Genomic DNA, 115,343 nt, shown 5'->3' with positions numbered 1-115,343 from the left:
ATTTTTTAAATTTGCTTAAAAGAAAGGGCTCACATGGATGATATTGAGATTAAAGCTTATCAAGAACAAATATCTAATCTCAATCGTCTTGTAGTTGAATTACAAAGAGATCTTTATAATCAAAAACAAAATATTGAAATTCTTGAAAATGATATTATTGATTTAGATAATCAAATGTATAAAGATTATAGATTCTTTTTTGAACAATCTCCAAATATCTTAATTATATTAGACCAATTTGGAAAAATAAAAAATCTAAATGAATCTGCACTTAGCTTTTTATCTAAAAAAAAATATATAATCCTTGAAAGTTCTTTTAGAAGTTTTTTAGATCAAATTGTATTTAGTGAATATACAACACAATTTAGGAACTTTATAAAAGATGAAAAACGACAGTCTATTATGTTCTATTTTTTACAATTGAAGAATAAAACTTCATTTACTTTAACTCTAAAAAAACTTCATGATAAAAAAACAGACCAAAGTAGACTTATTATTGGGGTGATACATCCTTACGATGAAAGTGATTCACAAAATTCAAACTATCTATCTCATATCGTAATTGATCAACTTAAAGATGGAGTTATCATCACAAATGAGAAAGCAGAGATTCTAAAAGTAAATAATGCCTTTACAGAAATAACAGGATATTCAACATCAGAAGCTTTAGGACAAACACCAAGGTTATTAAAATCAGGTAGACACTCTATGGATTTTTATAAAAAAATTTGGTATGACATTGAACATCATGGATGGTGGTCAGGAGAGATATGGAATAAAAGAAAAAATGGCGAAGTTTTTCCAGAATGGCTACAAGTAAATAGAGTAATCGAACCCGTTACAAAAAGAATTTTTTTCACATCAATTTTTTCAGATATTAGTGAAAGAAAAAAACATCAATTAGAATTAGATAGATTAGCTCATTATGATACGTTAACAGGTCTTGTAAATAGACACTTTTTACAAATTTCTCTTTCAAATTTACTTGAAAAATCTGAGAAAAAAAATAGTAAAAATGGTATTCTTTTTCTAGATCTAGACCATTTTAAACAAATCAACGATATTTATGGACATCATGAAGGAGACTTATTATTACAAGAAGCTGCACAAAGAATCTTAGCAACAGTAAGAACAAATGATATTGTTGCAAGAGTTGGAGGAGATGAATTTATTATTGTACTTTCAAGAATCCAAAGTGAAGAATTTGTATCTAAAATAGGAAACTCTTTAGTTAAGGAACTTAGAAAACCATTTTTTATTAATAACAATGAACATATAATTGGGGCATCTATTGGAATAGCTATTTCTCCTTTACATGGTACACAAATTGGTGAATTAATGAGTAGAGCAGATTCAGCTATGTATAGAGCAAAGAAAAGTGGAAGAAATCAAGTATCTGTATTTAGACCAGAAGATGAAAAATTCATAAAAGAAAAAGACACTTTCAAAAATATTCTTTTAAAAACGATTAATAACCCGTTAAAAAGGAAACTAGAAGTATATTATCAACCTATTATAAATATTGAAGATAGCTCATTATACTCTTTAGAAGCACTATTAAGAATTGAAGATGAAAATGGTAATTTTGTCAATCCTGAAGAAATTATATCAATAGCAGAATCAGAAGGCTTAATAACTGAACTTGGAGAAATTATATTTGAAGAAATCTGTAAGTTTTATAGTCAAAATATAAAAAACAATTATAAAATAGTTCCTATAGCTATAAATATATCAATTTTACAACTTATAAAAGAGACTTTTATAGAATCATACAATGATATTGCTCTAAAATATGATTTAGATATCAATAATTTTAACTTTGAAATTACAGAAACAAGTGCTATGGAAAACCTTGAAAATCTTCAATCAACAATCAATAACCTTTGTAACCTTGGTTCAAAAATATATCTAGATGATTTTGGTACAGGCTATGCTTCTTTATCACAACTACACAATCTTCCAGTAAATGTAGTTAAGATTGATAAATCTTTTACCTTTAGAATAGATGAAGATCAACAAGCAAGAAATATGGTAAAGTCTATGATTTATATGGCACATGGTATTAACTGTAAAGTTGTTATAGAAGGTGTTGAAACTAAAAAAAGCTTTGAATGGTTAAAAAGTATAGAGGCTGACTATGTTCAAGGGTATTATTTTTCTAAACCTTTAAAAGTAGAAGAAATCAGAGAAAAATTTCTTCTAAAATAACTTATTGAACAGTGTTAATAGTTATTAAAAACTCTGTTTCATTTTCTTTACTTCTAGCTTCAATAGAAGAGTTGATTTTTTCTAAAATTGCTTTAACTAAATAAAGCCCTATTCCTGTTCCTTCTTCTTTTGTTGTAAATTCCTTCTCAAAAATCTTTTTAAGAGTTCGCTTAGAAATACCACCAGCATTATCTTTAACATGAATTTTTACAGAATTATTTTCTTCTGTTGCAGAAATATTAACATATCTATTTCTAGTATGATTTTCTTGGTGAGCTTCAATTGCATTTGTAATAAGATTTACAAAAACGTTTATTAGTTCATTTATATAAACATTAATATGAATTGATTCATCAACATCCATACTTAATCTAACCCTTTTAGCAATTAAAGTATCTTTTAAAAGAATTTTAACACTACTAACAAGCTTGATTAGATTCACTCTTTCTAAATTTTCATTTGGTCTTAAAAAGTTTCTGAATTCTCTTAATGTACTAATTAAATGATCAATATTATTTTTGATTTTCCCTGAGTAATCTTCTACATACTCTCCATTAACTCTGTTTTTTTTATAATCTCTTTTTAATAAATCTGCTTGAACTCTTATATTTGTTAAAGGAGATGCCCATTGATGGGCTATAATATCAATTAATTCTCCCATAGATGCAAGTTTTGATTTCTCTTGAAGAATCTTTTGATTAAAAATATTTTTTGCAACCTCTTCTTCTACTTTTTGTTTCAAATTTTCTTTAAATTTATACTCTTCATCTATATCTATTATAGATAAGAAATATATTTCACCCTTACTTGGATAAGGAATTGCTTTTAACCTAAATCTCTTTGATTCAGAATCTACGCATTTTAAAAATACTTCCAAATCTTTTTTTAAAAATTCTTTTAAATTTATCCAATCTAAAAAATTAGTTTTACTTGAATTTTCAACAAGATGAAAAAAAGTTTTTATTCTCTTATTTATATCAAAATATTCTTTTGCTAATAAATTTGAGTCAATAATTTTAAAATCTTTATCAATAGTAAAGTAACAGATAGGAGAATAGTTAAAAATACTTCTTAGCTCTTCTTTTAATTTACTTAGTTCTTGATTTGTTGAATATAGTTCTTCATTTTGGGTTATAAGTTCAGTATGATAAATATCAAGTTCTTGTGTTATAGTTTGGATATCTTTAATTTCTAAAACACTGTTTTTTTTATCTAATCTAGCTTTTATATTATTTATTAATTCTTGATCCATTTGCTTTAAAAGCCTTAAATTTTTGAAATCATCCTATCCTTAATTTATTTTTATCTTCCTTAATTAAAAAAAAAAATTTGGTTAGTTTTTATACAGTGCATATAACTTATATACTTTTGTTATAGCCCTTACAGTAAATTATTGATTTTATTGAGATATGACATTTTCATCATATCTTCCATTTGATTATTAGAGATATATTCATACCCAAAGACATCTTTCCATAAAGACTCATTTTCCATACACAAATAAAAATAAACATCTTTATGCCATGGTTTAAAAGTATTATAAGCATGTTTAAACATCTCTCTTTTTATATCTAAAGAATAAGATTGTTTTCCATTTGCATCTTCAAAAGGCATTTGTAAAATCTTTGATTTAAAATTTCTACTTCTTATTTTATTTATAACTGGCTTTATAAAAGTAAGTGTTCCTAAAGATACAAGAGCTACTTTTTTTGGATTAAAACTATCTATTAAGGTCTTATAAACCACAGCATACTCTTCTAAATAGTTTTCATATTGAACTATTGGATGAAAATGAAAACCAACAAGAACACCTTTATCACTAATCTCTCTAGCAGCTTCTATTCGCTCATTTAAAGAAGCTGCTAAATGTTCCTCATTTTCAATTATTGTAGGAGTATTTAAAGACCAAGTACAAATAATATTTTTAGGAACATCATTTTCTAAAAAGTATTTTATATTATTTGATTTAGTTTTAAACTCAAGTATTACATTTGGCCATTTTCGTGCAAATTCAAAAAGAGCATCTAAAATCCCCTCTTTATTCCCCCACATAAGAGAATCAGAACTTTGTCCTGTTCCAATATGATATGTTTCATTAGGATCAAGTTGAAGAGTTTTTAGATTTTCTTTAAAGTTTACATCAAAACCTATCTTATCTTGATTGTAAAAAGATTGAATAGAACAATAAGAACAATCAAAACCACAAGATTGAACAGCATCTAAAGTTAGAAGATTACAACATCTAGTATTAGGGCTAGCAACAGGACAAGAACCTAAAGCAGCCTTTTCTCCTTCAAATTTAGTAAAAGAAAACTTTCTTACATCATCTTTATAAAGTTCTTTATCAAACTTTGAATATGAATTTGGGGAATCTTTTAAAGCTTGCCATTTCTTTCTTATATCATTAAATGCATTTTTTCTATTTGAATATTTCTCTTTAAATATTTCAGAAATATCATCTTCATGCCACATTTTAAAATCAATTGCAAAATCAATAATTTGTTTTAACTCTTGATAAGAAAATTCGTACTCAAATGCTTTTTCTTTTATAAAGTTTTGAGAAGAAAGAGGAAGATTATTTAAATTAGTTTTTTCTATTAATGATTCAAATTTTTCTTTATAACTCATAGATACTTTTTCCACGTATCTAATGAACTATGAATTAAATCAATAACAAAAGACTTTTCTGGAATTTTTGCTTCTAAATAATCAGATACAACTTTAAACGTATAAATATTATTACAATATTTTTTTGAAATTTCTTCAAAATATTTTGCTTCCATATCAACTAAAAGTGTTTCTAAATTTTCATCAGTTTCTAAAGGAGCATCAACAGTAGTTAAAGAAGCAAAGTTTATGCCAAATAGTAACCTATTTGTACAAAAAAATGTTCCTATTTTTACAGAACCATCAGAACATCCAGCAATTCCTATATTGATTGCTTTTTCTATTTCAAAATTTTCATAAATAAATTCTAAAGATTTTTTACAATTATCTTTACCAATACCAGATACTATTAATAAATATTTATCATTTTCATCTTTATATAATTTATTACCCTTAGGTAAATTTTGGACAGACTGATCTTGTTTAAGTTTTAAAAAGTTAATTAATGGTTGGGCTTCGGGGAGTAATGCAGTATAAATTAAAGTTTTAGACATCTAAGTAAAACTAAGGCTTTTGCCTTAGTTTGATTACTTTTTAAGTTCTTTAATTCTAGCAGCTTTACCAGTAAGACCTCTTAGGTAATGAAGCTTAGCTCTTCTTACTTTACCTCTTCTAACTACATCAAAAGATTTTAATGAGTCAGAGTATAATGGGAAAATTCTTTCTACACCAACAGAATTTGCTCCAATTTTTCTTACTGTAAAAGTAGCTGATGTACCTTCACCACTTCTAGCAATAACTATACCTTCGAAAGTTTGAACTCTTTTTTTCTCACCTTCTTTAATTTCTACACCAAGTCTTACTGTATCACCTGCTCTAAATTGAGGGATCTCTTTAGACTCCATTTGCGCCGCTTCAAAGCTTGCAATATATCTATTCTTCATTTCGTTTCCTTATTAGGTCTATAATATTTTGTTTTACAAATTGACATCTGGAATTTTAAGTCGGAAATTTTACTATGATTTCCCTTTAAGAATTCTTTAACCACACTTAAATTTTGGAAATTTTCAGGTTTTGTAAAAGATGGAGCTTCTAGAAGATTATTTTCATAGCTTTCCATTACCAAAGAATCGGCATTTCCTAAAACTCCATCTACATTTCTAGAAATTGCATCAGCCATGGTTAAAGATGGTAATTCTCCACCTGTTAATATGAATTCTCCAATAGAAAATACTTCATTTGCGTACTTTTCTATAACTCTTTCGTCAATTCCTTCATATCTACCACTTACAAAAACTATATTTTTCTTTTTTGCTAGTCTTTTTGCATCATTTTGTTTAAATGGTTTTGCAGCAGCAAGAGGAAAGATAATATAGGCATCTTCATTTTCTTCTTTTATTTTATCTAAACAATCAAAAAGAGGTTGACATGTCATAAGCATCCCTGCTCCACCACCAACCATTTGAGAATCAACTTTTAAATGTTTATTAGTAGTATAATCTCTTGGATTATAAAACTCATAACTTATAAACTCTGCGTCTACTGCTCTTTTTAAAATTGAATCATAAAAATATGGCTCGATAAGATTAGGGAAAAGTGTTACAAACGTAAATTTCAAACTTGACCTTATTTTATTTTTGTTGCAATATTAGCCTATTTTTATTAAAAAAAAAGACCTCCGTATATTATTAAGCTCTTTTTCGATAAATTACACAAAATATATCTTATGAAAGGAAAACAATGAAATCGCCTAAAGGTTTTGGAAAAAACTATTTTACATTTGCTAGTATACAAGCACACGCTGTTCAAAGTAAAATGCAAAACCTAATAATAAAGGCTGAACATACTCTATGTAACAACAACTCTAGAGAATGTGCTGAATATGATGAAAGTGACCCTCCACTTGAAGAACTAACATTATGTTTACAACAAAATTTTAGTAAACCATGTCACTGTGATTGCTTTTTTAAAATAAAAACACAACTTACAGTAACACTTTTTAAATTTATTCCCCGATGCCTTTATTATTGTAAATTTTTTGCATTTAGACGCACAGGAGTACACCCACCATTACTAACTTTAATATCAATTTTAAAATAAAACAAAAAATATTAAATATTAAGGAAATATAGTAATGTCAAAATCATATGTAATAGGTTTTCCAAGAATTGGAGAACAAAGAGAACTAAAAAAAGTATTAGAGAGTTTTTGGGCAAATAATTGTTCATTTAATGAAGTACAAGAAGTAGCAAGTAAATTAAAAGCACGTCATTGGGAATATCAAAAAGATGCAGGTATTGAATATATAAGTTCAAATGACTTTTCACTTTATGATAATATTTTAGACACCTCTATCATGTTAAATGCTATTCCAAATAGATTTAAAAACTTAAGAGGTGAAGAATTATATTTTTCTATGGCCAGAGGAAATGACACTACCGTTGCTATGGAAATGACAAAATGGTTTAATACAAACTATCATTATATTGTTCCAGAATTAAGTTTAGAAGATGAATATAAATTAAATGCTTCAAAAATCATTAATGAATATAAAGAAGCAAAAACACTTGGGATAAAAACAAAAATCAATTTAATAGGTCCTATAACATTTCTGGGACTTTCAAAAAGAGTTGATAGAAAAGACCCCTATGAATTACTTGGAAAAATTCTTCCAGTTTATGAAGAACTTTTAAAAGAGATTGCAAAACTTGATGAAGTTGTAACAATACAAATTGATGAACCTATATTTGCTAAAGACAATGAAGTAAAAGTATTAAGTCTTATAAAACCAGTATATGATAGATTATCAATTGTTACTAACAATTTAAAAATTATTGTTACAACATATTTTGAGCACTCAAATGAGGCAACTAAAATTTTAGTTACAACTCCTATTTGGGGAATTGGTCTTGACTTCTTATATGGAGAAGAAAATTTTGAATCTTTAGCAACTATTGCAAGAAATAAAAAGAAATTAATTGCAGGAGTTGTAGATGGAAGAAATATTTGGAAAAATGATATTCAAAATAGTCTGTCAATATTAGGAGAGATTTCAAAAGTTATTGATAAAAATAATTTGATTATTTCATCATCTTGTTCTCTTCTTCATACTCCATTTTCATTAAAATATGAAGATAAAATGGATGAGAATATTAAAAATTGGTTAAGTTATTCAGTTGAAAAGTTAGAAGAAATTAAACTTATTTCTAAAATCTTTTATAATGGTGTTAATTCATTAGACGATAAAGAAACAAAAGTTTTTGAAGGAAATATTCATGCTAACCATGATAGAAAAACATCTAAAATCATTCATGATGAAAAGGTACAAAAACGAGTATCAAACTTTTCAAAACTTCAAAGAAATGGAAAATATGAAGATAGAATTAAAGTTCAAAAAGAACTTTTAAATTATAAAGACTTAGCAATTACTACAATTGGTTCTTTCCCTCAAACTCCTGAAGTAAGAACAGCAAGAAGAGACTATAAAAAAAACACTATCTCAAAAGATGAATATGAGACACAAATGAAAAACTATATAAATGATTGTATTTCATTTCAAGAAGAGTGCGGTATAGAAGTTCTAGTTCATGGAGAACCTGAAAGAAATGATATGGTTGAATACTTTGGAGAACAACTAAAAGGTTATGGATTTAGCCAAAATGGTTGGGTTCAATCTTATGGAAGTAGATGTGTAAAACCTCCATTTATTTATGGTGATATTAGTAGACCAAAAGCTATGACAGTTGATTGGATAACTTATGCACAAAGTAAAACTAAAAAGATTATGAAAGGTATGTTAACAGGTCCTGTTACTATTTTAAATTGGTCATTTGTAAGAGATGATAAACAAAAAGATGAAGTTTCAAAGCAAATTGCAATTGCTCTAAGTGATGAGATTGATGATTTACAAAATGCCGGAATTAAAATCATACAAGTTGATGAAGCAGCATTTAAAGAAGGTTACCCTTTAAGAAAAGAAAAAATAAAAACTTATGAAGATTGGGCTGTTAGAGATTTTAAAATTGCAGTAAGCTCCGCAAAAGAAGAGACTCAAATCCATACTCATATGTGTTACAGTGAATTCAATGACATTATTAAAACAATTGAAGCAATGGATGCAGATGTAATATCAATAGAAACAGCAAGAAGTGGGAATGAACTTCTAAAAATATTTAAAGAAGTAGGATATAAACAAGAAGTAGGTCCTGGAGTTTATGATATTCATAGTCCAAGAGTTCCCAGCGTAGAAGAAATGGTTAAACAAATCAAGCTTTTACTTGAGGTACTTCCTAAAAAACAATTATGGATAAATCCTGATTGTGGGTTAAAAACTAGAAAATGGGAAGAAACAAAACAAAGTCTTCAAAATATGGTTGAAGCAGTAAATTATATAAGAAAGGAAAATAGATAGAGCTTCTAGCTCTATCTAAAAATAGTTTTTATTTAAAGAAATAAAAACTGTTTTTAGATACTATTATAGACAATTAAAATGAAAAGCAAAAAAATGATAACTATAAGCAATATAAAAGAAGCAGAAAAAAACTTAGATGGTGTGGCACTAAATACTCCTTTTTCAAAAGCTCCTATTTTAAGTGAAACATTCAATAGTGAAATATACTTTAAAAAAGAAAATTTACAACTAACAGGAAGTTTCAAATTAAGAGGTGCCTTTAATAGAGTTGCAAACTTATCTCAAGATAAAAAAGATAGAGGTGTAGTAGCAGCAAGTGCAGGAAATCATGCACAAGGTTTAGCATATTCAGCACAACACTTTGGATGTGAAGCAACAATTTTTATGCCAGAAGCAACTCCATTAACAAAAGTTTCGGGAGTGAAATCTTACGGAGCAAATGTAATACTTCATGGTGAAAACTTTGATGAAGCATATGAAGCTGCAATGAAATTCTCTGAAGAAAAAAATAAAGAGTTTATCCATCCTTTTGCAGATGATGATGTAATTGCAGGACAAGGAACAATTGCAATTGAGATACTTGAAAAAGTACCAGATTTAAAACAATTAATTGTACCAATTGGTGGAGGTGGATTAATTGCAGGAATTGCAATTGCAGCAAAAAGTATAAATCCAGATATCAAAATCGTTGGTGTTGTAGCAAGCGGTGCAAAAGCTATGAAAGAATCATATAGATCACAAATACCAATTGATTCTGTTGCAGTTAGAACTATTGCAGATGGTATAGCTGTAAGAGATGTAACACCAAAGCTTTTAGATATTATTATTGATTATGTAGATGACATAGTTGAAGTAAATGACAATGAAATTGCAAATGCAATTCTATTTTTATTAGAAAAACATAAACTAGTTGTTGAAGGTGCAGGAGCAGTTGCAACAGCTGCAATTATGCATGAAAAAGTAGAAATTGAAGATTCTAAAGTTTGTGCAGTTATTAGTGGAGGAAATATTGATGTAACTATGCTTTCTCAAATTATTGAAAAAGGTTTAGTTAAATCAAATAGAAAAATGAATCTTGTAATAACTCTAATGGACAAACCAGGTTCTCTTACACATTTAACTGAAATTTTTAAATTATGTTCTGCAAATATAGTTCAAATTGATTATGATAGAAATTCTATTAAGTTAGAATTTGGGGAAGCCCACATAACAATTGCCTTAGAAACAAAAGGTGAAGAACATCAAAAACTAATAAGGGAAAAATTGAAACAAAATGGTTACAGATTTAAGCAAATCTAGTTTTCATTTTGTGCATTTATAAAAAATTTAGTAAACAAAATATATAATGTTCAGTATATTTTAGTCAAAGAAAGAACATAAAAGGAAGAAAATGGAAGGAAGACTGTTTACATTCTTAGGTGCCATCGGTGGACACGGGCAAGAATGGATTATCTTATCACACTATGTTTTAGTGATAGGAATTTTACTATTAGTAGTTAACTCTGCAACAAAAAAAATGCAATTAGTTCCAACTGGAGCACAAAATGTTTTAGAAACATTCATTGGGGGAATAGTAGCAATGGGTGCGGATACAATGGGAGAGACAAATGCTAGAAGATATTTACCATTAATTGGTTCTTTAGCTTTAGTTATTTTTGGTGCAAATATGATTGGTATTATTCCAGGTTTTGAATCACCTACAAGTAATATCAACTTTACTTTAAGTTTAGCACTTATTGTTTTTGTTTACTATAACTATGTTGGTATTAAAATAAATGGTTTCTACAACTATTTTAAACACTTTATGGGACCTATGCCTATTTTAGCTCCTTTAATGTTTCCTATTGAAATCATTTCTCATATTTCAAGAATTATTTCATTATCATTTAGACTTTTTGGTTCAATTAGAGGAGATGATATGTTCCTTATGGTACTTCTAATGTTAGTACCTTGGTTACTACCACTTCCTGGTTTCTTTTTATTAACAGCGTTTGGTGTTCTTCAAGCGTTTATCTTCAGTATATTAACTTATGTTTATATTGCTGGATCTGTTATGATGGCAGAAGAAGACCATTAAGAAATAAAAAACTTAATACACACAAGAGGAAGGAGCTTTCGTTTCTTCCTTTTTTTATGTCTAAATTTTTTACTACTATTTATAAATTAAAGTTTTTGGTTTAAAAACTGCCCAAGAAAACCAAAAATGATCCGCATGAACTATAGGTTTTAATTGTTTACCTTTTAGCTTTCCATCAATAGCAAGGCCAAAAATATTCCAAGTGGATTTTGTATTTCTATCCATAAATTTTCCATTTTTATGAAAAAAATCTAATTTTTTATCATCTAAGAAATTACTGTACACTGTATACGAACCATCATCTTTAGAGTCTCTTATTAAACTTCTATCTAAAGCTGCATTCGTTCCTTTTTTATAAAATAATACTAAGTCTAAATCTTTATCATTGTAAACAATATCTTTTTTTAATGCATCATAAGTATATGCTTTATCAACATCATTCAAAGATAATGTTAAAACTTTTTGCATAGGTCTTAATCTACTATCAGACTTCTTATCAAAAAGAAACGGCGTTTGATTTATATCATCATATCCAGAATATGGGTTTCTTCCATAATCTCTATTAAAACCAGTATTTTTTGAAAGGATTTGTGCATTTGGGAAATTTGTATATACATCTTTAAAACTAACCAAGGAAGAAGCTACAAATTTCAATTGTTTTTCAACCATTTCACCTACAATTCCTTCTCCTGTAAACTGTTGCCATAGAGATTCTGTTTGTCTATCATACATTACTAAATCAGAATTTCTTAGAAGTCCTGATGTTCCAAAGTCATATTCAACACCATCTAAAACTCTATCAAACACAATTGCAGAATTACATAAGGGACAAAAAGTTACTGATATTTTTTTATCAGCTAAAGTATCATTTACAATTTCATGCCACATCAATATAGAAATAGGATAAGCTTTTACTTTTTTATCTATCTCTAAAAAAATTACAGGTTCTTTATCTCCAATCCAACTTTTTGCTTTTTCAACCGATATAAATTTTGGATTATCAATTGGAGGAATACCATCACGAGAGGGACCACCACTTAATAATTCATCATAAGAAATCACATGTTTTTTCCAATTAGTATTCCAACCTAAAGTTTTAAATTTTAAGTCTAAACTTCTATTATCAGTAGTATCATAAGAAAATGCTAAAGATAAAGATATCAAAATTATAAAAACTAGTCTCATAACATACCCTTTATTTTAATATAAACTATTATAGAATTCTTATATAAAGAGAATGTAAAGGATTAAAAATAATACGGGAAAATTTGATTAGTTATCTTATAACTGATCCTCTATATTATTCAAATGATGTAAAAATATTTGAAGAAAATTTAAAAAAAGCATTAACTCTAAAAAAAGTTGATATGGCTTGCTTTAGAGATAAAAGCTCTGAAAATTTTAAAGAACTTGCAAAAGTTTTTGTAAAGATATGTAAAGAGTTTAATATTGAAAAAATATTAATCAATGGAAACTACAAGCTTGCAAAGAAACTAAAAGCAACAGGAGTTCATCTTACATCTGAACAATTTAATAAAATACAAAAAGCTAAAGATTTAGACCTCTACACAGTAATTTCTTGCCATAATTATAAAGATATAGAAAATGCACAAAAACAACATGTAAATGCGATTACCTACTCTCCAATTTTTTTCTCTCCAAATAAACCAGAAGCAAAAGGTATGGCAAAACTAAGAGAGACTATTCGAGTCTATGAAGACCTAGATATTATTGCTCTTGGTGGAATTATAGATGAAGAACATATAAGTCAAATTTCAAAAACAAGAGCCTACGGATTTGCATCAATAAGATACTTTGTTTAGACAGCTTTTAACTTAACCTCATCTTCTTTTAAATAGATTATATATGAATAAACTTCATTAGTATCAAATATCTCTTTAATAGCTTTTTTATAATGACTTACTTGAAATATATGCTCTTCTAATTCATCCTTAGTTGTTTTATAATCAAAGATATAAAGTTTTTCATCTTTTTTAACTAATAAATCAATAATTTTTAATTCATTTCTATAAATTAGAGCTTGCTCTTTTGAAATTTCACAATCATTTGTTAAAGATTTAAATTCAGTATCATTTATTAATTTTAATATCCTATTCTCAATTTTAATAAAATCATCACTACTTAAATAACTAGAATATCTATTTCTTGCTAAATTAACAGAAGTAGACAAAGACTCTTTATCAAAAGTATTCATCATCTCCAAACTATAGTGTGTGGCTATACCAAAATACTTTGCATGTAAAGTGTAATCTTTTTCATCATTCGCTTTTGAAATTGGTTTTTCTTGTACTCCTAAAAATAAAGGAGTATAGGTAACTTTTTCAATCTTTTCATAGTTTTTACTCTTATTTTCACTAATAACTATATCACCAATAGTTTGACTTTTTAAATTTAATAAATCAAAAACTGATTTTTTTTCCTTCTTGAAAATAATCATGTTGTTTCTAGCTCTTGTCATAGCAACATATAAAATATTTAATTCATCTTCTAAAGCTAAGCTCTTTTCTTTTTGTAAAGCATTTTTATAATCTTCATTATAGTTTTCTAAATTTGAAATTTTATAATAAATATTTTTTAAATGAACATCATCATATTCAAAAAGCAAAGAACTTCTATCAGAATTTTTTTGTTTTATTCTATCAAGTAATAACACAGTATGAAATTCTAAACCTTTTGATTTAAAAATTGTTAATATTTGCAATCCCACTTGTTCTGAATTTTGCATTGAAGCATCTAGCTTATCTATTTCATATACAAACTCAACAATATTTTTATAAGAAGAACAAAGTTCAATTAACTTAACCACATTATCATCAATAATATCCAAATCCATTGCTATTTTATAAATCACATCTTGAATACTTAATTTCTTAATATCAACATCTAAAAACAAATCACTTGAAGGAGCCTTTCCAATAATTGCATTTACATTCTCTTTATATATACTCTCTTCAAAGTATAAAAATTTTATTGCATTTATTACAGCTTTTACATTTTCTTGATTTATAAGCTTAGATGTCATTTCTGTAGTGATTTTTAAACTTGGAAACATTTTCTTTAAATAAGAGTATAAATTTAATACATCGTTATTTGTATAAGTTAAAATTGCAATATCATTACTATTTACACCATTTTGCATAAGTGTTGATATTTTTTTTGCAATATTTTTAAATTTTTCATCTTCAAGCAATACTTCATCTTCATAAACTTCTACAAATCCATTTTTATGAATTGCAAACTGATCATGATATTCATATGTAGGTAAGTTGTTAAAAGACTCATTTACAAAATTTACAATAGCTTCACATGATCTATAATTTGTATTTAAAATTTCTACTTCTACATTTGAATTTGTTTTTAAAACATAATCAAAAAGTTCTCTTTTCCCACCTCTAAATCTATAGATTGATTGTTTTGTATCTCCTACATAGAAAAAAGTTTTAAAATTTTCTTTTTGTCCTGAAAGAATCTCCTCAATTAAAGGTTGTAAAATCTTATATTGAAGTAAAGAAGTATCTTGAAACTCATCAATTAAAATATGAGAAAATTTTGAATCTAATCTAAAATATAAAAAATCTTTATCAATTTTTGAAGATAAAAGTTCATAAGTAAGATTTGAGATATCATCAAAATGAAGACTATTTTTTGATTTATTATATTTTATTTTATAATCTTTAAAGAGTTTATATAGTTCAAATAATCTACTTAAACTAAAACCAGACCTAATTTTGTAATATATCCCTACTTCATCTTTTAACTTAGAAAAATAGCTTTCAAGTAAGTCGTTAGAACATTTTTTAAAAGTTCTAAAATCAGCTGCACAATCCTTTGTTAACCAAGTTTTACCTTTTTCTAATAAAGTATCGAAAGAATCAAAATCTACAGCTTTTTTTGCTGCATCTGAAGAAACAGGAGAGTTCAAAATAAACTCTTTTATTTTATAAGCTTCTTTCAATGCTTCTTGTTTTTGTAAGTTTATTAAACTTGCATCAATATCTAAAATCTTTACTTCTTCATTCTTTTCAAGTAGATTTTTAAATATATCAAAAAGTGATGAATATTTTTTCTTCTCAAATAGTGAAAAATCAATCAATTTATCAAAACTTTTTAAATCTAAAGATTGAAGAAACTTATTACTTAATACTTCTACATCATCTTCTTTTATTTCAAAATCATCACTTATTCCAATATATCCACAAAATTCTCTTAGAATTTTATTTATAAATTTATCTATTGTAAAAATTGATAAAGCTGAATTTGTGAATTCTTCAACTAAAAATTCTTTTTTCGATAAGATTTGCTCTTTTGTTAAATTTGATTGTTCAATTATTGCATTTAAATAGGCTTCATCATTCCCTAGATTTAATAGCGTATGATAAATTCTTTCACTCATTTCATTTGCAGCTTTATTTGTAAAGGTTAAAGTTAATATCTCTTTTACCTTTGCACCTAATAGTAATAGCGTGATATATCGTACAGTTAATGCAAAAGTTTTCCCACTTCCGGCACTTGCTTTATAAGCTAAATAATGTTTCATAAATTGGATTGTACAATAAATAGGATTAAGTACTTTTAAGAAAAAATTACTATTTTTCTTATATTTAGATTATTAATTAAATTAATATAATTATTTAAGTTAGTTAATGATAAAATTTTTCTTTTATCTTTTCTCAAGGTATGCTCATGGATTCTAAACGTAAAATTTCACTTTCACTTTTTTTTGTAATGTCGATTATATTTATTATTTTAATTGTAAATATTATTATGAACTTTAGAGACTATGGTTTAAATAGTGTTGAGCATAAAGCTAAAGCTATTGCACAAACCGTTAAACACAGTCTAACATCACATATGGTAAATGGTGTTATAGATAATCGTGAATTATTTCTAGATCAAATTGCGAAACTTGAAAACGTAGATGAAATCTGGCTTTCACGTGCACCTGCTGTTATTGAGCAATTTGGAGAAGGTAATAACAATGAAGTTGCTAGAGACAAAATTGATGAAGATGTTTTACAAGAAGGAATTGAAAAAACTGTAGTTGAAGAAAGGATTTTTGGAAAAAGTTCTTATAGAATCACTATTCCATATATAGGTACTGCTGATGGAACAATTGATTGTCTTTCATGTCACACTGCAAAACAAGGTGATACCTTAGGAGCAATTACAATTACTATGTCTATTGATGATATCAAAGAAGCAGGTATGAAAACTGTATTTAATACTATTGTTATTGCATTGGTTTTAATTATTTTTATTCTTATTTTTGTAAATAAACTTATTTCTCCATTCTTGACTCTTTTTGAATCAATTAATCGTGTAATGAAAAAAGCACAAAGTGGAGACTACTCGGATAGAATTGGTCTAACAAAAGGTAAAGAGAGTGATAAAGTTGCAAGTTGGATCGATGGATTATTAGAAAAATTACAAACTACTTTAGATGATATCGAGCAAAAAATAAATGTCTTTTTAGTTCATCAAAAAAGAAAAAAAATGGATCCTCTTATAGATGTAAAAAGCACGGTTAATCGTCTTGCAGATATATATAGATTTAGAAAAACTATTGAACATGATGAAGATATAAAAGAGGTTTATAATAGACTAGCATCTGTCTTTCGAGAAAAATTTGGGCTTTCTGACTTTAATTTTATCGAAGCAGATACAACTCATAAAGATGTAAATGTAGTTTATATGGAAAAAGAAATCCATTGTCAAGCACAAGAAGGATGTAGAGCAGATAGAACAAATACTATCGTTGATTCTTGCCAATTTAAAAATATGTGTAACAAATTTAATGATGACGTAAAGAATTTTTATATTTGTATTCCATATTCTATTTCAAATGATTTAGATTTTATTGTATCAATAATCTCAGATTCTGAAGAAGAGCACAATAGAATACGTAATATCTTGCCATCAATCCAAGATTATATTGATACTGCCAAACCAGAAATCGTTAGCAAAAAACTTATGTATATTCTTGAGCGTACAGCTAGAACTGATCCTTTGACAGGATTATTTAATAGAAAATACTTAGAAGAATCTGTTAAAACAATTATTTCACAAGTTAAACGTACAGAGATACCTTATGGTATTCTAATGGCTGATATTGATTTCTTTAAAATGATTAACGATACTTATGGTCATGATGTAGGTGATGAAGCGATTAAAATTATTGCACAAACTTTAGTTGAAAACTCGCGAGAGTCTGACGTTGTTGTAAGATTTGGTGGCGAAGAATTTATTGTTTTACTTTACAATTGTGATGAAAACTATATATTTGAGATTGCCGAAAAAATTAGAATTGCTTTTTCTAAGAAAGAAATTCCAGTGGGATCAACATCTTTTACTAAGACAATTAGTATAGGAGCTTCAATTTTTCCTACACATACGGATAATTTCTGGCAATGTCTAAAATATGCTGATATGGCCTTATATGAAGCTAAAGATACAGGTAGAAATAAAAGTGTTGTATTTTCAAAAGATCTTTTAAAAGATGGGGAACTCAAAGAAGAGTATTAGAAGTTAATATATAGTTAACTTCACCCATCATTAAAAACTTCCTACTTAATTATCCCTTTATAAACAGTTATTTAATAAATAAGTTAATTTCCAGTATAATGCCGAACTTATAGAAAAATGGATACTAAAAAAAGGTCAAAAACCTATGCAAAAAAAACAACATAAAGTACAAACCCTACTTGACGCAATTCCATATATAAAAAAGTTTAGTAGTAAAACCATAGTTATTAAATATGGTGGTTCAGCACAAACAAGTCCTCAACTGCAAGAAAAATTTGCAGAAGACATAGTTTTACTTTCACTAGTTGGAATTAAACCAGTTATTGTTCATGGTGGAGGAGCTAGAATTTCTGAGCTTCTAGAAAAGCTAGAAATAAAATCTGAATTTATAAATGGTCATAGAGTAACATCAAAGGATACTATGAGAGTTGTAGAAATGGTATTAAGTGGAGAGATAAATAAAAATATCACTTCACTGTTAAATCACCATGGAGCAAAAGCAATTGGTATCTCAGGAAAAGATTCTTCAATTATAAAAGCTGTTCCAAAAGAAGATGGAAAATTTGGATATACAGGTGTTGTAACTGAGATTAATGCTGAAATGATAAATAATCTATTAGAGCAAGGATTTATCCCTGTAATTGCTCCAATTGCAGATAGTGCGGAACCTAATCACCCAGGATTTAATATCAATGCAGATGTAGCAGCATCAAAAGTTGCGAGTGCATTAAATGCTCAAAAAGTACTTTTCCTAACAGATACAGTTGGTGTATTGAATAAAGAAGGAACACTTCTAACTTCATTAGATAAAGATGAAGTTGAAGCATATAAAAAAGATGAAACAATTGCAGGAGGAATGATTCCTAAAGTTGATTCATGTATTGAAGCTATTCATAATGGAGTTAATAAAGCACATATTATTGATGGAAGAGTAGAACACTCTATCTTATTAGAGTTATTTACTAGTGATGGTATTGGAACTCAATTTTTAAGAAGAGACAATCCTAACAATGGGATTGATATGGAAAAATTATTAAACGATGAAGCTTAAGAGTAATTAATTACTCTCTTTAGGATTTGTTTCTTTAACAATTTTTACAAATTGTGTTAAAAGAAATTAGAAAATGATAAGTCCCTTCAAAATTGGGACAATTTTTAAGGATATATAATGAATTTTGTTGAAACTAGAGGAAATGATGGAATTAAGCCAGTTGAGGCAACATTTTCACATGCTATTTTAAATCCAAGTGCATCTTTTGGTGGACTATATGTACCAAAAGAGTTACCAAAACTTGAAGAGAATTTTATTCAAAATCATGTAGATAAAAGCTATAAAGAACTTGCATTTGATATTTTAAAAGCTTTTGAAATCGATATCGATGATGATGAAATTAACAAAGCATTAGCTCTTTATGATAATTTTGATGATGCTTCTAATCCATGTCCAGTAGTACGTGTAAAAGATGACTTATTTGTACATGAGCAATATCACGGACCAACAAGAGCTTTCAAAGATATGGCTTTACAGCCATTTGGTTCTATTCTTTCTTCAATTGCAAAAAAAAGAGATGAGCACTATTTAATACTTGCTGCAACTTCAGGAGATACTGGACCAGCTGCATTAAATACTTTTAAAAATAAAGAAAATATCCAAGTGGCTTGTCTATATCCAGATGGTGGAACTTCTGATGTTCAAAGACTTCAAATGGTTTGTGAAGACGGAGATAACTTAAAAGTATTAGGTATTCATGGAAACTTTGATGATGCACAATCTGCACTTAAAAATCTTTTAGCATCTCAATCTTTTAAAGATGAATTAGAAAGAGATGGAATTAAATTATCTGCTGCAAACTCTGTTAACTTTGGAAGAATCATATTTCAAATCATTTATCACTTCTGGTCATATATCCAACTACATAAACAAGAAGAAATTACATTTGGTGAAAAGATTTATTTAGTAGTTCCAAGTGGAAACTTTGGAAATGTTCTTGGAGGTTTTTATGCACAAGAAATGGGATTACCAATTGAAAAACTTTTAGTAGCTTCTAATGAAAATGATATTTTAACACAATGGATTAATACTGGTGTTTATGATATTAGAGATAAAGAATTAAAACTTACAAAATCACCAGCAATGGATATTTTAAAATCTTCAAATATTGAAAGAGTTATTTATTCTTTATATGGACCTAAAAGAACAAAAGAATTTTTTGATGATTTAAATGAAAAGAAAATTTTTACAATGACTCAAAAAGAGACTGAAGAATTAAAAAAATATTTTAGTGCAATTAATTCAGATGATGCATATGGAGCAAAAGTTATAAAAAACTTTTTAGATGATGGATATTTAATGGATCCACATACAGCTACTTGTTTAAAAGCTTATGAAGAATTAAAAGAAAAAGATTTAAAAACAGTTATTTATTCAACTGCAGAGTGGACAAAATTTTCACCAACTGTATTAAATGCATTACATGAAAATAGCACTTCTTACGTAGATAAAGAGGCTTTAGAAATAATTTCTAAAGAATATAATGCTACATTACCTTCAAGTATAAAAGAATTATTTTCTGCAAAAATCAATCATGATTCAGTAATAAATAAAGAAAATATTGAAGAAGAAATCGTTAAATTTATTAAAGGGTAGAAACTCTTTAATAAGTTTAGCTTATAATTACAGTGTGTAAATTAAGCACACCTCTCCCAAAAAAAGACCATTATTGACATAGGTCATATCTCTTTAAGTAAATTCTCAATATAATATCTAGATTTAATTTTAAAATAAGGAAGCTAAATGTCTAACAACACAAATAGACGAGATTTTCTAGGTTTTACATTTGCTGCAGTTGCTGCAGTAGGTGGAGCTGCCTCTCTTGTTGGTATGAAACAAGCGTGGGATCCATTACCAAGTGTATTAGCTGGAGGATTTACTAATGTTGAACTTAGTGGGCTAAAAGCTGGTGAACCAACTACAGTTATGTGGAGAGGTAAACCAATTTTTGTTCTTAAGAAATCAGCAGAAATGGAAAAATCTGAAAGAGATTTAATTATTGGAAACGATAGATTTATCGTTGCTATTGGATTATGTACTCACTTAGGATGTATTCCAGCATGGAAAAAAAGTACTTGGAAATGTGCATGTCACGGTGGGGAATTTGATTCAAGTGGTAAGCAAACATTTGGTCCTCCTCCTAGACCTCTAGATCTACCTCCATTTAGTGTAAAAGGAACTCAAATTGTTCTTGGTGAAGAAGGTCCTGAATACAAAAAAATCGCAGCTGCGATGATGGCGTAAGGAGTAGTAAATGGCAAAAATTGAAAAAGCAAATTCACTTGGTGAATGGTTTGACCAAAGGTTAAACACAACTACTTTTACAAAAGTTATGATGACGGAATATTGGATTCCAAAAGATATTAACTTTTTATGGGCTATGGGAGTATTACTTGCAGTAACATTTAAAATTCTAGTTATTACTGGAATTTTCTTAATGATGTACTACAAACCAGATGTTAATTTAGCATTTGACTCAGTTAACTATACAATTATGCAAGAAGTTGCATACGGATGGCTATTTAGACACATGCATGGTGTTGCTGCATCTGTTATCTTCTTAATTATTTATATTCACATGCTTACAGGTATCTACTACGGTTCTTATAAGAAAGGTAGAGAGATGATCTGGATTTCTGGTATGTTATTATTCATGACATTCTCAGCTGCTGGATTCTCTGGATATATGTTACCATGGGGACAAATGTCTTACTGGGCTGCAATGGTTATTACAAACCTTTTTGGTGGTATTCCATTAATTGGTGATGCATTAGTTGTATGGATTAGAGGTGACTTTAACGTTGCTGATGCTACATTAACTAGATTCTTTATGTTACACGTATTCTTATTACCTATTTCTATTATGGCAATAATTGGATTACACTTTTATACATTAAGAATTCCTCATGTTAATAACCAAACTTCTGAAGATATTGATTATGATGCTGAAGCTGAAAAATATTTAGCAGGGAATAAAAAAGAATCTAAAGTTATTCCTTTCTGGCCAGTATTTATCTCTAAAGATTTTGCTGTACTTGGTATTTTCTTAATTTTCTACTTCTACTTAGTATTCTTCCATTATAATTTTGCAATGGACCCAGTTAACTTCGATCCTGCTGATAACATGGTTACTCCTGCACATATTTATCCTGAGTGGTATTTCTTATGGTCGTATGAAGTATTAAGAGGTTTCTTCTTTGATATTGCTGGATTTAAAGCATTTGATATTGGTTTAGCTGCATTCGGTTTCGCAAACGTTGCATTCTTATTATTACCATTCTTAGATAGAGATCCAGATATTTTACCTGCACATAAAAGACCTATGTTCTTCGCATGGTTCTGGGTATTAATGGTTGACTTAATAGTATTAACTGTATATGGTAAATTACCTCCAACAGGGGCAAATGCTTGGGTTGGATTCTTTGCGGCAGTAGTATTTATTTTACTATTCGTAGCATTACCAATACTTACAAAAATTGATGCTAAAAAGAGAGGTGCATAATGAGAGAATTAAAAATTTTAGCAGTAGTAGTTGCTTTAACACTAATTACATACTGGGGAGTTGAACCATTCGCTCACTCTCAAATGCATCCTCACGTAGATGCTGCTGATTATCAATTTAAAGATGCTGATGGACTTAAAGGGATGAAAGGAAATGCTGAAGCAGGTGCTGCTTTAGTTCAAGCGAACTGTATTGCTTGTCACTCAATCACATCACAAAGTTTTCCTCCATTAATGGATGATAAAACTTCTGCTGCATCTTATGGTGTTGTTCCACCAGATTTATCTTCTGCTGGTAAAATTTATAATGCTGATTATTTAGCAGCATTTATTAAAAATCCTGCAAAAGCTGCAAAAACTGAACATAAGTTCCAAGATGGTGCAACTCATCCAATGCCTAATTACGATTGGATGCAACCACAAGAGATTGCAGATATGGTAGCATACTTGCAATCTATTGCTCCAAAAGAAATGACAAATAAAGAAGTATTTGCTGACGCTTGTCAAAGATGTCACGCTATTAAATATGGTGATATGCAAAAAGGTACAATGGCTGCATTTACTCCTGATGAAAATATCAAAGCATATATGGGTAAATTACCTCCAGATTTATCACAATACATTAGATCAAGAGGTGAGTCTTACTTACATACATTTATTAATGATCCTCAAAAACACTTAGAGGGTACTGCAATGCCTAGAGTTGGTTTAACGGCTGATGCAGAACAACAAGTAATTACTTATATGCAAGAAGTTGGTGATTCTAGTAAAGCTGATAGAGAAGCTTTAGGTCCTAAATTCTTAATTTATTTAGTTATTTTTGCTATCTTTGCATGGTTATGGAAAGCTAGTAAATGGAGAGATGTTCACTAAGAACTAATCATATAACTACAAAGGGATGGATTTTTTCCATCCCTTTTTTTTTATTATTTTAATATTATTTATAATATAATAAATATAATAACTTTAGAGGAGAAGAAAAATGAAAGTAATCAATATTTTAGCAGCTACTATGCTAACTATTTCAATGGCATCGGCAGAAGACATTATGAAAAAGTCAATGTCAATTATGGAAAATGGGATGACTCAAATTCAACAAGGTTTTTTAAATAACAATCTTGAATTGATCAAGAGTGGTTCAAAGTTAGTAAAAGAAGGAAATGCTTTATTTTCTGAAAAAGAAGTAATTGTTCAATATCTACCAAAAAATAAAAAACATATGGTTAATGTTGCTGAAAATGCAGCAAAAAGAATAGATTTAGATGTAAATGTTTTAGAATTAAACTTAGATAGCAAAGCTTATATTAACGCAGCAAATGCATATTCTGATATGTTAAATGCCTGTGCAAGATGTCACTCAATTGTTAGAAGCTGGTGAGTTTCTATATTAAAAGATAGACTTTTTTGTCTATCTTTTAAATCAATATTTTTGATGCTGCTGAGATAATTGCAGTTTCACTTTTCAAAATTAAATTAGATTTAAATCCTACAATTTTTTCTTTATCAAATTTATTTTCTTCATCTTTAGAAAATCCACCTTCACAACCTATAATTAATTTAGTAATAGACTCTTTCTTTTCATCAATTAATTGTGAAGAAAAATTTAATGCATAAACATCATTATTGTTTTGAAGGAATTCATCAAGACTACTAGATGCATCAAGTTTGATTATAGAACTTCTACCACATTGAGAAGAAGAATTTATTAATATTTTTTCTAATTTATCAAAATTTATTTTAAAATTCTTTTGAGAATAATCACAGTATAAAAATGTAATTTTATAGACACCTAATTCATTCAATGAAGCTAAACTCTTTTCAATAGTTTTGGGATCAATAATACACCAGATAAGATGTAATTTTTTTGAATTTTCAATTATCTTTTCTTCTTTTGAAATAAGTTTACATATAGCTTTTTTCTTATCTATATCAATTACTTTATATAAATAAATATACTTATCATCCAAATTTCTAAAATATATTTCATCTGATATTTTTTGACGTCTTGCTTTAAAAAGATACTTATATGTATCTTCTTGAATTTCTAAAAAGTCTACTGATGATTGAGGATGATAAGTAAATTGCATTAAAAAACTTTTGATATGATATAAACTGAAACTAAAACCATAATTTCAATTGTATAAATTTTTTTAGCATAAACCATAAACTCTTCTTGAAGTTGTATATCTGTACTTTTAATAACTCTCATTTTTTTATATCTCTTTATCTCTATTACCAATAAAAATATTGATGCAGGAATCATAAGTCCTATAGTAAAAGAAAAAACTTGTGCATATGCAGCAACTATTGCTCCAGTATATATAACAATTGCATTTGTCAAATGATAAATAGGTGTCATAAACTTTAATCTCTTCGCTAATTTAATAAAATTATCTACTGTAACAACAGAATAAAAATTAAAAATCATAATTGCTAAAAATAAATAAATTGTATATACGTGCGTGATAATTGCATCACTCATTAGTTCCATGTTAAACTCACTTTTAAAAAATTTTGGTATTATATCTAACTTGTCATAAGGTATTAGTAAAAGGAAAAATATGGCTATTTCTGTTAATGAAGCTATTAAAACAATCTCAAATATTGATGTTAATTTAAACTATGAAATCATTCCAATTGAAAGTTCAGAAGATAGAATTTGTGCGCAAGACGTTGTTGCTACAATTTGTTTACCTAGGTTTAACAATTCTGCGATGGATGGTTTTGGAATTTTATATGAAGATAAAAATGAAAAATTAAAAATAGTAGATACAATTTTTGCAGGTGATAATAACAATAGATTATTAGAAAAAAACCAATGCGTAAAAATAATGACTGGTGCAAAAGTACCAGATAACTGTACAGCTATAATTCCAAAAGAAGATTGTCAATATTTAGAAGATGATTTTATTACTATACCAAATGATATAAAAAAATTTCAACATATTAGATTTATTGGTGAAGATATAAATAAAGGCGATACTTTAATCAAAATAGGAGAGACTATTAACTTTGCAAAAGTTACTCTTTTAAGTTCTCAAGGTATATCACATATTAAAGTTTTTAAAAAACCTAAAGTAGTAGTATTTGCAAGTGGTGAAGAACTAAAATTACATTATGAAAAAGCAGAAAACTATCAAATATATAATTCAAATACTCCAACATTTATGAGTAGATGTAAAGAACTTGGAGCACAAATAGATTTTATTGGTCAAGCTCATGATTCAATTGAATCAATTAAAGAATTAATAGAAAACTCTTTAGATGCAGATTTAATTATAACTTCGGGAGGAGTTTCAGTTGGAGATGCAGATTTTACAAAAGATGCTTTTAACGAATTAGATTTTGAAACTCTTTTTGATGGAATTATAATTAAACCAGGGAAACCTACTGTACTAGGAAAAATTGACAAAACACATATATTAAATCTTCCAGGAAACCCTTTAGCTTCAGCACTTATATTTGAAGTTTTTGGAAAGTTAATAATACAAAAATTAATAGGTTCAAATGAAACTTATCATAATTTTATATCTGCAAAAATGGGTGAAGACCTAAAAAATAAAAAAGGGAGAATAACAGTAATCCCTGGTAATTTTGATGGTGAGTATTTTATAAGTGCTCAAAAAAGAAGCCCTGGTATGGTTTCAACTCTTAGTAATTGTAACTCTATGATTATACTTGATGAAAATGTTTCAAATATCAAAAAAGAGTCTTTTGTTAAAGTACTACCAATAAATTGGAAATTTTTTACGAAAAATCAAAAGGAATTTTTAACGAATGAATAACAACGTGACAAAAAAAGCAGTATGTATTTTAAGTGGAGGTATGGATTCTACTTTAGCTTCATATATTGCAAAAAATGAAGGTTATGAAATTATAGCTGTTCATTTTAATTATGGACAAAGAACTGAAAATAGAGAGTTAAAGGCATTTAGAGATATTTGTAATGATTTACAAATAAAAGAAAAGTATGAAATTGATATTCCATTTTTCACACAAATTGGTGCAAGTGCATTAACTGATAAAACTATTGATATACCAACAAATGGTATTGAAGCTGGCGTACCTATAACTTATGTACCTTTTAGAAATGGTATTTTTCTTTCAATTGCTACTGCTATTGCAGAAAAAGAAGAAGCTCAAGCTTTATATATTGGTGTAGTAGAAGAAGACAGTTCAGGATATCCTGATTGTACAGATACATTTATAAATAATATGACTACAGCAATTAATGAAGGAACAAAAAAGAGTACTAAACTTGAAATAAAAACTCCTCTTGTTCACCTTATGAAAAACCAAATTGTAGAGAAATCTATAGAATTAAATGTTCCATTAGAACATACTTGGTCTTGTTATAAAGAAGAAGAGGAAGCCTGTGGTGTTTGTGATTCTTGTAGATTAAGGTTAAATGGTTTTAAAGAAGCAAATTCAACTGATCCAATTCCTTATAAAGGATAAATTATGACTTGGAAAATATCTAAATCATTTGATTTTTGTTATGGTCATAGAGTTTGGTCTCAGGAATTAAATCCAGATTTTTCACTTGATTCATGCTTAAAATGTAGACATCTACACGGACATCAAGGTCAAGTAATAATATACCTAGAATCATCAAAATTAGAAAATGGCATGGTAACAGATTTTAAACATCTTAACTGGTTCAAAGCATTTTTAGATGATGTGTTAGACCATAAGTTTATTATAGATATAAACGACCCACTTTTTGAAACTCTTTTACCTCATTATAATAAAACTGAATTAATAGAGTTTGAGCAAGGTTATAAAATGGTTGATTTAACAAAAATAAAAGATGAACCAAATCATATAAGAGAAATGTATGAAGGATATGTACTAGTAGACTTTGTGCCTACAAGTGAAAATCTTTCTGCATGGTTTTTAGAAATTGCCCAAGAAAAGATGAATAAATTAAATATAAAAGTTGCTAGTGTAGAGTTTGCGGAAACTCCAAAAAGTAAAAGCCACGTATATGCTTGAAATAAATGAAATTTTCGGTCCAACAATACAAGGAGAGGGGAAACTAATAGGTACTCCTTCTATCTTTATTAGAGTTGGAAAATGCAATATGAAATGCGAAGGGTTTAATGTAGAATATGAAACTCCTAGTGGTATAAAAAAATGTTCATGTGATTCTTACTATGCAGTTGACCCAGCATTTAAAGAGCAATGGCATAGAATGTCATGTGATGATATTATAAATAAAGTAAAAGAATTAAAACCAAATTACAATGTTGATATTGTAATTACTGGTGGAGAACCACTTTTATATTGGCAAAATGAAGAGTTCCAATCTTTATTAGAATATTATATAAAAAATGGCTATAAAATTACAATAGAGACAAATGCTTCTTTAAATATTAACTTAAATAAAGAGTACCAAAAAAAGATATTATTTTCTATGAGTGTAAAACTTTCAAACTCTTTGGAGCCTCTAAAAAAAAGAGTTAATATAGATACGCTAACTCAAATTTTAAATAATACAAAAGACTCTTATCTAAAATTTGTAATTGATAAAAAATTTAAAATAAAAGCAAATGAAGAGATAAACTCAATACTAAAACAAATTCCTAAAGCAGAAGTATACTTAATGCCAATGGGCGATACAGCTAAAGAGATAAATCAAAACAGCGAAACTGTTATTGATATGGCAATAGAAAATGGCTTTAAATATTGTGATAGACTTCATATTAGAGTTTGGGATAATAAAAGAGGCGTTTAATATAAAAAAATATCAACAATTGATATAATATGCGTCAAAATTAGAATTATAAAAATTTACAAAAGGATTTATATGGAATTTACTGGTTCAAATGTACTAGTTACTGGTGCAAGTAGAGGAATTGGGGCGGAAATAGCTAAAACTTTAGCAGGTTTTGGTTTAAAAGTATGGATAAACTATAGAAGTGGAGCAGAAGCTGCAGAAAAAATCAAAGAAGAGATTGAAGCTGCTGGTGGTAAAGCTGCAATTGTTAAAGCTGATGTAACTAAAGAAGATGAATTTACAGCAGCAATTAAAACAATCGTTGATGCTGATGGTGAGATTTCTTACTTAGTAAATAATGCTGGTATTACAAGAGATAAATTAGCTCTAAGAATGTCTGTAGAAGATTTTAACGATGTTATTGCTGCAAACTTAACATCTGCATTTATTGGATGTAAAGCATCTTTAAAAGCTATGGGTAAAAAAAGATTTGGTTCTATTGTAAATATCTCTTCAATTGTTGGAGAAATGGGAAATCCTGGTCAAACAAATTATTCTGCTTCAAAAGGTGGATTAAATGCTATGACTAAATCATTTGCAAAAGAAGCAGCCGCAAGAGGTATTAGATATAACGCAGTTACACCTGGATTTATTCAAACAGATATGACTGACGAATTAAAAGATGATGTTAAAGCAGAATATGAGAAAAATATCCCTTTATCAAGATTTGGTCAACCTAAAGAGATTGCCGATGCAGTGGCATTTTTATTAAGTAATCACTCTTCATATATAACAGGTGAAATTTTAAAAGTAAATGGTGGTTTATACGTTTAAAAAGATTAATTAAATCTTTTTGTGTTATAATTTGACGATAATTTTATAAAAGGAAATGAATATGGCATTATTAGATGATGTAAAAGAAGTAGTAGTAGAGCAATTAGATTGTGATGCAGCTGAAGTTAAAGAAGAGTCTAAGTTTATTGAGGATTTAGGTGCAGATTCTTTAGACGTTGTTGAGTTAGTTATGGCGTTAGAAGAAAAATTTGATATCGAAATTCCAGACGAAGATGCTGAAGGTATTTTAACTGTAGCTGATGCTATGAAATACATCGAAGATAACGCGTAATTTTATACGCTTTATAATCTGAAGCCAGTATTTTATACTGGCTTTTTTATTCTTTAAATTATTGAGTTTTTTTATTTTATAAAAAATTGAATTATTTAAATATATATTTGGAGCATTTTTGATGAGAAGAGTTGTAATAACTGGTCTAGGAACAATTAATTCTGTAGGAAATAGTGTTGAAGATTCATTTAAAGCCGTAGTTGCTGGAGAATGTGGAATTGATACAATTACTTTATTTGACGCAAGTGAATACCCTGTAAGAATAGCAGGAGAAGTTAAAGATTTTGACCCTACAACAGTAATGGATAAAAAAGAAGTAAAAAAAGCAGATAGATTTATTCAATTAGGTATAAAAGCTGCACAGGAAGCTATGATTGACTCTGGTTTTGTAAATGCTGAAAATAAAAAAGTAGATGATAATGTTGCTGAAAGATTTGGTGTAATTTCTGCATCAGGTATTGGTGGATTATCAACAATTGAAAAAAATTCTGTTGTATGTGAAAATAGAGGCCCAAAAAGAATTTCACCATTCTTTATCCCTTCATCACTAGTTAATATGCTTGGTGGTTTTATTTCAATTGAACATGGATTAAAAGGTCCAAGTTTATCTCACGTTACAGCATGTGCCGCATCAACTCATGCACTTGCAGATGCAGCTAAAACAATTATGTTAAATGGTGCAGATAGAATACTAGTTGTAGGTGCGGAAAGTGCTGTTTGTGGTGCTGGTGTTGGTGGATTTGCTGCTATGAAAGCATTATCTACAAGAAATGATGAACCTAAAAAAGCTTCAAGACCATTTGATACAAATAGAGATGGATTTGTTATGGGTGAAGGTTCAGGAGCATTAGTTGTTGAAGAGTTAGAATCAGCACGTGCAAGAGGTGCTAAAATTTATTGTGAAATTATTGGATTTGGTGAATCTGGTGATGCTAATCATATTACTGCTCCTGTTATGGATGGTCCATTAAGAGCAATGAAAGCAGCATTTGATATGGCAAAAAATATCACTGGGGAATTACCAAAAATTGATTATATTAATACTCATGGAACTTCTACTCCAGTTGGTGATGTTAATGAATCAAAAGCTATTACTGAATTATTTAATGGTGTTGAAAATTGTCCTCCTGTTACATCTACAAAGGGTCAAATTGGTCATTGTTTAGGTGCTGCTGGTGCGATTGAAGCAATTTTTGCTATTAAGTCACTAAATGAAGGAATAATTCCTCCAACAATTAATATTGAAAATCAAGATGAAAACTGTCAATTAGACTATGTTCCTAATACGGCTAGAGAAGTTGAATTAGAAACAGTTATGAGTAATAATTTTGGTTTTGGTGGAACTAACGGTTCTATTATTTTTAGAAAATTTAAAGACTAATAATATTTATTTAATAAAGGAATAATTTGGCAACTTATTTAGATTTTGAAGACAAGATAAAAAAATTAGAAGAAGATATTACAATTGCAAAAACAAAATCGGATGAACACGCTGTAGAAATATTAGAGAAAAAGCTAGAAAAAGAAGTTGAAAAAACATTTAAAAATTTAAGCGACTATCAAAAACTTCAACTAGCACGTCACCCAGATCGTCCTTATGCAATGGATTATATTAGAGGACTAATGACTGATGCTTATGAAATTCATGGTGATAGACATTTTGATGATGATAATGCTATTGTTTGTTTCCTTGGATATATTGGTGAACAAAAAGTTATGGTTATTGGTGAACAAAAAGGCCGTGGTACTAAAAATAAGCTAATGAGAAACTTTGGTATGCCTAGTCCTGAAGGATATAGAAAAGCTTTAAGAGCAGCAAGAATGGCTGAAAAGTTTAATATTCCAATCTTAATGCTTGTGGACACTCCAGGTGCATATCCAGGACTTGGTGCAGAAGAAAGAAATCAATCAGAAGCAATTGCAAAAAATTTATATGAATTTTCAGACCTTACTACTCCTACAGTATCTGTAGTAATTGGAGAAGGTGGTTCTGGTGGTGCTTTAGCAATTTCAGTTGCTGATAAATTAGCAATGATGAGATATTCTGTTTACGCAGTTATTTCTCCAGAAGGATGTTCTGCAATTTTATGGAATGACCCTGCAAAAGTTGAAACTGCTGCAAATGCATTGAAAATTACTGCTGAAGCTTTAAAAGATTTAGAATTAGTTGACGATGTAATTAATGAACCATTAATTGGTGCACATAGAAAAAAAGATGAAGCCATAAAAGCTTTAGGTGACTATTTTTTAACTTCTATAGAAGAGTTAAAACAATTAACGCCAGCACAAAGATATCAAATGAAATATGAAAAACTAATGAACTTAGGAAAGTTTCAAGAAGATTCAAAATAGTAAGTTGTAGTTAAACTACAACTTATCTAACAAGACGCCCTACTGGCTCTCCACCTATTAAATGAAAATGTAAATGATGAACTTCTTGTCCCCCATCATCTCCAATATTTGTAATTAATCTATAACCACTATTTTTTACATCTAATTTTGATGCAACTTTTTGAATAAATTCAGTCATTCCTGCCATTACTTTTGGAGGCATAACATCAAAAGAGTCATAATGCTCCTTTGGAATTATTAATACATGAACTTTTCTAGCAGGATTTATATCATTAAACGCTAAAAAATTCTCATCTTCTAAAACAGTTTGATTAGGTATTTCTCCATTAACAATTTTACAAAATATACACATGTAAACACCTTTATTTAGTTTGAAAATTATTATAACCAAACTCTAATAAAATTTTAAGTATAATCCCGAACAATATAGAAAACAACCCACATCAGGAGAAACAAAAAGTGAAAGAATGGCTTGACAAAATTAACGATGCTAATTCACTTGAAGTTTTAGAAAATCTAAGAATTGAAACTTTAGGTAAAAAAGGTATTATTACTGCACAATTTGCAAAAATGAAGGATATACCAGGTCCAGAAAAAAAAGAATTTGCAGCAAATTTAAATAAACAAAAATCAGAAATAACAGAAGCTTTAGAGACTAAAAAAGTAATTTTAGAAAAAGAAGCTTTAGAAAAAAAATTAAAAGAAGAAAAAATTGATGTTACAAAATTCAATAATGAACTTACTTGTGGTGCTGTTCACCCAGTAACATTAACAATGGATAGAATCATTGAGTATTTCCAAAATCTTAATTTTGCAGTTGAAGAAGGTCCATTAGTAGAAGATGATTTTCATAATTTTGAAGCATTAAACCTTCCAAAATATCATCCAGCACGAGATATGCAAGATACTTTTTATAACAAAGATTATACTCTTTTAAGAACTCATACTTCACCAGTTCAAATAAGAACAATGTTAGGTCAAGATAAAGATACCCCAATCAGAATGATTGCACCAGGTACAGTATTTAGAAGAGATTTTGATTTAACTCATACTCCAATGTTCCACCAAATAGAAGCATTGGTGGTTGATGAAGCTGACAAAATTTCATTTGCAAACTTAAAACATGTATTAGTAGAGTTTTTACATCATATGTTTGGAGATGTTGATGTTAGATTTAGACCTTCATTTTTCCCATTTACTGAACCATCAGCAGAAGTTGATATTTCATGTGTATTCTGTAAAGGCGATGGATGTAGAGTTTGTTCCCATACAGGATGGTTAGAAGTTCTTGGGTGTGGTGTTGTTGATGAAAATGTATTTAAAGCAGTAGGATATGAAAATAAATCTGGTTATGCCTTTGGTTTAGGTGTAGAAAGATTTGCAATGTTAATACATAACATTGGAGATTTAAGATCTCTATTTGAAAGTGATTTAAGATTATTAGGACAGTTTAGATGATAGTTACAAGATCGTGGTTACAAGAATATATAGATATTTCAAATATATCTACAGATAGTATCTGTAAGACTTTAAACTCTATTGGTTTAGAAGTTGATAGTTTAGAAGAACAAAGAATTGTTCCAGGTGTTGTAGTTGGAAAAGTTTTAGAAAAAGAGAAACATCCTGATGCAGATAAATTAAATATTTGTCAAGTTGATATAGGTTCAGAAACTGTTCAAATAGTTTGTGGTGCAAAAAATGTAGATGCAGGACAATATGTACCTGTTGCAACTGTTGGTTGCAAATTAAGTGCAGACTTTAAGATCAAAGCAGCAAAACTAAGAGGTGTTGAATCAAATGGAATGATTTGTTCATCAACTGAAATAGGACTTGCTAAATTAAACGATGGAATATTAGAACTTGATGAATCTATTGGTGACTTAGTTATTGGTAAAGAATTATCTGAATATCCATTATTTAACGATGATGTAATTGAAATCGAACTTACTGCAAATAGAGGTGACTGTTTAAGTATAAATGGTGTTGCAAGAGAACTATCAGCATTTTATACTATTCCTTTAAAAGAACAAGATTTTACAATTACTTATAACGATTTAGGAATTGGTCAAGTTTTAGAAGTTGAAAGTTCAAATGACATTGATAGTAAATATATTTATACTGTAGTAAATACTTCTGATTTTAAACTTCCATTAGTTTATAAATTAAGAGTAGGAGTTATTGATAAATTCAAAGAAAATGACTTAAATGACGCAATTACTTATATAACTCACTCAACTGGTGTTATATTAAATGCCTATGCAAAAAAAGATGCAAAAGTTATAAAAGGTATTGCAACTATTGATATTAAAAAAGATGTACAAGGTTTTGATGTAGTAATTGGAAAAGAGAATTTAAGTACAGTCTGTATTGAACATACAGACATAAGTTTAGATGAAAATAATGAATACATAATCGAAGCTTCATATATCAATCCAGAAACTATTTCTAAGAAAGTTTTTGAAACAAAAAGAAAAACTGGAGATGTATATTACAAAAGTTCAAGAGGTAGTGAGCCATATATTGAAAAAGGAATTGATTCTTTTTGTTCTTTAATTTCTACTTTTGGAGCAAAAGTATTTAATGGAAAAGAGTCTTATACTGATTTTAATGAAAAACTTACATTAGACGTAAGTGTAAATAAAATCAACTCTATTATCGGACAAGAAATTGAAAAAATTACAATAGAAAAAATTTTAAGTTCTCTTGGATTTGAAGTTAAAGATGGAGCAAATGGTGTTTTATCTATTCAAATTCCACTATTTAGACATGATATAAAAAATATTGCAGATGTCACTGAAGAGGTTGTAAGAATAGTAGGAATTGATAATATTCAAGCTAAACCACTTGCAATTGATGAAGTAAATAGAATCAATCAAACTTCTCATAACTTAGTAAAGAAAAACAAATTAAGAGCAAAAGCAATAGAAAATGGTTTTTACGAAACGTTAACTTATGTATTCGCAAATAGAGATATATTAAAAAAATACTCTCTTCCTGTAGTTCAAGATAACTTAGATATTTTAAATCCAATTGTTAAAGAACTTGATACATTTAGAACTACAATCTTAGTAAATTTAATAGAAGCATGTTCAAATAATTCTAAATTAGGATTCAAATCTGCTTCATTTTTTGAAATAGGAAAAATATTTGATATAAATAGAAATGAAAGTACAAAAATTTCATTTGTTTTTAGTGGAGCGAAAGAAATTGAGTCTATTTCAAACTCTGGAAAACCAGAAAATATTGACTTTTTTGAATTTGCTACAAAAGTATTAAATACAGTTGGAAAATTTGATTTAGAACCTATGAAAAAAGTACCAAATGATTTAGCACATCCATATCAAAATGCAACTATACTTGTTGATAATGAAGAAATTGGATTTATTTCTAAACTTCATCCAAGTGTTGCAGATGATTATAATTTAAGTGATACATTTATAGCTGAAATTGATTTTGATAAAATCAAAAATGATTTAATCAAAACAGAATCTTATTCTAAATTTCAAGCTTCAAAAAAAGACTTAAGTATTATCACTCCAAAAACTATGGAATATAGAGAAATCAAAAATGTAATTAACTCTATAAAAGATGAGAATATTAAGCAATTTAACTTAATTGATATCTACTCTGATGAAAAATTAGGTGAAAACGAAAGTTTAACTATTAGATTTGTCTTACAAAATGATACTAAAACTTTAGAAGAAGAAGATATTACATCAACTATGAATAAAATTCTAGAAAATTTAAATAATAAACTAAGTATTGGACTTAGAGACTAAAACTTAAAAGGAAAAAAGTGGACAACTTTAACATAAAAAGACTAGATAAAGCGTTTAATATTGAAATAAATTCAATTGCAAGTGATAAATCAATATCTCATAGATGTGCAATGTTTTCACTTTTTTCTAATGAAACTTCATATATAAAAAACTTTCTAACAGCAGAAGATACTATAAACTCTTTGAATATAGTAGAACAACTTGGTGCAAAAGTTAAAAGAGAAGGTTCATCTGTAACAATTACACCAACTAATAAATTAACAGAACCTAGTGATATTTTAGATTGTGGTAACTCAGGAACAGGAATGAGACTATTTTGTGGTCTTTTAGCTTCTGTAGATGGTGCTTTTACTGTAACTGGTGATAAGTATCTTAGAGAGCGACCAATGAAAAGAGTTGCTAATCCATTAAGAAGTATTGGTGCAAATATTGATGGAAGAGAAGATGGTAATAAAGCTCCTTTATTTATCAGAGGAGTTAAAGAGTTAAAACCATTTACTTATCACTCACCTGTAGATTCTGCACAAGTAAAATCAGCAATGATACTTGCTGCACTTAGAGCTAATGGAGTTTCAAAATATAAAGAAAATGAACTTACACGTGACCACACTGAAAGAATGTTAAAAGGTATGGGTGCAAAGCTAGAAAATGATAAAGATGGATTTATTAATATTCACCCTTTAGCAGGACCACTTAAACCACTTAATATTACAGTTCCAACTGATCCTAGCTCTGGATTCTTTTTTGCAGTAGCAGCAGCAATCACTCCTAACTCAAGAGTAGTAATCAAAAATGTTACTTTAAACCCAACAAGAATTGAAGCTTATCAAGTTTTAAAGAAAATGGGTGCAGAAGTTAATTTTATTGAAAAAGAAAATGTATATGAACCAATTGGTGATATTGAAATAAAGCACCAAGAATTAAATGGTGTAACTGTTGAAGATAATATCTCTTGGCTTATTGATGAACTTCCAGCACTTTCTATTGCAATGTCTTTAGCAAATGGTAAATCACTTGTAAAAAATGCTGAAGAACTAAGAGTTAAAGAATCAGATAGAATTGAAGCTGTAGTTTCAAACCTAAAAAAATGTGGTGTTACATACAGTGAATATAAAGATGGATATGAAATAACAGGTGGAACACTAAATAAAGCTATTATAAACTCACATGGTGATCATAGAATTGCAATGAGTTTTGCAGTTGCTGGTCTTAATTGTGATATGGAAGTAGAAGATGTAGATTGTATTTTAACTTCATTTCCAAACTTTAAAGAAATATTAGACTCGCTAAGAAACTAAGAACAACTCGTTCTTCTCTTTAAAGAAAGTATAGAATAAAGGTCCCTTAAAAATTGGGACAATTTTTAAGGATTATATATGAAAGTTAGATTAGCATCAAGTTATGGTTTTTGTTTTGGTGTAAAAAGAGCAATTAAAATTGCAGAAGGATATCAAGACTCTGCTACAATGGGACCTCTAATTCATAACCAAAATGAAATTGATAGATTAAAAAATGATTATAATGTTGGACTCTATAATAATTTAACTGACGTAAAACCTGATGATACAGTAATTATAAGAACACATGGTATTCCTAAAGATGATTTAAAAAACTTAAGACAAAAAGACGCAAAAGTAATAAATGCTACTTGTCCATTTGTAACAACACCACAACAAATTGTAAAAAAAATGTCAGAAAAAGATTACTCTATTGTAATTTTTGGTGACGAAGAACATCCTGAAGTTAAAGGGGTTAAATCTTATGGTAAAAACCAAGATGATGTCCATGTAGTATTAACACCTAAAGATTTAGATAAAGTCTCTTTTAAATACGATAAAGTGGCTACTATTGCACAAACAACTAAGAAAAAAGAAGTCTACTTAGAAATAGTAAATAATCTTATTCTAAAAAATAAAGAAGTTAGAGTATTTAATACAATTTGTGATGCAACATTTGAAAATCAAGATGCAGCACGTGAACTATCAAAAGAGGTAGATATCATGGTTGTAATTGGAGGTAAAAACTCTTCAAATACAAAACAACTTCATTCAATTTGTTTAGAAAGTTGTAAAAATTCTTATTTAATTGAAAACTCTTCTGAACTTGATTCTTCATGGTTCAAAAACAAAACTTTATGTGGTATAACTGCTGGAGCTTCGACCCCTGACTGGATAATTCAACAAGTAGTAAATGAAATAGAAAAATACTAAAAAATTACATTTAAGTAAAATTTCGATATAATCATCACCATTTAATAAAAAACGGTTAATACGAAGGAATAAAATGGGTATCGAAGATATTGAAATTGGTGAAGACTTTGACTTTGAGCAAATGCTTAATGAGTCTTTTGAGAATGCTGAAAACAACTCTGTAGTTGATGGTGTAATTGTAGAAATTACTGGTGATAGTGTACTTGTTGACGTTGGTCAAAAAATTGAAGGAAAGTTATACCTTTCTGAAATTACAATTAATGGTGAAGTACAATTCAAAGATGGGGATACAATCCCTGTAATGTTAATGGGAAATAAAGGTGAAAGACCATCTATTTCTTATAAAAAAGTTCTTCAAAAAGAGAAATTTGACACGTTTGTAAAAGAACACGGTGAAGATGTAGAAGAAGTTACAATCGAAGGTAAAATCATTTCTGTTAAAAACAGAGGTGGATTTATTATTGAAGATGAAACTGGGTTAGAATACTTCATGCCTATGGCTCAATCTTACTTAAAAACTCATGGTGCAGTTGGGAAAAAAGTTAAAGCAAAAGTTTTAAAAGTAAATGCTGCACAAAACTCAATTATTGTATCTAGAAAAAAATTAATTGAAGAATCAAAATTACAAAAAGATGCAAAAGTAAATGAAATCTTAGAGAAAAATGAGCCAGTAAACGGAATTGTTAAGAAAATTACTTCTTATGGTATGTTTATTGATTTAGGTGGAATTGATGGTTTAGTTAACTACAATGAAATCTCTTACAAAGGTCCAGTTAACCCAGCTAATTACTATGATGAAGGTGATGAAGTTTCTGTTGTTGTATTATCTTACGATAAAGCAAAACAACACTTATCATTATCAATCAAAGCTGCACTTGCAAACCCTTGGGAAGAAATCAAAGACGAATTAGAAGTTGGTGATACAATTACTGTTACTGTTTCTAACTTTGAATCATATGGTGCATTTGTTGACTTAGGGAATGACATCGAAGGTTTATTACATATTTCTGAAATTTCATGGAATAAAAACCTTAAAAATCCAAAAGATTTATTAACATTAGGTGAAGAAGTTAATGTTGAAGTTATTGAATTAAATGTTGAGCAAAAAAGATTAAGAGTATCTTTAAAAAACTTACAAGAAAAACCATTCGCTAAATTCACTAAAGAATTTAAAGTTGGTGATGTTGTAAATGGTAAAATTGCTACTTTAACTGACTTTGGTGCATTTGTTACTATTGGTGAAGTTGATGGATTATTACATAACGAAGAAGCATCTTGGGAATCAAATGCTAAATGTAAATCACTTTACAAAAAAGGTGACGAAGTAGAAGTTAAGATTATCAAAATTGATAGAGAAAAAGAAAATATCTCATTATCAGTTAAAGAAATTGCTGACTCTCCAGCTAAAAACTTCCAAAATACTCATAAAATTGGTGATATTGTAAAAGGTGCTGTTAAAGATAAAAAAGACTTTGGTATTTTCATTAAATTAGAAGATAACTTAGACGGACTTATTAGAAACGAAGACTTTGGACCACTAGAAAATGAAGAAGTTAATGCAGGTGATGAGCTGGAAGCTGTTGTTGTAAATATTGATACTAGAAAAAATAGAGTTAGATTATCTGTAAAAAGATTAGAGCAACAACAAGAAAGAGAAGTACTAAAAGCTGTTAATGATGATTCATCAATGACTTTAGGTGATTTATTAAAAGATCAAATTAAATAATTAAGGATTTTTATAAAATGAGTAAACATACAATCGTAGTTTGCGATCATATTCATGAAGATGGTTTAAATATCTTACAAAATACAGAAGATATCAACTATGTATATGCTGCTGATATTGATAAAACTGCACTTTTAGATGTAGTTAAAGATGCAGACGTAGCAATTACTAGAAGTTCAACTGATGTTGATGAGAAATTTTTAAGTGCGGCAGTTAACCTAAAAGCTATTATTAGAGCAGGTGTAGGTTATGATAACGTTGATATGGAAGGTTGTAGCAAAAGAGGAATCATTGCTATGAACGTTCCAACAGCAAACACGATTGCTGCTGTTGAATTAACTATGGCGCACATGCTATCTTGTATGAGAAAATTTCCTTATGCACATAACCAATTGAAACAAGACCGAGTATGGAAAAGAGAAGATTGGTATGGAAATGAACTTTATGGTAAAAAACTTGGTGTTATCGGTTTTGGTAACATTGGGCATAGAGTTGCATTAAGAGCTAAATCATTTGAAATGGACGTAATAACTTACGACCCATATATTCCTTCAACAAAAGCAACTGATTTAGGTATTGGATATACAACAGATTTTAATGATATTTTAGACTGTGATATTATTACAATACATACTCCAAAAAATCCAGAAACAATCAATATGATTGGTGAAGAAGAAATTGCAAAGATGAAAGATGGAGTTATCCTAATCAACTGTGCAAGAGGTGGATTATATAATGAAGATGCATTATATAATAACCTTAAATCTGGGAAAATTGCAATGGCAGGAATTGATGTATTTATCAAAGAACCTGCAACTGACAATAAACTTTTAGATTTACCAAATATTACTGTAACTGCTCACTTAGGTGCAAATACAAGAGAATCTCAAAGAAAAATTGCAACTCAAGCAGCTGAAAATGCTATTGAATCTGCAAGAGGTATTGCATATCCAAATGCTCTTAACTTACCAATTGATGAGAGTAAAATCCCATCATTTGTTAAGCCATATATTGAATTAACTCAAAAGATGGCATTTCTTTCTGCGCAATCAGATAAATCTGCAATTAGATCTATTTCAGTTTGTGCACATGGTGAAATTAAAGAATATTTAGAATCTTTATGTACATTTGCTACTGTTGGAGCATTAAGTGTTTCAGCAGGAGATGAAGTAAACTACGTAAATGCAAAATTCTTAGCAGAAGAAAAAGGTATTAAATTTGATTCTTGTGAAATCAACCATTGTAGTGGATACAGTAATAAAGTTACTGTAAAAATAACAACAGAAAAAGGTGTAAATACTATTTCTGGTACTGTGTTTGATGAAGATGTACAAAGAATTGTAGAATTAAATGGTTTCGATTTTGATGTTGAACCTAAAGGGAAAATGATTTTATTAAGAAACTCAGATATCCCTGGTTTTATTGGACATGTAGGTCAAATTCTAGGAGATAATAATATTAATATCTCGGACTTTAGACTTGCACGTGGAAAAGATTCTGCATTAGCTGTAATTTTAGTTGATGAATCTATCAAAAGTGATATTTTAGAACAAATCAAAACTCTTGAAGCTGCTATTTCTGTAGCTTACGCAGAAATTTAAGGAGAACCTATGGCTTTAGGAATGAGTGACTTAAAAAAAGGTATGAAAATTGAAGTGGATGGTATTCCATATAAAATTACAGACTATGCACATGTTAAACCTGGTAAAGGTGCTGCATTTGTAAGATGTAAAATCAAAAACTACCTAAATGCAAAAACTATTGAAAAAACATTTCACGCAGGTGATAAATTTGGAATTCCAGATTTACAACAAAAAACTATGCAGTTTTTATATGACGATGGTGAAATGTTACAATTTATGGATACAGATACTTATGATCAAATAGGTTTAACATATGATCAAGTTGGTGATACTGAAAAATGGATTATCGATGGAATGAATGTTGAAATGATGTTCTTTAAAGGTGAAGCAATTACTGTTGAACCACCAATGACTGTTGAAATGAAAATTGTAGAAACTCCACCTAACTTCAAAGGTGATTCACAAGGTGGTAAAAAACCAGCAACTCTTGAATGTGGTGCTGTAGTTCAAATACCATTTCACTTAATCGAAGGTGATATTATTAAATGTGACACGAGAACTGGTGAGTATCTAGAAAAAGTTAAATAGCATTAAAAAAGAGTGAAGAGTTTCACTCTTTTAGCTATTTAAGCGGAGTATTTGTTTTTTAAGAAAAAACATACGAAGCCGATGTGAACTTGCTCGATAGAGAGTATTGTCGAAGCTGAGTAAAACGAAGCAAGGCATTGTGAGAAAAGAACTATCTTAAAGCTTCTTTTTTAGAAATTTAATCTTTATAAATTTATATATAAAAACAAACTTTTAGAATCTTTTCCTTTCATTTTTTAAAAAACGAAACAAAAAATCAAATTGTACCTTGACCAAAGCTATATTATTTTAATTTTTTGTTGATAGATTCATATAATAAGTTAATTTATTCTTTTTATTCCACCAATAATTTGAAAAATGGAAAACTTTACCTACAGAACTTTCTATATTTACTGTGTTTAAACTTGTCCATTCAATAGATTTAATAACTATACTATCAGCTTCAAGTATCAATTTTATATTCTCCAATTTATCATTTTTAATATTTGCAATATAAAGCTTATTTCTAAATGAACCTGTTGCTCCTCCATACTCTTCTATTGTTAAAACTATTTTTACTTTGCCATCTTTTGAGATTAGTTCTTTTTTTACATAATCATCATTTATTTTAATATCATATGGATTGCTACTATTAATATTATCATTAAAAAATACTATTGCAATAAAACTTATTCCAATAAATAAAAAAAATATTCTCATTTCAATTCCTATAAAATTTAGTTTATTCGTCTAAGATAAATAATCTTCTCATCCCCAATATAATTCTCATGAACAATCTCAAAATCAATATCAATCTCAGATAAAGCATTAATCCCTTTTCTAATCTTAGGACTCACAACTAACACAATTAAATCTAATCTCTCTTTTAAAACTTCCATTAAATTATAAACACCTTCTACCATCACAAACTTGTAATCCAAAAGTTTAAATAAGTCATCACTTATAATCACTTCTCTATTCGGTATTTTAAATAGTGGTATATTATTATCAAAAACTTTGTTTTTTGAATATATCATTATATTTGGAGCCCGCCCTGCAATATATCTTGCATCTAAAGTTGGTTTATCAGTTCTAACTGTATTTCCACCTATAATCATCAAATCAATTTTATCTCGTAGGCTATGTACATATGCTTTAGCTTGATTTCCTGATATTTGTCCATCTATAGAACCATTTAGTGTTTGTGCCATTTTATAAAATATAAATGTTCCACTTGTCCACTTTATAAATGGATATAAAAGGTCATAGGCTTCTTTTTTCATACAATTAGTACTAACCTCTATATTTACATTTTTAAGTGTTTCACAGCCTCCCGAGGCTTCTTTATTTATGTCCTCATGTCCTAGAATTACTCTTTTGGGTTTTAACTCTTTTAGGAGGTTTGCACAAGAGGGGGTTTTTCCTACATGATTACATGGTTCTAAGGTCACATATACTTCACAATCTTCAAAAAATCCCTTATGTTTTTTTATTAGATATTCATGTATATCGAAAGCATTATTTTTTGTTTTAAGTACATCATTTGGATGTTTTTTTAAATATGCAGCTTTTAATGCATTTACTTCAGCATGAGCTAGACCAGCCTCTTTATGTGCTTCAATAGATAATATTTCTCCATTTTTAACTACTACACAACCAACAGCAGGATTAGGATAGGTTAGAAACTGATATTTCCATGCTTCATCAATAGCAAGTTTCATATAAAAATTATCATCTATTTTCACGTATTCTCTCTTTTTTACTTATTTTTAGATATAAAAAAAGGAAGTTGAAAATCAACTTCCTTTTTATTTAAAATTCTTTTATATTTTACCACTCATAGTAAGTAGAAGCTGCTGATATTTCATCATAGCTTATTATTTCTTCACCATGGTCTGTAGATACTTTTATTTCATTTTCATCTGCAAAAGTTAATTTTCCTTTTACAATATCTTTATTAAAATCTTTTACTCTAACATTTTCACCAACAGAGGCTTTATAATGCTGCGGTTTCTTTAATTTTCTTTCAATACCAGGAGAACTTACTTCTAAATTATAATTTCCATGCATTGGTTCTTCAATATCTAAAATTGGAGAAATCATTCTAGAAATTTCTGCACATTTATCTAGTGAAATTCCATCTGGAGCTGTTACATAAATTCTAAAAATATTTCTATCATGTTCTTTTGTTGTAACAATATCATAAAGCTCAGCATCACAACCTTGAACTGCTATTTCAATTGATTCTTCTAAATTCATGATTCACTCTTTTTATCTTTTTCAATTTGTCTAAACAAATCTTCAATATTTTTTGAAGATTCTAATGAAGTGTCATTAACAAATTTAAATGTAGGACACTTATACCAACCTGTACTACTTAAAACATATGATTTTATTCTACCATTTGCTTTTGTTAAAGCAGATATAACTCCAGGTATTTCTTTTTGTTCAAAATCACTTCCATCAAAGTATACTGTTGCATCATATTTACCATTTTTACAGTTTACACCTGTAATTGGTAAAGAGTTAATTCTACTATCACTAAGAGTTGATAAGGCTTCAGGAACTAACTCCATTAATAAAGACTCTGTTCTTTGTATATTTATACTTTTCAATATCTTATCTTTATATTAATCGTCGATATGAACTTTTTCTTCAATCTGAATAAATGTTTCAATGAAATCACCAACTTTAATATCATTAAATTTATCAAACATAATACCACATTCATAACCGTTTGCAACTTCTTTAACATCATCTTTAAATCTCTTAAGACTTGAAATCTTACCAGTATAAGTTACGATACCTTCTCTAATGATTCTTGCATGTCCACCTCTGATTACTTTTCCATCAGTTACTAAACAACCTGCAACTGTACCAATTTTTGGTACAACGAATGTATCTCTAACTTCAGCTTGTCCAGTATTCTCTTCTCTAATAACTGCACTCATCATACCAGAAAGAGCATCTTTAACATCATCAATTAAATCATAAATAATTGTATATGTATTAATAGCTATTCCATCAGCTTTTGCTTTTTGTTTAACAGAACCAGTAGGTCTTACATTAAATCCTAAGATAATACATCCCTCAGATGCACCAGCAAGAACTAAATCAGATTCAGTAATTCCACCAACACCAGCGTGAATTACTTTTACTTTTACTTCTTCATTTTGGATTTTTTCTAATGAACCTTTAATAGCTTCTAAAGAACCACCTACATCAGTTTTAATAATTACTGGAAGTGCTTTGATTTTACCTTCTGCAATTAATCCACTCATCTCTTCAAGAGAAACTTTAGTAGATTTAGAAAGCTCTTTAGCTCTTGCATGTTCTGCTCTTGTATTTGCAATTTCTCTAGCTTCTTTATCAGAATCTTGTGCAACTAAGAACGAACCTGAAGTAGGAACTTCATTTAAACCTAAAACATTACCAGTTTCAGAAAGTCCTAATTCTTTGATTGGTTTACCCATATCATTTGTAATTGCTTTTACTCTACCATACGTAGTATCACATACAATATTATCACCAACTTTTAAAGTACCATTTTGAACAATAACAGTTGCAACTGGTCCTCTTCCTTTTTCTAAAGAAGACTCAACAACAGTCGCTTTTGCCTTTGCAGTAGGATCTGCTTGAAGCTCTAAAATTTCAGATTGAAGTAAAATATTTTCTAATAAATCATCAATACCTTCACCTGTTAATGCAGAAACACCAATAAACTCAATATCTCCACCCCAATCAACTGGAGTCATTTCTCTCTCAGCCATTTGAGCCTTAACCATATCCATGTTTGCAGTCTCTTTATCTATTTTGTTAACAGCAACAATAATTGGACAACCAGATGCTTTCGCATGAGAAATTACTTCTTCTGTTTGAGGCTTAACACCATCATCAGCAGCAACAACTATAATAATAACATCAGTTACACTAGCACCTCTTGATCTCATAGCAGAGAAGGCAGCATGTCCAGGAGTATCTACAAATGTAATTTTTTCACCATTTTTTGTAATTGTATAAGATGAAATATGTTGAGTAATTCCACCAGCTTCACCAGATGCAATTTTAGAAGATCTGATTTTATCTAATAATGAAGTTTTACCATGATCAACATGTCCCATAATTGTAACAACAGGAGGTCTTGTTACAAAATTAGAATCGTCAATTTCTTCATCTTGGTATTCTTCTACATAATTAACTTCTTCTAAAGCATCTTTTACTGTAACTTCAATTTCAAATTCTTCACCAAGAATTTCTAATTCATCTTGTTTAAGGAAATCATTTTTAGTTACCATCATACCAAGACCAAATAGTACAGTGATTACTTCAGAAGCTGATTTTCCACAAGCCTCTGCAAATTCATATACTCTTACGTCTTCAGGAATTGTTACTTCTGTAATTTCTACAGTTTCTTCAATTCTTTTAACTCTTTTCTTTCTTTTACCTCTTTTTAAACCTTGTGGTCTATTTCCAAAGGCAGCAGGTCTAGAACTTCTTGATTGTTTTTTATCATTATTTTGAGGTTTTGGTTCATCTAATAATTTTGATTTATCAGTAATATCCATATCTAATAAAAATACTTCTTCACCTAATAAAGACTCATTTGAATCATCATTTTTGATTACTTTTGTATTTGAGAAATCATTTCTTCCTCTATCTAGTTCTATTACTTTTCCATGATCATGTGATTTTGCAACACTCTTTTTCTTGTCTTTCTTTTTACTAGTAGGAGCATTTTCTTTATTTGCTTTTTTAGCAGTATCAGATAAATCATTTCCACCTAAAATCTCACTCAATGATTTCATTGCTTTTTTAGGCTGTGTATCAATTGATGTGTCATTTGACACAGGAGTAGGAACCTCTTTTGGTTTCTTCTTCTTAATAATTTTAAGACCTCTTCTTTTAGGAATAATCTTAGTAGGAGTTATACTCTTAACGCTTTTTTCTTCAGCTTTAGGTTCTTCTTTTACTGCAGGTTTCTCTTCAGCTTTAGGTTCTTCTACTTTTTTTACTTCTTGAACAGGTTTTACCTCTTCTTTTTGAACAGGTTTAACTTCTTCTTTTATTTCTTCTTTAGGTGCAGTTTTTTCTTCTACTTTTTTTGGTGTTGCTTTTTTTATTTTTGGTACTGGTTTAGATGGAAGTTTTTTACTTTTACCAGTCATTATATAATTAGCAATTTCTTCTGCATCTTCAAATGAAACTGCACTTTGAGGTGATTTAAGCTCAATCCCTAAATCTTTAGCTTTAGTAATTACTTCATTACTACTAGCCCCTGCCTCTTCAGCAATTTCATATACTCTTACGTTATCTGACATGCGTTAATATCTCCTTAAGTTGTCCTATATAGTCGTCTTTATTTCTACACTCTCTAAAAAGTGCTTTTTCTAGTTTTTTGTATTCTTTTTGATTGTTTTGCGAATGTTCTAGTATTGAAACACAATCATTACAGATATAAAAACTTCTGCCATTACTATCAAATGGTACAAGTTTTTTATCTTCACACTTCAAACGAAGCATATCATTTTGATGAAATTTATTCCTACAAATGATACATGTTCGAATAGGTTTTTTCAAAATAGCCAATATTATACCTAATTTTTACTTAATTGTATAGTTTTTAATCTTCTACTCTTACGCCATCATTGTCAAAGTTACATGATAGAACTTTAAAATGAGGAAACTTTTTCTTTAACTCACGTTCTAATCTTTGTGCGTCTTCTTTATAACATAATGAGAATAGTGTTGAACCTGAACCAGATAATGTACTCATTAAAGAACCATTTTTAAGAGATGTTTTTTGAACATCAAATAATTCTGGCATCTGTTTCATTCTATATTTTTGATGGATTTTATCCAAAGATGCAGTTCTTAGCATCTCCCAATCTTGACTAATAAATGCTGCTGTAAGTAAAGAAGAATGAGAAATATTAAATATTGTATCTTCTTTTGAATATTTATAAGGAAGTGATTTTCGCGATAATTGCGTAGACATAGGTCTATTAGGAATAACTACAATTGATTTTAAGTTATTTGGCATATTCTTTTTTATATATTTCACTTCATTATCTTGTACTGTTGCAACATTAAATCCACCCATAACAGCAGGCGTAATATTATCTGGATGATTCTCATATGCAAGTGCTAAATTTAATAACTTTTCTTTTTCTAATTTTATTCCTTCAATTGCATAAGCACTAGCAATTGCTGAAACAATTACAGCAGAAGAACTTCCAAGTCCACGTGAAAGAGGAATTTCATTACTAAATTCAAATCTAAAATGTCTTTTTTTATGTGATAAATTATGATAAAAATCGTTAAATATTGCAATAAACATATTATTGTCTTTTAATACTGGGTTATTTGAACCCTCACCTCGTAATGATACACTATGAAATTTTGATGGTTTAATAATAACTTGATTATGTAATGATATAGCTAATCCTAATGTATCAAATCCAGGACCTAAATTCGCACTAGTAGCGGGAACGCTTATTTTCAACTTTTTTCCTTTTAAACTGCAGGTAAATTATATATTGGTAATGTTTCAGAAGAAAAATTTATATTTTCTAGAACATTTGGTAATTCAAAGTCGTGTATTTTAGTATTATTATCTAAAAAGTCTACTTTAACGTTATCTTCTTTTTCATTTGAGTCATTTATAAAGTATTTTTTCCCTAAGGCCTTTATTGGAGAATTTTGATTAAATTCAAATCCACTACAAGCTTTTAATTCTATATTTTTTGTAATACTAATTGTTTTTAAAAAAACATAAGCTACTTTAATAGCCATATATGAACCAGGTGTATTTACATAAGAAATTCTTTTAATATTAAATTCTTTTAATATTTTTTCAAAAACAATAGGTAAAACATCAGATGTTTTACCATCATCTTTATATGTTTTTATCAGTTTTTTATTTTCATATATTCCAATTAAAAGAGGTTTTGAAATACTTATAACTAAAACTTCTATCATTTTTACCTTTTATACTTCAACTTTTGAATATGCTAATTCAAATACTTGTGCTTCTTCATCTGCTTCTTCTAAATCAATAATCTCATAATTTGCTTCATCTTCATATACTTTTTTTGTAAGAAGATGATTTAAATGATGACTCCCTGCATGTGCACCATATTCACCTACAATTGTATATCCAAGAAGAGCCATATCTCCAATTGCATCTAAAATTTTATGTCTTACAAATTCATTATCGTATCTTAAGCCTTCAGGATTTAAAACTTTTGACTGGTCAAGAACAATAGCATTTTCCATACTACCACCTTGTGCTAAACCAATACTTCGTAAATATTGGACCTCATGTAAGAACCCAAAAGTTCTAGCCCTACTTATATTTTCTTTATATTCAGCAATTGAATAATCAAAATGAAAATCTTGCTCTCCAATAACTGGATGTTCAAAATCAATTGAAAAATCATAGATAATATGGTTTGAGGGTTTAAGGGCTACCCTTTTCCCATCTTCAGTTGTAATCTCAACTTCTTTTTTTATTTTAATAGCTTTTTTTGATTTATCAAGTTCTTTAATTCCTGCTTCATCTATTAACATACAATATCCAGAAGAACTTCCATCAAGAACAGGAACCTCATCATTATCAATTACAACACGTAAATTATCAATTCCATATGCATATACAGCAGATAATAGATGTTCAATAGTTGAAACAACCACGCCATCTTTTCCAATTACTGTAGCCATTTTTGTATCAACTACGTTTTCAATTTTAAGAGGAATGGTAACCCCTTCATCAACTCTATAAAAAACTATTCCCATATCAGAATCAAGAGGCTCTAGTTTCATCTTAACAGGAACTCCTTTATGAAGCCCTATTCCAACTATTTCTATACTTTTTGCTATTGTTCTTTGTTTCATTTAGTTTTTATTACCTCATTAGCTTCATCTAAAACATTTAGTATTCTAGTTTTTATCCAAGTTTTATCCATCCACTCTAAAGGATTTACTTCTAAACCTTGAACTAAAACTCCAAAATGTAAATGATCTCCAAATACTGCTCCTGTTGAACCTGTATTTGCAATTTTTTGGTTTCTTTTTACTTCATCATCAACTTTTACATGAAATTTACTTGTGTGAGCATATAAAGACTGTAACCCTAGTTTATGATCTACAATTAAAGTATTACCATATATTCCTAAGAAATCATCAAAGATAACTTTTCCTGCATTTGAAACTTTTATTGGAGCATGTTTAATACTTGCCCAATCCATTCCTAAATGCCAAGCTTCATCAATTTTTTCTTTTTCATAAAAATATTGTCTTCTTTCTGCAAAACCTGCAAATGTTTTAGAGCCTTCTAATCTTTTAAATGCATTGACTTTATATTTTTTAATTATATCTCGAGACATATTTTTTAAAGAGACATTTCTAATTGTATCAATATTTTCTTGTCTTAATTTTTTATTTTGCTTAACAAAAATTTCTACATTGTTAGAAGGAATTACATAGTCACTCTTTTTCAATACAGGGATAGAAACTTTATCTATAAACTTTTTTGAAATATTTATAATATCATTTTTAATTTTTAAGTCTTTTATGTATAAAGGAACTTTTGTCACACTTTTATTATTTGCTTTATCAATAGCTACTAAATTAACTCTTTGAAATTCTTCAACTTCAATTGGCCATGCAATAATAGCTGCATAAAAATTCTTCTTTTGAAAAGGTATTAATTCAAATTTATATTTATTATTAAAAGATATATATTTTTCACTTAAGTTTTTATCACTAACTTCTACAACAACTGCCGCACTTCCACCACGTTTTATATTATATGAATTTGATACAATATTTGCAATAGGTTTTTTTCTATCAATATTTAACTCAAACTCTTGATAAGTTTTATTACCTTGGAAAAAGTTCCAATTACTATTATCTATAACTTCAATTGCTAGTTTTACTTTTTCTGTGTTTGGTTCTAAAATAAAACCTTCTATACTAAACATAACACTTGTTTGTTTAGCACTAATACTTTTCCCTAATAAAACAGTTTCACTATTAGGCTTTTTATAATAAACCTTATAAGATTTAATTCCACTTTGATCAAAAAGAGATACAGTTAACTTATCTTTTAAATTCCAATATCCATTATTCTCAAAGGCAATTTTTGGTTTATTTTTTTCAAATTGAGGGGATAAATAAATAAATACACCTGCTGCTATAATTAATAAAACAATAATTAATGATAAAATATTTTTTAAACTATTATTACTACGTCGTCTCAAGAACTTCCTTTAAAACTATTTCAATTACATTTTCTATATTTAAAGTATCTAAAGTACAACCAGCTGCATTAAAATGACCTCCGCCATCAAACTTTCCAGCTACTTTTGATACATCTATTTTACCTTTTGAGCGAAGAGAAACACGACTCACGTTATTTACTATTCTTACAAAGAAGGCAACTTTTACAATATGCATACTCATAATCATATTTAAAGCATCTTCACAATCTCTATTATGAGCACCTGTTTCTTTAAACCATTCTTCTTTTGCATGTATTGTTGCAACTTGACCTTCATTATAAAGTTCAAGACTCTCTAATACTTTGGGAATAATTCTATATTTGGCTAAAGAATCTCTTCTTTTCATCTTATTTGCAATATCTGAAGGACTAGCTCCAAATTCAACTAAATGATTAACTTTGTCAAAAGTCATTTCATCACAACGCCCAAGTGAAAAAGCTAAAGAGTCATCATAAATACCAACATACAAAGCTGTTGCTGTATGTTTTGTTATATATAATCCATTATATTTGAAAAAATCATATACAATTTCAGCCGTTGAACTTTTCATAGGATCAACTAAGTTTACAGTTCCATAATTGTTATTTGATTTGTGATGGTCAAAATTGATTAATGGAATTTCAGGGTCAAGTTCAAAACCTAATCTTTTTATAGTTCCACAATCAACAGAAATAGCTAAATCAAAGAATTTAGGAAATTGGTCAGTAATTTTATCAAATTTCTCCATGAAATTTAAGTTCTGAGGTAAATCTGAACTTATATTAAAAACTTTGTGTTTAATTTTATTTTCATGAAATAAATTAGATAAAGCCAATGCAGATGATATAGAATCTGCATCAGGATTTACATGTGTTATTATGAGTATATATCTACTCTTTTCAATAAGCTCTAAAGCTTTTGCATAATCTGACATATTAATTTTATTACTAACTATAAAGTCTTTTTTCATAAGATGTAGTATGCCTTTATTTAATTAACCAATAGTAAATATCTATTAGTCAAACTTCATTGAGAAATCTAGCCAAGTTGCTTGATGAATTATACTTCCAGAACTTAATGCATCTACACCTGTTTGGGCATACATTCTAACTGTATCTAAAGATATATTTCCTGATGCTTCTAATAATACTCCAGGATGATTTTCATCTCTATATTTTACAACTTCTTTTATCTCTTCTGGAGACATATTATCACACATAATAATATCACCACCTGCTTCCATAGCCTCTTTTACTTGCTCAAATGTTTCACACTCTATTTCAATCTTAGTAACCCAAGAGATTCTTTTTCTAGCAGATTTAATAAACCCTTTTAAATCAGTAATTGTTCTTAAGTGAGTATCTTTTAACATTAAACAATCATCAAGTCCAAGTCTATGGTTAATCGCCCCACCAATTCTTGAAGCATACTTTTCAAAATCTCTTAATTGTGGTCTTGTTTTTCTTGTATCTAATAAAGCTACATCTAAATCATTTATTTTAGACGCAAATTTATTTGCCATAGTTGCTATTCCACTTGCATGTTGAAGCATATTTAAAAAAGTTCTTTCACTTGATAAAAGTATAGATGCTTTGCCCTCAAGCTTTGCTATGATATCACCTTTTTGTAAAGTATCTCCATCATGTTTTAAAAACTTACAATCAAACTTTTCTGTTTTAGCTAGAGCTTTTGCATAAATTTCACCCGCTAAAATTCCACTATCTTTAGCAACCACATGTGCTTTAAATCTTCCTTTAGGAGCAACATCAAAGAATAAATCACCTCTACCATTATCTTCAATAATAGCATTTTTTACAAATTTTTTAATATTTATCATACTTCAAACATCCTCTCTAAAGCAACTCTAGCCCATTTTGCAACATCTTCACTTACTTTGATTTCACACTCTTCTGAAATCTTTCCGTCTTTGATTGATTTTAATGTGTTATATACATCTTCTAATGTTGTTTCATTCATAGTGGGACACTCTGGTTTCGTTGAGCTTAAGATGTATGTATTTTTTTCTCTTAATCTATTTACCATATTGTATTCTGTTCCTACAGCTACTTTTTGCTCAATAGGAAGTTCAGTGATATATTTTATAAGCTGTGAAGTTGAACCAACAAAATCAGCTGCATCACAAATAGCAGGATCACATTCAGGATGAACTGCTATTAGAATATCTTCATATTTTTCTCTATAAAATTCAATATCTTCAACAGTGAAAAGTTGATGTACAGAACAAAAACCATTATAACAAATAATATCTGCTTCATTTAAATCTGTTCCATCACCAACTACTGCTGATTTTAAATTTAAAGATTTTGCAAAATTCTGACCTAAACATCTATCAGGAACAAAGAAGATCTTCTTCCCTGATTTTAAACCTTTTTCAATAATCTTATAAGCATTTGAAGAAGTACAAACCATACCACCCATTTCACCAACTCTAGCTTTTACTGCTGCACTAGAGTTTATATAAGTAATAGGAAGAATATCATCATTTGAAATCCCAGCTTCATTTATTTTTTGTAGATTTTCTTCATAATAACCTTCATCAATCATTCTAGCCATGGCACAACATGCAATTTTTGGCATTAGAACAATCTTTTCTGGGTCAAGTACTTTTACACTTTCACCCATAAAACCTACACCACAAAATACAATATATTTCGAATCAGTCTCTTTAGCTCTCTTTGCTAATTCTAATGAATCCCCTGTAATATCTGCTAACTCAAATACTTCATCTCTTTGATAAAAATGAGCAACAAGTGTTACATCAAGTTCTTCTTTTAATTTTAAAATTTCTTCTTTTAAATTCAAAGTCAACCTTCAAGTTTTAATTAAATGGGAATATAACAAAATTTTAGTTATAATCCTTTTAATCAAAACAAATACAATTAAAATCAAGGTAATAAATGGACTTTCTTTTAAACTTCAATATTCTATTTTTTATAGCAGCATATCTTGCTGGTTCTATTCCTTTTGGACTGCTTTTGGCAAATACTTTTGCAGGTGTAAATATCAAAGAACATGGTAGTAAATCAATTGGGGCAACAAATGTATTAAGAGTTGTAAAAGAAACAAACCCAGCTTTAGCAAAAAAACTAAGTGTTGCTACAGTTATATTAGATGCTCTAAAAGGAACTATTGTTTTACTTATAGCTATTGCAATGGGTGCTAGTGAATCTACACTATGGGGTATTGCAGTATTAGCAGTATTGGGTCATTGTTACTCAATCTTTTTAGGTCTTGAAGGAGGAAAAGGAGTTGCAACTGGTCTTGGAGTATTTTTAGTTTTAATTCCAATTCCTACTTTAATTGGTGCTGCAGTTTGGATCTTTTGTGGAAAAGTATTAAAAGTTTCATCTTTATCATCTTTATTAGGATTAACAGGTGTTGTGATTGCAGCCCTATTTATGAATAATGGATTAGAAGTAGGAAGTAACGCTCCAATGTATATAATAGCTTTTATAATCTATTATAAACATATTCCAAATATAGTTAGGTTAGTTAAAGGAGAAGAAAAAAAAGTTATCTAAACATAACCTTTTTTCTTAAATTTACTAAAAATAAATATGAAAATATATATAGAAAACTTAACTTTTGACTGTATTATAGGGATACTTGATTTTGAAAGAGAAAAAGAGCAAAAAGTAGTTATTGATTTATCATTTAAATACAACTACAAAAATCCAAAAAACTTTATAGACTATTCTAAAATTTCTAAAAAAATAGAACAAATTATGAAAAAAAAGAAATTTGAACTTCTAGAAGATGCAATTATATATATTGATAAGTATCTAAATTCTAAATATAAAATAAAAAAACTCAAAATAAAAATCTCTAAACCTGATATATTAACAAACTGTATAGTTTCTTTAAAAAACTGTTAAAATATAACAAAACTCTATATTTAAAACATAACTTAAATTTACCATTAAATCGCCTTAAAAAGACTAATTTAAGAAAACTTTAAATTTTACTTCTGTAGAATTTGTGCAACGGTCTAATTGGAAAAGTATTTAAAGTACGCACTTTAAATTGTTCGCGCGTCCAATTAACTGATTTAAATTTCGAAATTCTAGGAGAACAAATGAAAAAATTCGCAAAAATGAGTTTAGTAGCAGCTATCGCTGTAGCTGGAACTGTAGCATCTGCACAACCTTTAGCAGAAGCAATCAAAAACGTAGATGTATCTGGTACTGTTGTATATAGATATAATGACAAAAATTTTGATGATGGTGATTCAACTGTAGATAACAACTATAAAGTAGCTGTTTCTTTAAAATCAAAAGTTACTGATGATGTAACTTTTAATTCTAGATTTATCGCAGGTGGAGATAATGGTGGTTTCATTGGATTAGATACTCAAGGTACTGGTGATGGTGGCGTTGGTGTTGAATTAACTTGGGCAAACTTTGCTTATACTGGTATTGCTAATACAACTGTAATCGTGGGTAAACAAGGTTTAGGTCTTCCATGGTTTAAAGCTACTGATTCTGATGGTACTGAGCAAACTGGAACTGGTATCTTAGCTATGACTACTATGGGTCCTGTAACTGCTGCTGCTGGTTACTTTAACCAAACAAATGTTACTGCTGGAAAAGATGCAATTGGTACTACTGCTGATGTTGCTTTAAGTGGAACAAACGTTATGATTGCAGCTTTAATGGGATCTTTTGGACCTGTAAAAGCTGAAGGTTGGTACATGGATGCTGATGATACACTTGATTCTTATTTCCTTAAAGCTTCTGGAAAAATTGGACCTGTTAATGCATACGTTCAATACCAAGAAACTGATTTAGATGGTGTTTCTGGAGAAGATATCGAATTATTAAAAGCTGGTGTTTCTGCTAAAATGGGTATGTTCAATGCAGCATTCGCATATGCTAAAACTGGTGATGATGGTTCTGGTATCTTAAACGCAGTATCTACAAACTCTGCAATTGGTTATTCTGTAAGCTTACATAAAGCAGATAATTCTGATGCAATCTTTGTTGACTTAGGTGCACAAGTTTCTGATAAATTACATGTAGGATTAAACTATGATAAAGTTTCTGATGATGATGCAGATGAAGCTGATGATCATGAAGAAGCATTTATCCAATTAACTTACAAACATGCTAAAAACTTATCAGCATACATTAGATATGCAGATGGTGAAGATGCAGAACTTGACTACAACAGAGGTAGATTACAAGTTGAATATAAATTCTAGTATTGAATTTAAAAACTTACTAAACTCTTAAAAGGTTAGAAGCTTTTGCTTCTAACCTTTTTTTATTTATATATTAAAATTAATTATGATAAAATGTTCCTTTAAAAAAAAGGACAGAAATGAAACTTCTTACTACTATTACGTTAGGAATATTAACAACTATTTCGCTTAATGCGAAAACAACAATGTGTTTTAAAGAAAATCATACTTCTATGACTACTATTGAAACTATAGCTTTAGATGGTGGAGCATGTAATTCTTCTAAAAATGTTCAAGATATGAAAAATGATGGTTGGGAAGTTGATGATATAAAAATTGAAAAAGCATCTACAGGAAACAATTATATTTATATTTTCAAAAAAGATGAAATAAATATGACATCAATTAATGAAGAAAAACTAGAACAAAAAATTTTACAAAGGTTAGAAACAAGAAAAAAAGAAGAACAAGTTGCTAGAAAAAAAGAAATAAAAATTAGAATGTCTAAAGATGGTAAAAAATTGTATATTAATAAATGTCAAAACTGTCATGGAGAAAAAGCAAATAAATTAGTAGGTAATTCAAGAGATCTAACAAAATTAAACTTTTTTGACTTTAAAACTACTATTAGGGACTATGGTTTAGGAGAATATGATAGAGGAACAGCATTTAGTATGCTACCTTATGCAAACTTAATGGATTCAAGAGATATTAAAAATGTATATTCATATATAAATAGTTTAAAACCAAAAAAAGATCAAAAAGATTTAGAAAAAGAGATAGAAAAGGAATCTAAGTAATTAATGGATGCTTATGAATATTCAGAATTATTAAAATTACTTAATATAAAACTTGGAAATATCAAAAATATCTTAAAACCTGAAGAATTAACTTCAAGATTAAAAGAGATTGAAGAACTTGAATCAGAACAAGAATTTTGGAATGATGTAGAAAATGCAACAAAAATTGGTATAGAAAAAAATAGAATCCTCTCAAAATTATCAAAATTTAATAAGGCAAATGATGCTTTAAGTGGAACAAATGAGCTGTATGAATTAGCTTCTGAAGATAATGATCAAGATACATTTGAACTTTTGCACGAAGAAGCTACTGAATTAGATGAATTAATCAAAACAACTGAAATCTCTGTAATGCTTTCTAATCCAGATGATCCATCAAATGCAATTATTTCAATTCATCCAGGAGCTGGTGGAACGGAATCACAAGATTGGGCTTCTATGCTTTATAGAATGTACCTAAGATGGGCAGAAAGACAAAATTTCAAAATAGAATTATTAGATTATCAAGACGGAGAAGAAGCAGGAATTAAAGATGTCTCTTTTATTATAAAAGGTGAAAATGCTTACGGATATTTAAAGGCTGAAAATGGAATTCATAGACTAGTTCGAATTTCTCCTTTTGATTCAAATGCAAAAAGGCATACATCTTTTGCATCTGTTATGGTGAGTCCAGAAATTGATGACAATATTGATATTGTAATAGAAGATAAAGATATTAGAATTGATACATATAGAGCTAGTGGTGCAGGAGGACAACATGTTAACAAAACCGAATCTGCAATTAGAATTACTCACATTAAAACAAATATAGTCGTTCAATGCCAAAATGATAGATCACAACATAAAAATAAAGCTAGTGCTATAAAAATGCTTAAGTCAAGATTATATGAATATGAACTAGAACAACAGCAAGCAGAAAAAAGTGGTACTGAAAAAAGTGATATTGGATGGGGACATCAAATTAGATCTTATGTCATGCAACCATATCAACAAGTAAAAGATACTAGAAGTAATATTGGATATTCAAATGTTGATGCCATCCTAGATGGAGATATTACAAAAATAATTGAAGATGTTTTAATCTCACAATCGAGTTAAATTACAAAATTTCAATAAGTAGTATATTTTATATACAAAAGAGTTAATTAAATTTTAAAAAAATTATAGTATAATTATCCCCTATATAAACAAACAAAGGTAAACAAATGAAAAAATTCGCAAAAATGAGTTTAATCGCTGCAATTGCTGTAGCTGGAACAACTGCATCTGCACAACCACTTGCAGAAGCAATTAAAAACGTAGATGTATCTGGTACAGCTACATACAGATATAATGACTATGAATTATCGGAAGCAAACAACAATTATAAAGTTGCTGTATCTTTAAAATCAAAAATTACTGATGATGTAACTTTTAATTCAAGATTTATTGCTGGTGATGATACTGCAAATGTATCTTTAGGAACAAGTACATCTGGTGATGGTAGTGTATCTGTAGTATTATCTGAAGCAAATTTTGCTTATACAGGTATTGCAAATACTGCTGTTGTTGTTGGTAAACAAGGTTTAGCTACTGCTTATACTCTTTCAAGAGATGCTATGGGTGATGAGCAAACTGGTACTGGTATCTTAGCTATGACAACTTTTTCTCCTGTAACATTATATGCAGGTTACTTTAACCAAACAAACTTCAAAACATCTGGAGATATTACTGGATTAATTTCTACTGGTGGAGAAGATTTAGCAATCGTTGGATTTATGGGTACATTTGGTGGAATTAGTGTTGATGCTTCTTACGTTGATTTACAAGATACATTTGATGCATATACTTTAGGATTAGATGCTTCATATAAAATCTCTTCAGTTGATATGAGTGCTTTTGCAAGATATTCTTCTTTAGATTTAGATAATGCTGATACGGATAATAACTTATGGAAAATTGGTGTTGCTGCAAATATGGGAATTTTTGGAGCGCATTTATCATACGGTCAAACTGACGAAGAAGGTGGAACTGTAGGTGTTGATGCTTCTGCAACTACTGGTTTTGATGAGCACTGGAGAGTTACATTATCTGGTGTTGCTGATGCTTCTGTAGTTTATGCAGGTATTGATGCACAAGTTACTGATAAAGTAAAAATTGCTTTAAACTATAGTGATATGGAAATTGATACTTCTGCAGATGATGATCAAACTGAGATTTATACTCAAGTTTCGTATAAGCATGCAAGTAACTTATCTACTTATGTTAGATTTGGTCAATTAGATAATGAAGCTAACCCTGAAAAAGAAACAATGGGTAGAGTTCACGTTCAATACTCATTCTAATATATATATTTAGAATTAAATAAAAAAGGTTAGAGTTTTACTCTAGCCTTTTTTTATATCTAAATTTATTTAGTCTCTATTACACAAAACTTTATAAGTACAATATTGACATATTTGATTATTATCACATTTTAAAAAGTTTACACTTTTAGTATTTAGATTATTAAAAATTTCTCTTAAAGATTCAAGTTTTTCTTCTAATACTACTTCTTCTTGTAATTTCATATTATATAAATCATAATAATAAGTTTTAATATTTGTAGTTTTATATAAATTTTCAATAGCTAAATAATAAAACTCTAATTGAAAATCAATTGCTTTTTCATAAGTTCTAATAGTATCTAATTTTAAATTACTTGAAGTTTTATAATCAAGTACAATATAAGTTTCGCCAAGTAAATCGACCCTATCAATAGTACCACGTAGTTTAATATCTTCATATTCTATTAAAAAAGGCTCTTCTAGACTAATGATTTTTAAGTTATCTTCAAATCTTTTCTCTTCTTTTTTAACAAATTCAACTAATTTTTTTTTCCATATTTCTAAATCTAGATTTAAAAAAGAGTTATTTGAAACTTTTTCTTTACTCATATCATTTATAATTCCTAATAACTTTTCGTAAGTATGAGTACCTTGTTTATAATATACTTCCAAAGAATTATGAATTATATTACCTAATTCATACCCTTTTGGTTTAATTGAAATATCATGTTCTTTTATCTTAAGAATATGGTTTAGATAATATTTTCTTTTACATTCTAAATATTCTTTTAATGAACTCGCACTCCAAGTTAATTTTGACAAATCAATATCCAAAATAACTTCTTCTACAAAATGTTTTATAGTTTTATTTGAATATAAAATATGTTTGTATGAATTATCAAAAAGTTTTTCATTAATATTTATATCAAAAAGAGTATTTGCAAATCTTGATATTTGTTCATTATCATTTTTAACATAAGATATAAATACCTTACTAGTATTGCTAATTAACCTTTCATAATAATATTTTTGTAAATTCTCCCTATCTACTTTTGTAGGAAGATTCACTTTAGATTTAATATTTGAAGATAAAAATTTGTCTTTTACACTTCTTTTTGGTATATAATTTTCATTGAAATCACATATAATTACAGCATCAAAAACTAGTTTACGACTTTCTAAAAGTCCCATTACAGTTATTTTTCCAGAATTAACATCATCTAACGATATTTTAGATACTTTTTGATGTAATATTTTATATGCATCTTTTAAAGTGATTCTTTCACTAGATGAAAAAAATAACCTTTCAAGCTTAAATACTAATTCTTTAAATTTTTCAATTAATTCTTCATCATTTTCAAACAGTAAAAAATAATCCATAATTTTATTGAAATTTTCTGATGTTAGATTTCTATTCCAATGATTTTCAAAAATCTGAACTATTACATTCTTATCTAATTTTAAAAATTCAATATTTTTTGTATTTTTTATATCTTTTTCATTTATATATAAATATATTGCATCAATAACTTTATATAAATTTGATGTATATATATTTAAGCCCATAGCATAGTTAAAATAACGTTCTTTGTCAAAAAGAGATATCCTGCTAGCAAAACTCTCTTCTGGCAAGATAAGAGCTATCTTAGATGCTTCTATACCACTATTTACTAAATCCGAAACAGATTTTTTGATAAATGCTATTTGATTAATTCTAGAAGAAAAACCTTTTATATCAATTTCAACAGTTTTTTTTCTTATTTCTTCTTCACTTATAATTTCTTTATTTGAAAAATCAATTTTATATTCATGTTCTAATTTTAAATCAAATCCTAGATTAATAAATTTTTCTATAGATTTTTTATTGTATTTATTATATATAAAATTAATTTCTACTTTTGATTCTCTTGCAATCTCTTTTATCAAATTAAATTCAAAAGAAGTAAAATATCCTTCAAAATCAATTTCTATTCTTGAGTATCTTTTTACAAAATCATAATTTATTTTATAATGCTTTTCTATATTAATTTTATCAATTGCGTTATTCTTTTCTAATATCTCAAGATAACTTTTTTGAATAATTTTTAAAATATCTAAATGTTCACTATAGTATCCATAAGTATCTTCATTAGATATTGAATTTATATCTACATTTTCACTAGCAAGTTCTAAAAAAAATCTATAAATATAATCACTTTGCTTTATAAACTGTAAAAAGTTTGTTGATATTCCTAATTTTGAAAGATTTAAATTACTAACTGCTTCAACTAAATATAAAAACCGTTCTTCTTCATCAATATATTTACGATTTCCAAGATTTAAAGATTTTTTAAAAAATTCATCAATAGTTAAAATTGTAGGTAATAGAGTATTATTCTCTTTTTGAGAATTAATATATTCTCTAATTACTCTAGAAGTTGGGAAAACTAGAAGTTTAGATCTAGATTGCATTTGATTTTATAAAAAGATATCCCGTATCATTAGCTATTTTAAAATTACCAGTGATATTCCAATTTCCTTTTAAAGGCAGTTCAACCTCAATATTAAATTTATTATCTATAAATTCAAATTCCTTATTTGTAAAATCCATTGTGTTATTATGATTTGTTGGTCTAGATACTCTTAAAGATATTTCTATATCTTTTTGTTCTATACCATTTTTATCTTTTACTGAAATTACAATATTATTCTTACCGTTATTAAAAACATTTTTGTTTTCTGATTTTTCTTCAATAGCTCTTTGAGATAAAAAGATATCACTTATTATCAAGCCAAATTCTTTTTTATTTATTAAAATTTTAAAATCATATTTTTCTAAAAATTTTGCATTTGATAACACAACATCATTAAAATCTCTATCCAAATCATGATAAGATTTTAAAAATGCTTCATCTTCATGAACAGGCACTTTTATTGCTGACATAATTGTCCAAATAATCATTCCTAAAGTAAAGCTAAATATACTAATAAATAAAAGTGGCCAATAATTTCTTTTCATCAAGTTTTAGTCCTATTTTTTTCTTCTTAAAACTGCAAATGTATAGAGTAATAATCCTACTACTATTAGAGTATACATCAATACTCTCCAAACAGTTCCTGCAACTTTCCCAGAATTACCAATACTACTTTTTAATTCTATATTTTTAGAATCTGCAATAGTATCTGCAATTGCCGCATATCCATTTAATATAGCAGCACTTGCTTTTGCAAAAGTTGTATTTTTATCTTTTGAAGCAAGTAATGGTACAACATAATCATTTAATATTTCATTTTTGTCTATAACTTCTTTTAATTTTGAAGATACAATTAAATTTACATGAGTATCTTCTACTGCCATTGACAGTAAAACATAAGGCTTAACTAATGAGTTAGTAATTTGCCCTTCATATTCTTTAATATATTTAATTTTATCTTTTGTAGATATATTTTGTTTTAAACCCAAAGATTGTTTTGCATATACATAAATATTTACACCAAGTTTTGATTGAGACTCACTTCCAATTTCTTGGATTTTAGTAATTGCTCGTTTATCAATAAGTCCATCATCGCTTAGAACAAAGTTACTTGCATATAAAGTTGAAGATAATAAAAGTAGCAGTGAAAACACTGCTACCTTAAGAAAGTTAAAGCTAACCATTAACCTACATATACTCTTGCTGAATCAAAGAAAGATAAATATGCAGATAAAGCTGCAGAAACTAATAATAAAAGTCCAATAATCTTATCCATAATTTATCCTTATTGTGGTTTTCCAACTAATTCATAATGCTGACCATTTTCAGTACTATTGAATTTTAGAGCATTCAAGTCTTGATTAATTTTATAATAGTTTTGTGCTTCATTTTGTTGCACAACAACTGCATTAAAAACTAAAACAGCTAGTATTGCTAATAGTAAAACTGTAGCAATTAACATACCTGTAATCCCATGAAGAAGAGAAAATAGTCCTCTTTCATTTTCATTCATTTGTGAATTTCCAGCCATCTTACTCTCCTATACTTCTAATATAAGCTGCAATAGCTTTTTCTTGAGTAGCATTTAATCTACCTTTGAAACTTGGCATTATACCAATATCAGCTTTTTTACCATCAGTTAAAACTGATGTAATTACTGCATCATCATATTCTTTAATGTTAGGACCAACAAATGCAATACCTTTTCCATCTGCTCCATGACATCCTGCACATACACCATATGATGCTGGTTGTTCACCTTTAAATCCACCTGCAACATATGTTGAAACAGCTTCAATATCAGCAGCTTCTGTTAACATCATAGGAGGCATACCACCTGGATATGCAGTTTTATAATTGTTTGCACCATTTTTAATTACATGTTCTACTGAAGATTTTAAGATTCTTTTTGTTAAATCTTGTGCTTTTCCTTCAATACCTTCACCATCAACACCATGACAAGGTGAACATTGTACTAAGAATGTAGATTCACCCATTGCAACTAAAGTATCATTACTTGGGTTTTCCCATTTTGAAGCAAATTTGTTATTATACTCATTTACCTCTTCATTGTATTGTCCAATTTGAGAGAAACCGTTTGTTGGATAACCAACAGTCCAGTACCACATTAACCAAACTAGTGTTCCAATAAAAGCTAATCCCCAACCTGTAGGAATAGCATTCTTATACTCACCAATTCCATCCCATCTTTCTTCAGCTAATTCACCACTAGCTGTATCATTTTTCATTTGATTAATATATTTTAACGAAACAAATACTGTAATAACAATAATTGCCAATGCTCCAAGCATTGTTAAACTATTAATATAATCGTCTGTATCAAAAGCATCACCTGCTACAAAGTAAGTTCCTGCCATTAAAGCGACGATAAGAATAATTCCACCTATAACCATAGATTTCATACTATTTCTCCTTCTCTTTATTTTCTGTTTCTTCTTTTCTATTTTCGAGAGGATCAGACTCTATTGTATCATCATGTACTAAACTTGAATATTTTTCAAAATCTCTTTCACCTTTTTTATCTCTTTTATAAATAGAAAAAGCATAAGAATAAAACACAACAAATACGACTAAGATTAAGAAAAACTTTGCATAACCTTGTATCGTTACTAGAGTTTCATGATCCATTTTAACCTCTTATTTTAAAGAATTTAAATATGCAATTAATGCAACTATTTCAGGAACTTGACCGTTTGCAACGGCATCTTTTACAGCTTGATTTTTCATATCAGCTGCAATAGCTTTTGCATCAGCTTTTGCTTTTGCAATAGCAGATTCATATTCACCTAATTCAACATCAATTTTACCATCTCCATCAATATCTACATCATATGGAGTATTGAATACATTTTTAACTGTATATGCTTCTGCATATGCAGTATCTAAATCAGCAATATTTGTAAACTGATGAGGATATGCTGGCATAACTGTACCAGGAACAACTGAAGCTGGATCCATCATATGATTCTCATGCCAATCTGTAGTTCTATAGTTACCAACTCTCCATAAATCTGGACCTGTTCTTTTTGATCCCCATAAAAATGGTCTATCATAAGCATACTCACCAGATAATGAATACATACCATATCTATCAGTTTCTGATTTAAATGGTCTAATTAATTGTGAATGACAAGCATTACAAGAATCTTTAATATAAACATGTCTACCCGCTAACTCTAATACAGAATAAGGTTTAGTGCCAACTGTAGGTCTTGATTGTTTTGCAAAATCAGGAATTACTTCAATAATACCTGCAAATGCAACAAAAATAAATACTAATACCGCAAAGAAAAACGGTCTTTGTTCAAACCAATGAAACATAATTACCCTCCTTCTTACGCAGCTACTGGAGTAGCATTTGTTGGTTCTTTATCAAGTACTCTACCTGCAGTTGCAGTTTTGTACATGTTCCAAGCGAACATAAAGAATCCGATTAGGTACATTAACCCACCAACAGCTCTAATTGTATAATATGGTTGTAATACTGTAACAGTATCAATGAAAGAGTAAACTAATGAACCATACTCGTCATAAGCTCTCCACATCATACCTTGAGTAATACCTGCAATCCACATAGACGTAAAGTATAATACAATACCAGTTGTTTGTAACCAGAATTGAGTATCCATTAACGACTTAGAGTAAATTTCTCTTCCATACATTCTTGGTGCCATATGGAATAACGCAGCCATAATCATAAATACAACCCAACCAAGAACACCATCGTGAACGTGACCTGGAATCCAATCAGTAAAGTGAGCAATAGCATTAACAGATTTGATTGACTGAATTGGTCCCTCAATTGTTGATAACATATAGAATGTTGAAGCTAATACCATAAACTTAATTAGTGTATTTGTTTGTAGTTGTTGCCACTCACCTTTCATAGTTAAAAGCATATTAATTGCTGATCCCCATGATGGTAAAATTAATACAACTGACATTACAGAACCCATAGTTTGCATCCAATCTGGAACAGTTGAATAAATAAGGTGGTGTCCACCAGCCCATAAATAAACAAACAATAATCCCCAGAAAGCTAAAATAGATAACTTATATGAGTATACGTTTTGTCCAGACTCTTTTGGTAAAAAGTAATAAATCATAGCAATAATAGGAACAGTAAATACGAAACCAACTGCGTTGTGTCCATACCACCATTGTACTAATGCATCATTTGTTCCAGCATACATAGAAACAGAGTGAATCCATGAACCATAACCAGAATATAACATTGTTGGAACTTCCATGTTATTAAATAAGTATAACATTGCAACAGCAATAAAACATGCTATAAAATACCAAATTGAAATATATAATGTTCTCTCTCTTCTAATTCCGATTAAACCGAAAACAGAGATACCCCATAATACCCACCATACTACTACTAAAATGTCTATTGGCCACTCTAATTCAGCATACTCTTTTGAAGTTGTAATACCCATGAATAGAGTTACAACAGCTAAAAGAATAGTAATGAAATAAAGTAAAAAATGTAGCTTAGCTACACCCATTAAAAATGGAGACTCTTTTAGAGAAACTTTTAATACTCTTTGCGCAATGTAATACCAACACGCAAAAATACCACTTAGAGTAAAACCAAACGCAACACCATTTGTGTGTAAAGGTCTTAATCTACTGAATGTACCATATTCCCCTGCTAAGTTATTTAACTCAGGAAATGCTAATTGAAACGCCAGTACGACACCAATTGTCATACCAATGATACCAAACAGAATTGTTGCAAATGTAAACGCTTTTGCAATTGAGTAATCATACTCGATTTGTGCACCGTTTTGCATCAATCTCCTCCTACTAATTTTTTTAAGTCACTTTTTTGTCACTTATCAGGGTTATCATAGCTAAGGAAAGCTTAAAATTAACAAAAAATTAACAGTTTTTTTTAATTAATATAACAACTTTAATTTTTTAAGATTAGTTTAAAGTTAGTTTTATGTAACTATTTGTTACATATACAAGTTCTATAAGATAAGCTTATGCTATTTATAGTTCTTAAGAGCTTGCTCAGTCTCCCTTTTCATAGTCCTTTTTTTAAGGTCTTCTCTTTTATCATGGAGTTTTTTCCCTTGAGCTGTTGCAATTTGCATTTTTAAAATATTTTTTGAATTAAAATACATTTTAATTGGTACTAATGTTATACCATCTTTTGTAACTTTAGTAAATAATTTTTCTATTTCTTTTCTATTTAATAAAAGTTTTCTATCTCTTCTTTCATCTGGCCTATATGTACTATGTGCTGTACTTAAATGAGTAATATGCATATTTAAAACAAATATTTCATTTTTTATAATTCTCACATGGGAATCTTTTAAATTAACTCTACCATCACGTACTGCTTTTACTTCACTACCTTCAAGCACAATTCCAGCTTCGTACGTATCTAATATTATATAATCATGGAAGACTTTTTTATTTTTAAAAACCTGATTTTTACTTATCTCTTTTTTACTCATTACTTACCTTAAAAAATGAACTACCACTACCACTAAAATGCCACTCATTTTTATTATATTCACTTAATTCTGGATATATGGCAACTGCAGGTTCAAATAAATCATTTGCTTCTTTAGTACTTAAAATTGCCAATATTTCCTTTGATTTTAAGTTTAATAGTTTGATTTTATCTTTTTTAGAAATTTCTTTATAAAATAATTCTCTAAATTTATTAAATATTTGACCAGTATTACACTCTATTTTAGGAGTAATGACTTCAATATTTAAAATCTCTTCATCAAACTTTTCTACTATTTCACCAATACCAGTTACATTTGCACTATCATATTCATATATAAAAAAAGGCACATCTGCACCAATAGTAAGACCAATTTTTACAAGTTCATTTTTTGATAAATTCAAATTACATACATCATTAACCATTAACATAAAGGTTGCACAATTTGAACTACCTCCACCTAAACCTGCAAATTCAGGAATATTTTTATCAACTTTTACAGAGTGATTTTTAAAATATTCTTCTACTTTTGGTGATATATTTTTTAATTGTTCATATACATTATATATAGTGTTCTTTTTTATATCACATCCAAAGTCACCAATTAAAGTAAATTTTTCACAATATTCTTCTACAAAACTAATTTCATCATATAAAGAATGGACTCTAACAAATCTTGAAACTAACTCATGATAGTTGTTTCTCTTCCCTGCTATTTTTAAAAAGATGTTTACTTTAGCATATGATTTTTTTATCAATTTAATAGAACCTTATTAAGAAGATATTTTACTTCTTCATTTTCAATTTGAATTATACTAAAAAAATCATCAAATTTTATTAGATAATTACCATCTTCTTTTGTTTCTAAAAAATCAATATTGATTTTTTTTCCATCATTTAACCACTCTTTAGTTCCCAAATAATTGTTTTCTTTTAAATCTAAATATTTTAAAGGATTTAAATCTTTTTCATTTTCATAAAAAAATTCACCCTCGTTTAATCTATTTAAATAAGATAAGGTACCTACTCTATTTATTCTTTCAAGTAATATTTGAGCTAAGCTTCTTATATATGAGCCTTCACTAACTGTTGCTTCAAAAGTAATAAAAGGATGAGAGTATGAAATAAACTTTGTATCAACTATATTCATAATTGATTTTTTCATTTCAAACTCTTCTCCTGCACGGGCAAGGTCATAGGCTCTTTTTCCATCTATTTTTTTTGCAGAGAATTTAGGAGGTGTATATTCTATCTCTCCTATTAAACTTTTTATCTCTTTTTTTAATAATACTTCATCTATTTTTTTTTCATCTTTTATATCAATCATATTTTCAATATCAAAAGATTCAGATGTGGCTCCTAGCCAAATAACTGCTCTATAAGTTTTTGGAGTTTTTTTAAGATATTTAAATAGCTTTGAATACTGCCCAAATGCAACAATTAAACATCCACAAGCAAAAGGATCTAAAGTTCCCGAAAAACCTGCTTTTTTATTCTTATATTTTCTTTTTATTTGATTTAAATATGAGTTTGAACTCCTAAACATCGGCTTATTTACAACAAGCAATTTATTTAGAGGCTCTTTATTATATAATTTTTTTTGCATTGATCCCTAATTACATTTTTTCAACAAAACTTGAAAGAATATCTCTTCTTGTTCCACCAAAATTAATAGTAAGTTTAAAATCTTTACCAGCTTTACCAGCTTTTTGAACTCGTCCCATTCCAAAGATTTTATGTTTTACCAAATCACCTTTTTTAAAGCAAGAGTGTTTTTCAATAGTTAAACTACCTTTAATAAGACCAGATTCACTTAAAAATCTACTTTTTAAAAGTGTAGCTCTTTTACCTTTATAAAATCTAGAATGAACAAAAGATAAAGTAAGATTATCCATAGCTCTAGTAATAGCTACATATCCAAGTCTTCTTTCTTCTTCAATATCACTACCATCTCCAATAATTGGGAAAAAACCTTCTTCAAGTCCAATAATAAATAGATGTTTATATTCCAGACCTTTTGAAGAGTGAATACTCATCATAGAAATAGCTTGTTCTGTTAATTCACCTTTTTCTGATTCTAAAGCAATTTCATTTAAAAAATCTTCCAAACTTAAATGTGGATTTTGAATAAAATAGTCTCTAATATATCCATAAAATTCATCAATATTTGCTTGTCTATCAAATCCATCAGGAACATTGTCAAATGAGGCTCTATAATCAAAAGTATCTTCAAATGAATCTAAAAATCTCATTTTTGATTCTTCTAAAGCATCTCTTAAATCCATCACTGAAGCCATAAATACTTTTAAGGTTCTTGAGTTCTTTTTTCCTACAATAGCAGCAAGTTCTTCTGCATTAAATTCTTCTAGTATTGTAAAAATTGGTTTTTTAAGTTCTACAGATTTTGCATCAAGCTTATCTATAGTAGTTTTACCAATTCCTCTTTTTGGTTTATTTATAATTCTTTTTAATGAAAAGTTATCAGTAGTATTAGTTAATATTCTAAAATATGCAATTAAATCTTTAATCTCTGCTCTTTCGTAGAACTTCATTCCACCAACAAGTCTATAGTTTATTCCAGCTCTATTAAAACCTTCTTCTAATGACCTTGAAAGTGCATTAACTCTAAATAATACTGCAATATCTCTCCCACTTACACCTGTTGCAACTAGTTTTGTAATATCATCTATAATTTTTCTTGTTTCTTCATTTTCATCATGTGATTCATAAACTTTTATACTATCACCTTTAGCTCTAGTTCCAACTAATTTTTTCCCTAACCTATCTCGATTATGTTCAATTAATTGATTTGCATGTTCTAGTATCGTATCTGTTGATCTATAATTTTCTTCAAGTTTTACAACTGTAGTATTTTCAAAATGCTCAGTAAAATTTAATATATTTTTAATCGTAGCTCCACGCCAACCATAAATAGATTGGTCATCATCACCTACAACACAAAGATTATTGTGAGTTGTACATAAAAGTCTTAATAACTTATATTGAAGTTCATTTGTATCTTGATACTCATCTACCATTACATATTGATATCTTTGACTAGTCTCTTTTGCTAAAGATTCATTCTTTTCTAAAATTCTAAATGGTAAAAGTAGTAAATCATCAAAATCTACTAAGTTGTTTTTTAATAAATACGCTTCATATTTTTCATAAACATCTGCTATTTGTTGATAAAGTTTTAATTGTGCAGCTAATTTTGCTTCAGTTGGTGTTAAAAGAGTATTTTTATATTTTGAAATTTCACTAACTAAAATTGAAGTTGTAATCTCTTTATCTATTGACTTTAAAATTCTTTTTTTGTCATCATTATCTATAATTATAAAGTTGTTTTTTCTTCCTAATTCACTCATATGAAACTTAAGAAAAAGTAATCCAAATTTATGAAATGTACATAGTAAAGGTGGAGTATTTATTGCAGATGAGTCAATCAATGAATAAGCACGTTCTCTCATTTCTGTTGCAGCTTTATTTGTAAAAGTTAGCGTTAAAATTGAACTTGGATCTATCCCAATCGAAATAAGATAAGCTAATCTAGTAGTAATTGTTTTAGTTTTACCAGAACCAGCACCAGCTAATATCAACAAAGAACCATCTATGTGCTTTGCCGCATTTTGTTGAGATTCATTCAACGATGATAAAAAGTTTTCTGACATTTCTTCTCCAATAAATATAAATTATATCATAATTTGTATAAATTAATTAAGCTTCTTAATAATTCTATTTATAAACAAATGTTATTATAATCATTAGATTTAATTAAAGGTAACAATGATGTTAACAGATTTTGCAAAACTAGAGACTTTTTTAACAGTAGTAAGAGAAAAATCCTTTTCCAAAGCTTCTGCAAAACTTGGTATTTCTCAGCCAGCTGTTACACAACAGATGAAATTTATTGAAGACTATTTAGATGTCCAAGTCGTTGATAGAAAGAAGAATGGAATTAGACTTACAAAAGAAGGTCAAATGTTATATGCAATTGCACAAAAAATAGAAAGATGTGTAAACAATGCAGAAAAAGAAGTATTAAAAATAATGAATAAAGATGTTACTTTTGTATTTGGTGCATCATTTATTATTGGTAATTATATTTTACCAAGATTTTTAAATAACCTAAAAGAAAATATCAATAACGATGTATCAATTAATGTTTCTGTTTCACATAAAGCAATTGAAGATTTACTTGATAAAAAAATAGATATGGCTTTAGTTGAAAATTATATTCCAGATGATGATATTATTTATAGAGAATGGATGGATGATGAAATCGTAATATTCTCAAACCAAAAACTTCCAGCAAAAGCAAAAGCTGCTGATTTATTATCTTACAAATGGGTATGTAGAAATCCTGATTCAAATACAAGACTAATATTTAAAGAATCATTAGAAAAAGCAAATTATCCAGATTGTGATACATTTGATGTAACATCTGAAGTAACAAGTGCAACAACGATTGTACAAACAGTTTTACACTCAGATAAGAATGAAACACCAACAGTATCAATTGTATCTAGAAATGCTATTGAGTCACTACTAAAAGCTGATGCACTATATGAATCTAGAATTGGTAATCATAAAATGACAAGAAAACTATATATTGCATATAGAAAAGATAGAAAACATGATGCATTTATAGAGAATGTAGTTGACTATTTACTAAAAATAAAATAATACTAGGGTTTTCCTAGTATCTATTTTAATACTAAATATCTTTTAGTATTTTAAACCTTCTTTTATCAAAGCTTTTTTAATATTTTGAATTTGTTGATGTTTATTTCGACACCAGTTAGGTGATAATAGTGTACTATCATCAATTCCTGCTGTTACTCTTTGAACAGATACATTATCAGGAAGATTTTTAATTGATTTTACAACCGTATCAATATATAACTCTTCAGAAATAGGAGTAAATCGTCCCTGTTTGAAATCTTTTGTTAACAATGTATTTTTAACAACATATAAAGGATGAAACTTAATTGAGTCAACATTTAAATCTATAGTTTGATTAAATGTTTCTAGCATCATCTCTTGATCTTCATCAGGAAGTCCATAAATCAAATGTCCACAAACTTTTAGGTTTCTCTGCTTTGTTTTAGTAATCCATGTTCTCATATTAGAAGCATCATCACCACGATTTATTTTTTCTAAAGTTTCATCATAAAAAGATTGAATTCCATACTCAACCCATATCTCTTTATCTTTTGATAACTCTTCTAGAAAATCTAAAATTTCATCTGTCATACAATCAGTTCTTGTACCAATTGAAAGACCAATTACATTATCAAAGCTAAGTGCTTTTTTATATAAAGCTTTTAAAGTTGCAAGAGGTGCGTAAGTATTTGTAAAAGATTGAAAATATACTATAAATTTTTTTGCTTCAAATTTATTTTCAAGTCTTTGTTTTGTTGCATCAAATTGCATTTGAAGTTGTTGAAGTTGTTTATCTAAAAAAGGATTTTCTTCAACTCTTGGATTTAATTTAAAAGAAGGCTTTTTTTCTTGTAAATTTGGTGAAAAAGAATCATTCTCACAAAAAGTACATCCACCTTTTGCAACTGTTCCATCAATATTAGGACAGGTAAATCCTCCAATAGAAATTGGAACCTTATATACTGTTTCTCCAAACTCACGTCTGAAGTACCTACCAATAGTAAGTACTTCTTTTAGATTATTTTTCAATATATCTTTACTTTTTAACGAAATAGTCACCGTTGAAACTCTCTAATGCATAATTTCTATCGTTTCCAATAGAGTTCTTTAAATCTTCTATAGATAAATATTCTAAACTATCTGCTTCAATATATTTACATACTTCATCTTTAGACATATTATTTGAAATTAATTCTTCTTTATTTGGAGTATCTATTCCATAATAACAAGGAAACTTAATTTCTGGACTTGCAACTCTAAAATGAACCTCTTTCGCGCCAGCATCTTTTAACATTCTAACTATTCTTTTAGAAGTAGTACCTCTTACAATTGAATCATCAATAACAAGTAAAGATTTTCCTTCAATCAGAGATCTCATTGGAGAAAGTTTCATCTTAACTTTCATACTTCTCATCTCTTGAGTAGGCTCAATGAAAGTTCTTCCTACGTAGTGGTTTCTAATAATTCCATATTTAAAAGGTATTCCACTCTGTGCTGCATAACCAAGAGCAGCAGGAACTCCTGAATCTGGAACAGGAACAACCATATCATATTTAGTAGAACTTGTAGAGTCATTTTTAGCTAAAGTTTTTCCCATATTTTCTCTTGTTTCATAAACAGTCTTTCCATCTACAAAAGAGTCAGGACGCGCAAAATATACATATTCAAAAGCACATGGTCTAAAATCAGGTTCAAATAATTGAATTGATTCAGGTTCTTCATGTCCTTCGCTAAAAATCAACATCTCACCTGGTTTTACATCTCTTATAAACTCTGCATCAACTAGTTCAAAAGCACAAGTTTCACTTGCTACAATATAACCACCTGATTTAATTTTCCCTAATGATAAAGGTCTAATCCCATATCTATCTCTAATAACAAATTGCTTATTTCTAGATTGGATAATAAAACAGTAAGCTCCAATAGTTCTATCTAAAGCTTCTTTAATTCTATCTCTTAATCTATCTTTCGTATTCTTTGCAATTAAATGAATTAAATTTTCAGTATCCATTCCTGTTTGGAAAATAGCACCTTTATCAATTAAATCATTTCTAACTTCTTTTTTATTAATTAAATTTCCATTATGTACAATAGAAATTTCACCAAGCTTATACTTTGCAAATACTGGCTGTGCATCTAATATAGAATCTCCACCCGCAGTTGAGTATCTATTATGACCAATAGCCATATTACCTTTTAAATAGTTCAATGCTTCATCTGTAAATACTTCAGATACTAAGCCTCTATCTTTTTTAGTAAAAATTTTACCTTCACATGATGAAGAGATTCCAGTTGCTTCTTGTCCTCTATGTTGCATTGAGAATAGAGCTAAAGATGCTAATCTTGCAGCGTTTTCATTACCGTAAATACCAACTATTGCACACATTTATTTAACCTTTAAAAAAACAAAAAGTGAAAGTGTAAATGTCTTTTTATTTTCCATAATTATTTATTTTTCTTTGTTACAGACCAAGACAGTCATTGATTGAATATAAACCAGCTTCTTGATTAACCAACCATTTAGCTGCTTTAATAGCACCTCTAGAAAAAGTATTTCTAGCTGTTGCAGTATGATGTAATTCTATAAATTCACCATCATTATATAATCCAACAGTATGACGACCTACAATATCACCACCTCTTAAAGACATAACACCAATTTCATCTTTAGTTCTTGCACCAATTTCACCATCACGCCCAGAAATTCTAACTGCATCTAAATCTAAATCTCTAGCTTTTGCTGCATGTTCTGCAAGTGTAAGAGCTGTACCAGAAGGTGAATCAACTTTATATCTATGATGTTGCTCAACAATTTCACAATCAAACTCTTTTAATGCTTTTGAAGCAAGAGAAACAAGCTTATTTAAAACTGCAACACCTAAACTCATATTAGTTGCATAAAGTACAGGTACTTTTTTACTAGCTTCTAAAAGTAAATTTTGCTGATGTTTACTAAATCCAGTAGTTGCTATAACTAAGGGTTTTGTACCACCATTTTCAACAATCTCTGTAAGAAGTGCTTCAGTTGCAACAGGTGCACTAAAATCAATAATAACATCAGAAACCTCTAATAAGGTTTTCATATCATTTGTTATAACTGTTCCTTCAGGAACAGGTTTTTTTAACTCATCAAACACATGACATGCACTTAATTTTGCTTCTTCATCTAACCCTAAGTCATCAATTAATAAAGACCCTACTCTACCTGTACTACCTACAATTCCTACATTTACCATCTTTTATCCTAAATACTCAATAATATCCACTGCTGCTGTTGCACCATCTGCTGCTGCACATACAACTTGTTTTGCTGCATCAATTCTCACATCACCTGCGGCATATAATCCTGGAACATTTGTTCTCATTTTTAAATCTACAATTACTTCTGTTTGCTCATTTACATCACAAAGGTATGACCCATCTTCTTGTTTTAAAGAATCACTTAATACATCCCGTCCAACAAATACAAAAACACCAGGAACAGGTAAGTCTCTAATATCTCCAGATTCTTTTTCTTTTACTTTAAGTCCAGTAACACCCATATTGTCACCATAAACTTCTTCTACAGTTACATTTGTTACTTCTTCAATATTTTCACAAGCTTTCATATGCTCTATTGTACTTGGAGCTGCTCTATATGTATCTCTTCTATGTACTAAATATACTTTTGAACATAACTTAGCTAAATATACTGCTTCTTCTAAAGCTGAATCACCACCACCAATAAGTGCTACTTCTTTTCCTTTATAGAAAAAACCATCACAAGTTGCACAAGTAGAAATTCCTCTTCCAAAAAACTTATCTTCACCTTCAAAACCAGCTCGTCTTGGAACTGAACCAGTTGCTAATAAAACAGATTTTGCTTCTTGTTTTGTACCATCAATTAAAGTTAAAGTAAAAATATCACCTTCTTTAGTAACTTGTGATACTTGATTCATTTCATGCTTTAAACCAAATTGTTGACACTGTTTAGGCCAGTTTTCCATTAATTCCATACCAGTCATAAGTCCAGATTGTCCAGGATAGTTCTCTATCTCACTACTTCCTGTAATCTGCCCACCAGGCATTCCCATTTCAAACATAGTTACGTTTTTTAATCCACCTCTAGTCGCATATAATCCTGCTGTAAGTCCTGCAGGTCCACCACCAATAATTGCCAAGTCCAACATATGTAATCCTTTTTGTGTTTATACCAAATAAAAATATAATTAAATTTATGCTCTTATTTAATATAAGGGCATAATAATACTCAAATATTATTAAGTATAAGGTTAATTAATTTAATTTAGTTTTATTAATTAAGCTTATAATTAAAAGATAATTATTTTCCTTTAGTAATTTTTATCGTATTAAACTATATTCTATATAAATAAAAACTTTATATGAATAACTATTCATAAATTTTTAACTAAACTTAAGTTATTATACTTGGTTTTAAATAAAGGATTTCTATGGAAATATTAAATAATTTTATTTCATCAGCCTCAGGATTTGTATGGGGAGTACCAATGTTAATATTACTAGTTGGTACAGGTTTATATTTAACAATCAGATTAAAAGGTATGCAATTTTGGGCTTTAGGCCATGCATTTAAATTAATTTTTGTAAAAGAAGAAAATGCAAAAGGTGATATTACTCATTTTCAAGCTCTTATGACAGCACTTGCAGCAACAGTAGGAATAGGAAATATTGTTGGAGTAGCAACAGCTATTACTTTTGGGGGACCTGGTGCAGTATTCTGGATGTGGATAACAGGACTTGTGGGAATGGCAACAAAATACTCAGAAGCAATCTTAGCAGTAAAATATAGAGAAGAAGGTACAAATGGTTTTAAAGGTGGACCAATGTACTATTTAGCAAAAGGTGCAAATATGCCAAAACTTGGTTTTGCCTTTGCTTTATTTACAGTATTAGCATCATTTGGTATTGGAAATATGACACAATCAAATGCAGTAGCAAATGCTCTATCTTCACAATTTGCAACTCCTACTTGGATTACAGGTATAGTTTTACTTACTATTACCTCATTTGTAATATTAGGTGGAATTAAATCAATTGGAAAAACAACTTCTTTTTTAATTCCATTTATGATTTTTGTATATTTAACAACTGCAATTATTATTCTAGCTACAAACGCAGATAAAATTTCAGATGCCTTTGGATTAATTTTTTACCATGCATTTAATCCAATAGCAGCAGGTGGTGGATTTGCAGGTGCAGCAGTTGCAGCTGCAATTAGATATGGTATTGCAAGAGGTGTGTTTTCAAATGAATCTGGGCTTGGATCTGCACCAATTGCAGCAGCTGCGGCAAAAACAAATGACCCAGTTAAACAAGCCTTAGTATCAATGACACAGACTTTTATTGATACACTTGTAGTTTGTACAATGACAGCACTTATTATTCTTATGGCACCAATTTGGACAACAGGAGGAAGTGCAGGAGAATTGACACTAAAAAGTTTTGAATTCTTCTTAGGAGATTACGGAGCAATTGTAGTTGTAGTTGCAACTATTCTTTTTGGTTATTCAACTATTCTGGGTTGGTCATATTATGGAGAAAAAGCTTTTGAATATATTTTTGGTGAAAAATCAATAAAAATATATAGAGTTGTTTTTGTAAGTTTTGTTATGATTGGTGCAATGATGGAACTAAAACTGGTATGGAATTTTTCAGACCTTGCAAACGGACTAATGGCAATTCCAAACTTAATAGCATTATTAATACTTTCTAAAATAGTTTCAGAAGAAACTAATAGATACTTCAAAGAAAAATAAAGAGAATTAATTTCTCTTTATTTTTATCACTTTCTTAATTTTTCTAATTTTTTCTAAATATCACTTTTAGGTCATTTTCAGAATATAAAATTCCTCCACAAAATTTAATCATGGAGGAAAACATGGAAAAAATAATAGAAGCCTATACTGGCTTAACTATAGAAGGGAAGAAAAGTCAGACTCCTGCTAAATATGACAAACTTCTCACAGCTACTGGTGTTGTTCTGGCTCTGTTTATGATGGGACATATGTTCTTTGTTTCTACAATTTTACTTGGCAAAGATGTGATGTACAAAGTTACAAAACTTTTTGAACTCGATTTTATATTTGAAGGTGGACTACCTATTATTGTAAGTATATTTGTTGCTATTATCTCTTTTATATTTATAATTCACGCCCTTTTAGGAATTAGAAAATTCCCAACTTCTTATAAAACATATATAAAAGTAAAAGAGCATGCAAAGATGATGAATCATAAAGATACATCAATGTGGATGTTTCAATGGATTAGCGGATTAATTATGATTTTTGCTGCATCTATTCACCTATATATTATGTTCACTCAACCAGAAAATATAGGTCCCTATGCAAGTGCACAAAGAGTTGTAAGTGAAAATATGTGGCTTTTATATGCGATTTTATTAATCTGTGTAGAAATTCATGGTTCAGTTGGACTTTACCGTGCAGCTATGAAATGGGGTTGGTTTGATGGAGAAAATCCAAAAGAGACAAGAAAAAAACTTTATAACACAAAAAAAGCATTAAGTGCATTCTTTCTAGTACTTGGATTTATCACACTTCTTGCATATGTAAAAATTGGAATAGAAAATGGTTCACAACCAGGTATAAAATATACTCCTAAAAATAACATATCAATTGAAATATCAAAGAAATAAAGGCTAAATTATGAAAATTAAATATTGTGATGCACTAGTAATTGGTGGTGGTTTAGCTGGATTACGTTCAGCAGTTGCAGCTGCTCAAAAAGGACTTAGTACAACAGTTCTAAGTTTAGTTCCTGTAAAAAGATCTCATAGTGCAGCAGCTCAAGGTGGTATGCAAGCATCTTTAGGAAATGCAAAAATGAGTGAAGGTGACAACGAAGATGTTCACTTCCAAGACACTGTAAAAGGCTCAGATTGGGGATGTGACCAAGAAGTTGCACGTATGTTTGTGACAACTGCACCAAAAGCAATTAGAGAACTTGCCGCTTGGGGTGTTCCTTGGACTAGAATAAAAAAAGGAAACCATGACGCAGTTATAAACACAAAAAGAACTACAATTTTTGAAGATGATGATAAACATGGACTTATTAACTCAAGAGATTTTGGTGGAACAAAAAAATGGAGAACCTGTTACACTGCAGATGCAACTGGACATACAATGCTTTTTGCAGTTGCAAATGAAGCACTTAAATTAGATGTAAACATTGAAGATAGAAAAGAGGCAATTGGACTTATTCATAATAAAGGAAGATGTTATGGAGCAATTGTTAGAGACCTCATCACAGGAGAAATAGTTGCTTATGTTGCAAAAGGGACTCTTATTGCAACAGGTGGATATGGACGAATATATGAAATTACGACAAATGCAGTAATCTGTGAAGGTATAGGTACAGCTATTGCACTTGAAACTGGAATTGCAAAACTTGGAAATATGGAAGCAGTTCAATTTCACCCTACACCACTTTTTCCATCAGGAATTTTATTAACTGAAGGTTGTAGAGGTGATGGTGGAGTTCTAAGAGATAAAAACGGCCATAGATTTATGCCAGATTATGAACCTGAGAAAAAAGACCTTGCTTCAAGGGATGTAGTATCTAGAAGAATGATGGAACATATGAGAAAAGGGTTAGGTGTTGATTCACCATATGGAACTCATCTTTGGTTAGATATATCAATTTTAGGAAGAGAACATATTGAAAGAAACTTAAGAGATGTTCAAGAAATCTGTGAGTACTTTGCAGGAATTGATCCAGCAGATGAAGGACAAAAAGGTTGGGCGCCAGTTCATCCTATGCAACACTATTCAATGGGTGGAATTAGAACAAAACCAACAGGAGAATCTCAAACACTAAAAGGTTTATTTAGTGCAGGAGAAGCTGCATGTTGGGATATGCATGGATTTAATAGACTTGGAGGAAATTCAGTTTCTGAAACTGTTGTTGCAGGTATGATTATTGGTAATTATTTTGCTGATTTTTGTAAAGACAATCAAGTTGATATTAAAACATCTGTTATTGAAAAATTTGTTCAAGAAAAAGAATCTTATATGAATGAACTTATTTCAAGAAAAGGTGCAGAGGATGTATTTAGAATCAAAAACAAAATGAAAAAACTTATGCAAGAATATGTTGGAATCTTTAGAGATGGTGAAGGATTAGAAAAAGCCGTAAAAGAACTTGAAGAACTTTTAATCCAATCTAAAAATATTGCAATAAAAGATAAACAATTATATGCAAATCCTGAGTTAGAAGAAGCCTATAGAGTTCCTATGATGTTAAAAGTTGCTCTTTGTGTAGCTAAAGGAGCATTAGATAGAACAGAATCTAGAGGAGCCCATACAAGAGAGGATTATCCTAAAAGAGATGATGAAAATTGGTTAAAAAGAACTCTTACTTCGTGGAAAGAAGGAGATACAATGCCGACTGTTGAGTATGAAGCACTAGATATTATGACAATGGAAATTCCTCCAGGATTTAGAGGATATGGAGCAAAAGGAAATTTAATTGAAAACTCTTTAAGTGAAATTAGACAAATCGAAGTAGATGGAATAACAGAAAATATGCAAGAAGAAGGAAAAGATAGATATCAAATTCAAGATGCACTTATGCCTTTTCCATTACAAAATGAATATAAAAGAAAAAATAAAAGATTAGGAGATAAATAATGGCACGGGAATTAACTATAAAAATTCTTAGATACAATCCTCAAGATAAAAAAGAGGGGAAAGATTTAAGACCTTATTTTCAAGATTACAAAATTGAAGAGACAGATAGTATGACAATTTATTTAGCTCTTACTCACATTAGAGAAACTATGGATGCTGGACTTGCTTTTGATTTTGTTTGTCGTGCAGGTATTTGTGGAAGTTGTGCCATGATGATTAATGGAAGACCTAAACTTGCATGTAGAACTCTAACTAAAGATTTACCAGAAGAGATTATTATGCTACCAATGCCAACATTTAAACTTATTAAAGATTTATCTGTAAACACAGGAGTTTGGATGGATGGTATGTCAAAAAGAGTTGAATCATGGATTCATACTTCTAAGCAAATAGATATTGCAGAGATTGAAGAACCTATTGAACCAGAAGTTGCAGATGCTGTTTTTGAGTTAGATCGTTGTATTGAGTGTGGATGTTGTGTTGCTGGATGTGGAACAAAACTTATAAAAGAAGATTTTGTTGGAGCAGTGGGACTAAATAGAATTGCAAGATTTGAATGTGACCCACATGATGAAAGAACACATGAAGATTATTACGAGTTAGTTGGTGATGATAATGGTATCTTTGGGTGTATGACTTTACTTGGATGTGAAGACACTTGTCCTAAACATTTACCTTTACAAAATAAAATTGCATATATGAGAAGAAAACTAGCTTCTATATCAAATTAATAAAGGAGGTTTAATTAAAAATAAATATACCTTACTAATAAATTAAGTCACTAAAAAAAGCCTTAGGATTCTCCTTTCTCCTAAGGTTTTTCTATTTTATGAATACTTATTCATTTTTTTACTTAAAAAAGCCCTTTTTTTATAAAAACATCACTTTTAGTTCATTTTAGAGGATTACAATTTCATCAGATAAAAAGAAATTTAACTTAAGTTGATTAAGTTTTTTTAAAATATTTAAAGGATTTACCATGACACAGAGAATGGAACATGATTTAATAGGAAATAGAGAGATCCCAAATAACGTTTATTATGGAGTACAAAGTTTAAGAGCAAAAGAAAATTTTGGAATCACAGGAGTTACTTTATCTCAATTTCCAACATTTATCACATCATTATCAAAAGTAAAAAAATCAGTTGCACTAGCAAATTATGAATTAGGATTATTAAAAGAAAAGAAAAAAAATGCAATTTGTGAAGCATGTGATGAAATTATTGCAGGAAATTTCCATGAAGAATTTATAGTTGATATGATTCAAGGAGGCGCTGGAACTTCAATTAATATGAATGCTAATGAAGTTATTGCAAATAGAGCCTTGGAGATTTTAGGACATAAAAAAGGTGAATATAAATTTTTACATCCAAATAACGATGTTAATCTTTCACAATCTACAAATGATTCATACCCAACAGCATTTAGAATCGCTTTATATGAAAAAATTTATGAACTAATAGATTCTATGAAGATATTAAGAAGTAGTTTTCTTGCAAAATCTGAAGAGTTTAGAGATGTAATCAAAATGGGAAGAACACAACTTCAAGATGCTGTACCTATGACTTTAGGTCAAGAGTTTCATACCTATGTAACAACTATTGATGAAGATATAAAAATATTAATGGATGCACAGCAACTTGTTCGTGAAATGAATTTAGGAGCAACTGCAATTGGAACTGGTATTAATTCACATCCAGAGTATGCTTGTATTGTTGAACAAAAACTTCAAGAAGTTACTGGTCGACCTTTTGTTACTGCAAAAGATTTAATAGAAGCAACACAAGATACTGGTGCTTATGTTCAAATATCAGGTGTTTTAAAAAGAGTTGTAACAAAGATATCAAAAATTTGTAATGACTTAAGATTATTAAGTTCAGGTCCAAGAACAGGATTAAATGAGATAAATCTACCTGCTGTACAACCAGGAAGCTCAATTATGCCTGGGAAAGTTAATCCAGTAATTCCAGAAGTTGTAAATCAAGTTTGTTTCCAAGTTATTGGTGCAGATGTAACTATTACAATGGCCAGTGAAGGTGGACAATTACAACTAAATGTATTTGAACCAGTTATTGCATATAACTTATTTAACTCAATAAATATGATGAAAAATGCATTTGAAACTTTAGCAACAAAATGTATAAATGGAATTACTGCAAATAAAGAACATTGCCATGACCTAGTTATAAATAGTATTGGTTTAGTAACAGCTTTAAATCCAACAATTGGTTATGAAAACTCTACTGCTGTTGCAAAAGAAGCTTTAGATACAAAAAGATCTGTATATGACATTGTTTTAGAAAAGAAACTATTAACAAAAGAAGAATTAGACGAATTAATTCGTCCTGAAAATATGATTCAACCAAGAATGGTTTGTAAATAAAAATAATAAAGAAATAAAAACTTAAAAGGAGAAGTTATGTTAGGTTTAGAAATTGTCGTAGTGTTAGGTGCCATATTTATAGGTGCTAGATTTGGTGGTATTGGTATTGGTTATGCTGGTGGTTTAGGAGTTTTAATTCTTTGTTTATTCTTCGGATTAAAACCAGGAAGTATTCCTATTGATGTAATTCTAATCATTATGTCAGTTATTGCTGCAATTGCTGCAATGCAAGTTGCAGGTGGATTAGATTATATGGTTAAAATTGCGGAGAATATTTTAAGAAAAAATCCAAAACATATTACTTATTTAGCTCCAGCAGTTACTTATTTTATGACAATTTTAGCAGGTACTGGACATACAGCTTATTCTACACTTCCTGTTATTGCAGAAGTTGCAAAAGAGCAAGGAATTAGACCTTCAAGACCTTTAGGTGTTGCTGTTGTTGCCTCACAAATTGCTATTACTGCATCACCTATTTCTGCAGCACTTGTATTTTTAAGTGGTATTTTAGAACCTTTAGGTGTTGGTTATATTGAAATTTTAGCAGTTTGTATTCCTACAACTTTTGCTGCGTGTATGATTACTGCATTTGTTAGTAATTTTCTAGGAAAAGAATTAGTTAATGACAAAGTTTACCAAGATAGATTAGAAAAAGGTTTAGTTAAATTAAGAGGTGAAACAAAAGTTGAGATCAAAAAAGGTGCAAAATTATCAGTTGCTATTTTTATCACAACAATCTTTGCAGTTGTAACTTATGCAACTTTAATAAGTAAAAAAGTAGCTGTTATTGTAGATCCAAGTTTACCAAGAAATGCAGCAATCATGGTGTTTATGTTAGCTTGTGCTTCTCTTATTGTATGGGCTTGTAAAGTTGATACTGGAAAAATTCTTAGTGCATCTACCTTTAAATCAGGTATGAGTGCTTGTATTTGTGTATTAGGTGTTGCTTGGCTAGGTACTACATTTGTTGGTGCTCATATTGGAGAGATCAAAGAGTTTGCTAGTACATTATTAAATCAATATCCATGGATGTTAGCTATTACTTTATTCTTTGCAAGTATGCTACTTTATTCTCAAGGTGCTACAACAAAAGCTCTAATGCCTGCAGCCTTAGCTTTAGGTGTTGATCCTGTTACTGCTGTTGCATCATTTGCAGCAGTAAGTGCATTATTTGTATTACCAACTTATCCAACACTTCTTGCAGCTGTTGAAATGGATGATACAGGTTCAACTAGAATTGGAAAATTTGTATTTAACCACCCATTTATGATTCCAGGTGTTATTGCAATTACACTAAGTGTAATTTTTGGATTTATGTTAGGTGGAGTTATTCTATAAAAGGATAAAAAATAGAGAGGAAGTTTTACTTCCCTCTATTATAATTTTAGGTAAAATGTCTTATTTAAAATAAGGAAATATCATGAATTTTAAAGTTTTTTTATTTTTAATAAGCCTTATTTTTTTATCAAATACTAATCTTTATGCAAATAATCAAAAAAACGTATTAATTATCAATTCATACCATAGAGGATTTCAATGGAGTGATGACGTTTTAAATGGTATAGAATCAGTTTTATATAATACAAAAATCACTTCTACTGTTTGGTATATGGATTCAAAAAGAATTGCATCACCCACTTACTATAAAGAATTAAAAGATTTATATAAATTACAATTATCCAAAAGTAAATATGATTTAGTTGTTGCAATTGATAAATTTGCTTATGAATTTACCCTACAAAATTATACGGAACTTTTCACAAATGAGCCTATTTATTTTGTTGGAATTGAACAGTTTTCACAAGATGAAGTAAAAAAATATAATTTACAAAATAAAGTTTCAGGATTATTAGAAAAAAGAGCTATTAGTGATATTATTAAAATGATTCCTAAACTTATACCAAATCTAAAAAGACTGTATATTATAAATGACAAAAGTGAAAATGGCGATGACACTGATCCTTTTATTAGAAGTGCCATAAATGAATTAAAACATAAATTTGAAATTGAATATATAAGAAGCTCAACATTAGATGAATTAAAAAAGAAATTCTCTGCTTATATTCCAAATGAAGCTGTATTTTTTATTAGATTTTACAATGATAAAAATGGTCACCTTTATAAAAATAGTGAAATTGCAGAAATGATAGAATTAAGTGAAATCCCTGTATTTACTACAGATACTCTATTTATAGAAAAAGGTTCGACTGGTGGTAAGTTAGTTCCAATTAAAAATTTAGGAATAAAATCAGGGGAAAATATTTTAGGTATTTTATATAAAACACTTTCTACTCCTTTTATAAAAATTGAAGAAACTTTCCAATACAAATTTGATTTTGAAAAAATAAAAAAATTTAAACTTCAACCTGATATTTTAAAAGTAGATTATACTTATGTAAATCAACCTATGGGGTTTTTAGATAAACATAGACAATTTGTAGATTTCGTTTTTTTAATGTCTCCATTTTTACTATTTTTAATAGTAGGTCTTATATATAATTTATATCTAAGAATAAGAAATACAAAATTATTAAAACAAAGAATGCAATTTGATAAAGTATTACTTGATTCAATAAAAGCACCAATTGTGTGGCAAGATGAAAAAGGAAAAGTAGTTGATTCAAATGCTAAGTTTTGCGACTTTATGGATTTGCCTTGTCCCCAAGTAAAAGGAAAAACACTTAAAGATTATATCAAAAGAAACAAATCTACAACTATTAGTAAAAGTTTAGAACCATTTATAAATAATGCAATTGATGAAAACCAAATAGTTGTAAAAAGTATAGATGAAAAAGAGCATACTTACTTAATAAATCAAACAAACTATACAGAAAATATATTTAAAACAAAAGGTACAGTAACAGTATTTACTGATATTACAAAAGAGAAACAAGCGATAAAAGAGAAAAGAAAACATCAAGAATTTGTAATCCAACAATCAAAACTTGCAGAGATAGGTGAAGTATTTTCTTCTATTGCACATCAATGGAAATCCCCCCTTGTAGAGATTGCAACTATTGCACAGGAAAAGCTTTATAATGAAGAAAGTGAAGTAAAAGAAGAAGATGACAAGTTTGTAAATGACATTATGTTTCAAGTTAGATATATGACAGAAACAATTAATAGTTTTCAAAAATTTATCATGCCTTCTACTCAAAAAATTGTATTTGATATAAATGAATCAGTTGAAGAGATGCTAGAAATTATTCGGCATAACATGAAGTACAATTATATCAATGTAAATGTAAATGTTGAACCTGATACTAACTTAATGATTTTAGGCTATAAAAATGAATTAATGCAAACTCTTTTAAATATTGTTAATAATGCAAAAGAATCTATTATAAAAGAAAAAAGCCAAGATAAAATTACTCAAGGTAATATTAATATAAATATTAAAAATATAAATAATAAAGTACAAATTGATATTTCTGATAATGGAGGAGGAATCCCTTCTAAATATATAAATCAAATTTTTGAACCTTATTTTACAACAAAAAAAGATGGTCATGGGATAGGATTATACATGGCTAAATTAATAATAGAAGATAAAATTGGAGGTACCATTGATGTTTCAAATACAAAAGATGGTGCTATGTTTACAATTCAATTGGAGCTAACAAAATGAAAATTTTAGTTTTAGAGGATAATGAGAGATTATGTGGCCTGATAAAACAAGCCCTTACTAAAGCTGGTTATAAAGTAGATACAACTGCAGATGGAGCGGAAGCTTTAAGTATGATTACAAATGGTTATTCCTGTTTTATCTTAGATATAAATGTCCCTTCCATTGATGGAATATCTATTTTAGAATCTATAAGAATGTATCACAATGAAATTCCAGCAATAATAATTAGCTCTAATCATGACTTAGAGAAAATACAAAAGTCTTATGAGATAGGTTGTGATGATTATTTAAAAAAACCATTTTTTATGTATGAACTAATCCAAAAAGTACAAAAATTTTGTAAAGTTAAATCTTCTTTATTAGACTTAGGAAATGGCTACATTTTTGATTACAATAAACATTTTCTAATAAAAGATGAAAAAGAGGTAAAACTAGCAAAAAAAGAGATACTTTTTTTAGAATTATTAGCAAAAGATATTCATAGAGTATTTAGTTTTGATGAGATTGAAGATTATGTCTGGGAAGGAGAAGAGACAACTTTAATAAATGTAAGAGCACTTGTAAAGAGAATTAGAAAAAAAATTCCTGAAAAATCAATCAAAATAGTAAAAGGTATTGGTTATTCAATTGATGCAGACCAAATTCCTTTACAAAAAGGAATTTAAGAAAGAGAAACTTCTTTATTTAAAGAATACCCCATTCCTTTTACAATGATAATACTATCATCGGGTAACTTCTTTCTTAGCCTTTTTATCATAGAACGGATATTTATAAGAGTAGTTTCTTCACCTTCCCAAACATACTCTTCTAATTCTTCATAACTTGCTACATGATGTAAGTTTTTAGAAAATAGTTCTAAAAAAAGTATCTCTTTTTTTGTAAGTTCATATTCTTTATCATTTTCAAATAGTCTATGATTTATAAAATCATATCTACAATTTTCACTAAATTTTAAAAACTTTTTAGGCAAGATACAAAGCTTTTTTACTTTTTGAACAAGCTCAAGAATATAAAATGGTTTTTTTAAATAATCATCACAACCTATCTCATAAGACTTTTGTATTTTCTCTAAGTCATGATTAGAGCTAATTATTATTGCTGGAATATTTGAATGATTTAATCTTATATATTCCAATATTGAAATTCCATCTAAATTAGGAACATTTATATCTAAAATAAAACAGGAATAACCATTTCCTAAAGCTTCAAAAGCATCATCGCCATCAAAAAAACAATCTACTTTATAAGACTCTTGTTCTAAAGCACTTTTAATTACATTAGCTAATCTTTTATTATCTTCAAGAACTAATATTTTCACAGATATGTCCTAATTTAATTTTGAAACAGGCTCCACCATTTTTATTTTCAACAGAAATTTTACCACCCATTTTATCTTCTATAATCATTTTACTCATATAAAGTCCAATACCATGTCCATCATTTTTTGTTGAATAATAAGCTTTAAAAATCTTATGTAGACTTTCGCTGTCTATTCCACCACCATTATCCTGAATAAGAATAATTAAATTTGAATCCTCATTGAAAAGTTTAATATCAATTTTTCTATCTTTATAATCATTATTTAAAAGAGCATCTTTTGCATTATTGATTATATTTAAAAAAGATTGCATAAATTCATTTTTATAACCATAAATCTCAAGACAAGAGCCTTCTTTTATCTCTATATTTATTTTTATATTATTATACTTTATATTATGATTTACTATTTCTAACATAGAATCAATTGCTTCTTTTATATTAAATTCAACCTTAGTATTTGAAGGCATTATAAACTTTTGAAAATCATTTATTGTATCCGTCATATAATCAACTTGTTTCATTATATCACTTACAAAACTTTCATTTTCTTTCATTTCTTTACATTTTTTTGAATAAAATAGATCTTGTGCTATTGCAGTAATTTCTACAAGGGGTGACTTCCATTGATGTGCAATGGAAGAAAATACTTCACCTATCTCTGCAAGCTTTGATTGTTGGACTATAAATTGTTTATTTTTTTGTTTTTCTTTTGCAACTTCTTGTTCTTTAGTAATATCAGTAAAAATAGTAACTAAACCTTCACTTTCTGAAATTTCATCTCTAAACTTCTCTTGCTTTACTAAATATACCTTTTTTTTAAAGTTTTCATCAAAATATTTAAACTCATAATTTTCACTCTTGTTCTCTTTATATCTTTGAATTACTTTAATAACTTTTCTAACATCTCTAATGTCTTTAAAGTCTTCTAGCCTTTTTCCGTAAATATCTTTACATTTTAATTTAACTAATTTACAAAAATTATCGTTTGAATCAACAATAATTCCTTTATCATTTTGCCAAAAAATTGGACTATCAATTGCATTTAGCAAAACCTCATCAAAATCTATTCTTTGTCTTAAGTCCTTTTCAACTTGTCTCCGTTTATAAATATTATGGATTAACCCTAAAATTAAAAATATCAATAAAGGTGATATTGTAAAAATAAAATCAATAAAACCTCGATTTTTATCATAAAAAGTGAGCCTTTTATTTACTAATTCATAGGGAAAAGATAAAGCTGCTACAGGCAATATAAATTCACTAAGTTTTTGAGAGTCAAAAATATAAAATAAATCTTCAGAAATAGTTATCTCATATTTCTTTTTTTCTAAAATATCTAAAGCCATCTGTCCCGAAGTTTCACCAAAACGATGTAAATCAACTATCTTACCACCAGTTGCACCTTTGTTTATGAAAATGGAATCTGTTATAAAGATAGGAACCTTTGCATTTTTTATAAACTTTGCAATATTTTGATTTTTATTTAACTCACCATTTTGATTTTTATAAAACCTAATAAAAAGTGCTGCACTATCTTCTTCATATTTTGAGAACCTTTTTTCTAGGTCTTCCAAGTTATCCTCTTTTATATAAATTAATTCATACTCATTATGAAACTCATTTATAAGCTTATTTATAAGCGGTTCTGTATGTAAAGCATTAAGACTTTTATCATTTATTATATATAGTTTTTTTATAGAAGGAATAAGTTCTTCTATAGCTTTTACATTAGCTTTTAAATCCCTTTCTTCAATTAAAGCAGAAAGTCTATTTTCTACACCAAATTTTTTAGCTTTTGCAAGAGAAAAGTTCTCAATACCCACAGCTAAAATTGGTTTATCTTTAAAAAATTTATTTGCTATTTCCAAAACAAAATCATATGCAAATCTATCTACTGCAACAACTAAATCATACTCTCTATTTCTAAGTTGTACACTATAAAGATTTTGTAAGTTATCATAATACTCTTTACTAGTAACTCTTTTTGAATCCATATATAAGATATTTATATCTATATCTGAATGGGAATATAACTTACGCTCTATACCATCTACAATACTATCACTAAACTCATAGCCTTTATGATATGAATTTATTATTAAAATTGAACTATTTGAAAAAAGAAAAGTTTGAAAGATAATGAGTAAAAGTAGCTTTTTCATAAGAATATTATAATCTAGTTTATCTAAAAAAAATGGTGCTAAGAAAACTTAGCACCATAATGATAGTTAATTTTATAATCTTTATAAAATTACATACCCTAGAATAACTAATGCAGCTAAGTAAATCGCCCCAAAAATTGCTCCTAGTGTCCACCATTTTGCTTGAGAAATATATCCAGCTCCATACCAAATTGGTGATGGTCCAGTTGCATATGGCGTTAAAATTCCCATTAATCCTAAAGACCCTACAAATAAAAGAGCAAGAGGTTGCATCATTGTTGTAGGTAAAAGATTTGCAGCTACTCCTAAAAATAATGGTAGTAAAGCTACAGTATGAGCAGTAACACTTGCAAATAAGTAGTGGAATAAAAAGAATAGTATCACAAGTAAAATTGCAATCGTAATTGGATCCATTCCAGCTAAACCACCAGAGATTAATCCTGCTGCCCATTTTAAGAAACCAACTTTTTTAAGGCCTGAGGCCATTGCGACTAAAGTTGCAAACCAAATAAATACATTGAAAGCACCTTTATTAGTAATAACATCTTCCCACGAAATTACATTTGTAAGAACTAGAAGACATAACACTGCAATCGCTGCTGTTGTACCATTTACTCCAATTTGTTTACCAAAAATCCACATTACTAAAGCTAAAATACCAAAGCATAACATTAATATTTCTTTTTTAGAGATTGAACCCATTTTTTCTAATTCTTTAGCTGCCCATGCTGGAGCTTCAGGAGAAGTTTTTTGTTCAGGTGGATACACTACATATGCTAAAAATGGTACTAATAAAAATAGAGGTATCATAATAGCCGCTAATGTACTAAACCAAGTTCCCCACTCGATTATTATTCCTGCATTTTTTTCTACTAAAGAAACTGCGAGTAAATTTGGTGCAAGTGCTGTTAAGAACATAGAACTTGTTACACAAGTTGCAGCAATTGCTACCCATGATATATAAGAACCTATTTTTCGAGGCTCATTATCTGGAGTTGAATTAAACATTTGAGGAATATTAATAGCAATTGGGAAAATAGTCCCTGCACTTCTTGCTGTGTTTGAAGGCATAAACGGTGCTAAAATTCCATCTGCAAAAGCAACTGCATATCCAAGTCCAAGCGTTGTTTTACCTAATTTTTTTACTAAGAGTAAAGCAATCCGTTTTCCAAGACCTGATTTTTTATAACCTAATGCGAACATAAATGCTGCAAAAATCAACCAAATAACTCCATTTGAAAAACCACTTAAAGCCCAAGATCTTGCTGCTTTTGCAGAATCTCCAACTAAGCCAAATGTTGCACAGAATGCAACACCAGTTAAACCAATTAGTGCAGGTGGAATTGGCTCTAAAATCAAACCTACAATAACTCCTAAGAACACTGCAAAGAAGTAGTGTGCATTTACACTTAAACCTTCTGGTGTTGGTAGAACTGCCACAATAATTGCAATTATAATTGGAATTGCCATTTTCATATTATTGCTCATAACGTCTCCTTTTTATTTCATATTTATTTCTTATAATGAAATGATAAAAAAGTAATGTGGCTTTAATATGTCATTTTAATATTGTGGAATTTTTGACATAAAAAAAAGGTAAGGTTAAAAAACCTTACCTTCATTTATTATATGAGAATATAATATTTAGATATTATAATAATGAGTTAATTTTATCAGCAAATGCTTGTTTAGATGAAGCACCTACCATTTGATCAACAATTTCTCCATCTTTCATAAAGATAATTGTTGGAATAGATCTAATACCATACTTAACAGCTAAGTCTTGTTGCTCATCTGTATTTACTTTACAAATATTTGCTTTTCCTTCGAACTCTTCAGCTAATTCTTCAATCACTGGAGCAATCATTCTACAAGGTCCACACCATGGAGCCCAAAAGTCTACTAAAGATACACCAGCATTTGTTACTTCTTCAAAGTTCTCTGGAGTTAAATCTGTATATTTACCCATTTCTTCTTCCTTTTTATAAATGTAATATCCCAAAATTATACTAACTTAAACTTAAATAAACTTATCTTTAAGCCCACTAATCTTTGCTAAATGAACTTTTGGCTAAAATGCACACAAATTTAAAATGGATAATTTTATGGATATTAGAAAAGAGTACTTAGAGTTTTTTAAAAGTAAAGGGCATGATGTAATTTCTTCAATGCCTTTAGTTCCTGAAGATCCGACACTGATGTTTGTTAACGCAGGTATGGTTCAATTCAAAGATATTTTCACAGGTGCAGTTCCAAAACCTGCAAACCCAACTGCCACATCATGCCAATTATGTGTAAGAGCTGGTGGCAAACATAATGACCTTGAAAATGTAGGTTATACAGCACGTCACCACACACTATTTGAGATGTTAGGTAACTTCTCTTTTGGAGATTACTTCAAAAAAGATGCTATTGCTTATGCATGGGAATTTATTACAGTTAATCTTGAATTACCTGTTGATAAACTATGGGTTACTATTCATGATAGTGATGATGAAGCTTATGAATTATGGCAAGCTCATATTTCAAAAGATAGAATCAAAAGATTTGGAGATAAAGATAACTTCTGGTCTATGGGAGATACAGGTCCATGTGGTCCATGTTCTGAAATATTTTATGACCAAGATGCTGAAAACTTTGATTCTGATGAAGATTACTTAGGTGGAGAAGGAGATAGATTCTTAGAAATTTGGAATCTTGTATTTATGCAATATGAGCAGTCTAAAGAAGGTGATAAAATTGTAAGAACTTCTTTACCAAAACCATCTATTGATACAGGTATGGGACTTGAAAGAGTTATTGCTATTAAAGAAGGTGTTTTAAATAACTTTGACTCATCTAATTTCCAACCTATTATTAAAAAATTAGAAAGTTTAGCCCAAAAAGAAGCTACAGATGAAACTATTGGTTCATACAGAGTAATTGCTGACCATTTAAGAGCGAATTCATTTATGTTATCACAAGGTATTCTTTTTGGAAATGAAGGTAGACCTTATGTAAATAGAAGAATCATGAGAAGAGCTGTTAGGCATGGATACCTTTTAGGATTTAGAAAACCTTTTTTAGCACAACTTTTTGACACTTTATGTGAAATTATGGGTAAACACTACACTGATTTAGTAGAGCAAAAAGATTATATAAAAGAGCAATTGACACTTGAAGAAGAGAGATTCATTAAAACAATTGATACTGGAATGTCAATTTTTAATGAAGAACTAAAAAATACAAAAGAAGTATTCTCTGGTGCAGTTGCATTTAAACTTTATGATACTTACGGTTTTCCATTAGACCTAACAGAAGATATGTTAAGAGATAAGAATCTAAAAGTTGATATTAATAAATTTAATTCACTAATGGATGCACAAAAAGCAAAAGCAAAAGCTGCATGGAAAGGTAGTGGAGATGCTTCAACAGAAGGTGATTTTAAACAATTACTTGAAAAATACGGTGTAAATGAATTTGTAGGATATGAGAACAATACACATAAAACAAAAATAGTTACACTATTAGATGAGAACTTCAAAGAAATTTCTACACTTGAAAAAGGCAATACTGGATGGGTTATGTTAGAGCAAACTCCATTTTATGCAACTTCAGGTGGACAGAATGGTGATATTGGAGCATTAGAAGATAATGAGCATATCGCAATTATTGAAGGAACTGAAAAATTCCATGGTTTAAACTTATCAAAAATAACAGTTGAAAACTCAAATATTAATGCAGGAGAAGAAGTAGAAGCTGTTGTTGTAAACAGATACGAAGTTGCAAAACATCACAGTGCAACACATTTACTTCAAAGTGCTTTAAAAATGGTTCTTGGAGATACAGTTTCACAAGCAGGTTCGTTAAATGATTCAGTTAGATTAAGATTTGATTTTACATATCCAAAAGCTATGACAAAAAGTCAAGTAGAAGAAGTAGAAGACTTAGTAAATTCAATGATTGCAAGAGGGATTAAAGGAAGTGTGGAAGAACTTCCAATTGAAGAAGCAAAGAAAAAAGGTGCAATTGCTATGTTTGGCGAAAAATATGGTGATATGGTAAGAGTAGTTGACTTTACTGATGTATCTGTTGAATTTTGTGGAGGAACTCATGTAAAAAATAGTGCTGATATTGGTTCTTTTTATATAACTAAAGAATCTGGTGTATCAGCAGGAGTTAGAAGAATTGAAGCTGTATGTGGTGGAGCTGCAATTAAATATACAAAAGATATCATAAATAAAATGAACCAAGTTGAAGCAGAAGTTAAAAATAATGACCCTATTCTTGGTATCAAAAAATTAAAAGAACAAATTAAAGAGTTAAAAAAAGAAGTTGAAGTTGCGCAAAGTCAAACAACAGCACCAATTAAAGAAGAGCTAATTGGAGATATTAAAGTAGTTGTTGATATTGTTGAAAATGGTGATATCAAAAAAATTGTTGATGATATGAAAAATGCAAATGAAAAACTTGCAATATTATTACTTCAACCAAAAGGTGAAAAAGTAATGTTAGTTGCTGGTTCAAAAAACACTAGTATTAAAGCTGGTGATTGGATTAAAAATGTTGCTCCAGTTGTTGGTGGTGGAGGTGGTGGAAGACCAGACTTTGCCCAAGCAGGCGGTAAAGATGTATCTAAAATTGAAGATGCTAAACAAACTGCTTTAGAGTTTGCAAAAGGCTTTATAAAAGGAAATGGTTAATAGATGGAAACACTATTTAATAGTTTTTCTGGGATTATTGTTTTTTTACATGTAATCTCAGCCGTAATTTGGGTAGGTGGAATGATTGCAATTAGATTTGCTATTCATTACTCTATGCAAGATATTGAAGAACCTAAAATAAAACTAGGAAGAACATTAGAGAATCTTAGAAGATTCTTTAATATGGTAATACCTGCAATTATTATCCTTTTATTAACAGCTATTATAATGATAATTGCTTTAGGATTTAAAGGAACGCCTTTATACTCTATTGTAATTGCAAAAGAAATTGTATGGACGATTATGATAGTAGTTTTTATAACTATTTATATAAAAAGAAATAAAGCACAAAAAGCTTTTAATGAAGGAAAACTTCCAATCGCAAAAGAAATATTAACTCCAATAGCACAATATTTTATTCCATTGAATATTGTACTAGGACTTATTGCAATTTATTTTGGTATTACATTAAGAGGATTCTAATCCTCTTAATCATTTAGATAATACTCTACAGAAGAGACAACTCTAACTGTTTTTATATGAGGAGTATTTTTATCCCTATTAAAAATTGAAAACTGTCCTTGTCTTGCTTTTTTAATTTTTCCTAATTTACTATTTGAATCTTTTGCAAATTTCAAAGCAACTTCTCTTGCTTTTTTAGTTGACTCTTCTATCATTGAAGGTTTTACTTCATTTAATCTTGTAAACATATATTCTACTCTAGTATCATAACCATTTACATTGAATATTATTCCTTTTTTATTTAGCTGAGATAATTTTGAAATTGTGTCTCTTACCTTTTGGACATTTTTTGAATAGACATTAATAGTTCTATTTCCTAAATATCTATATTGAAAATTTCTATTAGCATAGTCATTGGCTAATTTATCTGTTATTGCAGGAGCTTGAATATTTATCTCATCTTTTTTGATTCCATTTTCTTCTAAAAAATCAACTATGATATTTGTATACCCTTCAATTTTTTTATTTAAATTAAATAAATCTTTATCTGGTGTTGAAAATTTTATTGGCCATAAAATAATATCAGCTTTAAAATCTTTTTGAGAAAGTCCTTTTACTGTTACAGTTCTATCATACTCTTTATAAACATTTACAGACTCTACTAAAAAATATCCTAAACTTATTAAACCAAAAAAAATAAAAATCCCTAATGTAAGCATTGATTTACTATTTAAATTTGACATTATCATCCTTTTTTACAATTTTTAAAAGTATAACCAAAATTATGCAAGGATTGTGAAAGATTTGATTTATTGGCTGATTTAAGCTAAAATATATGCTTTAAAAAAGATTTGATAGGTAAGATTTGTGAAAATTATAAAATATATTTTCTTATTTTTATTTCTTATATTTAATTTTCAAGCTTGTAGTTTTAAAAGTAGTTCATCAAATTACTCTACTAGTACAGACAAAACATTTCCAAATAGATTGGACTATGATTATCAATTATCAGAAAATATCAACTATCAAAAATTATACTTATCTTTAAATAAACAATATAACTCGTGGAAAGCAGTTCCTTATAAATATGGTGGAAATACAAAAAAGGGCATTGATTGTTCTGCTTTTGTACAAAGAACGTTTAAAGATAGACTAAATATAAATATCCCAAGAACTACAGCACTTCAATCACAAGTGGGGAAGAATGTCTCTTTAGATGAGCTTGAAATGGGAGATTTAATATTTTTTAAAACTGGATTTAACTCTAGACATGTTGGAATATATCTAGAAGGTGGAAAATTTCTACATGCCTCTACAAAAAGAGGAGTGACAATATCAAGACTTGATAATAATTACTATTCAAAACATTTTTGGAAAGTAAAAAGAATAATTTATTAGGAGTATTATTTTTATGCTTAGAAGTTCGATTTTTATGATTAGTTTAGTTTTACTAATTGGGGGATGTACAAATAACACTACTCAAATCCATAGCAACCTTATAGAAGAAAATGCAAATAAACACACTATTACAAAAGAGTATCAAAAACAATATCAACAAGTTATAAATTCACAAGAATATAAAAATACATTACCAGAAGAAAGACGAATACTTGTAAGCCCAAGTGATTCAATTCTTATGAACCAATCCCTAATGGATTTTTATAATGAATGGAAAAATGTTAAATATAGATATGGGGGAAACTCTAAAAAAGGAATTGATTGTTCTGCTTTTACTCAAAGAATCTACAAAGAGAAATTTGATATAAATATTCCAAGAAGTACAAGAACACAGATACGAGTAGGAAAACATATAAAAAGATCTGAATTAGAGATGGGTGATTTAGTGTTTTTCAAAACAGGTAAGTTTGATAGACATGTTGGAATATATATGGGAAATGGTGATTTTATGCATGCTTCTATAAAAGGTGTAAAATTTACAAAATTAGATAAACCATATTACAAAAGAAACTATTGGACTGCAAGAAGAATTATAGACTAATTTATAGATTTAAATAATCAGAAACAACAAAAAGAACAATTATACATACAATATACATACGTATAACATAAGGTAAATTTATTTTAAATATATCAATTGCATTTAATTTATACCTTGCTTGCATAGTAAGATTTAATCCACTAAAAGGTGAAGTTGAAACTGCAGTTGACCAAGACATTAAAAATGTCATTGCTAATAAAGTATGATTTAACTCATTCATCCAGTTCCCTATAATAGCGATTGATATAATTGGATGTATTCCAACAAATGATAATATAATCAATACTAAAAGTAATAAAGATGCTGTTAAACCATTAAAAGTCTCAAAAGGTAAATTTATATTTAGTCCAACTAGAATAGAACTAATACTAACACCAAACATTCCCGCAACTAGAAAAAGTGCTATTTCATTTTTCATTTTAGGTAGCTCATCTGTAACATGATGATTTAACTTTGAAATTGTATTTTTTAAACCCACTTTTAATGGAAGTATAAATGTTGTTAGAACTATTGAAAAAAATGAAATCAATAATATAACTTTTAAATTTGGATAATAAAAATTTGTAAATAACACCATAATTGCTAAAAGAAAAGGTAAATATAAAGTTTCAAAATGAATCGGATAACCTCTAAATTCTTTGATATCGTATTTTTTTATATTCATAACTTCAAAATAAGTAACTAAAAAAGCAATAAAAGCTAAAACTAATCCTGTCAATAATATAGTAGATGTGGATAAATTAGGAGCATAAGTTAAAGCTGCTGCAAATGCAACAAAAAAAGGTGACCAATATGCATCAGAAGAAAAAGCTCTTGTAAGCAAAATAATTTGTAACTTTGAGATAGGTCCTTTTTTATATAATTTATCTGCAACAAGAATCAAAGAAGAAAGGTTTATTACTGAACCAAAAAGGTGTATTCCTAAGTATGTTTTTAAAAATGACTCTTTGCCTCTTGGAAGTTTTTTTACTTTTTCTTTTTTGGGTGTAGCAATAAGTCTTAAAAAACCTACTCCGATTAAAAGAGTCAGTAAATATTGATTAACAAGAATCGCTCTTTCATAATCAATAAAAAAATCATTTAAAAAACTATAAGAAAAAGATAAAAAAGATAAAATTAAAAGTACAATTAAAAGTTTCTTATTTGAAGTCTTTATAAATACTAAAGATAATGCAAGCCAAGCAAATATTCCTGAATATATAAAAAGTTCACTGTACAAAAAATAACTAACAATAGTAATTAAAAATGATATAAAAATTAATATTCCAGATAATTGTTTAGTATTTTGCATGGTGTATTATAGCAAAGTAATTTATGATTTAATTTTTTTAGATACAATTACAAAAAACTAAAGGCTTTTCTTGATAAGACTAGGCTCAAACTCTCCAACACGAGCAAAAATTTTAAAAGAACACAACATAGACTTTATTCAAAACGGTGGAAGCTTTAATGAAGACTCTATAACTACAACAAATCCAAAATCATTTGTATACCAAGCTACTTTAGGAAAATATAATGAACTAATTAAAAAATATGGCTGTAAAGATATGCCTCTACTTGTTGCAGATTCAGTTGTAACTTCAAATGGTGAACTACTTAGAAAAGCAAAAGATGAAAAAGATGCAAGAAGAATGTTAGAACTTCAAAGTGGGAATAAAACTTCTGTAATAACATGTATGATTTTTAAATCAAAAACTAAAGAGCTTATTGATATTTCAATAACTACTTATGAATTCAGGGAATTTGATGAAGATGATATAGAGAACTATATCAAATCAGGTGAATGTTTTGGAAAAGCTGGAGCAATTATGGTTGAAGGATTTTGTAGACCTTATATCAAAAGTGTTGTAGGATATGAAAGTACTGCTATGGGACTTTGTGTTGAAAAACTAAAGGTTTATATTTAAATGAAAATTAAAATAATTGATTTTTTTTATACTTTTTTTATACTCTCTATAGTTTTTACTTATTTTCAATTTAATCCTTTAAATGTTGACTCTACATGGATGCTATATGGAGCAAATCAAATTTTATCAGGAGCTACTCTTTATTCAGATTTACCAGCTTTAAATCCTCCATTAATATATATTTATGCAATAATCCCTACTATATTTTCAAAAATCACTTTTCTTACAAAAGAATCACTATTTGTAATTTTTGTTATATTACTTATATTTATCTCTTTATATTTATCATATAAGGTTTTATCCTCATATTATAAAAAAGAATCTTCAAAAATAAGATGCTATCTATATCTACTCTTTATTATACTAACGGTAACTATTTCTACAGACTTTGGCCAAAGAGAACACCTTCTTATGATTTTTATATTACCCTATATTTTAAGTATGCTATATAGAAATAAAATAAACTTATCAAATAAGACACTTATCATAATAGCTTTATTTTCAGTATTTGGATTTAACATAAAACCACATTTTTTTTTAATTTTTATAGGAATTGAATTAATATATCTTATTGAACAAAAAAATCTAAAAAGTATTATACGAATAGATTTTTTTATTATCTTTCTTAGTGGATTTATATACCTTCTATTTATTTTTATCTTTTTCAATGAATATATCTCTATTGCAATACCCTTAGCTTTAGAGATATATACAAAAACATTTAATAAAAGTTATACATTTTTACTATTAAATTTAGATAGTTTATTAGTATTATTAATAATAACATTTTGGATTCTATTTTCATATAGAAAAATTGATTTATCAATAAAAATATTTATTTCTCTTTTCTTTACAACCTTACTAATCTATTTAATTCAAAAAAAAGGTTGGTTATATCATAGAATTCCATTTTTTACAATCGGTTACTTGTTTTTAATTCATATCTATTTTCATTCTATTAAAAAACAATACAAAAGATATATGATATTTTTTATATTTATAAGTACTCATATAATAATTCAAAATATAACATCTGTTCCAAGATTTTATGAATTAGAAAATATTGTAAATAGTCTTCCTCAAAAAAGTAAAGTTCATATTATCTCAGTTGATGTTGCAAGAGGTCAATCTTTAACTATAGAAAAAAAACATATTTGGGCTTCTAGATTTGCAGGATTAATTATATTAAACAAAATATTAAAAGATAAAGAAAATCATAAAATTAAGAACTATTTATTTAAAGCTATGATAGAAGATATGAAAAAATATAAACCTGATACAGTAATATTTTGTGGTAAGTATTCACGTTTTAACTATTATAAATATTTTACAACAGAGAATAAAGAGCTTGCAAACTTATATAATAAAAACTATTCAATAAAAGTTATTGAAGGATATACCGTACTTAACAAAATACAAGACTTTTAATCAAAGTTAATTCTTTCCTTTTCAAATATTAATGGTCTATTTAAAATCTGTGTATATATTGCACCTATATATTCACCAATTATTCCCATAAAGAAAAGTAAAATTGAAAAAGCAAAAGAACCTCCAATAACTAAAGGAGCTATTCCTATTGTCATACTATCCCAATATATTATCTTAAGAATAAAATAACCTAGACCTACAAAAAAACTTAATATTGCTGTAATTGCTGCTATAAAAATAGTGATTCTTAAAGGTACTTTAGAATTATTAATAATACCTAACATTGCAATATCATATAGTGTGTAAAAATTATTCTTTGTTATTCCTCTTTCTCTTACAGGTTGATTATAATCAATTTTTGCTACTTTATATCCTACTTCAGCAATCATACCTCTAAAAAATGGATAAGGATCATTCATTTTATTAATTGCTTTCATAACCTTCTTATCATAAAGTCCAAACCCTGTAAAATTTTGAAAAATCTTTACTTCAGATACTTTATCTAAAATACTATAATAAATTTTTCTTACTTTAAACATAAATTTGTTTTCAGCACTATCTTTTTTTATCATTACAACTATATCATTCTTCTCTTCCCATTTTTTTACTAATGTAGGAATAAGTTCTGGTGGATCTTGAAAATCAGCAACCAAAGATATAACGGCATCTCCTTTTGCTTGAAGTAATGCATACATACCAGACCTGATATGTCCAAAATTTCTTGAATTAACTATTATTTTCACATTTTTATCATCTTTTGCAATATTTTTTAATATCTCTACCGTATTATCTACAGAAGAATTATCCACAAATATATGCTCATATTTATATTCACTTAGCTCATTTTTAAAAACTTCTTTAACTTTTTCATATAATAACTCAACATTTTCTTCTTCATTAAAACAAGTTGTAACTATACTAATAGTCTTCATCATTTTCCTTTTTATATACATAAAACTTATTTAATAGAAATGATACTATTGCACAAGGAACAATTGAAAACAATCCTGCAATATAATCATTAAATCCATAATCTTTACCAATTGCTATTATTAAAATACTTAAAAAGTATATTAATATGTAAACAGAAACAAATCTAAAGAACAATTTATTATCTTCATTTTTAAAAACGAACTTTCCTATAGTTTTAAAATTGAAAATAATTCCTAATATTGTTCCAAATAATGCAGCTAGCCAATAGCTAAATCCAATAAAAATAAATCCTGCGTAAAAACTATAACCAGCAATTGTATTTATTATACCAATTAAAATAAATCTAATAAACTCTTTATTCAAAATATTTCTTTATTTTTAATATCATATATTCAATAGCTTCTTCTTTCATCTCAGGATAAAGACCAATCCATAAACTATCACTCATAATTCTATTTGTATTATCCAAATCACCAATTACCCTATAGTCTTTATTCTCTGCTAAAGAATCAAATAATGGATGATTTAATATATTACCAGCAAAGAGATTTCTTGTCTGGATATTATTATTCTCTAAATACTTAGCAAATTCATTTCTTTGATATTCACTATTTTCTTTAAGAGTCATTAAAAAGCCAAACCAACTTGGTTCTGAATCAATTTGTTTATGCATTAAAATAATTTGATCAAGTTTAGATAATGCAGAAAATAGTTTATTATAATTTTCTTTTCTTTTTTCTATAAATAAATTTAATTTATCAAGCTGAGCAACACCAATAGCAGCTTGCATATCTGAAGCTTTTAAATTAAAACCAAAATGACTATATACATATTTATGATCATACCCCTTTGGTAAATTTCCAAAACTTTTTGAAAATCTAGAGCCACAGGTATTATCAACTCCACTTTCACACCAGCAATCTCTTCCCCAATCCCTCATACTAAGGATTATTTTTTTAAGTAGTGGATTATCCGTATAAACTGCTCCACCCTCACCCATAGTCATATGATGTGGTGGATAAAAACTACTTGTTCCAAGATCACCCCAGGTTCCAGTAAATTTACCTTTATACTTACTTCCTAAAGCGTCACAGTTATCTTCAACTAACCAAAGTTTATGTTTATCACAAAATTCTTTTACTTCTTTTAAATTAAAAGGATTTCCTAATGTATGTGCAATCATTATTGCTTTTGTTTTAAAACTTAAAGCTTTTTCAAGTTCATTAATATCAATATTAAAATTATTTAATTCTACATCAACAAATACGGGAACTGCTCCATACTGAACAATAGGAGCTACCGTTGTAGGAAAAGCTGCTGCTACAGTTATTACTTCATCACCTCGTTTTATTTGTCTCTCGTTTAATAATGGAGAGGTTAAGGAATAAAAGGCAAGTAAATTAGCAGAACTGCCACTATTAACTAAAAAACTCCATCTTATATTAAGATATTTTGCTAACTTTTTCTCAAAATCTTTTGAATATTCTCCATAAGTTAACCAAAAATCTAAACTACTGTCAACAAGATTAAGCATCTCTTTTTCATCAAAAACTCTACCTGCATAATTAACTCTAGTTTCACCTGGGATAAATTTTTTATTTTTTTTAGGTTTATGAACTAAATTATAATATTTACTAACCTCTTGTAATACATTTTCTTTTAATTGATTTTTATTGAATATATTTTTATTCTTAATACTTTCTTTTTTACAAACTATACCTAATATATTAGCTTTCTTCTCAGAAGTTATTTTTATTTCAAATTCTTTTAAATCAAGTATTTTAAAACCTCTATTTTCACATAATTTTATTAGACTATCTTTTGAAAAAAAGTTTATATGCTCATGCCAATGTTTTTTTAATCTATATTTCTCTTTTTGAGCATTTTTCATTAAAGGCTCATATGGAATTTCAAAATAAACTATTGTATTTTTGTCTGAGATATTATAAATTTCATCTACTATTTTTTGAGGGAAAGGGATATGTTCTAATACTTGTGAACAAACAACTAAATCAAAATTATGAGTATAAAGTTCCTCTTTTTTAGTAATTTTTTTAACTCTAGAGATAGTCTTATTATTTGAAATATCATATATATAAATTTCAGACTTATTTTTTTCTACAAAAATTGTATTTACTCCAGTATCTCCACCAAAATCTAATACTTTCAAATTATCAGATAGAAAAGTTTGTAAATAATCCTCAATCATATATTGATAGTTATATCCTTTTACTAGTGACTTATTAGTCTCTTTATATCCTGGTTCAAAAAGTTCTCTATCCTCAACATATTTATTATCTCTATAATTATGGTATAACTTATCTAGTTCATCATCATCAAATCTGATATCCATAAAAACGTGCCCACAGTTTTTACATTCTAATGTATTACAACACTGATAGTTAACTGTGTTTGGTATATCTTTTAAACCCCAACTATCATCTATTGATATGGGCTTCCAACCAAAAACTCGATATGTAATAAATGGCATTAGTATAGCTGAAGAAAAAAGTAAATCTGTAGAATCACAACAAACACATTTATTAACAATTTTCATTTTTTCCCTCTATCCAAATATTATTACACTTTTGTAAATATTTATCTTCCAATATTTTAGATTTATCAATTTTAGATAAATTATTTTCAAAATATTTATACATATTAAATATTGCCTTTTCATGAGTTGTAAAATTAAAAGAAGAGACTTCATCAATAAAACGATTATTATTTGAGGTATACTCATTATTTAATCCTTCTTTTAATACTTTTATTTCTGAATTAAAGCTACCAATACTATTAATGATTTTACATATTGATACTAAATCAATAGATTCTCCTCTAGAAACATTATAAACTTTATATTTGTTCTCATTAATAATAAAATATTCTATCATTTTAATTAAATCATCAACGTATATATAGTCAAACAAAACATTTTGATTAATTATAATTGGTTGTTCTAACAAGTTTTTTAATATACTATTTGAAATAAATTTATAATTATAATCTTCATACTCTCCATAGCATCCAAATATACGCAAATTTATAATATTTTCTGATTGTTCAATAAATCTAGAGCAAATTGATTTATAAAGACCATAATCATCATTAGGTAAACTCTTTAAACTATCTAATTCATCTACCTTAACAATTGGTCTATCTTTAGAATATTCTGCACCACTACCTAAATGAATAATTTTTTTTACATTTTTTGATTGATTAGCTACATTTAAAAACATTTTTAAATTTGATTGAAAAGTTTCTTTCTCATCTAGTTTATTTTCATATCCACCAATATTTGCAGTATGAATAATGATATCAATCTCATTATTATAAATATACTCTTTTAATAAAGATTCATCTAAAATATTTAATTCATTTTTTACTGGTGCAAAAATATTATAATTTGATAACTTCTCTTTTAATGTTTTTGCAATAAATCCATTACCACCAGTTATAAGAATATTCATTGTCAATCCAAGATTGCAGTTGTATGTTCATGGTATTTAATTAACTGTTGGACTAAATTCGTTTTTAATTGAGTAAGTTCATATCCTCCATTAATACCAAATTTTTTAATTATATATTCTAAAGGTATATTTCCATCATGCCATTTTCCACCCAAACCAAGTAAAGTTGCATCAGTATAAAGACAGTTTTTTGATAAAGCTGTATCTAGAAGCATATCAGCAGTACCATTTTTATTATGTAAATGCATACCAACTTCAACATTTTCTGCTTTAATTGCATCCATAGAGTTATTTATGTAATCACAAGTAAATACACTTTCAGTATCTGCTAAATACATAACTTCTACTCCCATTTTTTTACAAAACTTTGCAAAAGAAATATTCTTTTCTATAGAGTTATATCCTGCACTAGTAAAATTTATAAATAATTCATAACCAAGTTCTTGAATTTCTTCAACTTTCTTTGATAAAATTTCAAAATCAGTTTCATGAGAACGAGTTATAATTCTTATAGTATCAATAGGACTGTCTTCTTTAGGTAAAAGATTAGAAAGGGGTCTTTGAATATCTAGCATTGAGGATAACTTAGTCCAGTTTTTAATAGGTTCAAACAATTCTTTTATTTCATCATTTTTTTGACTACAATATCTAAAATCACCCTTATTAGGATCAGCTTCCATATTATGAAAAAAACCCAACTCAAGATAATCTATTCCTTTGCCATGTGCAAATTTATATAGATCAGTTGCAAATTTATTATCAAAATACCAACCTGTTTGATAACCTATTTCTCTTAATGTACAATCAAATAATGTCATATTTTTTAACATTTTAACTCTCTTTTCTTATTATCTTCATACTTGGTATTTATTAGGAACAGCATAATAAACTATTCCAAATCCATTATATTCATACATCCTCATATAAAATTTATAATCTATATTAAAAGATTTTATTGTTTCTAATATAGTCCATAAATCATCATATTTATGATATGCAGATATTGCTAAAATTGGTTTATTTTTTTTAATTGTTTCTTTTGCTCCAATTAAAGCTTGAACCTCAGCACCTTCAATATCCATTTTTATAAAATTAACTTTTTTATTTATAATACATTCATCAATAGAAACAACACTAATTATATCATCTCCATTTAAATTTATGTGACTAGAACTACCTGTCCCTCCACTAAATTTAAGTTTATCAGTTTTATTCCATAAACCACATGGATAAATATGACTTTCTACCTTTAGTTTTTTCTTTATATTTTCACTCAAAAGATTTGCATTACGTAAATCTGGCTCAAATGCAGTATAAGAAGATAAAGGTATTTTCTTTTTTAATATTCTTAATACTGTATCTCCATCATACGCACCACAATCAACAAATTTTAAAATAGGATATTTACAGTTTATATCTTTCGGAAAATATTCATTATCCATTTTTTGAGGTTTTTGTATTTTATTTAAATTATTAAACATTCTATATTTTAAAATATTTTTAAACAATTTTCTTGATTTTTTATCTTCCAACAGTTTATAACTATCAAGAATTCTATTTCTATTTTTTAAATGATTTTTTTTCTCACTTAACCAAAAATAATCCCCTATTTCATTAGAAAATAAATCATAAAAAGAAATATGATTTATTACTTTTCTGAACCCTATTAATATTAACTCTTTTTCAATTTCACTTAAATCTATATAAGCATTAAAAATACCAATAACACATGTTAAAGAATCTCTTTTATCTAATAGTTCTTTATTGCTTAAATTTATTACTGGGATATCATCTATAAACTTATGATTCTTACACTTTTCTTTATCAACAAAAAACTGTATAGAATAACCTCTCTTTTTTAATATTGAAGCATATAATCTTCCAAAATTACCAGCTCCATATATTATAATCTCATCTTCTAAAGGTATAGGTTCTATATTTAAATCCATTTCTAATATCTTGCCTATTTTCACTTATTCTCCGATAGTTTCAATAATCATATTTTTATTAAATAATTCTCTATCTAAAAAAGGAAACATATCCTCTAATGGTTTAGAAATAATAGTCCCATCTTCTTTTATTTCTGAAGATAGTTTAGGTTCCATTTTTTCATTTGGATCAAGCATAATCTCACATACAAAACTTTTATATTTTAAAATTTCTTCTAACTCACTTTGTAAGTTATTTTGATTTTTAATTTTAAAAGTTTTGAACCCATAAGCTTTTGATATGGCTTCTAAATTTGGGAAACTAACCCCACTACTTTTTTCAGAACCAACTTTATGCCCATTAAAAAAGTTATTTTGAGTATTTTTAATAGAGGAGTATCCTTCATTATTTAAAACAAAGATTTTTATTGGTAATTTATTATGAATAATTGTCTGTAATTCTTGAATATTCATTTGTAAACTTCCATCTCCTGTTACACAAATAACATCATTTTTGTTATTTGCATAGCAAGCCCCAATTGCAGCAGGTAAATCATATCCCATTGCAGCGCAACCTGAATTTTCAATAATCTTTTGTTTTCCTTTAGTTCTCAAACTTTGATAAGAAGATACACTTGCAGTTGCATTCGCAAAAACAAAGACTTCATTATCTTTTGTAACATTTGATAATAAATCAAAAAAATTATAAGAATCAACATAATCTTTTACTTCTTGTCTTTGTTTTATTATTGTTGGAAAATCACTTTTATACTTTTTACATCGGTTAATCCAATTATCATAGTTATAAATAGTATTATTCTTTACTTCTTCATGTAACTTTTTAATAAAATACTTTGCATCAGATTCTATTTTAATATCTATATCTAATGTATGTTTATTTAATTCAGCTTTATCAATATCTATTAGTATTTTTTTTGCTGCTCTTCCAAAATGTTCCCAGTTATAACTTATTGCACGAATATTTAATCTTGCTCCAATTGCAATTATACAATCACTATTTTGTACAATAAAATTTGCAGCTCTCTGTCCAATAGTTCCAAATCTTCCAAAAAATAAAGGATGTTCATCATTTAAAATATCATATCGAGCAAAGCTACTAACTATTGGGATATTTAAATCTTTTACTAGATTAATAAAAGTCTCATTTCCATCACTCAAAGTAATTCCATTACCTGCTATTATAACAGGTCGTTTAGATTTACTTAATAGATCTAAAACTTCATTCATTTTAATATCATAATCTTTTTCAATAGGCTTAGAAAATGACTCTAAATCTTTTTCATCGATCATTGCACCTTGGATATCTAAGGGAATATCTAACCATACTGGTCCAGGTCTACCCTCTTTAGCAAGATATAAAGCTTTTTCTAAATGGTATTTTATAGTATTTTTATCACTTATTAAAACAGCATACTTAGTTATTGGTTTAACTAAATCAATAATATTTATCTCTTGGTCTCCAAGTTGTCTTAGATTTAATTCAGGTTGAGAACTTATAGTCGTCATAAACTTTACTTGTCCCGATATTGTAAAAGTTGGAATAGAATCTACCCACGCACTGTAAACCCCAGTAATTGCATTAGTCCCTCCAGGTCCAGTTGTGACAAAAGATACTCCAATTTTATTTGAAACCCTTGCATAACCTTCTGCTGCAAAAGTACAAGCTTGTTCATGATGATTACATACATAATTTAAAGACTCATTTTTACCTATAGAATCAATTAAATGCATATTTCCACCACCTGAAACCATAAAAATATCAGTTCCAACTTGTTCATTTTCTGCTAAAAACTTTGCTACATAATCACTAACTTTAATCATTTGTCCACTCTAACCTTTTCTCTTTTGCACTAAATATATACTCATCTAAATCTTTACTAGTATTAATAATATTCTTTTCATAATATTTTTTATACCAAGAAATTGTTCTATTAAACGTCTTCTCAATATCCCAAACTGTCTGCCATGATAACTCTTTATATGCCTGAGATGAATCTAGTTTTAAAAAATTTGTTTCATGTAGAATATTCTTATTATCAATTATTTTATATTCTAGTTTTGACCAATATTTTTTTATATTTAGAACAAGTTCCTCAACGCTTGTAGATTTATCATCTTTAGGACCAAAATTCCATGCTTTGGCATATTCTTTTTTTGATTCTAAGAGTTTTTGACCTAATAATAAGTAAGCACTTAAAGGTTCTAAAACATGTTGCCAAGGTCTTGTTGATTTAGGGTTTCTGATTTCAAGTATCTTATTCTTAGTAATTGCTTTTATAATATCTGGAATAATCCTATCTTCATTCCAATCCCCACCACCTATTACATTTCCTGATCGACAAGAAGAAACTAAAACTCTATGAGAATCATTATATTTATCTAAATTAAAAAAAGAATCTCTATAAGAACTTGTGATTATTTCTGAACATGCCTTTGATGCACTATAAGGGTCATATCCACTTAATTTATCATCTTCTACATAGCCTAACTTTGATTCATTATTCTCATAACACTTATCACTTGTTATATTTAAAATAGCAATCTTTTTATTATTTTTTCTAATTACTTCTAAAATATTTATTGTTCCCATCATGTTAGTCTCAAAAGTAGTTACAGGACTAATATAAGATAACCTAACCAAAGGCTGTGCTGCAAGATGAAAAACTATATCTGGTTGATATTCTTTAAATACATTATTTAACTTTTCTATATCTCTTATATCTGAATATATTGAAGTCATATCTAAATTTAATAATGAAAAATGATTCGGCTTTGTATTCTCCTCTAAAGAATAACCTATAACCTTCGCTCCCATTTTTATAAGCCAATAACAAAGCCAAGAGCCTTTAAATCCTGTATGACCCGTGACAAGAACTGTTTTATTTTTGTAAATACCTTTAAAGAGTTTATCGTAAGTTATACTTTCCAAGGAGCATCCCCACTATTCCAAATATCATTTAAGTCTAATTTGTCTTTTAAAGTATCCATTGGTTTCCAAAAACCATCATGCTTATATGTATATAATTCTCCATCTAAAGCTAAGTTTTTTAATGTCTCTTCTTCTAGAATTGTTGAATCTCCACTTGTTATATACTCTAATACTTTAGGTTCACAAACAAAATATCCTGCACTTACCCAATTTCCATCACCTTTAGGTTTTTCCAAGAATTTCGAGACCTTATTATCTTCTTCTATACTTAAGCCTCCAAAACGTCCTGCAGGAAGTGAAGAAGTTACAGTCATTGCCTTACCATGTGATTTATGAAATTCTATAAGCTCATCTATATTTATATCACTTACTCCATCACCATATGTTAATAAAAAAGGTTCATTTTTTATATACTCTTCAACCCGTTTTATCCTACCTCCAGTCATACTATCCAATCCAGTATCAACTAGAGTTACTTTCCAAGGTTCACTACTACTATTATGAATTTCCATATTATTATTTTTTAGGTCAAAAGTAACATCACTTTGATGAAGAAAATAATTTGCAAAATATTCTTTAATAAAATAACCTCTATATCCAAGAAGTATAATAAATTCATTAAATCCATATTTTGAATATGTTTTCATTATATGCCAAAGAATAGGTTTACCACCTATTTCAATCATTGGTTTTGGTCTTATATCTGTTTCTTCACTCAATCTTGTACCTAAACCACCGGCAAGTATTAAAACTTTCATTTTCTTCCTTAACTATTATTAACTACTATATATTATTACTATTATTATAAATCTTTCTTTTAATCATAAAAAAATTAAAAAACATTGCTAGTACAGAAGCTATTGCTAAAGATATAATTATATTATTTTTAAAAAATTCATCAAAATATACTAATAAAATAAATATTATATAATTTAATAATGCTCCAATTGTTTGAATTGACAAATAATATATATATTCCTTCCTTTTTTCAAAGTTTCTGTTTTTTGTAAAAGTAAAGTTTCTATTTAAAGTCCATGTAACAAAAACTGCAATAATAAATGATATTATTCTTGCAAAAGGAATTTCAAAACTAAGACTATTTATGAGATAAACTAAAATTGTTGCATCAACAATAAAACCTATTGTTCCTACTACCCCAAATTTAATAAACTGTTTCAAAACTATAATAATCTTTGTTCAAACTCTAATTTATTCTGATAAACAATTGCGTCCAATATAATTCCAGCAGAAAATAGAATAATACTAATAAGTCCTAATCCCGTTGCTAAAATGGCTAAAGGAACATGATATATATACTTATACAAGATCCAATCATTAAAAACAGGAATTGCACTCAATAAAGATAACAATGCAAACAATACAGATAATATCGAAAAGAATAATAAAGGTTTATAATATCTAAAGATCTGAAAAATTGTAAAAAGTACTTTTGCACCATCATTTATTGTATTTAATTTTGAAAAACTACCTTCAGGTCTATCTTTGTAATCTATTGAAACTTCTTTAATCTTAAATCTTTTATCCAATGCATGTAAAGTCATATTAGTCTCTAATTCAAAACCTTCAACAAGTATAGGATAATTTTTTACAAACTTCTTACTAAAAGCCCTATACCCACTCATAATATCAGATATGTTAGCATTAAATAATTTATTAACCAACTTTTTCACTAATTGATTTCCAAAAGTATGAAGAGGTCGCTTATTTTCTCTTGCATAATCTCCTCTACTAATTCTATCCCCAACAACCATATCAACATCTTCATTTATTATAGGTTCTATTAACTTGTAAATTTCAGAAGCAGGATATGTCATATCTGCGTCAGACATTATATAAATATCCGCTTCTATTTTCTGAAAAGCATACCTTATTGCATTACCTTTTCCTTGTCGAGCTTCAAATAAAAGTTTTCCTTTTATATCAAATTTTTTAAAAGTGTTCTGAACGATCTCAGAGGTTTTATCATTTGAATTATTATCAACTACTACAATATTTGCATTAGGTAATTCATTATAAAAACTCAATATTGTTTCTTTTATTGTTAGTTCTTCATTGTATGCAGGTAATATTATTGCAATACTATTCATTTATTTCTCTTTTTATTCTAAATATTATCCGGTTTTTATATATCATTTCGGGAATAATACCAAAGTTTCTTAATTTATCAAAATCTAAAGTTTGTTTTTTATTTCTTAAATAATGTATATAATAATCTGCATTAACATATTTAATTAAACTAAAAAGTTCTTTTTCATTAATACCTTTTGTTTTTTGCATTCTTATATAGATATCTTTCATTTTTTTATCTTTATCATCAAACCAACCAACACTACAACTTGGGATAAACTTTATTGTAGGATTATAATATAAAGCTTTATATAAATCAGCATGTAAATTATTTAACAAAATAGTTTTTTCATTAAAAATTATATTTTTGAAAAATTTTGCTTCTTCTGTATCTTTATTTAGTGATTTAGTATTAAATGCATATGAAAAAGCAAAAATACAATAAGGTATTGCTATTATATAAAATAATACTGCTTTCTTTGAATATGAAATATATTTTTTCATAAAAATTAAATACATTCTTATTCTATTTAAAAAACTTTTTTTATTTAAGTTAGCTATTATAGAAATAATATAGATAATAATAATAGGAAGAAATAGTACAAAATATCTTATTTGATTAATCCATAATATTGACGTAATTAATAGAAAAAGAGCAAGACTATTTTCTTTGAAATACTTATAATTTTTATATATTAAAAAATAACCAGCTATGAAAAATAGTGGTAATAAAATAAAATAATTCAAATGTCCAAATAAATCAAAAAGTGGTTTACCTTCTGAAACCTCAAGACCCATTCTAAGACTTTGATCAATTAAAATATTTTTAACAGTGAGTATATAACCTTCCATGTCATATAGCAAATGTATAATTAAAGAAAATAATGACCCTAAGAATACTCCAAAAAATAGTTTCCATTTTTTTTGTATTAAAACAACTAATCCAATCGAGCCTGTATAAATAAAAAATAAATAATAAAAAGGGCTATATATTAATGTCAATAAAAAAATAGGAACCAATCTATTTTTTAAAAGAAGTGATATCAAAACATATAATCCAGATAAAAGATCTGGTCTAACCATGATATACCTATTTGCACTTAAAAAAACCACTGAAAAAACAATTATATATATAAAAGTATCAAAATTATATTTAATCCCACGTCTAATAAAAATATCTACAATAATCAATAATATTAAAAACACTAGGAAATTTACAAAAATATGTATGTATTCATAATCTATAAAAAGCATTAGAAAAGAAAGTAATTCATGCCATAAAAACCAAGGGTCATAAGTTGTAAATAAAGAATAAGGAAATACTTCTCCCCAATTTTTCATTAAATCTATATTATTTGCAAAAGAAATATGTCTTAACCCATCATCAGGCATACTAATATCTAAAAAATAAGCAAAACTTAAAGCAGCTATTATATAAATTGAATAATGAATAAAAAGATTAAAAAAGATTTTATTTTTCATATGAAATATTAGCATTAAATATTTTAAATAACCTTATTAACTTATTTAAAATTTTTTAACTTATTAATAAATAACCTATTAGAATAATATTATATAAAAAGTTATTATTTCTAAATTGACTATTATTTCGATGTTTATAGCATTTATCAAGCTAAAAATTATTGCCTTTTGTAATTAAATTGTAATTTTAGAAAATAAAATAATTAAAACTAAGCTAAATTTTAGAAAAATTAAATTAATTTATGATACAATTAGTAAAACATAACAAAATCAGGAGACTTAAATGTTAGAATTTTTAAAAAGAAGACTTAAATCTGAGAAAGGTGCAATGGATAAAATCCTTGTAACTTTATTATTAGTTGTTGTAGGTGTTGCAGCAGTAGTTGGATTAAACGAATGGATGAGTACAAGTAAAAACTCTATGATTGATGCAGCGAACAACTCTATTACGAATATAACTGGGAGCTAACAGCTCTAGTACAAATAAAACTAGGTAAATTTACCTTTAATAAATTAAAGAGTATGTGTTTAATTTAAATACATACTTCTTTATTTAAGTGATTTTAAAAGGAATTAATTTGTTTAACAGAATATTTGCTAAGTTAAAATCAGAAAAAGGTGCAATGGATAGAATTCTTGTAACCTTACTTTTTGTAGTTATTGGCATAGCGGCTCTTGTTAGTGTTGAAATTTGGGTTAGCGACAATAAAAATACAATGATAGATAGAGCAAATGTTGGAATAAATAATATTGTAGATAATAGTTAATTTTAATGTTTTCTATATCATTTTATATTTTTTCTTTTATATTATCATATATAGATTGTACTAAATATAAGATTCCTAATATACTAATTGTTACTTTGTTATTATTTTTACTCTCATTTGGTTATCTAGATAGCCAACTAAACCTATATTCATTTATTATTTCCTTTCTAATTTTACTTTTTTTTGTTATAATATTACTGATCATGCCAAATATGATTTTAGGTGGTGGAGATATAAAGTATATAATGGTAGTTGCAATCTATTTAGAACCTATATTATTCCCTCTATTTCTACTAACTACAGGTATTGTTCAAATGTTTTTTTTAATATATTTTCAAAAATATAAAAAAAGACGTGTTGCACCAATGGCACCTGCAATCTTTTTAGCAGTCATTATAACAGAGATTTTATATAAAATGGAACTATACCCTTACTAAAAAGGATTATTAAATGAAAAAAGCAATAATAAATCAAATGTTTTTAGGATTTATACTTTTATCTGGTATTGTTACATTTATAGCTACAGTAAATGATGAGAGACAAACAAGAAATAAAGTTTATGAATTACAAGACTTAATAAATGAGGCTAATAAATCGCTAGCTCAAACTTATAGAAGATCAATAAATGAAGTCCAAGTTCCAAATGCAATGGATGCAATATGTGCAGCAGAAGCCTTAACTAACACTTTGATTGCATCCTCAAGTCTTGGTGCAGAATTAATTTCAGCAAATCAAATACAATACACATGGAGAGATTCAGGAACATATGATGTGAATGGGAACTTAACAAGCGGAAGTCTTGATCAATTTCCGGACAATGTCACAACAACTATTTCAAGTCATCAACAAAGTACATTTTGGTATAAACTTTTAGGAAGAGATAGCTTTACAATACCTTCAATGTCAAGGGCATTAGATTTTACAAACTTTGACTTTGATGTAACAGTATATTTTAGAGATGTAATAAATGCTGGTTTTTTTAATCTTGTAGGAACTTATGACTTTGATGATGATGGTTGTCCATCAAATCCTAAAATAATATTAGACAATAAAAATAATTTTGCAAAAGGCGATATTTTAGGAGAAATCAAAGCATCAGAAAGTGGGATTTTTTTTATATCTGATGGATATAGAAGGTTTGGAAATTATAATAGTTCAGGTTCAGGTTCAAATTCTGGAATTTCGTTAGATACTCAACTAGAATTCGAACATGATTGTCCAACCGATCCAAATACAAAACCTGTTGTAAAAGTTACAACGGATACGGGTCAAGTAGAAAGAAATACAGATGGTACAAATCCACAATATAATTACTTACCACAAAGAGCAAATATCTATTTTCAAGAAGAAAAATATAATTATGATGATTCATATGACCATATGAATGAAATAGCAGAAAGCCAATACGGTAAATTTATTGCTTATATTGAAGATACTGGACATTATACGA

Annotated in this window: 111 protein-coding genes and 1 pseudogene (2 of these 112 cut by a window edge); 54 read left to right on the top strand and 58 right to left on the bottom strand. The window is 28.2% G+C overall.

The annotated features are described in order from the left end of the window. Both BT997_RS02825 and BT997_RS02820 read left to right on the top strand, forming a co-directional pair. Positions 1-19 carry the end of a CheR family methyltransferase gene (locus tag BT997_RS02825; protein ID WP_072679924.1) on the top strand. 2,813 nt of this gene lie to the left of the window's left edge, so 19 of the gene's 2,832 nt are visible here — the last part of the coding sequence; its start codon lies off the left edge, out of view; the stop codon is at positions 17-19. Between the two features lie 14 nt (positions 20-33). Continuing rightward, on the top strand, positions 34-2,208 hold the full coding sequence (locus BT997_RS02820) for an EAL domain-containing protein (protein ID WP_072679921.1): 2,175 nt from the start codon (positions 34-36) through the stop codon (positions 2,206-2,208). A gap of 1 nt (position 2,209) precedes the next feature. Here the strand turns inward: BT997_RS02820 and BT997_RS02815 are convergent, their stop codons facing one another. The 5 genes from BT997_RS02815 to trmD form a co-directional block, all read right to left on the bottom strand. After that, a complete protein-coding gene (locus BT997_RS02815) occupies positions 2,210-3,460 on the bottom strand; it encodes a sensor histidine kinase (RefSeq protein ID WP_072679919.1) in 1,251 nt (416 codons plus the stop codon). Positions 3,461-3,588: 128 nt separating this feature from the next. Continuing rightward, complete coding sequence (locus BT997_RS02810; protein WP_072679917.1) at positions 3,589-4,836, bottom strand: spore photoproduct lyase family protein; 1,248 nt, start codon at positions 4,834-4,836, stop codon at positions 3,589-3,591. Then, positions 4,833-5,369: a hypothetical protein gene (locus BT997_RS02805; RefSeq protein WP_072679915.1), complete on the bottom strand. Its 537-nt coding sequence runs from the start codon at positions 5,367-5,369 to the stop codon at positions 4,833-4,835. The genes BT997_RS02810 and BT997_RS02805 overlap by 4 nt, the downstream gene beginning before the upstream one ends. Positions 5,370-5,402: 33 nt before the next feature. Further along, positions 5,403-5,759 (bottom strand): 50S ribosomal protein L19, encoded by a 357-nt coding sequence (rplS, locus tag BT997_RS02800; RefSeq protein ID WP_072679914.1) that lies wholly within the window; start codon positions 5,757-5,759, stop codon positions 5,403-5,405. Further along, complete coding sequence (trmD, locus tag BT997_RS02795) at positions 5,756-6,433, bottom strand: tRNA (guanosine(37)-N1)-methyltransferase TrmD (protein ID WP_072679913.1); 678 nt, start codon at positions 6,431-6,433, stop codon at positions 5,756-5,758. Before trmD ends, rplS begins: the two co-directional genes overlap by 4 nt. A gap of 122 nt (positions 6,434-6,555) precedes the next feature. On the opposite strand from trmD, the gene BT997_RS02790 reads away from it, so the two are divergent. The 4 genes from BT997_RS02790 (at position 6,556) to BT997_RS02775 (ending at position 11,303) form a co-directional block, all read left to right on the top strand. Beyond that, entirely contained in the window at positions 6,556-6,915 is a 360-nt protein-coding gene (locus tag BT997_RS02790) for a hypothetical protein (protein WP_072679912.1), read from the top strand. A 34-nt stretch (positions 6,916-6,949) separates the two neighbouring features. Next, on the top strand, positions 6,950-9,226 hold the full coding sequence (metE, locus tag BT997_RS02785) for a 5-methyltetrahydropteroyltriglutamate--homocysteine S-methyltransferase (RefSeq protein ID WP_072679911.1): 2,277 nt from the start codon (positions 6,950-6,952) through the stop codon (positions 9,224-9,226). Between the two features lie 93 nt (positions 9,227-9,319). Then, entirely contained in the window at positions 9,320-10,525 is a 1,206-nt protein-coding gene (ilvA, locus tag BT997_RS02780) for a threonine ammonia-lyase (protein WP_072679910.1), read from the top strand. A 91-nt stretch (positions 10,526-10,616) separates the two neighbouring features. Next, positions 10,617-11,303, top strand: a complete 687-nt coding sequence (locus tag BT997_RS02775) for a F0F1 ATP synthase subunit A (protein ID WP_072679909.1) — start codon at positions 10,617-10,619, stop codon at positions 11,301-11,303. A gap of 75 nt (positions 11,304-11,378) precedes the next feature. Here the strand turns inward: BT997_RS02775 and BT997_RS02770 are convergent, their stop codons facing one another. Further along, the gene (locus BT997_RS02770; protein ID WP_072679907.1) at positions 11,379-12,488 is read right to left on the bottom strand and encodes a DUF3179 domain-containing protein; all 1,110 of its coding nucleotides are present in this window, start codon (positions 12,486-12,488) and stop codon (positions 11,379-11,381) included. A gap of 83 nt (positions 12,489-12,571) precedes the next feature. Here BT997_RS02770 and BT997_RS02765 point away from each other — a divergent pair, with 83 nt between their 5' ends. Then, entirely contained in the window at positions 12,572-13,126 is a 555-nt protein-coding gene (locus BT997_RS02765; RefSeq protein WP_072679905.1) for a thiamine phosphate synthase, read from the top strand. Here the strand turns inward: BT997_RS02765 and BT997_RS02760 are convergent. Next, positions 13,123-15,861, bottom strand: a complete 2,739-nt coding sequence (locus tag BT997_RS02760; RefSeq protein ID WP_072679903.1) for a RecB-like helicase — start codon at positions 15,859-15,861, stop codon at positions 13,123-13,125. The two genes, BT997_RS02765 and BT997_RS02760, sit on opposite strands and share 4 nt — an antisense overlap. Before the next feature lie 146 nt (positions 15,862-16,007). On the opposite strand from BT997_RS02760, the gene BT997_RS02755 reads away from it, so the two are divergent. From BT997_RS02755 to BT997_RS02725, 7 genes are all read left to right on the top strand, one after another. Then, positions 16,008-17,846, top strand: a complete 1,839-nt coding sequence (locus tag BT997_RS02755) for a GGDEF domain-containing protein (RefSeq protein ID WP_072679900.1) — start codon at positions 16,008-16,010, stop codon at positions 17,844-17,846. A 145-nt stretch (positions 17,847-17,991) separates the two neighbouring features. Then, entirely contained in the window at positions 17,992-18,897 is a 906-nt protein-coding gene (gene argB, locus BT997_RS02750; RefSeq protein ID WP_072679898.1) for an acetylglutamate kinase, read from the top strand. Positions 18,898-19,014: 117 nt separating this feature from the next. Continuing rightward, complete coding sequence (gene thrC, locus BT997_RS02745; protein ID WP_072679895.1) at positions 19,015-20,493, top strand: threonine synthase; 1,479 nt, start codon at positions 19,015-19,017, stop codon at positions 20,491-20,493. A gap of 147 nt (positions 20,494-20,640) precedes the next feature. Then, positions 20,641-21,141 (top strand): ubiquinol-cytochrome c reductase iron-sulfur subunit, encoded by a 501-nt coding sequence (petA, locus tag BT997_RS02740; RefSeq protein ID WP_072679893.1) that lies wholly within the window; start codon positions 20,641-20,643, stop codon positions 21,139-21,141. Between the two features lie 10 nt (positions 21,142-21,151). Further along, positions 21,152-22,399 (top strand): cytochrome bc complex cytochrome b subunit, encoded by a 1,248-nt coding sequence (locus BT997_RS02735; protein WP_072679890.1) that lies wholly within the window; start codon positions 21,152-21,154, stop codon positions 22,397-22,399. Beyond that, complete coding sequence (locus tag BT997_RS02730) at positions 22,399-23,271, top strand: c-type cytochrome (protein WP_072679888.1); 873 nt, start codon at positions 22,399-22,401, stop codon at positions 23,269-23,271. The genes BT997_RS02735 and BT997_RS02730 overlap by 1 nt, the downstream gene beginning before the upstream one ends. Before the next feature lie 109 nt (positions 23,272-23,380). Next, positions 23,381-23,776: a hypothetical protein gene (locus tag BT997_RS02725; RefSeq protein WP_072679886.1), complete on the top strand. Its 396-nt coding sequence runs from the start codon at positions 23,381-23,383 to the stop codon at positions 23,774-23,776. 37 nt (positions 23,777-23,813) lie between these two features. On the opposite strand, the gene BT997_RS02720 is transcribed toward BT997_RS02725, so the two are convergent. Together BT997_RS02720 and BT997_RS02715 are read right to left on the bottom strand one after the other, a co-directional pair. Then, entirely contained in the window at positions 23,814-24,485 is a 672-nt protein-coding gene (locus tag BT997_RS02720; protein ID WP_072679884.1) for a 16S rRNA (uracil(1498)-N(3))-methyltransferase, read from the bottom strand. Continuing rightward, positions 24,485-24,889, bottom strand: a complete 405-nt coding sequence (locus tag BT997_RS02715) for a hypothetical protein (protein WP_072679880.1) — start codon at positions 24,887-24,889, stop codon at positions 24,485-24,487. Before BT997_RS02715 ends, BT997_RS02720 begins: the two co-directional genes overlap by 1 nt. Positions 24,890-24,959: 70 nt before the next feature. On the opposite strand from BT997_RS02715, the gene BT997_RS02710 reads away from it, so the two are divergent. The 8 genes from BT997_RS02710 (at position 24,960) to accA (ending at position 31,595) form a co-directional block, all read left to right on the top strand. Continuing rightward, positions 24,960-26,183, top strand: a complete 1,224-nt coding sequence (locus BT997_RS02710) for a molybdopterin molybdotransferase MoeA (RefSeq protein ID WP_072679878.1) — start codon at positions 24,960-24,962, stop codon at positions 26,181-26,183. Then, a complete protein-coding gene (gene queC, locus BT997_RS02705; protein ID WP_072679876.1) occupies positions 26,176-26,856 on the top strand; it encodes a 7-cyano-7-deazaguanine synthase QueC in 681 nt (226 codons plus the stop codon). Before BT997_RS02710 ends, queC begins: the two co-directional genes overlap by 8 nt. 3 nt (positions 26,857-26,859) lie before the next feature. After that, positions 26,860-27,393: a 6-carboxytetrahydropterin synthase gene (locus tag BT997_RS02700; protein ID WP_072679874.1), complete on the top strand. Its 534-nt coding sequence runs from the start codon at positions 26,860-26,862 to the stop codon at positions 27,391-27,393. Next, positions 27,386-28,135, top strand: coding sequence for a 7-carboxy-7-deazaguanine synthase QueE (locus tag BT997_RS02695; protein WP_072679871.1), 750 nt, complete (start codon positions 27,386-27,388; stop codon positions 28,133-28,135). Before BT997_RS02700 ends, BT997_RS02695 begins: the two co-directional genes overlap by 8 nt. A gap of 72 nt (positions 28,136-28,207) precedes the next feature. Continuing rightward, positions 28,208-28,951, top strand: coding sequence for a 3-oxoacyl-ACP reductase FabG (gene fabG, locus BT997_RS02690; RefSeq protein ID WP_072679868.1), 744 nt, complete (start codon positions 28,208-28,210; stop codon positions 28,949-28,951). Positions 28,952-29,012: 61 nt separating this feature from the next. After that, positions 29,013-29,243 carry an acyl carrier protein gene (gene acpP / locus BT997_RS02685; RefSeq protein ID WP_072679866.1) on the top strand — a complete coding sequence of 77 codons (231 nt, stop codon included), beginning with the start codon at positions 29,013-29,015 and terminating at the stop codon, positions 29,241-29,243. A gap of 121 nt (positions 29,244-29,364) precedes the next feature. Then, the gene (locus BT997_RS02680; protein ID WP_072679864.1) at positions 29,365-30,624 is read left to right on the top strand and encodes a beta-ketoacyl-ACP synthase II; all 1,260 of its coding nucleotides are present in this window, start codon (positions 29,365-29,367) and stop codon (positions 30,622-30,624) included. A 26-nt stretch (positions 30,625-30,650) separates the two neighbouring features. Continuing rightward, the gene (gene accA / locus BT997_RS02675; protein WP_072679862.1) at positions 30,651-31,595 is read left to right on the top strand and encodes an acetyl-CoA carboxylase carboxyl transferase subunit alpha; all 945 of its coding nucleotides are present in this window, start codon (positions 30,651-30,653) and stop codon (positions 31,593-31,595) included. Positions 31,596-31,617: 22 nt separating this feature from the next. Here the strand turns inward: accA and BT997_RS02670 are convergent, their stop codons facing one another. After that, positions 31,618-31,947, bottom strand: a complete 330-nt coding sequence (locus tag BT997_RS02670; protein ID WP_072679859.1) for a histidine triad nucleotide-binding protein — start codon at positions 31,945-31,947, stop codon at positions 31,618-31,620. 107 nt (positions 31,948-32,054) lie between these two features. Here BT997_RS02670 and pheS point away from each other — a divergent pair, with 107 nt between their 5' ends. The 7 genes from pheS to efp all read left to right on the top strand — a co-directional run bounded on the left by pheS (position 32,055) and on the right by efp (position 41,481). Beyond that, complete coding sequence (gene pheS / locus BT997_RS02665) at positions 32,055-33,053, top strand: phenylalanine--tRNA ligase subunit alpha (protein ID WP_072679857.1); 999 nt, start codon at positions 32,055-32,057, stop codon at positions 33,051-33,053. Continuing rightward, positions 33,050-35,374 carry a phenylalanine--tRNA ligase subunit beta gene (gene pheT, locus BT997_RS02660; RefSeq protein ID WP_072679855.1) on the top strand — a complete coding sequence of 775 codons (2,325 nt, stop codon included), beginning with the start codon at positions 33,050-33,052 and terminating at the stop codon, positions 35,372-35,374. The genes pheS and pheT overlap by 4 nt, the downstream gene beginning before the upstream one ends. A 17-nt stretch (positions 35,375-35,391) precedes the next feature. Further along, on the top strand, positions 35,392-36,672 hold the full coding sequence (gene aroA, locus BT997_RS02655) for a 3-phosphoshikimate 1-carboxyvinyltransferase (protein WP_072679853.1): 1,281 nt from the start codon (positions 35,392-35,394) through the stop codon (positions 36,670-36,672). A 78-nt stretch (positions 36,673-36,750) separates the two neighbouring features. Then, a complete protein-coding gene (locus tag BT997_RS02650; RefSeq protein WP_072679852.1) occupies positions 36,751-37,584 on the top strand; it encodes a 4-hydroxy-3-methylbut-2-enyl diphosphate reductase in 834 nt (277 codons plus the stop codon). A gap of 73 nt (positions 37,585-37,657) precedes the next feature. Beyond that, a complete protein-coding gene (locus BT997_RS02645) occupies positions 37,658-39,310 on the top strand; it encodes a 30S ribosomal protein S1 (protein WP_072679851.1) in 1,653 nt (550 codons plus the stop codon). Positions 39,311-39,327: 17 nt separating this feature from the next. After that, positions 39,328-40,911, top strand: a complete 1,584-nt coding sequence (gene serA / locus BT997_RS02640; protein ID WP_072679850.1) for a phosphoglycerate dehydrogenase — start codon at positions 39,328-39,330, stop codon at positions 40,909-40,911. A 9-nt stretch (positions 40,912-40,920) separates the two neighbouring features. Continuing rightward, positions 40,921-41,481 (top strand): elongation factor P, encoded by a 561-nt coding sequence (efp, locus tag BT997_RS02635; RefSeq protein ID WP_072679849.1) that lies wholly within the window; start codon positions 40,921-40,923, stop codon positions 41,479-41,481. 288 nt (positions 41,482-41,769) lie between these two features. Here the strand turns inward: efp and BT997_RS02630 are convergent, their stop codons facing one another. The 13 genes from BT997_RS02630 to nadA form a co-directional block, all read right to left on the bottom strand. Continuing rightward, a complete protein-coding gene (locus BT997_RS02630) occupies positions 41,770-42,180 on the bottom strand; it encodes a hypothetical protein (RefSeq protein WP_072679848.1) in 411 nt (136 codons plus the stop codon). A gap of 17 nt (positions 42,181-42,197) precedes the next feature. Then, positions 42,198-43,205, bottom strand: a complete 1,008-nt coding sequence (gene ribD / locus BT997_RS02625) for a bifunctional diaminohydroxyphosphoribosylaminopyrimidine deaminase/5-amino-6-(5-phosphoribosylamino)uracil reductase RibD (RefSeq protein WP_072679847.1) — start codon at positions 43,203-43,205, stop codon at positions 42,198-42,200. A gap of 85 nt (positions 43,206-43,290) precedes the next feature. Further along, positions 43,291-43,719, bottom strand: coding sequence for a ribosome maturation factor RimP (gene rimP, locus BT997_RS02620; protein ID WP_072679846.1), 429 nt, complete (start codon positions 43,717-43,719; stop codon positions 43,291-43,293). Beyond that, entirely contained in the window at positions 43,716-44,075 is a 360-nt protein-coding gene (gene rbfA / locus BT997_RS02615; RefSeq protein ID WP_072679845.1) for a 30S ribosome-binding factor RbfA, read from the bottom strand. The genes rimP and rbfA overlap by 4 nt, the downstream gene beginning before the upstream one ends. Before the next feature lie 15 nt (positions 44,076-44,090). Beyond that, positions 44,091-46,778, bottom strand: a complete 2,688-nt coding sequence (gene infB / locus BT997_RS02610; protein ID WP_072679844.1) for a translation initiation factor IF-2 — start codon at positions 46,776-46,778, stop codon at positions 44,091-44,093. Beyond that, positions 46,768-47,037: a DUF448 domain-containing protein gene (locus BT997_RS02605; protein ID WP_258239415.1), complete on the bottom strand. Its 270-nt coding sequence runs from the start codon at positions 47,035-47,037 to the stop codon at positions 46,768-46,770. Before BT997_RS02605 ends, infB begins: the two co-directional genes overlap by 11 nt. A gap of 43 nt (positions 47,038-47,080) precedes the next feature. Beyond that, on the bottom strand, positions 47,081-47,962 hold the full coding sequence (gene thrB / locus BT997_RS02600; protein WP_072679842.1) for a homoserine kinase: 882 nt from the start codon (positions 47,960-47,962) through the stop codon (positions 47,081-47,083). Between the two features lie 11 nt (positions 47,963-47,973). After that, a complete protein-coding gene (locus BT997_RS02595; RefSeq protein ID WP_072679841.1) occupies positions 47,974-48,438 on the bottom strand; it encodes a hypothetical protein in 465 nt (154 codons plus the stop codon). A gap of 9 nt (positions 48,439-48,447) precedes the next feature. Beyond that, a complete protein-coding gene (lpxC, locus tag BT997_RS02590; RefSeq protein WP_072679840.1) occupies positions 48,448-49,353 on the bottom strand; it encodes a UDP-3-O-acyl-N-acetylglucosamine deacetylase in 906 nt (301 codons plus the stop codon). Next, a complete protein-coding gene (locus tag BT997_RS02585) occupies positions 49,350-50,720 on the bottom strand; it encodes a M23 family metallopeptidase (protein ID WP_072679839.1) in 1,371 nt (456 codons plus the stop codon). Before BT997_RS02585 ends, lpxC begins: the two co-directional genes overlap by 4 nt. Beyond that, positions 50,707-51,690 carry a bifunctional oligoribonuclease/PAP phosphatase NrnA gene (locus tag BT997_RS02580; protein ID WP_072679838.1) on the bottom strand — a complete coding sequence of 328 codons (984 nt, stop codon included), beginning with the start codon at positions 51,688-51,690 and terminating at the stop codon, positions 50,707-50,709. Before BT997_RS02580 ends, BT997_RS02585 begins: the two co-directional genes overlap by 14 nt. Before the next feature lie 45 nt (positions 51,691-51,735). Continuing rightward, the gene (gene nadC / locus BT997_RS02575) at positions 51,736-52,557 is read right to left on the bottom strand and encodes a carboxylating nicotinate-nucleotide diphosphorylase (protein WP_072679837.1); all 822 of its coding nucleotides are present in this window, start codon (positions 52,555-52,557) and stop codon (positions 51,736-51,738) included. After that, complete coding sequence (nadA, locus tag BT997_RS02570) at positions 52,554-53,543, bottom strand: quinolinate synthase NadA (protein WP_072679836.1); 990 nt, start codon at positions 53,541-53,543, stop codon at positions 52,554-52,556. Before nadA ends, nadC begins: the two co-directional genes overlap by 4 nt. Before the next feature lie 95 nt (positions 53,544-53,638). Here nadA and plsY point away from each other — a divergent pair, with 95 nt between their 5' ends. The 6 genes from plsY (at position 53,639) to BT997_RS02540 (ending at position 59,044) form a co-directional block, all read left to right on the top strand. After that, positions 53,639-54,262, top strand: a complete 624-nt coding sequence (gene plsY / locus BT997_RS02565; RefSeq protein ID WP_072679835.1) for a glycerol-3-phosphate 1-O-acyltransferase PlsY — start codon at positions 53,639-53,641, stop codon at positions 54,260-54,262. 36 nt (positions 54,263-54,298) lie between these two features. Next, positions 54,299-54,616: a dihydroneopterin aldolase gene (locus tag BT997_RS02560; protein WP_072679834.1), complete on the top strand. Its 318-nt coding sequence runs from the start codon at positions 54,299-54,301 to the stop codon at positions 54,614-54,616. A gap of 200 nt (positions 54,617-54,816) precedes the next feature. Next, positions 54,817-55,941 (top strand): porin, encoded by a 1,125-nt coding sequence (locus BT997_RS02555; protein WP_072679833.1) that lies wholly within the window; start codon positions 54,817-54,819, stop codon positions 55,939-55,941. Positions 55,942-56,060: 119 nt separating this feature from the next. Next, positions 56,061-56,720, top strand: coding sequence for a cytochrome c (locus BT997_RS02550; RefSeq protein ID WP_072679832.1), 660 nt, complete (start codon positions 56,061-56,063; stop codon positions 56,718-56,720). A gap of 3 nt (positions 56,721-56,723) precedes the next feature. Then, positions 56,724-57,818 (top strand): peptide chain release factor 2, encoded by a 1,095-nt coding sequence (gene prfB, locus BT997_RS02545; protein WP_072679831.1) that lies wholly within the window; start codon positions 56,724-56,726, stop codon positions 57,816-57,818. 107 nt (positions 57,819-57,925) lie between these two features. Then, complete coding sequence (locus BT997_RS02540; RefSeq protein WP_072679830.1) at positions 57,926-59,044, top strand: porin; 1,119 nt, start codon at positions 57,926-57,928, stop codon at positions 59,042-59,044. Between the two features lie 69 nt (positions 59,045-59,113). Here BT997_RS02540 and BT997_RS02535 read toward each other — a convergent pair whose 3' ends face one another. The 12 genes from BT997_RS02535 to BT997_RS02480 all read right to left on the bottom strand — a co-directional run bounded on the left by BT997_RS02535 (position 59,114) and on the right by BT997_RS02480 (position 70,644). Beyond that, positions 59,114-61,477, bottom strand: coding sequence for a PD-(D/E)XK nuclease family protein (locus tag BT997_RS02535; protein ID WP_072679829.1), 2,364 nt, complete (start codon positions 61,475-61,477; stop codon positions 59,114-59,116). Beyond that, positions 61,467-62,024, bottom strand: a complete 558-nt coding sequence (locus BT997_RS02530; RefSeq protein WP_072679828.1) for a hypothetical protein — start codon at positions 62,022-62,024, stop codon at positions 61,467-61,469. The genes BT997_RS02535 and BT997_RS02530 overlap by 11 nt, the downstream gene beginning before the upstream one ends. Positions 62,025-62,036: 12 nt before the next feature. Then, a complete protein-coding gene (locus BT997_RS02525; protein ID WP_258239410.1) occupies positions 62,037-62,633 on the bottom strand; it encodes a hypothetical protein in 597 nt (198 codons plus the stop codon). A gap of 131 nt (positions 62,634-62,764) precedes the next feature. Continuing rightward, entirely contained in the window at positions 62,765-63,010 is a 246-nt protein-coding gene (locus BT997_RS02520) for a DUF4006 family protein (protein WP_083568405.1), read from the bottom strand. A gap of 1 nt (position 63,011) precedes the next feature. After that, positions 63,012-63,902 (bottom strand): c-type cytochrome, encoded by an 891-nt coding sequence (locus BT997_RS02515; RefSeq protein ID WP_072679826.1) that lies wholly within the window; start codon positions 63,900-63,902, stop codon positions 63,012-63,014. Position 63,903: 1 nt separating this feature from the next. After that, complete coding sequence (locus BT997_RS02510; RefSeq protein ID WP_072679825.1) at positions 63,904-64,128, bottom strand: CcoQ/FixQ family Cbb3-type cytochrome c oxidase assembly chaperone; 225 nt, start codon at positions 64,126-64,128, stop codon at positions 63,904-63,906. Between the two features lie 9 nt (positions 64,129-64,137). Beyond that, a complete protein-coding gene (ccoO, locus tag BT997_RS02505; protein ID WP_072679824.1) occupies positions 64,138-64,821 on the bottom strand; it encodes a cytochrome-c oxidase, cbb3-type subunit II in 684 nt (227 codons plus the stop codon). Positions 64,822-64,835: 14 nt separating this feature from the next. Beyond that, positions 64,836-66,302 (bottom strand): cytochrome-c oxidase, cbb3-type subunit I, encoded by a 1,467-nt coding sequence (gene ccoN / locus BT997_RS02500; protein ID WP_072679823.1) that lies wholly within the window; start codon positions 66,300-66,302, stop codon positions 64,836-64,838. Between the two features lie 198 nt (positions 66,303-66,500). After that, positions 66,501-66,974, bottom strand: a complete 474-nt coding sequence (smpB, locus tag BT997_RS02495) for an SsrA-binding protein SmpB (protein WP_072679822.1) — start codon at positions 66,972-66,974, stop codon at positions 66,501-66,503. Beyond that, entirely contained in the window at positions 66,967-67,731 is a 765-nt protein-coding gene (locus tag BT997_RS02490) for a 4-(cytidine 5'-diphospho)-2-C-methyl-D-erythritol kinase (protein ID WP_072679821.1), read from the bottom strand. Before BT997_RS02490 ends, smpB begins: the two co-directional genes overlap by 8 nt. Further along, complete coding sequence (gene truB / locus BT997_RS02485; protein WP_072679820.1) at positions 67,728-68,579, bottom strand: tRNA pseudouridine(55) synthase TruB; 852 nt, start codon at positions 68,577-68,579, stop codon at positions 67,728-67,730. The genes BT997_RS02490 and truB overlap by 4 nt, the downstream gene beginning before the upstream one ends. 10 nt (positions 68,580-68,589) lie before the next feature. After that, on the bottom strand, positions 68,590-70,644 hold the full coding sequence (locus BT997_RS02480) for an ATP-dependent helicase (RefSeq protein WP_072679819.1): 2,055 nt from the start codon (positions 70,642-70,644) through the stop codon (positions 68,590-68,592). 118 nt (positions 70,645-70,762) lie between these two features. On the opposite strand from BT997_RS02480, the gene BT997_RS02475 reads away from it, so the two are divergent. Beyond that, positions 70,763-71,659 carry a LysR family transcriptional regulator gene (locus BT997_RS02475; RefSeq protein WP_072679818.1) on the top strand — a complete coding sequence of 299 codons (897 nt, stop codon included), beginning with the start codon at positions 70,763-70,765 and terminating at the stop codon, positions 71,657-71,659. Between the two features lie 42 nt (positions 71,660-71,701). Here the strand turns inward: BT997_RS02475 and BT997_RS02470 are convergent, their stop codons facing one another. From BT997_RS02470 to trxB, 4 genes are all read right to left on the bottom strand, one after another. Then, positions 71,702-72,667, bottom strand: coding sequence for a TIGR01212 family radical SAM protein (locus tag BT997_RS02470; protein WP_072679817.1), 966 nt, complete (start codon positions 72,665-72,667; stop codon positions 71,702-71,704). Positions 72,668-72,674: 7 nt separating this feature from the next. After that, complete coding sequence (purF, locus tag BT997_RS02465; protein WP_072679816.1) at positions 72,675-74,024, bottom strand: amidophosphoribosyltransferase; 1,350 nt, start codon at positions 74,022-74,024, stop codon at positions 72,675-72,677. 76 nt (positions 74,025-74,100) lie between these two features. Then, entirely contained in the window at positions 74,101-74,874 is a 774-nt protein-coding gene (gene dapB, locus BT997_RS02460) for a 4-hydroxy-tetrahydrodipicolinate reductase (protein WP_072679815.1), read from the bottom strand. A 3-nt stretch (positions 74,875-74,877) separates the two neighbouring features. Next, entirely contained in the window at positions 74,878-75,807 is a 930-nt protein-coding gene (trxB, locus tag BT997_RS02455) for a thioredoxin-disulfide reductase (RefSeq protein WP_072679814.1), read from the bottom strand. A 282-nt stretch (positions 75,808-76,089) separates the two neighbouring features. On the opposite strand from trxB, the gene BT997_RS02450 reads away from it, so the two are divergent. The 8 genes from BT997_RS02450 to BT997_RS02415 all read left to right on the top strand — a co-directional run bounded on the left by BT997_RS02450 (position 76,090) and on the right by BT997_RS02415 (position 86,980). Next, positions 76,090-77,415, top strand: a complete 1,326-nt coding sequence (locus tag BT997_RS02450) for a sodium:alanine symporter family protein (protein ID WP_072679813.1) — start codon at positions 76,090-76,092, stop codon at positions 77,413-77,415. Positions 77,416-77,537: 122 nt separating this feature from the next. Beyond that, complete coding sequence (locus BT997_RS02445; RefSeq protein WP_072679812.1) at positions 77,538-78,311, top strand: fumarate reductase cytochrome b subunit; 774 nt, start codon at positions 77,538-77,540, stop codon at positions 78,309-78,311. A 10-nt stretch (positions 78,312-78,321) separates the two neighbouring features. After that, positions 78,322-80,304 (top strand): fumarate reductase flavoprotein subunit, encoded by a 1,983-nt coding sequence (locus tag BT997_RS02440; RefSeq protein WP_072679811.1) that lies wholly within the window; start codon positions 78,322-78,324, stop codon positions 80,302-80,304. Further along, positions 80,304-81,035, top strand: coding sequence for a fumarate reductase iron-sulfur subunit (locus BT997_RS02435; protein ID WP_072679810.1), 732 nt, complete (start codon positions 80,304-80,306; stop codon positions 81,033-81,035). The genes BT997_RS02440 and BT997_RS02435 overlap by 1 nt, the downstream gene beginning before the upstream one ends. Positions 81,036-81,283: 248 nt before the next feature. Beyond that, complete coding sequence (aspA, locus tag BT997_RS02430) at positions 81,284-82,687, top strand: aspartate ammonia-lyase (protein ID WP_072679809.1); 1,404 nt, start codon at positions 81,284-81,286, stop codon at positions 82,685-82,687. A gap of 36 nt (positions 82,688-82,723) precedes the next feature. Further along, positions 82,724-84,025 carry an anaerobic C4-dicarboxylate transporter gene (locus tag BT997_RS02425; protein WP_072679808.1) on the top strand — a complete coding sequence of 434 codons (1,302 nt, stop codon included), beginning with the start codon at positions 82,724-82,726 and terminating at the stop codon, positions 84,023-84,025. Between the two features lie 82 nt (positions 84,026-84,107). Then, a complete protein-coding gene (locus BT997_RS02420; RefSeq protein WP_072679807.1) occupies positions 84,108-86,315 on the top strand; it encodes an ABC transporter substrate binding protein in 2,208 nt (735 codons plus the stop codon). Next, the gene (locus BT997_RS02415) at positions 86,312-86,980 is read left to right on the top strand and encodes a response regulator transcription factor (RefSeq protein ID WP_072679806.1); all 669 of its coding nucleotides are present in this window, start codon (positions 86,312-86,314) and stop codon (positions 86,978-86,980) included. The genes BT997_RS02420 and BT997_RS02415 overlap by 4 nt, the downstream gene beginning before the upstream one ends. Here the strand turns inward: BT997_RS02415 and BT997_RS02410 are convergent. The 4 genes from BT997_RS02410 to trxA form a co-directional block, all read right to left on the bottom strand. Beyond that, positions 86,977-87,633 (bottom strand): response regulator transcription factor, encoded by a 657-nt coding sequence (locus tag BT997_RS02410; RefSeq protein WP_072679805.1) that lies wholly within the window; start codon positions 87,631-87,633, stop codon positions 86,977-86,979. The genes BT997_RS02415 and BT997_RS02410 overlap by 4 nt on opposite strands. Continuing rightward, entirely contained in the window at positions 87,614-89,797 is a 2,184-nt protein-coding gene (locus tag BT997_RS02405; protein ID WP_072679804.1) for an ABC transporter substrate binding protein, read from the bottom strand. The genes BT997_RS02410 and BT997_RS02405 overlap by 20 nt, the downstream gene beginning before the upstream one ends. Before the next feature lie 81 nt (positions 89,798-89,878). Next, complete coding sequence (locus BT997_RS02400) at positions 89,879-91,285, bottom strand: DASS family sodium-coupled anion symporter (protein ID WP_072679803.1); 1,407 nt, start codon at positions 91,283-91,285, stop codon at positions 89,879-89,881. A gap of 163 nt (positions 91,286-91,448) precedes the next feature. Next, on the bottom strand, positions 91,449-91,766 hold the full coding sequence (trxA, locus tag BT997_RS02395) for a thioredoxin (RefSeq protein ID WP_072679802.1): 318 nt from the start codon (positions 91,764-91,766) through the stop codon (positions 91,449-91,451). A 136-nt stretch (positions 91,767-91,902) separates the two neighbouring features. Between trxA and alaS the strand changes: the two genes are divergently transcribed. Beyond that, the gene (gene alaS, locus BT997_RS02390) at positions 91,903-94,479 is read left to right on the top strand and encodes an alanine--tRNA ligase (RefSeq protein ID WP_072679801.1); all 2,577 of its coding nucleotides are present in this window, start codon (positions 91,903-91,905) and stop codon (positions 94,477-94,479) included. A gap of 3 nt (positions 94,480-94,482) precedes the next feature. Continuing rightward, positions 94,483-94,962: a hypothetical protein gene (locus BT997_RS02385; RefSeq protein ID WP_072679800.1), complete on the top strand. Its 480-nt coding sequence runs from the start codon at positions 94,483-94,485 to the stop codon at positions 94,960-94,962. Positions 94,963-94,967: 5 nt separating this feature from the next. Here the strand turns inward: BT997_RS02385 and BT997_RS02380 are convergent, their stop codons facing one another. Next, a complete protein-coding gene (locus BT997_RS02380; protein WP_072679799.1) occupies positions 94,968-95,684 on the bottom strand; it encodes an SIMPL domain-containing protein in 717 nt (238 codons plus the stop codon). A gap of 124 nt (positions 95,685-95,808) precedes the next feature. Here BT997_RS02380 and BT997_RS02375 point away from each other — a divergent pair, with 124 nt between their 5' ends. Both BT997_RS02375 and BT997_RS15400 read left to right on the top strand, forming a co-directional pair. After that, the gene (locus BT997_RS02375) at positions 95,809-96,339 is read left to right on the top strand and encodes an NlpC/P60 family protein (RefSeq protein WP_072679798.1); all 531 of its coding nucleotides are present in this window, start codon (positions 95,809-95,811) and stop codon (positions 96,337-96,339) included. Positions 96,340-96,352: 13 nt separating this feature from the next. Further along, positions 96,353-96,940 carry an NlpC/P60 family protein gene (locus tag BT997_RS15400; protein WP_143145148.1) on the top strand — a complete coding sequence of 196 codons (588 nt, stop codon included), beginning with the start codon at positions 96,353-96,355 and terminating at the stop codon, positions 96,938-96,940. A 1-nt stretch (position 96,941) separates the two neighbouring features. Here BT997_RS15400 and BT997_RS02365 read toward each other — a convergent pair whose 3' ends face one another. Further along, the gene (locus tag BT997_RS02365; RefSeq protein ID WP_072679797.1) at positions 96,942-98,231 is read right to left on the bottom strand and encodes a tellurium resistance protein TerC; all 1,290 of its coding nucleotides are present in this window, start codon (positions 98,229-98,231) and stop codon (positions 96,942-96,944) included. 70 nt (positions 98,232-98,301) lie between these two features. Here BT997_RS02365 and maf point away from each other — a divergent pair, with 70 nt between their 5' ends. Next, positions 98,302-98,847, top strand: coding sequence for a septum formation inhibitor Maf (gene maf / locus BT997_RS02360; RefSeq protein ID WP_072679796.1), 546 nt, complete (start codon positions 98,302-98,304; stop codon positions 98,845-98,847). After that, the gene (locus BT997_RS02355) at positions 98,848-100,275 is read left to right on the top strand and encodes a hypothetical protein (RefSeq protein ID WP_072679795.1); all 1,428 of its coding nucleotides are present in this window, start codon (positions 98,848-98,850) and stop codon (positions 100,273-100,275) included. Here BT997_RS02355 and BT997_RS02350 read toward each other — a convergent pair. The 13 genes and pseudogenes from BT997_RS02350 to BT997_RS02290 all read right to left on the bottom strand — a co-directional run bounded on the left by BT997_RS02350 (position 100,272) and on the right by BT997_RS02290 (position 113,141). Further along, a complete protein-coding gene (locus BT997_RS02350) occupies positions 100,272-101,207 on the bottom strand; it encodes a glycosyltransferase family 2 protein (RefSeq protein WP_072679794.1) in 936 nt (311 codons plus the stop codon). The two genes, BT997_RS02355 and BT997_RS02350, sit on opposite strands and share 4 nt — an antisense overlap. After that, a complete protein-coding gene (locus BT997_RS02345) occupies positions 101,194-101,571 on the bottom strand; it encodes a GtrA family protein (protein ID WP_258239409.1) in 378 nt (125 codons plus the stop codon). Before BT997_RS02345 ends, BT997_RS02350 begins: the two co-directional genes overlap by 14 nt. Further along, on the bottom strand, positions 101,564-102,889 hold the full coding sequence (gene rfbH / locus BT997_RS15325) for a lipopolysaccharide biosynthesis protein RfbH (protein ID WP_072680117.1): 1,326 nt from the start codon (positions 102,887-102,889) through the stop codon (positions 101,564-101,566). Before rfbH ends, BT997_RS02345 begins: the two co-directional genes overlap by 8 nt. A 105-nt stretch (positions 102,890-102,994) precedes the next feature. Then, a pseudogene (locus BT997_RS15665) lies at positions 102,995-103,417 on the bottom strand (class I SAM-dependent methyltransferase); the annotation flags it as partial. A 334-nt stretch (positions 103,418-103,751) separates the two neighbouring features. Next, entirely contained in the window at positions 103,752-104,678 is a 927-nt protein-coding gene (locus BT997_RS02330) for an NAD-dependent epimerase/dehydratase family protein (protein WP_072679792.1), read from the bottom strand. 2 nt (positions 104,679-104,680) lie between these two features. After that, a complete protein-coding gene (locus BT997_RS02325; RefSeq protein WP_072679791.1) occupies positions 104,681-105,508 on the bottom strand; it encodes a pyruvate carboxyltransferase in 828 nt (275 codons plus the stop codon). Positions 105,509-105,532: 24 nt separating this feature from the next. Beyond that, positions 105,533-106,651, bottom strand: coding sequence for an FkbM family methyltransferase (locus BT997_RS02320; protein WP_072679790.1), 1,119 nt, complete (start codon positions 106,649-106,651; stop codon positions 105,533-105,535). Next, a complete protein-coding gene (locus tag BT997_RS02315) occupies positions 106,652-108,448 on the bottom strand; it encodes a thiamine pyrophosphate-binding protein (RefSeq protein WP_072679789.1) in 1,797 nt (598 codons plus the stop codon). Continuing rightward, positions 108,441-109,556, bottom strand: a complete 1,116-nt coding sequence (rfbG, locus tag BT997_RS02310) for a CDP-glucose 4,6-dehydratase (RefSeq protein WP_072679788.1) — start codon at positions 109,554-109,556, stop codon at positions 108,441-108,443. The genes BT997_RS02315 and rfbG overlap by 8 nt, the downstream gene beginning before the upstream one ends. Then, positions 109,544-110,314, bottom strand: coding sequence for a glucose-1-phosphate cytidylyltransferase (gene rfbF / locus BT997_RS02305; protein WP_072679787.1), 771 nt, complete (start codon positions 110,312-110,314; stop codon positions 109,544-109,546). Before rfbF ends, rfbG begins: the two co-directional genes overlap by 13 nt. 25 nt (positions 110,315-110,339) lie before the next feature. After that, positions 110,340-110,735, bottom strand: coding sequence for a GtrA family protein (locus tag BT997_RS02300; RefSeq protein WP_072679786.1), 396 nt, complete (start codon positions 110,733-110,735; stop codon positions 110,340-110,342). 2 nt (positions 110,736-110,737) lie between these two features. After that, complete coding sequence (locus tag BT997_RS02295) at positions 110,738-111,664, bottom strand: glycosyltransferase (RefSeq protein WP_072679785.1); 927 nt, start codon at positions 111,662-111,664, stop codon at positions 110,738-110,740. Further along, positions 111,657-113,141, bottom strand: a complete 1,485-nt coding sequence (locus tag BT997_RS02290; RefSeq protein WP_143145147.1) for a hypothetical protein — start codon at positions 113,139-113,141, stop codon at positions 111,657-111,659. The genes BT997_RS02295 and BT997_RS02290 overlap by 8 nt, the downstream gene beginning before the upstream one ends. Positions 113,142-113,409: 268 nt before the next feature. Between BT997_RS02290 and BT997_RS02285 the strand changes: the two genes are divergently transcribed. The 4 genes from BT997_RS02285 to BT997_RS02270 form a co-directional block, all read left to right on the top strand. Continuing rightward, positions 113,410-113,595 carry a hypothetical protein gene (locus BT997_RS02285; RefSeq protein WP_072679783.1) on the top strand — a complete coding sequence of 62 codons (186 nt, stop codon included), beginning with the start codon at positions 113,410-113,412 and terminating at the stop codon, positions 113,593-113,595. A gap of 109 nt (positions 113,596-113,704) precedes the next feature. Then, the gene (locus BT997_RS02280; protein WP_072679782.1) at positions 113,705-113,893 is read left to right on the top strand and encodes a hypothetical protein; all 189 of its coding nucleotides are present in this window, start codon (positions 113,705-113,707) and stop codon (positions 113,891-113,893) included. A gap of 5 nt (positions 113,894-113,898) precedes the next feature. Then, on the top strand, positions 113,899-114,330 hold the full coding sequence (locus BT997_RS02275; RefSeq protein ID WP_072679781.1) for a prepilin peptidase: 432 nt from the start codon (positions 113,899-113,901) through the stop codon (positions 114,328-114,330). Positions 114,331-114,343: 13 nt separating this feature from the next. Continuing rightward, positions 114,344-115,343, top strand: partial view of a hypothetical protein gene (locus tag BT997_RS02270; RefSeq protein WP_072679780.1) — the 5' portion only. The gene runs 305 nt beyond the window's last position; only the first 1,000 of its 1,305 coding nucleotides appear in the window; the start codon lies at positions 114,344-114,346; the stop codon falls past the right edge of the window.

This window comes from Arcobacter sp. LA11 (assembly GCF_001895145.1).
In the GTDB taxonomy this organism is placed as follows: domain Bacteria; phylum Campylobacterota; class Campylobacteria; order Campylobacterales; family Arcobacteraceae; genus Halarcobacter.
This window is presented reverse-complemented; position numbering and strand designations above follow the sequence as displayed.

Excerpts from the sequence above, each read along its gene's own strand:
- petA (WP_072679893.1), top strand. The coding sequence starts at position 20,641 with ATGTCTAACAACACAAATAGACGAGATTTTCTAGGTTTTACATTTGCT.
- BT997_RS02715 (WP_072679880.1), bottom strand. The coding sequence starts at position 24,889 with ATGGAACTAATGAGTGATGCAATTATCACGCACGTATATACAATTTAT.
- rfbF (WP_072679787.1), bottom strand. The coding sequence starts at position 110,314 with ATGAAAGTTTTAATACTTGCCGGTGGTTTAGGTACAAGATTGAGTGAA.
- BT997_RS02445 (WP_072679812.1), top strand. The coding sequence starts at position 77,538 with ATGGAAAAAATAATAGAAGCCTATACTGGCTTAACTATAGAAGGGAAG.
- BT997_RS02710 (WP_072679878.1), top strand. The coding sequence starts at position 24,960 with ATGGCTATTTCTGTTAATGAAGCTATTAAAACAATCTCAAATATTGAT.
- ccoN (WP_072679823.1), bottom strand. The coding sequence starts at position 66,302 with ATGCAAAACGGTGCACAAATCGAGTATGATTACTCAATTGCAAAAGCG.
- BT997_RS02385 (WP_072679800.1), top strand. The coding sequence starts at position 94,483 with ATGGAAACACTATTTAATAGTTTTTCTGGGATTATTGTTTTTTTACAT.
- BT997_RS02670 (WP_072679859.1), bottom strand. The coding sequence starts at position 31,947 with ATGTGTATATTTTGTAAAATTGTTAATGGAGAAATACCTAATCAAACT.
- trxB (WP_072679814.1), bottom strand. The coding sequence starts at position 75,807 with ATGTTGGACTTGGCAATTATTGGTGGTGGACCTGCAGGACTTACAGCA.
- BT997_RS02735 (WP_072679890.1), top strand. The coding sequence starts at position 21,152 with ATGGCAAAAATTGAAAAAGCAAATTCACTTGGTGAATGGTTTGACCAA.
- BT997_RS02285 (WP_072679783.1), top strand. The coding sequence starts at position 113,410 with ATGTTAGAATTTTTAAAAAGAAGACTTAAATCTGAGAAAGGTGCAATG.
- BT997_RS02760 (WP_072679903.1), bottom strand. The coding sequence starts at position 15,861 with ATGAAACATTATTTAGCTTATAAAGCAAGTGCCGGAAGTGGGAAAACT.
- BT997_RS02535 (WP_072679829.1), bottom strand. The coding sequence starts at position 61,477 with ATGCAATCTAGATCTAAACTTCTAGTTTTCCCAACTTCTAGAGTAATT.
- lpxC (WP_072679840.1), bottom strand. The coding sequence starts at position 49,353 with ATGAAACAAAGAACAATAGCAAAAAGTATAGAAATAGTTGGAATAGGG.
- BT997_RS02415 (WP_072679806.1), top strand. The coding sequence starts at position 86,312 with ATGAAAATTTTAGTTTTAGAGGATAATGAGAGATTATGTGGCCTGATA.
- BT997_RS02330 (WP_072679792.1), bottom strand. The coding sequence starts at position 104,678 with ATGAATATTCTTATAACTGGTGGTAATGGATTTATTGCAAAAACATTA.
- purF (WP_072679816.1), bottom strand. The coding sequence starts at position 74,024 with ATGTGTGCAATAGTTGGTATTTACGGTAATGAAAACGCTGCAAGATTA.
- BT997_RS02555 (WP_072679833.1), top strand. The coding sequence starts at position 54,817 with ATGAAAAAATTCGCAAAAATGAGTTTAGTAGCAGCTATCGCTGTAGCT.
- BT997_RS02775 (WP_072679909.1), top strand. The coding sequence starts at position 10,617 with ATGGAAGGAAGACTGTTTACATTCTTAGGTGCCATCGGTGGACACGGG.
- BT997_RS02290 (WP_143145147.1), bottom strand. The coding sequence starts at position 113,141 with ATGCTAATATTTCATATGAAAAATAAAATCTTTTTTAATCTTTTTATT.
- BT997_RS02315 (WP_072679789.1), bottom strand. The coding sequence starts at position 108,448 with ATGATTAAAGTTAGTGATTATGTAGCAAAGTTTTTAGCAGAAAATGAA.
- BT997_RS02425 (WP_072679808.1), top strand. The coding sequence starts at position 82,724 with ATGTTAGGTTTAGAAATTGTCGTAGTGTTAGGTGCCATATTTATAGGT.
- truB (WP_072679820.1), bottom strand. The coding sequence starts at position 68,579 with ATGCAAAAAAAATTATATAATAAAGAGCCTCTAAATAAATTGCTTGTT.
- ccoO (WP_072679824.1), bottom strand. The coding sequence starts at position 64,821 with ATGTTTCATTGGTTTGAACAAAGACCGTTTTTCTTTGCGGTATTAGTA.
- BT997_RS02400 (WP_072679803.1), bottom strand. The coding sequence starts at position 91,285 with ATGAGCAATAATATGAAAATGGCAATTCCAATTATAATTGCAATTATT.
- BT997_RS02325 (WP_072679791.1), bottom strand. The coding sequence starts at position 105,508 with ATGTTAAAAAATATGACATTATTTGATTGTACATTAAGAGAAATAGGT.
- prfB (WP_072679831.1), top strand. The coding sequence starts at position 56,724 with ATGGATGCTTATGAATATTCAGAATTATTAAAATTACTTAATATAAAA.
- BT997_RS02480 (WP_072679819.1), bottom strand. The coding sequence starts at position 70,644 with ATGTCAGAAAACTTTTTATCATCGTTGAATGAATCTCAACAAAATGCG.
- BT997_RS02700 (WP_072679874.1), top strand. The coding sequence starts at position 26,860 with ATGACTTGGAAAATATCTAAATCATTTGATTTTTGTTATGGTCATAGA.
- BT997_RS02440 (WP_072679811.1), top strand. The coding sequence starts at position 78,322 with ATGAAAATTAAATATTGTGATGCACTAGTAATTGGTGGTGGTTTAGCT.
- rimP (WP_072679846.1), bottom strand. The coding sequence starts at position 43,719 with ATGAATTTAGAAGAATCAATTGAAATAGCAGTTCAAGGTTGTGATGCT.
- argB (WP_072679898.1), top strand. The coding sequence starts at position 17,992 with ATGCAAAAAAAACAACATAAAGTACAAACCCTACTTGACGCAATTCCA.
- BT997_RS02365 (WP_072679797.1), bottom strand. The coding sequence starts at position 98,231 with ATGCAAAATACTAAACAATTATCTGGAATATTAATTTTTATATCATTT.
- BT997_RS02815 (WP_072679919.1), bottom strand. The coding sequence starts at position 3,460 with ATGGATCAAGAATTAATAAATAATATAAAAGCTAGATTAGATAAAAAA.
- BT997_RS02805 (WP_072679915.1), bottom strand. The coding sequence starts at position 5,369 with ATGTCTAAAACTTTAATTTATACTGCATTACTCCCCGAAGCCCAACCA.
- BT997_RS02630 (WP_072679848.1), bottom strand. The coding sequence starts at position 42,180 with ATGAGAATATTTTTTTTATTTATTGGAATAAGTTTTATTGCAATAGTA.
- serA (WP_072679850.1), top strand. The coding sequence starts at position 39,328 with ATGAGTAAACATACAATCGTAGTTTGCGATCATATTCATGAAGATGGT.
- alaS (WP_072679801.1), top strand. The coding sequence starts at position 91,903 with ATGGATATTAGAAAAGAGTACTTAGAGTTTTTTAAAAGTAAAGGGCAT.
- BT997_RS02510 (WP_072679825.1), bottom strand. The coding sequence starts at position 64,128 with ATGGATCATGAAACTCTAGTAACGATACAAGGTTATGCAAAGTTTTTC.
- BT997_RS02790 (WP_072679912.1), top strand. The coding sequence starts at position 6,556 with ATGAAATCGCCTAAAGGTTTTGGAAAAAACTATTTTACATTTGCTAGT.
- BT997_RS02720 (WP_072679884.1), bottom strand. The coding sequence starts at position 24,485 with ATGCAATTTACTTATCATCCTCAATCATCAGTAGACTTTTTAGAAATT.
- BT997_RS02380 (WP_072679799.1), bottom strand. The coding sequence starts at position 95,684 with ATGTCAAATTTAAATAGTAAATCAATGCTTACATTAGGGATTTTTATT.
- fabG (WP_072679868.1), top strand. The coding sequence starts at position 28,208 with ATGGAATTTACTGGTTCAAATGTACTAGTTACTGGTGCAAGTAGAGGA.
- plsY (WP_072679835.1), top strand. The coding sequence starts at position 53,639 with ATGGACTTTCTTTTAAACTTCAATATTCTATTTTTTATAGCAGCATAT.
- efp (WP_072679849.1), top strand. The coding sequence starts at position 40,921 with ATGGCTTTAGGAATGAGTGACTTAAAAAAAGGTATGAAAATTGAAGTG.
- BT997_RS02755 (WP_072679900.1), top strand. The coding sequence starts at position 16,008 with ATGGATTCTAAACGTAAAATTTCACTTTCACTTTTTTTTGTAATGTCG.
- pheT (WP_072679855.1), top strand. The coding sequence starts at position 33,050 with ATGATAGTTACAAGATCGTGGTTACAAGAATATATAGATATTTCAAAT.
- BT997_RS02295 (WP_072679785.1), bottom strand. The coding sequence starts at position 111,664 with ATGAATAGTATTGCAATAATATTACCTGCATACAATGAAGAACTAACA.
- BT997_RS15400 (WP_143145148.1), top strand. The coding sequence starts at position 96,353 with ATGCTTAGAAGTTCGATTTTTATGATTAGTTTAGTTTTACTAATTGGG.
- metE (WP_072679911.1), top strand. The coding sequence starts at position 6,950 with ATGTCAAAATCATATGTAATAGGTTTTCCAAGAATTGGAGAACAAAGA.
- BT997_RS02405 (WP_072679804.1), bottom strand. The coding sequence starts at position 89,797 with ATGAAAAAGCTACTTTTACTCATTATCTTTCAAACTTTTCTTTTTTCA.
- rplS (WP_072679914.1), bottom strand. The coding sequence starts at position 5,759 with ATGAAGAATAGATATATTGCAAGCTTTGAAGCGGCGCAAATGGAGTCT.
- BT997_RS02420 (WP_072679807.1), top strand. The coding sequence starts at position 84,108 with ATGAATTTTAAAGTTTTTTTATTTTTAATAAGCCTTATTTTTTTATCA.
- nadC (WP_072679837.1), bottom strand. The coding sequence starts at position 52,557 with ATGATAAATATTAAAAAATTTGTAAAAAATGCTATTATTGAAGATAAT.
- infB (WP_072679844.1), bottom strand. The coding sequence starts at position 46,778 with ATGTCAGATAACGTAAGAGTATATGAAATTGCTGAAGAGGCAGGGGCT.
- dapB (WP_072679815.1), bottom strand. The coding sequence starts at position 74,874 with ATGGTAAATGTAGGAATTGTAGGTAGTACAGGTAGAGTAGGGTCTTTA.
- BT997_RS02450 (WP_072679813.1), top strand. The coding sequence starts at position 76,090 with ATGGAAATATTAAATAATTTTATTTCATCAGCCTCAGGATTTGTATGG.
- thrC (WP_072679895.1), top strand. The coding sequence starts at position 19,015 with ATGAATTTTGTTGAAACTAGAGGAAATGATGGAATTAAGCCAGTTGAG.
- BT997_RS02275 (WP_072679781.1), top strand. The coding sequence starts at position 113,899 with ATGTTTTCTATATCATTTTATATTTTTTCTTTTATATTATCATATATA.
- BT997_RS02475 (WP_072679818.1), top strand. The coding sequence starts at position 70,763 with ATGTTAACAGATTTTGCAAAACTAGAGACTTTTTTAACAGTAGTAAGA.
- smpB (WP_072679822.1), bottom strand. The coding sequence starts at position 66,974 with ATGAGTAAAAAAGAGATAAGTAAAAATCAGGTTTTTAAAAATAAAAAA.
- BT997_RS02695 (WP_072679871.1), top strand. The coding sequence starts at position 27,386 with ATGCTTGAAATAAATGAAATTTTCGGTCCAACAATACAAGGAGAGGGG.
- BT997_RS02530 (WP_072679828.1), bottom strand. The coding sequence starts at position 62,024 with ATGAAAAGAAATTATTGGCCACTTTTATTTATTAGTATATTTAGCTTT.
- acpP (WP_072679866.1), top strand. The coding sequence starts at position 29,013 with ATGGCATTATTAGATGATGTAAAAGAAGTAGTAGTAGAGCAATTAGAT.
- BT997_RS02540 (WP_072679830.1), top strand. The coding sequence starts at position 57,926 with ATGAAAAAATTCGCAAAAATGAGTTTAATCGCTGCAATTGCTGTAGCT.
- BT997_RS02810 (WP_072679917.1), bottom strand. The coding sequence starts at position 4,836 with ATGAGTTATAAAGAAAAATTTGAATCATTAATAGAAAAAACTAATTTA.
- queC (WP_072679876.1), top strand. The coding sequence starts at position 26,176 with ATGAATAACAACGTGACAAAAAAAGCAGTATGTATTTTAAGTGGAGGT.
- BT997_RS02355 (WP_072679795.1), top strand. The coding sequence starts at position 98,848 with ATGAAAATTAAAATAATTGATTTTTTTTATACTTTTTTTATACTCTCT.
- BT997_RS02560 (WP_072679834.1), top strand. The coding sequence starts at position 54,299 with ATGAAAATATATATAGAAAACTTAACTTTTGACTGTATTATAGGGATA.
- BT997_RS02595 (WP_072679841.1), bottom strand. The coding sequence starts at position 48,438 with ATGATAGAAGTTTTAGTTATAAGTATTTCAAAACCTCTTTTAATTGGA.
- BT997_RS02550 (WP_072679832.1), top strand. The coding sequence starts at position 56,061 with ATGAAACTTCTTACTACTATTACGTTAGGAATATTAACAACTATTTCG.
- BT997_RS02820 (WP_072679921.1), top strand. The coding sequence starts at position 34 with ATGGATGATATTGAGATTAAAGCTTATCAAGAACAAATATCTAATCTC.
- BT997_RS02645 (WP_072679851.1), top strand. The coding sequence starts at position 37,658 with ATGGGTATCGAAGATATTGAAATTGGTGAAGACTTTGACTTTGAGCAA.
- BT997_RS02730 (WP_072679888.1), top strand. The coding sequence starts at position 22,399 with ATGAGAGAATTAAAAATTTTAGCAGTAGTAGTTGCTTTAACACTAATT.
- trxA (WP_072679802.1), bottom strand. The coding sequence starts at position 91,766 with ATGGGTAAATATACAGATTTAACTCCAGAGAACTTTGAAGAAGTAACA.
- BT997_RS02770 (WP_072679907.1), bottom strand. The coding sequence starts at position 12,488 with ATGAGACTAGTTTTTATAATTTTGATATCTTTATCTTTAGCATTTTCT.
- BT997_RS02680 (WP_072679864.1), top strand. The coding sequence starts at position 29,365 with ATGAGAAGAGTTGTAATAACTGGTCTAGGAACAATTAATTCTGTAGGA.
- BT997_RS02435 (WP_072679810.1), top strand. The coding sequence starts at position 80,304 with ATGGCACGGGAATTAACTATAAAAATTCTTAGATACAATCCTCAAGAT.
- BT997_RS02520 (WP_083568405.1), bottom strand. The coding sequence starts at position 63,010 with ATGGCTGGAAATTCACAAATGAATGAAAATGAAAGAGGACTATTTTCT.
- ilvA (WP_072679910.1), top strand. The coding sequence starts at position 9,320 with ATGATAACTATAAGCAATATAAAAGAAGCAGAAAAAAACTTAGATGGT.
- BT997_RS02650 (WP_072679852.1), top strand. The coding sequence starts at position 36,751 with ATGAAAGTTAGATTAGCATCAAGTTATGGTTTTTGTTTTGGTGTAAAA.
- BT997_RS02725 (WP_072679886.1), top strand. The coding sequence starts at position 23,381 with ATGAAAGTAATCAATATTTTAGCAGCTACTATGCTAACTATTTCAATG.
- BT997_RS02580 (WP_072679838.1), bottom strand. The coding sequence starts at position 51,690 with ATGAAAAAAGACTTTATAGTTAGTAATAAAATTAATATGTCAGATTAT.
- BT997_RS02515 (WP_072679826.1), bottom strand. The coding sequence starts at position 63,902 with ATGAAATCTATGGTTATAGGTGGAATTATTCTTATCGTCGCTTTAATG.
- aspA (WP_072679809.1), top strand. The coding sequence starts at position 81,284 with ATGACACAGAGAATGGAACATGATTTAATAGGAAATAGAGAGATCCCA.
- BT997_RS02350 (WP_072679794.1), bottom strand. The coding sequence starts at position 101,207 with ATGAAGACTATTAGTATAGTTACAACTTGTTTTAATGAAGAAGAAAAT.